The sequence below is a fragment of the Pelomonas sp. BJYL3 genome (assembly GCF_027257975.1).
In the GTDB taxonomy this organism is placed as follows: domain Bacteria; phylum Pseudomonadota; class Gammaproteobacteria; order Burkholderiales; family Burkholderiaceae_C; genus Roseateles_B; species Roseateles_B flavus.
The window spans coordinates 617,106-728,823 of sequence record NZ_JANZKX010000003.1 but is presented as its reverse complement, the minus strand read 5'-3'; the positions used below and the strand labels follow the sequence as shown (position 1 = coordinate 728,823).

104 protein-coding genes, 2 tRNA genes and 1 riboswitch (2 of these 107 only partly in view) are annotated in these 111,718 nt (G+C 67.6%); of the genes, 66 read left to right on the top strand and 40 right to left on the bottom strand.

Going from position 1 to position 111,718, the window contains the following annotated elements; genetic code table 11:
* The 11 genes from infA to O9Y01_RS12915 form a co-directional block, all read left to right on the top strand.
* Positions 1-31, top strand: the 3' end of a protein-coding gene (gene infA, locus O9Y01_RS12965; RefSeq protein ID WP_009855680.1) for a translation initiation factor IF-1. The gene continues 188 nt to the left of window position 1, outside the view; the window shows 31 of its 219 coding nt (coding positions 189-219); the start codon falls outside the window, past its left edge; it ends in the stop codon at positions 29-31.
* 58 nt (positions 32-89) lie between these two features.
* Positions 90-203, top strand: coding sequence for a 50S ribosomal protein L36 (rpmJ, locus tag O9Y01_RS12960; RefSeq protein WP_035036301.1), 114 nt, complete (start codon positions 90-92; stop codon positions 201-203).
* A 34-nt stretch (positions 204-237) separates the two neighbouring features.
* A complete protein-coding gene (rpsM, locus tag O9Y01_RS12955; RefSeq protein ID WP_269631996.1) occupies positions 238-603 on the top strand; it encodes a 30S ribosomal protein S13 in 366 nt (121 codons plus the stop codon).
* A 29-nt stretch (positions 604-632) separates the two neighbouring features.
* Positions 633-1,037 (top strand): 30S ribosomal protein S11, encoded by a 405-nt coding sequence (gene rpsK / locus O9Y01_RS12950; RefSeq protein ID WP_056194196.1) that lies wholly within the window; start codon positions 633-635, stop codon positions 1,035-1,037.
* A 192-nt stretch (positions 1,038-1,229) separates the two neighbouring features.
* Positions 1,230-1,853, top strand: a complete 624-nt coding sequence (rpsD, locus tag O9Y01_RS12945) for a 30S ribosomal protein S4 (RefSeq protein WP_269631994.1) — start codon at positions 1,230-1,232, stop codon at positions 1,851-1,853.
* Positions 1,854-1,989: 136 nt separating this feature from the next.
* Complete coding sequence (locus O9Y01_RS12940; protein ID WP_183104009.1) at positions 1,990-2,979, top strand: DNA-directed RNA polymerase subunit alpha; 990 nt, start codon at positions 1,990-1,992, stop codon at positions 2,977-2,979.
* Between the two features lie 202 nt (positions 2,980-3,181).
* On the top strand, positions 3,182-3,574 hold the full coding sequence (rplQ, locus tag O9Y01_RS12935) for a 50S ribosomal protein L17 (protein ID WP_269631993.1): 393 nt from the start codon (positions 3,182-3,184) through the stop codon (positions 3,572-3,574).
* Between the two features lie 232 nt (positions 3,575-3,806).
* The gene (dsbD, locus tag O9Y01_RS12930; protein WP_269631991.1) at positions 3,807-5,735 is read left to right on the top strand and encodes a protein-disulfide reductase DsbD; all 1,929 of its coding nucleotides are present in this window, start codon (positions 3,807-3,809) and stop codon (positions 5,733-5,735) included.
* A gap of 38 nt (positions 5,736-5,773) precedes the next feature.
* A tRNA-Met gene (locus O9Y01_RS12925) sits at positions 5,774-5,850 on the top strand.
* Positions 5,851-6,022: 172 nt separating this feature from the next.
* Positions 6,023-6,099: transfer RNA gene (locus O9Y01_RS12920), tRNA-Met, on the top strand.
* A gap of 167 nt (positions 6,100-6,266) precedes the next feature.
* Positions 6,267-7,064, top strand: a complete 798-nt coding sequence (locus O9Y01_RS12915; RefSeq protein ID WP_269631990.1) for a ProQ/FinO family protein — start codon at positions 6,267-6,269, stop codon at positions 7,062-7,064.
* Positions 7,065-7,343: 279 nt separating this feature from the next.
* Here O9Y01_RS12915 and O9Y01_RS12910 read toward each other — a convergent pair whose 3' ends face one another.
* Positions 7,344-7,571, bottom strand: a complete 228-nt coding sequence (locus O9Y01_RS12910; RefSeq protein ID WP_269631989.1) for a hypothetical protein — start codon at positions 7,569-7,571, stop codon at positions 7,344-7,346.
* A gap of 283 nt (positions 7,572-7,854) precedes the next feature.
* Here O9Y01_RS12910 and O9Y01_RS12905 point away from each other — a divergent pair, with 283 nt between their 5' ends.
* The gene (locus tag O9Y01_RS12905) at positions 7,855-8,217 is read left to right on the top strand and encodes an ArsR/SmtB family transcription factor (RefSeq protein WP_269631988.1); all 363 of its coding nucleotides are present in this window, start codon (positions 7,855-7,857) and stop codon (positions 8,215-8,217) included.
* Positions 8,218-8,295: 78 nt separating this feature from the next.
* On the top strand, positions 8,296-8,859 hold the full coding sequence (locus O9Y01_RS12900; protein WP_269631987.1) for a thymidine kinase: 564 nt from the start codon (positions 8,296-8,298) through the stop codon (positions 8,857-8,859).
* 101 nt (positions 8,860-8,960) lie between these two features.
* On the opposite strand, the gene O9Y01_RS12895 is transcribed toward O9Y01_RS12900, so the two are convergent.
* The gene (locus O9Y01_RS12895) at positions 8,961-9,200 is read right to left on the bottom strand and encodes a hypothetical protein (protein WP_269631986.1); all 240 of its coding nucleotides are present in this window, start codon (positions 9,198-9,200) and stop codon (positions 8,961-8,963) included.
* Positions 9,201-9,448: 248 nt separating this feature from the next.
* The gene (locus O9Y01_RS12890) at positions 9,449-10,207 is read right to left on the bottom strand and encodes an enoyl-CoA hydratase/isomerase family protein (RefSeq protein WP_269631985.1); all 759 of its coding nucleotides are present in this window, start codon (positions 10,205-10,207) and stop codon (positions 9,449-9,451) included.
* Between the two features lie 277 nt (positions 10,208-10,484).
* On the opposite strand from O9Y01_RS12890, the gene O9Y01_RS12885 reads away from it, so the two are divergent.
* The 4 genes from O9Y01_RS12885 to O9Y01_RS12870 all read left to right on the top strand — a co-directional run bounded on the left by O9Y01_RS12885 (position 10,485) and on the right by O9Y01_RS12870 (position 14,769).
* On the top strand, positions 10,485-11,519 hold the full coding sequence (locus O9Y01_RS12885; RefSeq protein ID WP_269631984.1) for a branched-chain amino acid ABC transporter permease: 1,035 nt from the start codon (positions 10,485-10,487) through the stop codon (positions 11,517-11,519).
* Between the two features lie 13 nt (positions 11,520-11,532).
* The gene (locus tag O9Y01_RS12880) at positions 11,533-13,311 is read left to right on the top strand and encodes a branched-chain amino acid ABC transporter ATP-binding protein/permease (protein WP_269631983.1); all 1,779 of its coding nucleotides are present in this window, start codon (positions 11,533-11,535) and stop codon (positions 13,309-13,311) included.
* A gap of 20 nt (positions 13,312-13,331) precedes the next feature.
* Positions 13,332-14,063, top strand: a complete 732-nt coding sequence (locus O9Y01_RS12875; protein WP_269631982.1) for an ABC transporter ATP-binding protein — start codon at positions 13,332-13,334, stop codon at positions 14,061-14,063.
* Positions 14,064-14,220: 157 nt separating this feature from the next.
* Positions 14,221-14,769, top strand: a complete 549-nt coding sequence (locus O9Y01_RS12870; RefSeq protein WP_269631981.1) for a hypothetical protein — start codon at positions 14,221-14,223, stop codon at positions 14,767-14,769.
* A 9-nt stretch (positions 14,770-14,778) separates the two neighbouring features.
* Here O9Y01_RS12870 and O9Y01_RS12865 read toward each other — a convergent pair whose 3' ends face one another.
* The 6 genes from O9Y01_RS12865 to O9Y01_RS12840 all read right to left on the bottom strand — a co-directional run bounded on the left by O9Y01_RS12865 (position 14,779) and on the right by O9Y01_RS12840 (position 20,083).
* A complete protein-coding gene (locus O9Y01_RS12865; RefSeq protein WP_269631980.1) occupies positions 14,779-16,053 on the bottom strand; it encodes an NAD(P)/FAD-dependent oxidoreductase in 1,275 nt (424 codons plus the stop codon).
* Entirely contained in the window at positions 16,050-16,295 is a 246-nt protein-coding gene (locus O9Y01_RS12860) for a (2Fe-2S)-binding protein (RefSeq protein WP_269631979.1), read from the bottom strand. Before O9Y01_RS12860 ends, O9Y01_RS12865 begins: the two co-directional genes overlap by 4 nt.
* Positions 16,292-17,422 carry an NAD(P)/FAD-dependent oxidoreductase gene (locus tag O9Y01_RS12855; RefSeq protein ID WP_269631978.1) on the bottom strand — a complete coding sequence of 377 codons (1,131 nt, stop codon included), beginning with the start codon at positions 17,420-17,422 and terminating at the stop codon, positions 16,292-16,294. The genes O9Y01_RS12860 and O9Y01_RS12855 overlap by 4 nt, the downstream gene beginning before the upstream one ends.
* A gap of 10 nt (positions 17,423-17,432) precedes the next feature.
* Positions 17,433-18,389, bottom strand: a complete 957-nt coding sequence (locus O9Y01_RS12850) for a proline racemase family protein (RefSeq protein WP_269631977.1) — start codon at positions 18,387-18,389, stop codon at positions 17,433-17,435.
* Between the two features lie 16 nt (positions 18,390-18,405).
* Positions 18,406-19,092 carry a GntR family transcriptional regulator gene (locus tag O9Y01_RS12845; RefSeq protein WP_269631976.1) on the bottom strand — a complete coding sequence of 229 codons (687 nt, stop codon included), beginning with the start codon at positions 19,090-19,092 and terminating at the stop codon, positions 18,406-18,408.
* Positions 19,093-19,162: 70 nt separating this feature from the next.
* A complete protein-coding gene (locus O9Y01_RS12840; protein ID WP_269631975.1) occupies positions 19,163-20,083 on the bottom strand; it encodes a dihydrodipicolinate synthase family protein in 921 nt (306 codons plus the stop codon).
* A 234-nt stretch (positions 20,084-20,317) separates the two neighbouring features.
* Between O9Y01_RS12840 and yajC the strand changes: the two genes are divergently transcribed.
* From yajC to O9Y01_RS12820, 4 genes are all read left to right on the top strand, one after another.
* Positions 20,318-20,644 (top strand): preprotein translocase subunit YajC, encoded by a 327-nt coding sequence (gene yajC, locus O9Y01_RS12835; protein ID WP_269631974.1) that lies wholly within the window; start codon positions 20,318-20,320, stop codon positions 20,642-20,644.
* 128 nt (positions 20,645-20,772) lie between these two features.
* Positions 20,773-22,677 (top strand): protein translocase subunit SecD, encoded by a 1,905-nt coding sequence (gene secD / locus O9Y01_RS12830; RefSeq protein ID WP_269631973.1) that lies wholly within the window; start codon positions 20,773-20,775, stop codon positions 22,675-22,677.
* A gap of 20 nt (positions 22,678-22,697) precedes the next feature.
* A complete protein-coding gene (gene secF / locus O9Y01_RS12825) occupies positions 22,698-23,735 on the top strand; it encodes a protein translocase subunit SecF (RefSeq protein WP_269631972.1) in 1,038 nt (345 codons plus the stop codon).
* Between the two features lie 36 nt (positions 23,736-23,771).
* Positions 23,772-26,219, top strand: a complete 2,448-nt coding sequence (locus tag O9Y01_RS12820; RefSeq protein ID WP_269631971.1) for a DUF1631 family protein — start codon at positions 23,772-23,774, stop codon at positions 26,217-26,219.
* An 83-nt stretch (positions 26,220-26,302) separates the two neighbouring features.
* On the opposite strand, the gene O9Y01_RS12815 is transcribed toward O9Y01_RS12820, so the two are convergent.
* The 3 genes from O9Y01_RS12815 to O9Y01_RS12805 all read right to left on the bottom strand — a co-directional run bounded on the left by O9Y01_RS12815 (position 26,303) and on the right by O9Y01_RS12805 (position 29,187).
* Positions 26,303-26,755 carry a DUF494 domain-containing protein gene (locus O9Y01_RS12815; protein WP_183104031.1) on the bottom strand — a complete coding sequence of 151 codons (453 nt, stop codon included), beginning with the start codon at positions 26,753-26,755 and terminating at the stop codon, positions 26,303-26,305.
* Positions 26,756-26,850: 95 nt separating this feature from the next.
* Positions 26,851-27,981 (bottom strand): DNA-processing protein DprA, encoded by a 1,131-nt coding sequence (gene dprA / locus O9Y01_RS12810; protein ID WP_269631970.1) that lies wholly within the window; start codon positions 27,979-27,981, stop codon positions 26,851-26,853.
* Positions 27,982-28,020: 39 nt separating this feature from the next.
* Entirely contained in the window at positions 28,021-29,187 is a 1,167-nt protein-coding gene (locus tag O9Y01_RS12805) for a LysM peptidoglycan-binding domain-containing protein (protein WP_269631969.1), read from the bottom strand.
* A gap of 290 nt (positions 29,188-29,477) precedes the next feature.
* Between O9Y01_RS12805 and def the strand changes: the two genes are divergently transcribed.
* From def to O9Y01_RS12745, 12 genes are all read left to right on the top strand, one after another.
* A complete protein-coding gene (gene def, locus O9Y01_RS12800; protein ID WP_269631968.1) occupies positions 29,478-29,993 on the top strand; it encodes a peptide deformylase in 516 nt (171 codons plus the stop codon).
* A 5-nt stretch (positions 29,994-29,998) separates the two neighbouring features.
* On the top strand, positions 29,999-30,967 hold the full coding sequence (gene fmt / locus O9Y01_RS12795) for a methionyl-tRNA formyltransferase (protein ID WP_269632137.1): 969 nt from the start codon (positions 29,999-30,001) through the stop codon (positions 30,965-30,967).
* 56 nt (positions 30,968-31,023) lie between these two features.
* Entirely contained in the window at positions 31,024-31,872 is an 849-nt protein-coding gene (gene htpX, locus O9Y01_RS12790; RefSeq protein ID WP_269631967.1) for a zinc metalloprotease HtpX, read from the top strand.
* A gap of 35 nt (positions 31,873-31,907) precedes the next feature.
* Complete coding sequence (locus O9Y01_RS12785) at positions 31,908-32,348, top strand: hypothetical protein (RefSeq protein WP_269631966.1); 441 nt, start codon at positions 31,908-31,910, stop codon at positions 32,346-32,348.
* A gap of 179 nt (positions 32,349-32,527) precedes the next feature.
* Complete coding sequence (locus tag O9Y01_RS12780) at positions 32,528-33,298, top strand: head GIN domain-containing protein (protein WP_269631965.1); 771 nt, start codon at positions 32,528-32,530, stop codon at positions 33,296-33,298.
* Positions 33,299-33,528: 230 nt separating this feature from the next.
* Positions 33,529-35,370, top strand: coding sequence for a polysaccharide biosynthesis protein (locus tag O9Y01_RS12775; RefSeq protein WP_269631964.1), 1,842 nt, complete (start codon positions 33,529-33,531; stop codon positions 35,368-35,370).
* Between the two features lie 84 nt (positions 35,371-35,454).
* Positions 35,455-36,192 (top strand): AzlC family ABC transporter permease, encoded by a 738-nt coding sequence (locus O9Y01_RS12770; protein WP_269631963.1) that lies wholly within the window; start codon positions 35,455-35,457, stop codon positions 36,190-36,192.
* A gap of 8 nt (positions 36,193-36,200) precedes the next feature.
* Positions 36,201-36,533 (top strand): AzlD domain-containing protein, encoded by a 333-nt coding sequence (locus O9Y01_RS12765; protein ID WP_269631962.1) that lies wholly within the window; start codon positions 36,201-36,203, stop codon positions 36,531-36,533.
* 118 nt (positions 36,534-36,651) lie between these two features.
* The gene (locus O9Y01_RS12760) at positions 36,652-37,845 is read left to right on the top strand and encodes a phosphoglycerate kinase (protein ID WP_269631961.1); all 1,194 of its coding nucleotides are present in this window, start codon (positions 36,652-36,654) and stop codon (positions 37,843-37,845) included.
* 318 nt (positions 37,846-38,163) lie between these two features.
* Positions 38,164-40,491 (top strand): NADP-dependent malic enzyme, encoded by a 2,328-nt coding sequence (locus tag O9Y01_RS12755; RefSeq protein WP_269631960.1) that lies wholly within the window; start codon positions 38,164-38,166, stop codon positions 40,489-40,491.
* A gap of 399 nt (positions 40,492-40,890) precedes the next feature.
* On the top strand, positions 40,891-42,321 hold the full coding sequence (pyk, locus tag O9Y01_RS12750) for a pyruvate kinase (protein ID WP_442952758.1): 1,431 nt from the start codon (positions 40,891-40,893) through the stop codon (positions 42,319-42,321).
* A gap of 99 nt (positions 42,322-42,420) precedes the next feature.
* Complete coding sequence (locus O9Y01_RS12745; protein ID WP_269631959.1) at positions 42,421-43,185, top strand: substrate-binding periplasmic protein; 765 nt, start codon at positions 42,421-42,423, stop codon at positions 43,183-43,185.
* Positions 43,186-43,195: 10 nt separating this feature from the next.
* On the opposite strand, the gene O9Y01_RS12740 is transcribed toward O9Y01_RS12745, so the two are convergent.
* A complete protein-coding gene (locus O9Y01_RS12740) occupies positions 43,196-44,215 on the bottom strand; it encodes an STAS-like domain-containing protein (RefSeq protein WP_269631958.1) in 1,020 nt (339 codons plus the stop codon).
* A 356-nt stretch (positions 44,216-44,571) separates the two neighbouring features.
* On the opposite strand from O9Y01_RS12740, the gene fba reads away from it, so the two are divergent.
* From fba to O9Y01_RS12725, 3 genes are all read left to right on the top strand, one after another.
* On the top strand, positions 44,572-45,636 hold the full coding sequence (gene fba / locus O9Y01_RS12735) for a class II fructose-bisphosphate aldolase (RefSeq protein WP_269631957.1): 1,065 nt from the start codon (positions 44,572-44,574) through the stop codon (positions 45,634-45,636).
* Positions 45,637-45,746: 110 nt separating this feature from the next.
* On the top strand, positions 45,747-46,643 hold the full coding sequence (locus O9Y01_RS12730) for a phosphoribosylaminoimidazolesuccinocarboxamide synthase (protein ID WP_269631956.1): 897 nt from the start codon (positions 45,747-45,749) through the stop codon (positions 46,641-46,643).
* A 123-nt stretch (positions 46,644-46,766) separates the two neighbouring features.
* Positions 46,767-47,879: a hypothetical protein gene (locus O9Y01_RS12725; protein ID WP_269631955.1), complete on the top strand. Its 1,113-nt coding sequence runs from the start codon at positions 46,767-46,769 to the stop codon at positions 47,877-47,879.
* Between the two features lie 56 nt (positions 47,880-47,935).
* Here O9Y01_RS12725 and O9Y01_RS12720 read toward each other — a convergent pair whose 3' ends face one another.
* The 3 genes from O9Y01_RS12720 to O9Y01_RS12710 all read right to left on the bottom strand — a co-directional run bounded on the left by O9Y01_RS12720 (position 47,936) and on the right by O9Y01_RS12710 (position 51,848).
* A complete protein-coding gene (locus tag O9Y01_RS12720; RefSeq protein ID WP_269631954.1) occupies positions 47,936-48,619 on the bottom strand; it encodes a glutathione S-transferase family protein in 684 nt (227 codons plus the stop codon).
* Between the two features lie 144 nt (positions 48,620-48,763).
* The gene (locus O9Y01_RS12715) at positions 48,764-49,717 is read right to left on the bottom strand and encodes a complex I NDUFA9 subunit family protein (protein ID WP_269631953.1); all 954 of its coding nucleotides are present in this window, start codon (positions 49,715-49,717) and stop codon (positions 48,764-48,766) included.
* Positions 49,718-49,769: 52 nt separating this feature from the next.
* Entirely contained in the window at positions 49,770-51,848 is a 2,079-nt protein-coding gene (locus O9Y01_RS12710; RefSeq protein WP_269631952.1) for a lytic transglycosylase domain-containing protein, read from the bottom strand.
* Between the two features lie 24 nt (positions 51,849-51,872).
* Here O9Y01_RS12710 and O9Y01_RS12705 point away from each other — a divergent pair, with 24 nt between their 5' ends.
* Complete coding sequence (locus O9Y01_RS12705; RefSeq protein WP_269631951.1) at positions 51,873-52,439, top strand: 5-formyltetrahydrofolate cyclo-ligase; 567 nt, start codon at positions 51,873-51,875, stop codon at positions 52,437-52,439.
* A 3-nt stretch (positions 52,440-52,442) separates the two neighbouring features.
* Here the strand turns inward: O9Y01_RS12705 and O9Y01_RS12700 are convergent, their stop codons facing one another.
* Positions 52,443-53,435: a LysR substrate-binding domain-containing protein gene (locus O9Y01_RS12700; RefSeq protein WP_269631950.1), complete on the bottom strand. Its 993-nt coding sequence runs from the start codon at positions 53,433-53,435 to the stop codon at positions 52,443-52,445.
* A gap of 132 nt (positions 53,436-53,567) precedes the next feature.
* On the opposite strand from O9Y01_RS12700, the gene O9Y01_RS12695 reads away from it, so the two are divergent.
* Together O9Y01_RS12695 and O9Y01_RS12690 are read left to right on the top strand one after the other, a co-directional pair.
* Positions 53,568-53,927 (top strand): DUF2917 domain-containing protein, encoded by a 360-nt coding sequence (locus tag O9Y01_RS12695; protein ID WP_269631949.1) that lies wholly within the window; start codon positions 53,568-53,570, stop codon positions 53,925-53,927.
* Between the two features lie 2 nt (positions 53,928-53,929).
* Positions 53,930-54,397: a cupin domain-containing protein gene (locus O9Y01_RS12690; protein WP_269631948.1), complete on the top strand. Its 468-nt coding sequence runs from the start codon at positions 53,930-53,932 to the stop codon at positions 54,395-54,397.
* A gap of 22 nt (positions 54,398-54,419) precedes the next feature.
* Here O9Y01_RS12690 and O9Y01_RS12685 read toward each other — a convergent pair whose 3' ends face one another.
* Positions 54,420-54,797 carry a TfoX/Sxy family protein gene (locus tag O9Y01_RS12685; RefSeq protein ID WP_269631947.1) on the bottom strand — a complete coding sequence of 126 codons (378 nt, stop codon included), beginning with the start codon at positions 54,795-54,797 and terminating at the stop codon, positions 54,420-54,422.
* 79 nt (positions 54,798-54,876) lie between these two features.
* Between O9Y01_RS12685 and O9Y01_RS12680 the strand changes: the two genes are divergently transcribed.
* Together O9Y01_RS12680 and pepQ are read left to right on the top strand one after the other, a co-directional pair.
* A complete protein-coding gene (locus O9Y01_RS12680; RefSeq protein WP_269631946.1) occupies positions 54,877-55,479 on the top strand; it encodes a 5-formyltetrahydrofolate cyclo-ligase in 603 nt (200 codons plus the stop codon).
* Between the two features lie 107 nt (positions 55,480-55,586).
* Positions 55,587-56,936, top strand: a complete 1,350-nt coding sequence (pepQ, locus tag O9Y01_RS12675; protein ID WP_269631945.1) for a Xaa-Pro dipeptidase — start codon at positions 55,587-55,589, stop codon at positions 56,934-56,936.
* Between the two features lie 9 nt (positions 56,937-56,945).
* Here the strand turns inward: pepQ and O9Y01_RS12670 are convergent, their stop codons facing one another.
* The 7 genes from O9Y01_RS12670 to O9Y01_RS12640 all read right to left on the bottom strand — a co-directional run bounded on the left by O9Y01_RS12670 (position 56,946) and on the right by O9Y01_RS12640 (position 64,638).
* Complete coding sequence (locus O9Y01_RS12670; protein WP_269631944.1) at positions 56,946-57,989, bottom strand: FemAB family XrtA/PEP-CTERM system-associated protein; 1,044 nt, start codon at positions 57,987-57,989, stop codon at positions 56,946-56,948.
* A gap of 175 nt (positions 57,990-58,164) precedes the next feature.
* On the bottom strand, positions 58,165-58,776 hold the full coding sequence (locus O9Y01_RS12665; protein ID WP_269631943.1) for an OmpW/AlkL family protein: 612 nt from the start codon (positions 58,774-58,776) through the stop codon (positions 58,165-58,167).
* A gap of 148 nt (positions 58,777-58,924) precedes the next feature.
* Entirely contained in the window at positions 58,925-59,782 is an 858-nt protein-coding gene (gene metF / locus O9Y01_RS12660) for a methylenetetrahydrofolate reductase [NAD(P)H] (protein WP_269631942.1), read from the bottom strand.
* Entirely contained in the window at positions 59,779-60,540 is a 762-nt protein-coding gene (locus O9Y01_RS12655) for a TlyA family RNA methyltransferase (RefSeq protein ID WP_269631941.1), read from the bottom strand. The genes metF and O9Y01_RS12655 overlap by 4 nt, the downstream gene beginning before the upstream one ends.
* Before the next feature lie 202 nt (positions 60,541-60,742).
* Positions 60,743-62,164 carry an adenosylhomocysteinase gene (ahcY, locus tag O9Y01_RS12650; protein ID WP_269631940.1) on the bottom strand — a complete coding sequence of 474 codons (1,422 nt, stop codon included), beginning with the start codon at positions 62,162-62,164 and terminating at the stop codon, positions 60,743-60,745.
* Positions 62,165-62,247: 83 nt separating this feature from the next.
* Positions 62,248-62,364: riboswitch (S-adenosyl-L-homocysteine riboswitch) on the bottom strand.
* Positions 62,365-62,427: 63 nt separating this feature from the next.
* Entirely contained in the window at positions 62,428-63,546 is a 1,119-nt protein-coding gene (locus tag O9Y01_RS12645) for a DNA glycosylase AlkZ-like family protein (protein ID WP_269631939.1), read from the bottom strand.
* Positions 63,547-63,627: 81 nt separating this feature from the next.
* A complete protein-coding gene (locus O9Y01_RS12640; RefSeq protein WP_269631938.1) occupies positions 63,628-64,638 on the bottom strand; it encodes a GGDEF domain-containing response regulator in 1,011 nt (336 codons plus the stop codon).
* A 298-nt stretch (positions 64,639-64,936) separates the two neighbouring features.
* On the opposite strand from O9Y01_RS12640, the gene O9Y01_RS12635 reads away from it, so the two are divergent.
* The gene (locus tag O9Y01_RS12635) at positions 64,937-65,902 is read left to right on the top strand and encodes a chemotaxis protein CheX (protein ID WP_269631937.1); all 966 of its coding nucleotides are present in this window, start codon (positions 64,937-64,939) and stop codon (positions 65,900-65,902) included.
* Positions 65,903-65,954: 52 nt separating this feature from the next.
* Complete coding sequence (locus O9Y01_RS12630) at positions 65,955-66,326, top strand: response regulator (protein WP_183104062.1); 372 nt, start codon at positions 65,955-65,957, stop codon at positions 66,324-66,326.
* Positions 66,327-66,389: 63 nt separating this feature from the next.
* Here O9Y01_RS12630 and metK read toward each other — a convergent pair whose 3' ends face one another.
* Entirely contained in the window at positions 66,390-67,571 is a 1,182-nt protein-coding gene (gene metK, locus O9Y01_RS12625; protein ID WP_269631936.1) for a methionine adenosyltransferase, read from the bottom strand.
* Between the two features lie 179 nt (positions 67,572-67,750).
* On the opposite strand from metK, the gene O9Y01_RS12620 reads away from it, so the two are divergent.
* The 8 genes from O9Y01_RS12620 (at position 67,751) to O9Y01_RS12585 (ending at position 76,084) form a co-directional block, all read left to right on the top strand.
* On the top strand, positions 67,751-68,599 hold the full coding sequence (locus O9Y01_RS12620; RefSeq protein WP_269631935.1) for a lysophospholipid acyltransferase family protein: 849 nt from the start codon (positions 67,751-67,753) through the stop codon (positions 68,597-68,599).
* Positions 68,596-69,471 (top strand): lysophospholipid acyltransferase family protein, encoded by an 876-nt coding sequence (locus O9Y01_RS12615; protein ID WP_269631934.1) that lies wholly within the window; start codon positions 68,596-68,598, stop codon positions 69,469-69,471. Before O9Y01_RS12620 ends, O9Y01_RS12615 begins: the two co-directional genes overlap by 4 nt.
* A gap of 18 nt (positions 69,472-69,489) precedes the next feature.
* Positions 69,490-70,356 (top strand): diaminopimelate epimerase, encoded by an 867-nt coding sequence (gene dapF, locus O9Y01_RS12610; protein ID WP_269631933.1) that lies wholly within the window; start codon positions 69,490-69,492, stop codon positions 70,354-70,356.
* Positions 70,353-71,057 (top strand): DUF484 family protein, encoded by a 705-nt coding sequence (locus O9Y01_RS12605; protein ID WP_269631932.1) that lies wholly within the window; start codon positions 70,353-70,355, stop codon positions 71,055-71,057. Before dapF ends, O9Y01_RS12605 begins: the two co-directional genes overlap by 4 nt.
* Positions 71,038-71,997 (top strand): tyrosine recombinase XerC, encoded by a 960-nt coding sequence (locus O9Y01_RS12600; RefSeq protein ID WP_269631931.1) that lies wholly within the window; start codon positions 71,038-71,040, stop codon positions 71,995-71,997. The genes O9Y01_RS12605 and O9Y01_RS12600 overlap by 20 nt, the downstream gene beginning before the upstream one ends.
* Positions 71,998-72,206: 209 nt before the next feature.
* The gene (locus O9Y01_RS12595; RefSeq protein WP_269631930.1) at positions 72,207-73,622 is read left to right on the top strand and encodes a hypothetical protein; all 1,416 of its coding nucleotides are present in this window, start codon (positions 72,207-72,209) and stop codon (positions 73,620-73,622) included.
* Between the two features lie 32 nt (positions 73,623-73,654).
* Positions 73,655-74,836 carry a class I SAM-dependent rRNA methyltransferase gene (locus O9Y01_RS12590; RefSeq protein ID WP_269631929.1) on the top strand — a complete coding sequence of 394 codons (1,182 nt, stop codon included), beginning with the start codon at positions 73,655-73,657 and terminating at the stop codon, positions 74,834-74,836.
* A 156-nt stretch (positions 74,837-74,992) separates the two neighbouring features.
* Positions 74,993-76,084, top strand: coding sequence for a trypsin-like serine protease (locus tag O9Y01_RS12585; RefSeq protein ID WP_269631928.1), 1,092 nt, complete (start codon positions 74,993-74,995; stop codon positions 76,082-76,084).
* 89 nt (positions 76,085-76,173) lie between these two features.
* Here the strand turns inward: O9Y01_RS12585 and O9Y01_RS12580 are convergent, their stop codons facing one another.
* Positions 76,174-76,641 carry an Lrp/AsnC family transcriptional regulator gene (locus tag O9Y01_RS12580; RefSeq protein ID WP_269632135.1) on the bottom strand — a complete coding sequence of 156 codons (468 nt, stop codon included), beginning with the start codon at positions 76,639-76,641 and terminating at the stop codon, positions 76,174-76,176.
* Positions 76,642-76,805: 164 nt separating this feature from the next.
* On the opposite strand from O9Y01_RS12580, the gene glmS reads away from it, so the two are divergent.
* Complete coding sequence (gene glmS / locus O9Y01_RS12575) at positions 76,806-78,677, top strand: glutamine--fructose-6-phosphate transaminase (isomerizing) (protein ID WP_269631927.1); 1,872 nt, start codon at positions 76,806-76,808, stop codon at positions 78,675-78,677.
* A 561-nt stretch (positions 78,678-79,238) separates the two neighbouring features.
* Here glmS and O9Y01_RS12570 read toward each other — a convergent pair.
* From O9Y01_RS12570 to O9Y01_RS12550, 5 genes are all read right to left on the bottom strand, one after another.
* Positions 79,239-79,820 carry a plasmid pRiA4b ORF-3 family protein gene (locus tag O9Y01_RS12570; protein ID WP_269631926.1) on the bottom strand — a complete coding sequence of 194 codons (582 nt, stop codon included), beginning with the start codon at positions 79,818-79,820 and terminating at the stop codon, positions 79,239-79,241.
* Positions 79,821-80,009: 189 nt separating this feature from the next.
* The gene (locus O9Y01_RS12565; protein WP_269631925.1) at positions 80,010-80,681 is read right to left on the bottom strand and encodes a glutathione S-transferase family protein; all 672 of its coding nucleotides are present in this window, start codon (positions 80,679-80,681) and stop codon (positions 80,010-80,012) included.
* A gap of 104 nt (positions 80,682-80,785) precedes the next feature.
* Complete coding sequence (locus tag O9Y01_RS12560) at positions 80,786-81,130, bottom strand: hypothetical protein (RefSeq protein WP_269631924.1); 345 nt, start codon at positions 81,128-81,130, stop codon at positions 80,786-80,788.
* A 23-nt stretch (positions 81,131-81,153) separates the two neighbouring features.
* Positions 81,154-82,617, bottom strand: a complete 1,464-nt coding sequence (locus O9Y01_RS12555) for a flavin monoamine oxidase family protein (protein ID WP_269631923.1) — start codon at positions 82,615-82,617, stop codon at positions 81,154-81,156.
* Positions 82,618-82,763: 146 nt separating this feature from the next.
* Positions 82,764-84,218 (bottom strand): flavin monoamine oxidase family protein, encoded by a 1,455-nt coding sequence (locus O9Y01_RS12550; RefSeq protein WP_269631922.1) that lies wholly within the window; start codon positions 84,216-84,218, stop codon positions 82,764-82,766.
* A 217-nt stretch (positions 84,219-84,435) separates the two neighbouring features.
* On the opposite strand from O9Y01_RS12550, the gene O9Y01_RS12545 reads away from it, so the two are divergent.
* The 8 genes from O9Y01_RS12545 to O9Y01_RS12510 all read left to right on the top strand — a co-directional run bounded on the left by O9Y01_RS12545 (position 84,436) and on the right by O9Y01_RS12510 (position 93,701).
* A complete protein-coding gene (locus O9Y01_RS12545; protein ID WP_269631921.1) occupies positions 84,436-85,149 on the top strand; it encodes a response regulator in 714 nt (237 codons plus the stop codon).
* Positions 85,146-86,234: an ATP-binding protein gene (locus O9Y01_RS12540; protein WP_269631920.1), complete on the top strand. Its 1,089-nt coding sequence runs from the start codon at positions 85,146-85,148 to the stop codon at positions 86,232-86,234. The genes O9Y01_RS12545 and O9Y01_RS12540 overlap by 4 nt, the downstream gene beginning before the upstream one ends.
* Before the next feature lie 499 nt (positions 86,235-86,733).
* Complete coding sequence (locus O9Y01_RS12535; protein ID WP_269631919.1) at positions 86,734-87,849, top strand: polyamine ABC transporter substrate-binding protein; 1,116 nt, start codon at positions 86,734-86,736, stop codon at positions 87,847-87,849.
* 12 nt (positions 87,850-87,861) lie between these two features.
* Entirely contained in the window at positions 87,862-88,953 is a 1,092-nt protein-coding gene (locus O9Y01_RS12530; protein WP_269631918.1) for an ABC transporter ATP-binding protein, read from the top strand.
* 2 nt (positions 88,954-88,955) lie between these two features.
* Positions 88,956-89,870 carry an ABC transporter permease gene (locus O9Y01_RS12525; RefSeq protein ID WP_269631917.1) on the top strand — a complete coding sequence of 305 codons (915 nt, stop codon included), beginning with the start codon at positions 88,956-88,958 and terminating at the stop codon, positions 89,868-89,870.
* Entirely contained in the window at positions 89,867-90,703 is an 837-nt protein-coding gene (locus tag O9Y01_RS12520) for an ABC transporter permease (protein ID WP_269631916.1), read from the top strand. The genes O9Y01_RS12525 and O9Y01_RS12520 overlap by 4 nt, the downstream gene beginning before the upstream one ends.
* Positions 90,704-90,771: 68 nt before the next feature.
* Positions 90,772-92,127: a DUF3138 family protein gene (locus O9Y01_RS12515; protein WP_269631915.1), complete on the top strand. Its 1,356-nt coding sequence runs from the start codon at positions 90,772-90,774 to the stop codon at positions 92,125-92,127.
* Positions 92,128-92,210: 83 nt separating this feature from the next.
* The gene (locus tag O9Y01_RS12510; protein WP_269631914.1) at positions 92,211-93,701 is read left to right on the top strand and encodes an aldehyde dehydrogenase; all 1,491 of its coding nucleotides are present in this window, start codon (positions 92,211-92,213) and stop codon (positions 93,699-93,701) included.
* 139 nt (positions 93,702-93,840) lie between these two features.
* On the opposite strand, the gene O9Y01_RS12505 is transcribed toward O9Y01_RS12510, so the two are convergent.
* The 6 genes from O9Y01_RS12505 to O9Y01_RS12480 form a co-directional block, all read right to left on the bottom strand.
* Positions 93,841-95,163 carry an NAD(P)/FAD-dependent oxidoreductase gene (locus O9Y01_RS12505; RefSeq protein WP_269631913.1) on the bottom strand — a complete coding sequence of 441 codons (1,323 nt, stop codon included), beginning with the start codon at positions 95,161-95,163 and terminating at the stop codon, positions 93,841-93,843.
* Positions 95,164-95,195: 32 nt separating this feature from the next.
* Positions 95,196-96,560, bottom strand: coding sequence for a glutamine synthetase family protein (locus tag O9Y01_RS12500; protein ID WP_269631912.1), 1,365 nt, complete (start codon positions 96,558-96,560; stop codon positions 95,196-95,198).
* A gap of 386 nt (positions 96,561-96,946) precedes the next feature.
* On the bottom strand, positions 96,947-98,428 hold the full coding sequence (locus O9Y01_RS12495) for an aldehyde dehydrogenase family protein (RefSeq protein ID WP_269631911.1): 1,482 nt from the start codon (positions 98,426-98,428) through the stop codon (positions 96,947-96,949).
* Positions 98,429-98,440: 12 nt separating this feature from the next.
* Positions 98,441-98,794: a cupin domain-containing protein gene (locus tag O9Y01_RS12490; RefSeq protein ID WP_269631910.1), complete on the bottom strand. Its 354-nt coding sequence runs from the start codon at positions 98,792-98,794 to the stop codon at positions 98,441-98,443.
* Between the two features lie 43 nt (positions 98,795-98,837).
* On the bottom strand, positions 98,838-100,238 hold the full coding sequence (locus O9Y01_RS12485) for an NAD(P)/FAD-dependent oxidoreductase (protein WP_269631909.1): 1,401 nt from the start codon (positions 100,236-100,238) through the stop codon (positions 98,838-98,840).
* 403 nt (positions 100,239-100,641) lie between these two features.
* A complete protein-coding gene (locus O9Y01_RS12480) occupies positions 100,642-101,568 on the bottom strand; it encodes a LysR family transcriptional regulator (RefSeq protein ID WP_269631907.1) in 927 nt (308 codons plus the stop codon).
* Positions 101,569-101,680: 112 nt separating this feature from the next.
* Between O9Y01_RS12480 and O9Y01_RS12475 the strand changes: the two genes are divergently transcribed.
* From O9Y01_RS12475 to O9Y01_RS12455, 5 genes are all read left to right on the top strand, one after another.
* Complete coding sequence (locus O9Y01_RS12475) at positions 101,681-103,030, top strand: aspartate aminotransferase family protein (protein ID WP_269631906.1); 1,350 nt, start codon at positions 101,681-101,683, stop codon at positions 103,028-103,030.
* Positions 103,031-103,050: 20 nt separating this feature from the next.
* Positions 103,051-104,556: a CoA-acylating methylmalonate-semialdehyde dehydrogenase gene (locus tag O9Y01_RS12470; protein WP_269631905.1), complete on the top strand. Its 1,506-nt coding sequence runs from the start codon at positions 103,051-103,053 to the stop codon at positions 104,554-104,556.
* Positions 104,557-104,571: 15 nt separating this feature from the next.
* Entirely contained in the window at positions 104,572-105,873 is a 1,302-nt protein-coding gene (locus O9Y01_RS12465; protein WP_269631904.1) for a D-amino acid dehydrogenase, read from the top strand.
* The gene (gene alr, locus O9Y01_RS12460; RefSeq protein WP_269631903.1) at positions 105,870-106,937 is read left to right on the top strand and encodes an alanine racemase; all 1,068 of its coding nucleotides are present in this window, start codon (positions 105,870-105,872) and stop codon (positions 106,935-106,937) included. Before O9Y01_RS12465 ends, alr begins: the two co-directional genes overlap by 4 nt.
* Before the next feature lie 427 nt (positions 106,938-107,364).
* On the top strand, positions 107,365-108,750 hold the full coding sequence (locus O9Y01_RS12455; protein ID WP_269631902.1) for a flavin monoamine oxidase family protein: 1,386 nt from the start codon (positions 107,365-107,367) through the stop codon (positions 108,748-108,750).
* A gap of 56 nt (positions 108,751-108,806) precedes the next feature.
* Here the strand turns inward: O9Y01_RS12455 and O9Y01_RS12450 are convergent, their stop codons facing one another.
* A complete protein-coding gene (locus O9Y01_RS12450) occupies positions 108,807-109,520 on the bottom strand; it encodes a helix-turn-helix transcriptional regulator (protein WP_269631901.1) in 714 nt (237 codons plus the stop codon).
* Between the two features lie 659 nt (positions 109,521-110,179).
* Here O9Y01_RS12450 and O9Y01_RS12445 point away from each other — a divergent pair.
* The gene (locus tag O9Y01_RS12445) at positions 110,180-111,637 is read left to right on the top strand and encodes a flavin monoamine oxidase family protein (RefSeq protein WP_269631900.1); all 1,458 of its coding nucleotides are present in this window, start codon (positions 110,180-110,182) and stop codon (positions 111,635-111,637) included.
* A 21-nt stretch (positions 111,638-111,658) separates the two neighbouring features.
* On the opposite strand, the gene O9Y01_RS12440 is transcribed toward O9Y01_RS12445, so the two are convergent.
* Positions 111,659-111,718, bottom strand: partial view of a DUF3422 family protein gene (locus O9Y01_RS12440; RefSeq protein WP_269631899.1) — the 3' end only. It continues 1,278 nt past the right edge of the window; the window shows 60 of its 1,338 coding nt (coding positions 1,279-1,338); the start codon falls outside the window, past its right edge; it ends in the stop codon at positions 111,659-111,661.

Genomic DNA, 111,718 nt, shown 5'->3' with positions numbered 1-111,718 from the left:
TCGTGCTCGCATCGTGTTCCGGGCGAAGTGAGCGAATTTGTCCCCCGGACGCGCTGTTTGAGCGAATAGATTAGGTCAAGGAGCAGACCATGAAAGTTTCGGCATCCGTCAAGAAGATGTGCCGCAATTGCAAGATCATCCGTCGCAAGGGCGTGGTGCGTGTGATCTGTACCGATCCGCGCCACAAGCAGCGCCAAGGCTGATTGCTGCACGACACGAGCGAATTAGAGGACGCAAATGGCACGTATTGCTGGTATCAACATTCCGCCGCAAAAGCACACGGAGATCGGTCTGACCTCGATCTACGGCATTGGCCGTACGACCGCGCAGAAGATCTGCAACGCTTGCGGTATCCCGTTCGACAAGAAGGTCAAGGACCTCAATGACTCCGATCTGGAAAAGATCCGTGAGGAAGTGGGCAAGCTGACCATCGAAGGCGACCTGCGCCGTGAGATGTCGATCAACATCAAGCGTCTGATGGACCTGGGTTGCTACCGTGGTTTCCGTCACCGCCGTGGTCTGCCGATGCGCGGCCAGCGTACGCGCACCAATGCCCGCACCCGCAAGGGTCCGCGCAAGGCTGCGCCGACCGGCAAGAAGTGATCCAGCGGCAACCCTGAAGAGAGCTCACCATGGCAAAAGCACCTAACAACTCGGCTGCCCAGCGCGTTCGCAAGAAGGTTCGGAAGAACGTGGCTGACGGCATCGCCCACGTCCACGCTTCTTTCAACAACACCATCATCACCATCACCGACCGTCAAGGCGGCGCCCTGTCCTGGGCTTCGTCGGGTGGTCAGGGCTTCAAGGGCTCGCGCAAGTCGACCCCCTTCGCAGCCCAGGTGGCGGCTGAAGTGGCCGGCCGCGCTGCTCAAGAGCAGGGCATCAAGAACCTGGACGTGAAGATCAAGGGCCCCGGCCCGGGTCGCGAGTCCTCCGTTCGTGCACTGGCAGCGCTGGGCATCCGCATCAATTCGATCTCGGATGTGACGCCTGTCCCGCACAATGGTTGCCGTCCGCAAAAGCGTCGTCGCATCTAAGACGGTTTTGCTGCGATAATCGCGGACTGTTTCCCCGCGCCGGCGGGCACGAAAGTGCCGCGCCGGCTGTTTTGCTGAGTGCAACTCCGGTTGTTGCTCATGAAGCCCACCGTTCGAGCCTATAAAAACACGGGCCGGACTCGCGCAGGGCCCTAGGAAGGGCTTGCGTCAGATTGAACAAGGACACGCAAAGTGGCACGTTATCTCGGCCCCAAGGCCAAACTTTCCCGCCGTGAAGGTACCGACCTGTTCCTGAAGAGCGCCCGCCGCGCCATCAGCGACAAGGCCAAGTTTGACACCAAGCCCGGTCAGCATGGCCGTACCTCGGGTCAGCGTACCTCCGACTTCGGCCTGCAACTGCGTGAAAAGCAGAAGGTCAAGCGCATGTATGGCGTGCTGGAGCGCCAGTTCCGCCGCTACTTCGCTGAAGCCGAGCGCCGCAAGGGTTCGACCGGCGTGAACCTGCTGACGCTGCTGGAATCGCGTCTGGACAACGTCGTGTACCGCATGGGCTTCGGCTCGACCCGCGCTGAAGCACGTCAGCTGGTCTCGCACAAGGGCATCACCGTCAACGGAGAAGTGGTGAACATCGCTTCCTACCTGGTCAAGGCCGGTGATGTCGTGGCCGTGCGTGAAAAGGCCAAGAAGCAGCTGCGCATCCAGGACAGCCTGAAGCTGGCCGAGTCCATCGGCATGCCGGCTTGGGTGCAGGTCGATGCCTCCAAGATGGAAGGCGTCTTCAAGAAGACCCCGGATCGCGATGAATTCGGCGCTGAGATCAACGAATCGCTGATCGTTGAGTTGTACTCGCGTTAATTCTTTCGTGCCTGCCGAGCGGCCCTTCCTGGGCCTGCTCGGCTTTTCCTCGTCCGGGTTCCGTGTTCTCGCGGGATCCGGTTGGTCCCTCAGCCTTATCGGTGTAACGAACCGAGGGTATTGAAAGAAAGACCTCATGCAAACCAATCTGCTCAAACCCAAATCCATCAATGTGGAGCCCCTGGGCGGTCATCGCGCCAAGGTCACCCTGGAGCCGTTCGAACGCGGCTATGGCCACACCCTGGGCAACGCCCTGCGCCGTGTGCTGCTGTCCTCGATGGTGGGTTATGCGCCGACGGAAGTGACGATCGCTGGGGTGCTGCACGAGTACTCGGCCATCGACGGCGTGCAGGAAGACGTGGTTCACATCATGCTGAACCTCAAGGGTGTGGTGTTCCGCCTGCACAACCGTGAGGAAGTGACCCTGGTGCTGCGCAAGGAGGGCGAAGGCCCCGTGACTGCTGCAGACATCCAGACTCCGCACGACGTCGAGATCATCAATCCCGAGCACGTCATCGCCCATCTGTCGCAAGGCGGCAAGCTGGACATGCAGATCAAGGTCGAAAAGGGCCGCGGCTACGTGCCGGGCACCATGCGCCGCTATGGCGACGAGCCGACCAAGTCGATCGGCCGCATCGTCCTGGATGCGTCTTTCTCGCCGGTCAAGCGCGTCAGCTATGCCGTTGAGAATGCTCGCGTGGAGCAGCGTACCGATCTGGACAAGCTGGTGATGGAGATCGAAACCAACGGCGCCATCTCGCCCGAGGAAGCGATCCGCGCTTCGGCCAAGATCCTGGTCGAGCAGCTGGCGGTCTTCGCCCAGCTGCAAGGCACCGACCTGGTCGATGCCTTCGACCAGCCGGCCCAGCGTTCCAGCACCTTCGACCCGATCCTGCTGCGTCCCGTGGACGAGCTGGAGCTGACGGTGCGCTCGGCCAACTGCCTGAAGGCCGAGAACATCTATTACATCGGCGACCTGATCCAACGCACCGAGACCGAGCTGCTCAAGACCCCGAACCTGGGTCGCAAGTCGCTCAACGAGATCAAGGAAGTGCTGGCTTCGCGCGGCCTGACCCTGGGCGCCCGCCTGGAAAACTGGCCGCCGCAAGGTCTGGACAAGCGCTGATCAGGTTCTCCCCCTACGCGCTGATGCGCGCCCCCTTCAGGGGGCAAGCTTCCAGGGCCGGCGAAGCCGGACCCTGAAGCTTCGCGGGGGGCAGGGCATTGAAATGTTTTTTGAAAGGGGTGGGGTGTTGACAAACCCCGCCCGGTGCCCCGGCAGTACCTGATACGGCTGCTGGTATTACATAGTAGGAAAGGAAAGCACCATGCGTCATCGTAACGGCCTCCGCAAGCTGAACCGCACCAGCGAGCACCGCAAGGCAATGCTGCGCAATATGGCAGTCTCGCTGCTGCAGCACGAAGCCATCAAGACCACCGTCCCCAAGGCCAAGGAACTGCGCCGCGTCGTCGAGCCGCTGATCACCCTGGCCAAGGAGCCCACGCTGGCCAATCGCCGCCTGGCTTTCGATCGTCTGCGTGACCGCGACATCGTCAGCAAGCTGTTCAACGAGCTGGGCCCCCGTTTCGCTGCTCGTCCGGGCGGCTACACCCGCATTCTGAAGATGGGCTTCCGCGTGGGCGACAACGCCCCGATGGCCTATGTCGAGCTGGTGGATCGCGCCGAAGAGGCTGCCGAGGCTACTGCCCAGGCTGAATAAGCCCTGGCTGCAGCAGCTTCTGCTGCTTGCATTCAAGAAGGCCGGCTCATGCCGGCCTTTTTTCATTCTGGACACGCTGGCACCGCGGGCGCAGGGCGGCCCTGCGATTCCGTGGCCTATCGCATCCCTGCTGGCGGTGTGCTGGCACTGCCGCTAAGCTGCGCGCTTCCCAATCGGCGCCGTGACCCCTGCCAGGGAAAGGGGGGGGGCTTCGGCGCAGCGAGACATCACCATGAACATGATCAAGCAGGCGGTCGCGCGAGGGCTCAGGCCTTGGCTCGCATCGCTTTTCCTGATGCTGGGCCTGCTGGGCGCCACGCAAGCGCGGGCCGACGACTTCCTGGAGCCCGAGCAGGCCTTCAAGTTGGCGGCGCGCGTGCTGGAGGACAAGAGCGTCGAGCTGCGCGTGAGCATTGCGCCCGGCTACTACATGTACCGCGAGCAGTTCCAGTTTGTCGCTGACGGAGTGCAGCTGCAGGCCCGGGTGCCCGATGGCAAGAAGAAGTTCGACGAGACCTTCCAGAAGGAAGTGGAGGTCTATCGCGAAGGCCTGAGCGTCAGGCTCGACGTGGCTCAGGCGCCGGCCAGTTTCGAACTCAAGGTCACGGGCCAGGGCTGCGCCGACAAGGGGCTGTGCTATCCGCCGATGACGCGCCCTGTCCAGATCCAGCTCAAGGGCTTTGGCGGCGCAGGACAGGTGACGCTGCTACCGCCTGGCGAGGGGCTGGGCAGCTTCGGCGACGGCGACGCCATCGCCGCGTCGACTCCAGTGAGCAAGTCCTCCGTCCTCCTGGCGGACGGTCAGCCGGCTGCCGCTTCTGGCGACGCCGCCGCGACCAAGGCATCCGGTGGGGGCTTGGAGGCGGCCCTGCAGTCCGGGCGCTTCTGGCTGGTGGTGGGGCTGTTCTTCATTGGCGGGGTGGGCCTCTCGCTGACGCCCTGCGTCCTGCCCATGGTGCCCATCCTGGCCTCCATCATCGTCGGGGGCGGGCAGCAGGTCTCGCGTGGCCGTGGCTTTGCCTTGGCACTGGCCTATTCACAAGGCATGGCACTGGTCTATACGTCCCTGGGCATCGCGGCCGGCCTGGCGGGGGAGGGGCTGGCGGCCTACTTCCAGTCGCCCTGGGTGCTGGGTTCCTTTGGTCTCGCGCTGTGCCTCTTTGCCCTGTCGATGTTCGGTGCCTATGAGCTGCAGCTGCCCAGCCGCTTTGCCAACCGGCTGAATGACGCCTCGCAGCGCCTGCAGGGCGGGCGCCTCTTCGGCGTGTTCATGATGGGCGCGCTGTCGGCCCTGCTGGTGAGCCCCTGCGTGACTGGCGTGCTGGCCAGTGCCCTGCTGTATCTCAGCAAGACGCACGATGTCGTGCTGGGGGGCTCTGCGCTCTATGCCATGGCCAATGGCATGAGCGTGCCGCTGCTTCTGCTGGGGCTCTCCGCGGGCTCTCTGCTGCCCCGCGCCGGCGCGTGGATGGACGGCGTGAAGCACTTCTTCGGCATGCTGCTGCTGGGGGTGGCCTTGTGGACGGTCCAGCCCTTGCTGCCGGATGCTGCAACGCAGCTGGTGATGGGTGCCCTGGCAGTCGCTACGGCCCTGGCGCTGGGACTCTTCAAGAGCTGGCATCCGCATGCAGGCCCGCGCGCTTGGCTGGGCAAGACCGCGGCCCTGGCGGCGCTGGTCTTCGGGCTCCTGCAATGGGTGGGAGCTGCGGCCGGGGGCACGGATCCGCTGAAGCCCTTGCGCGGGGTGTTCGTTGCGGCGGGGGCGCAGGCCCCTGGCGCAGCAGGTCCTATGGCCGCGGGCCAGTCGCTGGTGTTCCAGAAGATCCACAGCGTGGCTGAACTCGACGCCGCGCTGAAAAGTGCCGGCCGGCCCGTCATGCTCGACTTCTACGCCGATTGGTGCAAGTCATGCAAGGAGATGGACCGATTCACCTTCAGTGACGCTCAGGTCCAGCAAAGGCTGGGCAAGGCGCTGCTGCTCAAGGCGGATGTCACAGCCAACAACGCCGATGACCGCGAGCTCCTCAAGCGTTTCAAGCTCTTCGGCCCGCCGGGCACCATCTTCTTTGACGCACACGGGCAGGAGTTGCTGGACAAGCGGGTGATCGGCTTCCAGGATGCCGCCACCTTCCTCGGCTCGCTGGAGGCCGCAGGCATTTGATCAGCATGCCAAAAACGTGCTACACTCTTAGCTTCAGTCGCGGGGTGGAGCAGTCTGGTAGCTCGTTGGGCTCATAACCCAAAGGTCGTAGGTTCAAATCCTGCCCCCGCAACCAGTTTTCGAAAGCACATGAGCTTCATCATGTGCGTTCAAGCCAGCCGCCAAAAACCAGGGCCATTCATCGGTCCGGTGCCAGGCGGCTTGTTTTTCCCCGGATCCAGCCGGGGCGATGTCTGCCGGTGCAGGGCCTTCGGTCCAGGCGCAGCAGGGGTCGGCGACAGATCAGTCGCGGGGTGGAGCAGTCTGGTAGCTCGTTGGGCTCATAACCCAAAGGTCGTAGGTTCAAATCCTGCCCCCGCAACCAAGTATGGAAATGAAGGCCTGTGAGTCCGGTGCTCATGGGCCTTTTTCTTTTGTCGAGGCCCGCCTCGAGGCTTTCGAGGGAGCTTTGTACCCTCTGTCATCAAGTGCCATGCGGCATTGGGGCCGAGACTTGGCACAATCCGCCTTTTGCACCTTTGAATCGAACCCATGTCTGAACCGACCTCTCAGCCGGGGGCTGAACAACAAGCCCTGCAGGCGGCCTGCGCCGAGCAGCTCAAGGCGCTGTTCCCCGCCCTGTTTACCGGCGCACCGAAGCCGGTGAAGCTGCGCATCCAGGCCGACATCCAGGAGCGAGCCCCGGGTCAGTTCAGCAAGCAGCAGCTCTCTGCCTTTCTGCGCCGTCATACCGGCAGCACGGCCTATCTCAACGCCGTCATCAAGTCTACGCACCGCTTTGACCTGGATGGCAAGGAGGCGGGCGAGATCACGGCCGAGCACAAGCAGGTCGCGCGTGACGAATTGAGTCGTCGCCGTGCCAAGCATCAGGAACGGCAGGTGCAGGAGGAAGCCGCTCAGCGCCAGCGATTCGAGCTGCTGCGTGCCTTCGAGACCACGACGTTGACCCGTGCCAATTTCTGTGCGTTGAAGGGTCTCGCGGAAGACCAGCTGGACGGCTTGCTGGCCCAGGCGCGTGAAGAGGCTAAGGCCTGGGCCGCTCGGCCCCGGCCCGCGGACGGCGGGCGAGGTGGTGCGCCAGGCGAGCGCCGGGGTGGTCCGGGCGCCGATCGCCGTGGGCCTCGCCAGGGGCGACCGGACGATCGCCGGTCGGGTCGTGGAGCCTCCGGCAAGGGCGGCGGCCAAGGTCGTCCGCAAGGCGGCCGCCCGGCGCCTGCACGTCCGGAATCGGCCCGCGCCCAGCCCGCGGAGGCCCCGCGTGAAGCGGCCGCTCCGGTGGATGCCGCTGCGCAGGCTCCTGCTACCGACGTGGGGCAAGGCGAGGCCTGACTGCGCCACATGGACGGTGCCCGCCAGTGGGGGCCGCTGCGCCCTCATGCCCTGATGGCATCAAAGCCATCCAACGCGAAAGAGGGTGGGGCTGGGCGCCCGGTGATGCGGGCAAGCGGCAAGGTGCGCGTGTTGCGCGTCTAAAGCGCAGCTGCTGCCATGCCGCATTTCAGTCTGCTTGGCTGTGAGGTAAGGGTTGGCTAAATGGCCAAGCCCTGCCACGGCAAGCAGATGCCGGGCGGGTCGGCCTGGCGATACGGGGGCGGTGTCAGGACGCTTTCAAAGCGAGGATTTGACGCCAGTCTTGGTGTCCGCGGCGCAGCCCAGCTTGCAGACCACCTCATTGCGGCCCAGGATGCGCTTGGATTGCAGGGCGCTCGGCGGCCGGTGCTTGCCGCACTTGAAGCAGGACCGGGTGTGACCGCTGCCGAGGAAGGGCGAGCCGCCCAGCTTGGACTCGTAGCGCAGGCCGTCTTCGCTGACCGCCGTGTATGTATCTTTGCTCATTCTTGTCCTTGTCCTGGCCCACCTCTTGCCATACTCAGCGAGGGTGAAGGGCGAACCGAGAATGTCGAAATCCCTCAACACCCATTTAGGCACAGGCCGGGCGCTGCCGCTACCTCGCAAACCCACGCTCTTGTCACAAAGCGCATCGTTGATCGACGGAGCGCCCCCGTGAACACGGGGCGGCCATGCCGGGCCGGGTTTCCAATGGGGCGTAACTCCCGTCGGCCGCCAGCTTTTGATGCATCATGGAGGGACCTGATCTCCCCGCCCTCCCATCTTTTCCATGCAAGACCTGCCGCCAGAAGCGCTCCAGCAGATTGCCGCCTATTTCCAGGTGCTCGCCGAGCCTACGCGGCTCAAGCTGCTCAACGCCCTGCGAGAGGGGGAGCGCAATGTCGGGGAGCTGGCTGCCCTGTGTGTCTCGACACCGGCGAACGTCTCCCGCCACCTGTCGCAGCTGGCCAAACAAGGGCTGGTGGAGCGCGAGGGGCGGGGCAACAGCGTCTACTACCGCATGGCCGATGAATCGGTCTATGCCCTGTGCGATCTGGTCTGCGGCAATATCGCGCGGCGTTTCGAGCGGGAGGTCCAGTCCAGGGAGCTGTTCCGCGCCACGGGCGTGACGGAGCGCGCCAAGACCGACTGAGCAGGCGGCGCCGCTTGCAGCCTGGCGGGCCTGCTGGCTTGGCGCACAATGCCGGCTTTGCCCGCGCCGGACCTCGCCATGGCCAAACTGTTTTTCCGCTACGCCGCGATGAATGCCGGCAAATCGACTGCTTTGCTGCAGGTGGCCCACAACTACGAGGAGCGCGGGCATCGGGTGCGCATCTTCACGGCGCAGCTGGACGATCGCTACGGGCGCGGCTATGTGACCTCACGGCTGGGGCCGCAGCGAGCTGCGGAAGTCTTCACCCCAGACACCGATTTCATGGCGCTGATGGCGGCGGACCCCGGCATTGCGTGCATTCTGGTCGATGAGGCCCAGTTCCTCAGCAAGGCCCAGGTCCACGCTCTGCACGAGATCGCGCATCTGCACAATATGCCGGCCATCTGTTATGGCCTGCGCACCGATTTCCGGGGTGAGCTTTTCCCGGGCTCTGCCTGCCTGCTGGCGCTGGCCGACGAGATGGACGAGATGAAGACCATCTGCGACTGCGGCCGCAAGGCGACCATGAACATGCGCGTTGACGAAAGCAACCGCAAGGTCACGGAAGGGGCGCAGGTGGAGATTGGCGGGAATGCCCGCTACCGGGCCGTGTGCGGGCGCTGCTTCCGCCAGGCCGGTTGAGTCTGCGCGGCCTCGAGACACACTGTGCATGAAAAACGGCCTGGGCGGAGGCTCAGGCCGTTGGGCTTGCCATGCGGGGAGCCCGGACGGGCTCCACCGGCTCAGCTCTTGCTGCCCAGCTGCTCTTCCAGCTCCTTGCAGGAGGGCGCGCAGACCGGCTGAGACTTGCCCAGCAGCTTCTTCGACTTCAGCATGGCCCGTGGGCGATGCTTGCCGCAGAGAAAGCACGACATGGTGGCCGCGCCGAAGGAAGAGGTGGCCGCAAAAGGCGAGCCGGGAGCTTTTGATCGGTAGCGCAGACCATCGGCGTCGATGGTCGTCTTGGTACTGTCCTTGGCCACGCTGGTCCTGACTGGTAAGTGAACGACGGGGATCCGGCCCTCTGGCTTCCTCTGCCCGAGAAACCGGCCTTTCTACACCCCGTATTTTCCATCATCAGGCGCCGTTCGGCACGACCCATGGGCGAGAATTTCGCCGCCGTCCCTCGGTCATGGGGCCGAATCCGGTGGCCTGCCCGCGCCTTCCAGCAGACGCCCCTGGGGTCCTGTCGAGTTCCGGAGGCGTCCGCCTTTGGCTTCGGTGGGCGGGCTCAGCGGCCCTGGAAGCGCGGCGGCCGGCGCTCCTGCCAGGCACGGACGCCTTCGACCAAGTCTTGCGACGCCGCCGCACGGGCGATGTCGTCCGCCAGCTGAACGCTGTCCAGCTCGTGCCGCGCCAGGGCATTGAGATGCCGCTTCATGCCGCACAGCGCCAGGGGCGCCAGTTCGCACAGGGACTGCGCGAGTTCCAGGGCCTGGGCTTGCAGCTGCGCCTCGTCGTCATACAGGCGATCGAGAAAGCCGCAGTCAAGCATGGCCTGGGCATCCAGCGTTTCACAGGCGAGCAGGACGCGCTTGGCCATGCCCAGGCCCAGACGGTTGACGTAGCGAGCCATGCCTCCGCGGTAGAAATGCAGGCCCAGCCGTGCAGCAGGGACGAACATCTCGCAAGCGCGCGTCCCCAGCCGAAAGTCGCAGGCCAGCGCCAGGTCGGTGGCTCCGCCATAGACGCCCCCCTGGATGGCGGCAATGGTGATGGGGCGGGCGTTCTCCCAGGCATCGGTCAGCCGCTCGAAGAGCGCACCCGCGTCCACGCCGGGGACCGCGCCGATGTTGAAACCGCTGCAGAAATGCCTGCCTTCCCCTTCCAGCAGCAGCACACGCACGTCAGCCAGTGCATTCACCGTGTCCAGCTGCTGCTCCAGTGTCTGCAGATCCTCGATTTCCAGGCGGTTGGCCACTCGCGGGCGGCGCAGGGTGATGCGGGCGAGGTGCTGGTCGATCTGCAGACGAGGGGCGTGGGAAGGCATGGTTGGGGCGCGGTGAACGAGGCTCCGCCAGTGTAGGCGGCGGTTCCGGGGCGATATTCCCTGAGTGCCCCACTGGGATATTGGGCGTCTGGCACGCCGAGTGGGCCCGCAGGAATGTCTGTGCGGCGTCAATGTCGGCGCTAAGTGCGGTGAATCCGGTGCGGGAATTCATCTACCGACCGGTCGGACTATTTCTTGAGCCTTGTCAATGCGCGTTGCCACGAAGCGCCGTGTCAGGCGCATTGTTTAGAGTGGGCCGCAACAAGAGGCGGTGTCCATGGATTTCACGATTGCAGGCATTCTCGCGCTGGACGGGCTCACCAACGGCGCCATCTACGCGCTGCTGGCCCTGGCCACAGTGCTGGTCTTTGCGGTGACACGGGTGATCTTCATCCCGCAAGGTGAATTCGTGGCCTTTGGCGCCCTGACCCTGGCTGCCTTGCAGCAGGGCCAGACGCCGGCGACGGCGCACTTCCTGCTGGTGATGACCGCCCTGGTGGCCCTGCTGGATGGCTGGGCGGCCTGGCGCGGCGGGCAAGGGAGGCGTGGTTTGCTGAGAGTTCTGGTGCAGGCACTGCCCGGCCTGCTGATCGGCTTGCTGGCCTTGTGGGCGGCACCGCGCCAGTGGCCCCTGCCGGTACAGGCCGCCTTGAGCCTGGCCATCGTGACGCCCATGGGGGCCCAGATCTACCGCCTGGCCTACCAGTCGCTGGCTGATGCCTCGGTGCTGGTCTTGCTGATCGTGTCCGTGGGCGTGCATTTCGCGTTGACCGGCCTGGGCCTCGTGTTCTTCGGCGCGGAGGGCTCCCGCAATCCGGCGTTCTGGGACGCCAACTTCTCGGCCGGTGCGCTGAGCCTCTCTGGCCAGACCGTGATCATCATGGCGGCGGCGCTGGCCCTGATCAGCGCCCTGTGGCTGTTCTTCGAGCACAGCCTGCGCGGCAAGGCCTTGCGCGCCACGGCGGTGAACCGCCTGGGGGCGCGCTTGATGGGCATCTCCAGCACGGCGGCGGGCCAGCAGGCCTTCACGCTGGCGGCCTTCATCGGCGCGCTGTCGGGGCTGCTGATCAGCCCCACGACCACCATCTTCTATGACAGCGGCTTCCTCATCGGCCTCAAGGGCTTCGTGGCCGCCGTGTTCGCCGGGCTGGCGAGCTATCCGGGCGCGGCGCTGGGCGCCGTGCTGGTGGGCCTGCTCGAGTCCTTCAGCTCCTTCTGGGCCAGCGCCTACAAGGAAGTCATCGTCTTCACCTTCATCCTGCCTGTGCTGCTGTGGCGCTCCCTGCGCGACCCGCATGGGGAAGAGCACTGAGCAGGGGGCCGTCATGTCGCAAAGCAAAGTACTTCCCGCCCTCGCCTTGCTGCTGTTCTTTCTGCTGCCAGCTCTGCCGGTGCCGGAGTTCTGGATCACGCAGCTCAACTACATCGGCATGTTTGCGCTCGTCGCGCTGGGCCTGGTGCTGCTGACAGGGGTCGGCGGGCTGACGTCATTCGGCCAGGCGGCTTTCGTGGGCCTGGGGGCCTACACCACGGCCCTGCTGTCCACGCGTTATGGGTTGTCGCCGTGGCTGGGCCTCTTTGCGGGACTGGCCATCACGGCGGCGGTTGCCCTGCTGCTGGGGCTGTTGACGCTGCGCATGTCCGGGCACTACCTGCCGCTGGCCACCATCGCCTGGGCACTGAGTCTCAACTACCTGATCGCCAATACCGAGTTCCTGGGCAAGTATGACGGCCTGCTGGGGCTGCCCGCGCTGGAGCTGGGCGCCGTCTCCCTGGCCAGCGGACGGGCCATGTATGTGCTGATCTGGCTGTGCGCGCTGCTGGCGGCGCTGGGGGTCAGGCACCTGCTGGATTCGCGCCCCGGCCGTGCCATCCGCGCCCTCAATGGCGCCACCACCATGGCCGAGGCCATGGGCGTCTCGACCTTCCGCTACAAGCTCAGCGTCTTCGTGCTGGCGGCCCTGCTGGCCTCGCTGTCGGGCTGGTTGTTCGCTCATTTCCAGCGCACGGTGAACCCCAGCCCCTTCGCGCTGAAGATGGGCATCGAGTACCTCTTCATGGCGGTGGTCGGCGGCATTGCTACGGTACCGGGTGCCTTCGTGGGCGCCGGCGTGGTCAAGCTGCTGGAGGACCAGCTGAAGGAGTTGCTGCCGCGCCTGCTGGGCAGCAACGGCAACTTCGAGATCATCGTGCTGGGCGTGATCCTGGTGCTGATGCTGAAGTACGCCCCCAAGGGGCTGTGGCCCTTCGTGCAGGCGGCCTGGCAACGACGCCATCCCGCGCGAGCCCGGCTCAGGAACTGGGACGGCGCCGCGGCGCTGCCGGCGCGTGACAAGCCCCGGCGCGGCGAGCTGTTGCTGGACGTGGACCGGATCCGCAAGCAGTTCGGCGGACTGGTGGCGGTCAATGACGTCAGCTTCCAGATCCGCGCGGGCGAGATCATCGGCCTGATCGGCCCCAATGGCGCGGGCAAGTCCACCACCTTCAATCTGATCAGCGGCGTGCTGTCGGCCACGAGCGGGCGGGTGCAATTCCGCGGGCAGTCCGTGGCGGGCCTTGGCTCGCGCCAGATCGCCGAGCGGGGCATGTCCCGCACCTTCCAGCACGTGAAGATGATCGCGGACATGACGGTGCTGGAGAACGTCGCCCTGGGCGGCTACCTGCGCAGCCGGGCGGGCCTGGTGCGCAGCATGCTGAGGTTCAACGCGGCCGAGGAGCGCCAGCTCTTCGCGGAGGCCGAGGCTCAGCTGCGCCGCATCGGGATGGCGGAGCAGATGCATGAGCTCGCGGGCAACCTGGCACTGGGGCCTCAACGCCTGATGGAGATCGCCCGCGCGCTGTGCAGCGATCCCTCGCTGCTGCTGCTGGACGAGCCCGCTGCCGGCCTGCGTCACAAGGAGAAGCAGGCCCTGGCCGCCGTGCTGCGCCAGTTGCAGGATGAGGGCCTGAGCATCCTGCTGGTGGAGCACGACATGGAATTCGTGATGGGCCTGACCGACCGCCTGGTGGTGATGGAGTTCGGCACCAAGCTGATCGAGGGCACGCCGCAGGAAGTCCAGGACAGCCCCATCGTGCGTGCCGCCTACCTGGGCACCGAGCACTGACCCCGCGCAGGAGAGAAACCATGACGCAATTGCTGCAAGTGCGCGGACTGCATGCCGGCTACGGCCGCGCCGAGGTCCTCAGCGGCCTGGACCTCGACCTGGCCCAGGGCCAGGTGGTCACGGTGATCGGCCCCAATGGCGCGGGCAAGAGCACCACGCTCAACGCGCTGATGGGCGTGCTGCCTTCACGCGGCCAGGTGGTCTTCGACGGCGAGGGCCTGGCGGCCAGCGGCCTGGAGGACCGCGTGATGAGGGGGCTGGCCCTGGTCCCCGAGAAGCGCGAGCTCTTCACCACCATGAGCGTGCAGGACAACCTCGTGCTGGGCGGCTTCCGCCCCATGCGCCTGGGGCAGCGCGACTGGCGCGAGGAGCTGGAGCGGGTCTACCAGATCTTCCCTCGGCTCAAGGAGCGGCGCGAGCAGCTGGCCGGCACGCTCTCGGGCGGCGAGCGCCAGATGCTGGCCGTGGGGCGCGCGCTCATGTCCCGCCCCAAGCTGCTGATGCTGGACGAGCCCAGCCTGGGCCTGGCACCGCTGATCGTGAAGGAGATCTTCCGCATCGTGGCCCAGCTGCGCGACGCGGGCGTGAGCATCCTGCTGATCGAGCAGAACGCCCGTGCTGCGCTGGAAGTGGCGGACTATGGCTACGTGCTGGAGACCGGCGAGATCGCCCTGCAGGGCCCGGCGGCCGAGCTGGCCCGGGACGCCCGCGTGATCGAAACGTATCTGGGCGCGGCGAGGAAGCCCGCCTGATCCGGCGCAGGCCCGCCTCAGGCCGCGCTCCGCCTTTCATCTGCACCTCGTTCCGCTGGGGACCGCGCTCATGCAGCCTGTCGCCAGCCCCTGGCGGGCGCGTGCGGCGGCTGGCTATCCTGGACGCAAGTTTCAACATCTGTCCAGGAGATGCCCCATGAAAAAGCGCTTCTCGCCCGCCCTCGCCGCCGCGCTGCTGCTGTCGGCCCCGCTGCTGATGGCGGCGCCAGCCGCGTTGGCGCAGACGGACAAGGCCTCCCGCACGGCCAGCTCCAACGGCTTCAGCGCCGGCATCGAGTTCAAGCAGCAGGCCACGCCGGCCGATGTGGGCCTGCCGGCCTATCCCGGCGCCCAGCCGCAGTACGACAAGAAGGACGATCTCGCCTCCCTGACCATGGGCCTGTGGGGCGGCACCTTCGGCTTCAAGCTGGTGGTGACCAAGTTCTCCAGCGAGGACAGCCTCGAGACCGTCAGCCGCTTCTACAAGGACGCGCTGGCCAAGTACGGCCCGGTGCTGGACTGCAGCCAGAACACGGGCGGCGGCAAGAAGGACGACAAGGTCCTGGGCTGCGATGATGACAAGCCCGAAAAGGGCGGCCTGCTCTTCAAGGCCGGCAAGCCCGAGGCCTACCGTATCGTCTCCCTGCAGCAGCGGGGCAAGCTGGTGCATTTCCAGCTGGTGCGCATCGAGGCGCCCAAGCGCTGACCGGGCGGGTCAGCGCTCGTCCAGCAAGCTTGCGATCGGCAGCGGCTGCAGCGGGAAGCGCACGCCGCGCTGGGGGTGTGCCTCGGGCCAGCCCAGCAGCTGCTGGCTGATCGGCCCGCAGATCCGGCCCTGGCAGGCGCCCATGCCGCAGCGGGTCTGCAGCTTGGCCTCGCGCCAGCCGGGATGAGGCTGGAGCTCGCGCAAGCGCACGCCCTCGCAGCGGCACACGCGCACCTCGGGCGTGCAGCGGGCCCACTGAGCCGGCGTCGGGCCGAAGTGGCGGGCCAGTCGCTGCGAGAAGGCCAGGGCCCCGGCATGTGCGCGAGTCAGGGCGCCCGGGATGTCCTTGCCGAGCATGGACAGCGCCGCCAGCTGGCCTTCAATCCAGGCCTTGCCCATGCCCCCGATGCCCGTGCACTCACCCGCGGCGTAGACGCCCGGCCGGCTGCTGAGCAGCCCGTCGTCGACCACGATGCGGCCGTCAGGGCCGGTGTCGCAGCCCAGCATGGCTGCCAGCTCGCTGTTGGGGAGGAGCCCGAAGCCCAGGCCCAGGGCCTCGCAAGGCTCGTCCCATTCGCGCAGGCCGTCGCTCAGCCGCACCCCTTCGACGCGGGACTGGCCCAGCACACGCACGACCTGCACGCCGATCCGGTAGGGCACGCGACGCAGCTGCCAGCGCAGGGCCAGGGCCTGCCGCCATTGCGCCAGGTTCAGCCGACTGGCGAAGAGGGTCAGGTCTTGCAAGGCGCGCAGCTCGATGATGCCACCCAGGATGGCGCCGGCCTCCTGCAGTGTCTTGGCCGTGGCCAGCAGCAGCGGGCCGCTGCCGGCCAGCATCACGCGCTTGCCTTCGACCGGCCAGCCGCCCTTGACCAGCGCCTGCAGGCCGCCCGCTCCGGTGACGCCGGGCAGGTCCCAGCCCGGCACCGGCACATGCAGTTCGCGCGCGCCCAGTGCCAGCAGGGTCTTGTCGCCCCGCAGCTGCTTGAGGCGGCCGCCACTCATGTCCTGGGCCAGGATCCCGCCCTCCGGCGTGGTGCCGACGGCCATGTGCCCGGGCAGGAAGCGAAGGCGCGGACTTGCCAGCAGCTGCGGCAGCACGGGTGCCAGGCGCCGCGCCTGGGCGTCCTGCGCGGCTGGGCCGCCGCGCCAGATCTGGCCACCGGCCTGGGCCTGGTTGTCCAGCCACAGCACCTCGGCATCGGCCTTCAGCAAGGTCTGCACCGCAGCCAGGCCGGCCGGGCCGCTGCCGATCACGAGATGGGGCGCCTGAAGCGAGCTCATGCCTGGGTCTCCACCCGCATGCCTTCGGCGACCAGGCGCATGCAGGCCAGGCTCTCGTCCTGGCCATCGATGCGTACCCGGCAGGCCTGGCACTGGCCCATGCCGCAGAACACGTCGCGCGAGCTGCCGTAGACGGTCTGCCCGAAGAGGGTGACATCGCAGCGGCGCAGGGCCGCCGCCACGGTGATGCCGGCAGGTACCGCACGCGCGTGGCCGTTGATGTGCAGGGTGAGGGTCTTCATGCGGGAAGGGCGATGCCGAAGCGCGCCGGGTCGTAGGGACGGGCATCCAGGCCTGCGGGCTGTGCCAGGCTGAGGTCCGCCAGCAGCTCTGCGCTGGCCAGCGAGGTCGTGATGCCCAGCCCCTCGTGCCCGCAGGCCACCCAGGTGTTGCGCAGGGTGGGGTGGGCGCCGATCAGCGGCTGGCCATCTGTGCTGGCGGGGCGGATGCCGCTCCAGCAGCGCAGCAGGCTCTGCTGAGGCAGGGAAGGGAGGTAGTCTGCCGCGCAGGCCAGCATGCGACGCAGCATGGGGAGGTCGATCTCGCGCTCCTCGCGGCCGATCTGGCGCGAGGAGCCGATCAGCCACTGGCCGGCCGGGCGCGGCTGAACGTTGAAGGACACGGTGTCCTCGTCCACCAGATGGGCCTTCTTGATGTAGCCCAGCTCGACCAGCTGGTGGCGCAGGCTCTGCTCGCGGGCCTGCGTGATGGCCAGCTGGCCCTTCTTGGGCAGCAGACTGCCCGCAGGCATGAAGCGCTGGCTGGCCAGGCCGCCGCACAGCACCACCATCGCGGCGCTGAAGAGGCGGCCGTCCTGCAGGCGCACGCGGCCGGGGCGCAGGTCGCGGACCTCACCGCGGATCAGCGTGGCGCGCGATTCATCCAGCCAGCGTTGCACGACCTTGGGCGGGTAGACGCGCCCGTCGGCCGGCACGCGCAGGGCGCCGACCAGGCGGTGGTGCAGCAGCGGCTCGAGCTGGCGCAGGGCCCGAGCGTCCAGCAGTTCGGCATTCATGCCCTGGGACTGCAGCCAGCGCGCCTTGCGCTGAGCGAGTTGCCATTCCTCGTCGTCCGCGGCCAGCCACAGCGTGCCGCAGCGCTGAAACTCGGACACGTGCTCATGCTCGCCCGATTCGGCCAGCCATTGGCCCCACAGCTGCATGGAGCGGCGCGAGAGCTGGTACTCGTGGTCGTCGCCGGCGCCCTCGGCATCGACCACCAGCAGGTGGCCCATGGAGGCCGCGGTGGCGCCGCCGCCCGGGGCCGATTGCTCGACCACGGCGACGGACAGCCCCCGCCGCGCGAACTCGCGTGCACAGGCGGCGCCGACGATGCCGGCACCAATGATCAGCACATCGGCCTGCAGCATGGCGGGCGGCTCAGCGCGGGATGCCCCAGGCGAAGGGATCGCCGGGCTGGATGATCAGTTGAGCGTCCAGGTTGACATAGGCCCGCCCGGTGATGGTGGGCAGGATGTGAGCGGCCGCGCCATCGGGCGCGGGCTGGTAGCGGCCCTCGAAGACGCTGCCGATCACGCTTTCCTGGCGCCACAGGGCGCCCGGTGCGAGCTTGCCCTCGGCGGCGAGGCAGGCCAGCTTGGCACTGGTGCCGGTGCCGCAGGGGGAGCGGTCATAGGCGCTGCCGGGGCACAGCACGAAATTGCGGCCGTGGTTGGCCGGGTCGGCCGGCGGGCCGATCAGCTCGATGTGGTCGATCTCGGCGCCGTCCGCCCCCGTGATGCCCTGGGCCTGCAGGGCCAGGCGGATCTGCTCGGAGAAGGCGGTGAGCGTCTGCGCCTGTCCCGGGGTCAGGTCTTGCCCATGGTCGTCGCAGAGGAAGAACCAGTTGCCGCCCCAGGCGATGTCGCCGTGCAGGCGCCGGCCGCCGACCTGCACCGGCACCTGCCGGGCCAGGCGGTAGGCGGGCACGTTGGCGATGCTCACGGAGCCATCCTCGTGCAGGGTGGCGGTGATCTCGCCCACCGGTGTTTCGATGCGATGCGCGCCGGGCTGGATGCGCCCCATGTAGGCCAGGGTGGCGATCAGGCCGATGCTGCCGTGGCCGCACATGCCCAGGTAGCCGACGTTGTTGAAGAAGATCACGCCTGCCGTGCAGGCCGGATCGACAGGCTCGCAGAGCAGGGCGCCCACCAGGACATCCGAGCCGCGCGGCTCGTTCATCAGGGCGCGGCGCCAGGCGTCGTGCCCGGTGCGAAGACGCAGCAGACGCTCGGCCATGGAGCCGCGGCCGAGGTCCGGGCCGCCGGCGACGATGGTGCGGGTCGGCTCGCCGCCGGTGTGGGAGTCGATGATGCGGGTCGGCGTGATCGGGTTCATGAGGAAGGGAATGGGCTCAGGCGATCACCTGCTGCGCGAACTGCCGCAGGTAATCCATCAATTGGTCCGCCGCCGCCGCGGCCGCCTCGCTCTGCCCCTGGGCAATGGCCTCGGCGAGCAGCTGGTGGCAGCGCGCGCCTTCGCTCATGTCGCCCTGGTGCTGGTAGGCGGTCCAGAAGCGTCGGCACTGGATCACCATGGGGATCACGGCAGCGACGGCAGCCTGGTTGCGGCAGGCGGCGTGGTTGACATGGTCCAGGGCCTGGTCCGCCTGCAGATAGGCGCTCAGGTCCCCGGCGGCGGCGGCGGTGGTCATTTCGGCGGCGCAGCCGAGCAGGGCCTCGCGCTGGGGCGGCGTTGCGCGGCGGGCGCTGGTGCTGGCGATCAGCCGCTCCAGTGCCCGGCGCGCCTCCAGCAGGTCCAGGTGCTGGGCCAGCTGGATGTCGCTGACCAGCAGGCCGCGGCGCGGCAGCTGCACGATCAGGCCGTTGGCGACCAGGCGCATCAGGGCCTCGCGGGTGGGCGTGCGGCCCAGGCCGATGCGCTCGATCAGCTCGGCCTCGACGATGGGCGCCCCGGGCTTCAGGGCCAGCGTGGCGATGAGGTTCTCGATGGCGTCATAGGCCTGGTCGGCCACGCGGCGCTTGTCGATGGCATCGTCGCCCGCCTCGTGCGGGATGGGGGAGGACGTTGTTGCGTTCATTCCCGCATCTTCGCAGCAGATGCCCGTCTGGCTATGCCTGATTACGCGAAATGGCTACAGCCAGAGGGGCTCAGAAGAACTGGCGCAGGTCCGGACGGGTGTCCAGGCCCTTCTGGATGATGGCCTGCACGCGCTCGCGCTCGGCACCGACCAGGGGCAGGCGGGGGCGGCGCACGTGCTCATTGCCCACGCCCACCATGGCCTCGACCAGCTTGAGGTTCTGGACCAGCTTGGTCGAGACATCCAGGTGCAGCAGGGGGGTGAACCACTGGTAGAGCTTCAGGGCTTCGTCGTAGCGCTTGGCCTGCATCAGGCGGTACAGCGCCACGGTCTCGGCCGGGAAGGAGGTGCACAGGCCGGCCAGCAGGCCGTCGCAGCCCAGTGCCAGGCCTTCGAAGCTGAGGTCGTCCACGCCGATGAAGAGCTGGTAGCGGGTGCCCAGGGCATTGCGCAGGTCGGTCAGTCGGCGGATGTTGTCGGTCGATTCCTTGATGGCGACCAGCCATTCGCAGTCCCCCAGCTCGACGAAGTTGTCGGGCGTCAGATCCACGCGGTAGGCCACCGGGTTGTTGTAGACCATGGTGGGCAGCTGGGCGGCGGTGGCGATGGTGCGCACATTGGCCATGGCCTCGCGGGCGTCGGCCACGTAGATCACCGCGGGCATGAGCATCAGGCCCTGCACGCCGATCTTGTTGGCGCCGTCCACATAGCGCAGCGCCTCGCGGGTGCTGGTCTCCGAGACATTGGCCAGCACCGGCACGCGGCCGGCGGAAACCTTCACGGCGATCTCGGCCACCTGCAGCTTCTCTTCCAGCGTCAGGGTGCTGGCCTCGCCCAGGGAGCCGCCAGTCACGAGACCATCAACGCCGTTGGCGATGAGGAACTCGAAGTGGCGCTCCATGGCCTGGACGTCCAGGTTCTCGTCAGCATCGAACTTGGTCGTCACGGCGGGGAAGATGCCGCGCCATTGAGGCAGGGGGCGGGAACTCATCGAGCAATCTCCTGTTGAAATATATTTGCAGAATATTCGTTGAGAATCGCCCTGTCAACCCCAGATGGGTGGCTGAGCCGGCCAGCGTGCCCGCGCAGTCGCCTTCGCTGCCGCCGAAGCCGCGGCAGGGCGGGGCTGGCCCCAGGGCGGGCAGCGCAGGCTGCCGCATACAATCCGCGATCCGTCCATGATGGCGCAGTTGCGCCCATGGACCATTCCTAGAGGGTTCAGACCGTGTTCATTTCTACTGCTTTTGCCCAGACCGCCGCTCCGGCAGCCCAAGGCCCCGAGTCCAGCCTCATGGGCATGTTGCCCCTGGTGCTGATGTTCGTCGTGCTGTATTTCGTGATGATTCGTCCCCAGATGAAGCGTCAGAAGGAGCACAAGGCCATGATCGAGGCCCTGGCCAAGGGCGATGACGTCGTCACCAGCGGCGGCCTGCTGGGCAAGGTGGCCAAGCTGGACGAGAACTTCGTGAACCTGGAAGTCGCCAGCGGCGTCGAGATCAAGGTGCAGCGCTCGGCCGTGGTCCAGGTCCTGCCCAAGGGCTCGGTCAAGTAAGAAAGCCTGGCAGCCCTGCTGTTCAGGGGCTGCTCATCACTCATCGAGCCCGGGCCGCGCCCAGCGGTGCCGGGCCTCATTTCAGGGCAAGAGCCCAGGTCTGGTCCAGACCTCCTGAGGATGCCTCCATGAACCGTTATCCCTTGTGGAAGTACGCGCTGCTGCTCGTGGCGCTGCTGATCGGTCTGATCTACACCCTGCCCAATTTCTTCGGCGAAGCGCCGGCGGTGCAGGTCTCCAGTGGCAAGGCCACGGTCAAGCTGGATGCGGGCATGGTCGCCCGTGTCGAGGCTGCCATCCAGTCGGCCGGCGTCAAGGCAGACACGGTGGCCTTCGAGGGCAACTCCGTGCGTGCCCGCTTCAATGACACCGACACCCAGCTCAAGGCCAAGGACGCCATCAACAAGGCGATCAATGCCGATCTTGCCGATCCCTCCTACATCGTGGCGCTGAACCTGGTCTCGCGCTCGCCGGAGTGGCTCAAGAGCCTGCATGCCTTCCCCATGTACCTGGGCCTGGACCTGCGCGGCGGCGTGCACTTCCTGATGCAGGTGGACATGAAGGCGGCCATCGCCAAGAAGGTCGAGTCCCTGGTCGGTGATGCCCGCAGCATGCTGCGCGAGAAAAACCTGCGTCATGCCGGCATCAGCAAGGACGGCAATGACCTCGTCATCGCCTTCCGCGAGGCCGAGACCCGCACGGCCGCTCTGGCCCTGCTGTCCGACAAGCTGCCGGACATCCAGTGGCTGGCCCAGGGCGAAGGCAGCGAGCTGAGCCTGCGCGGCAGCTTCAAGCCGCAATCCCTGGTGGCGGTGCAGGAAGCCGCACTCAAGCAGAACATCACCACCCTGCAGAACCGGGTCAACGAGCTGGGCGTGGCCGAGCCGGTGATCCAGCAGCAGGGCCTGGACCGCGTCATCGTGCAGCTGCCTGGCGTGCAGGACACGGCCAAGGCCAAGGACATCATCGGTCGCACGGCCAATCTGGAGTTCCGTCTGGCCGACATGTCGGCCGAGGCCCAGGCAGCGCTGGCCGGCACCGGCCCCGTGCCCTTCGGCCGCGAACGCTTCGGCGTGGGCCGTGGTGCCCCGGTGATCGTGCACAAGGAGGCCATCGTCACCGGCGACATGCTGACCGACGCCCAACCCCGCCAGGACGAGAACCACCAGCCCGCCGTGTCCGTCCGGCTGGATGCCAAGGGCGGCCGCCAGATGAAGGAGATGTCGCGCGCCAACGTGGGCAACTACATGGCCGCCATCTTGTTCGAGAAGGGCAAGGGCGAGGTGCTCACCGTGGCCCGCATCAACAGCGAGCTGAGCGCCGACTTCCAGATCACCGGCATGGGCTCCACCGAGAACGCCACCGATCTGGCCCTGCTGCTGCGCGCCGGCGGCCTGGCCGCGCCGATGGAAGTCATCGAGGAACGCACCATCGGCCCGACCCTGGGTGCCGAGAACATCGCCAAGGGCATGCACAGCGTGGCCTGGGGCTTTGCCGCGGTGGCGCTGTTCATGTGCCTCTATTACATGCTCTTCGGCGTGTTCTCCACGCTGGCGCTGGGCTTCAACCTGCTGATGCTGGTGGCCGTGCTGTCCATGCTGCAGGCCACGCTGTCCCTGCCGGGCATGGCCGCCATCGCCCTTGTGCTGGGCATGGCCATCGACTCCAACGTGCTGATCAACGAGCGGGTCCGCGAGGAGCTGCGCAGCGGTGCCTCGCCGCAGGCGGCCATCTTCGCGGGCTATGAGCGGGCCTGGGCCACCATCCTGGACTCCAACGTCACCACGCTGATTGCGGGCCTGGCCCTGCTGGCCTTCGGCTCGGGCGCCGTGCGCGGCTTTGCCGTGGTGCACTGCCTGGGCATCATGACTTCCATGTTCTCCTCGGTGATGTTCTCGCGCGCCCTGGTCAACCTCTGGTATGGCCGTCAGAAGAAGCTGAAGTCCCTCTCCGTGGGCCAGGTGTGGAAGCCGGCTGCCGAACCCGGCAGCGCCTCCCCCGATGGCGTCGAATTGACCGAAGGCAAGGCCTGACCCCCTGACAGGAATCCGACATGGAACTCTTCCGAATCAAGCGGGACATCCCGTTCATGAAGCACGCGTTGGTCTTCAACGCGATCTCTTTCCTCACCTTTGCCGCGGCGGTCTTCTTCCTCTTCACGCGGAACCTGCACTACTCCATCGAGTTCACCGGCGGTACCGTCGTCGAGGTGGCCTACGCGCAGAGCGCGGACATCGAGAAGACCCGGACCACGGTCGAGCACATGGGCTTCGGTGAGGTGACGGTGCAGAAGTTCGGCACCTCGCACGACGTCATGATCAAGATGCCGCCCCACAAGGCCATCAAGCAGGACAAGGTCGTCGAGAAGGTCTTCGCCGAGCTGTGTGCCGCCGAGCAGGGGCAGGTCTCCAAGCGCCAGACGGTCTCCGACAAGGGCGAGGCCATCGAGAAGGACGTCTGCACCACCGCGGCCAATGCCGAGCCGGTCAAGCTCTCGCGCAGCGAAGTGGTGGGCCCCTCGGTGGGCGCCGAGCTGGCCGCCGATGCCGGCAAGGCCCTGGCCATGACCGTGGTCGGCATCATGATCTACCTGGCCTTCCGCTTCGAGTGGAAGTTCGCTGTGGCCGGCATCATCGCCAATCTGCACGACGTCGTGATCATCCTGGGCTTCTTCGCCTTCTTCCAGTGGGAGTTCTCGCTCTCCGTGCTGGCGGCCGTGCTGGCGGTGCTGGGCTACTCGGTGAACGAGTCGGTGGTGATCTTCGACCGGGTGCGCGAGGCCTTCCGCAAGTACCGCAAGCTGACGACGCACGAGGTGATCGACCACGCCATCACGTCCACCATGAGCCGCACCTTCATCACCCACGGCTGCACGCAGCTGATGGTGCTGTCCATGCTGCTGTTCGGTGGCCCCACCCTGAAGTACTTCGCCGTGGCGCTGACCATCGGCATCTGCTTCGGCATCTATTCCTCCGTGTTCGTGGCCGCGGCCATCGCCATGTGGCTGGGTGTGAAGCGTGAGGATCTTGTCAAGGTCGGTTCCTCTACCAAGGAAGATCCGGACGATCCGAACGCCGGAGCGGTGGTGTAGAGTCGTCCGCATGGTCGACTCCCTGTTCCCTGGCCCATGAGCGGCACTGATCCGCGCCGGCAAGCCCAGGCGGCCCAGGCACGGCGCGTCTTCAGCGAGGCCCTGGTGCGCGGCGTTGCCGCGGCCGGGGCCGCGCTCCATGAGGCGGGCGCACAGCTGCTGCTGCAACCGGCGGAACATGCGGTGAGCGTGTCCCGCCGCGACTGCGTCGGTCTCTGGCAGCGCCGCGGCGTGGTGTGGCTGAGCATGCTGCGCGACGCCGTGCGCTCGGCGTCCACCCAGGGGGTGCCAGACCATGTGACGGTCAGCGGAAGTGCCAGCCTCAGTCTGGTCGACGACGACACCATCGAACGCCAGATCACCGCCTCCCGCCTGGCCCTGGCCATGATGGACAAGGCCACCTGGGAGTTCAACGACCTGCGCACCCGCATGCTCCTGCTCGAAGGGCATGAGGATCTCGCGACGAACGATTTGCTCCGCGCACAGGCCCTGGCCCGGCTTGTCCTTGATTGTTGGTACGCCAGTGGTCTCACGCGTACGGAATGGCAGCTTTTCCTCACCCCTCTGCACGAGGAGATGTCGCATCTGCTGCTGGAGGCCTACCACGAGACCAATGACTGGCTGATGCAGCAGGGCGTCTTGCCGGAGGTCGACCTGCGGCCCTATATCCGCCGCACGGCCGGCAGCCGCAGCACGCCGACTCCCGTCGACGCCTCCCAGGATCCGGCCTTTGCCCCGACCACCCTGTACGCCCGCGGCATGGGGGCCCTGCCCGACGGGCTGCCCCCGAGTGGCGGCATGGCCGCGCTGCGCGACGCCCAGGCGCCATCGGCGGCCGCGGCCGGCGCGGGCCCTGTGAAGTCGGCGGTGCGCAGCTCGGCCGAGCAGGTGATGGCGCAGCTGCAGCGGGTGCTGAATCGCCAGGTGCCTGGCATGGCGCCACCGGGTTCGGCGCCGCAGGGGAGCACTGCCCAGGCCCAGGCTCAGCCGGTCGATCCACGCGGCGAGCGTGCCGGCCCGGTCACCCTGACCGGCCGTCTGCATGCCGCCATCAACCATGCGCAGGAAATGCTGCGCCATCGCGCGCAGCCCCAGGGGATGCCTGCCGGCGCGGGCAGCACGGGCGGTACCGCCAGCGTGTCGCCCAGCAGCGGAGCCTCGGTGCGCGAGGTGCCGCTGCCCCAGCAGCTCGAGGAGCTCAAGGCCCGCAACCTGGCCGTCAAGCAGGTGCTCAAGCAGGCCGCGGACACCCCGGCCGAGCGCGCCACCATCGAGGTCGTGGCCCTGCTGTTCCAGTCCATCCTCACCGAGGAGCGCATCCCCGCGACCGTCCGTGTGTGGTTTGCCCGGCTGCAGATGCCGGTGCTTCGCGTGGCCATCAGCGAGCCTGATTTCTTCGCGACGACCGACCACCCCGCGCGCCGCCTGATCGACCGCATGGGCGCCTGCGTGATGGGGTTCAATACCTCGGCCGGTGGCGATGTCAGCGAGGCCGTGGAGCGTGAGATCAAGCGTGTGGTGCAGGTGGTGGAGGCCTATCCCGACACCGGCCGCCGCGTCTTCCAGACGGTGCTGACCGAGTTCGAGAAGTTCCTGGCCCACTACTTCGAGCAGGAGAACAGCGCCAGCATCAAGGGCGTTTCCCTGGCTCAGCAGGTGGAGCAGCGGGAGACCCTGGCCATCCAGTACACCATCGAGCTGCGCAAGATGCTCAACCAGGTGCCCGTGCAGGACGGCGTGCGCGACTTCCTGTTCCAGACCTGGGCCGATGTGCTGGCGGTGACCGCCGTGCGGGCCGGTGCCCAGGCCGACGTGACCAAGCAGATGAAGCGCGCCGCGGCCGACCTCATCTGGTCCGCCACGGCCAAGGTGTCGCGCGAGGAGCGTGCCGAGGTCATCCGGCGACTCCCGCCACTCCTGAAGGTCCTGCGCGAGGGCATGGGCCATGCGGGCCTGTCCGCCCAGAAGCAGGACGAACAGATCCGCGCCCTGAACAACTCCCTGGCCGCGGCCTTCACCGCCAAGACCGCCACCATCCCGCCGGACAGGCTGGAAGAGCTGATGAGCCAGCTGGAGACGCTGGAAGCCATGCTGCCGGACACCGCGGGCGGGGAGCTGGACGAGACGCTGATGCGCGATCTCTCCACCCACGAGTCCGAGGACCTGGAGGTGGTGGCCGAAGGGGGCGCGCCGCCTTCGGCGGCCATGCTGGCCTGGGCGCAGGAGCTGCAGGTGGGCTCCTGGTACATGCTGGACTACCGGGGCCGCAACGAGCCCGTGCAGCTGGCCTGGCGCGGCCTGCGGCACCACCTCATCCTCTTCGTCACGTCCAAGGGGCGTGGGGTGCTGTTCCAGCAGAGCCGTCTGGCGGCCTTCCTGCAGGCGGGCCTGCTGCTGCCGGCCCAGGACGAGGCGCTCACCGTCAAGGCCACCCGCAACGCGCTGGCCAAGCTCGACGCCGATCCCGAGCGCCTGCTGAGCTGAGGGCCTCTAACGGGGCATGCGGCGGCGGTCGTGCAGCGACTTGCCCTTGCGGCGAACGGTTGGCGAGCCCGGCGCGGGCGGCCTCAGTGGATCAGGCGATCCTCGGGGGCGACGAAAAGCTCGTCCAGGATCAGGGCGTCCGGCTCTTCACCCAGGCTCCAGAACACCATCAGCACGATGATCTTGAGGTCTTCCAGGTCCAGCGGTGCGCCGGGGATGGCCATGGCTCGATCAACCACCATCTCGCGCATGGGCGGAGGCAGCACGCCGGCCGATTCCAGGAAGCTGATGAAGCCCACGGAGGCCTCACCCAGGTGCTCGAGTTCGTCCTTGGAGTAGATGCGCAGGCTCAGCGCGCCTTGCTCGCCATGGTGAGACTGCGCAGCCACCGCCAAGCCATCCAGCCAGGACAGGGCTTCCTGGATTTCGTCCGTCTCGAAGCCTACGGCAGACAGTTTGCGTGTCAGCTGGGCGTGATCCGGACAGGCATCCGGCCGCCAGTAGGTCTCATACAGATAGACGAGGACGTCAAACATGGACTGACTATACCCCAGCCGCTCGCGGCACCGATGCGCGGAAACGGCGGGGCCTGGCAGGGCTTTTACCGGGCTGCCGGGCGGGAAAGCGGGGGTCAGCCGCGCATCCGGCGTTGCAGCAGGCCGCCGGGGAGCCGGGCAACCAGGCCGTCCAGTTCCAGGTCCAAGAGCAGGGCCTGGAGCTGCTCCGTGGGCCAGCCTCCCCGGGCCTGCAGGGCATCCAGGCTGACGGGTTCCAGCGACATGGCGGCGAGCAGGCGCTGGTGCTCGCCGGCGCCGGCAAGCTCGGGCAGGGCGGCGTCCGCCGGGGTGTCGTCGCGAGGCATGCTGCTGTGCCGGGGCAGTTCCTCGATGACGTCTCCGGCCGATTCGACCAGCTTGGCGCCCTGGCGGATGAGCGCATGGCAGCCGCGGCTCAAGGGCGAGTGGATGGATCCGGGGATGGCGAACACCTCGCGTCCGGCCTCGCCGGCCAGGCGGGCCGTGATCAGCGAGCCGCTCTGCAGGGCGGCCTCGACCACCAGGCAGCCTTCCGAGAGTCCGGCAATGATGCGGTTGCGCACGGGGAAGTGCGGTGCCAGGGCGGGGGTGTCCAGGGCGTATTCGCTCATCAGGAGGCCGTGCTCCACGATGCGCATGGCCAGGCCGGTATTGCGGCGGGGATAGAGCTCGTTGAGCCCGGTCCCCAGCACCGCCAGCGTGCCGCCTGCGGCCGAGAGTGCGCCCTCATGGGCCGCCGCGTCGATGCCCAGGGCCAGGCCCGACACCACGCAGTAGCCGCTTTCGCTGAAACTGCGAGCAAAGGTGAGGGCGTGGTCCAGGCCCTGGGGCGTGGCGTTGCGGCTGCCGACGATGGCCAGCATGGGGCGGCGCAGGAGCTCGCGCTGACCCCAGAGGTACATCAGCAGCGGCGGGTCGGCGGTCTCGAGCAGGGCCTGCGGGTAGTCGGGATCGCCCAGCAGCAGCAGGCTACGGCGCCGGTCTTCCTTGAGCCATTGGCGGGTGCGCTCCAGCAGCAACTCCAGCTGCTCGGGAGGGCGACCCAGGGCCTGGGCCCCTTGCGGGCCCACCACACGGGCCCAGTCGGCCGGCGGACGCTCGAAAAGGCTCCGGGGCTCGCCGAAGGCTGTCAGCAGGCGCCGCAGGGAGGAGCGGCCCAGGCCGGGCGTCTCCACCAGGCGCAGCCAGGCCGACAGCTCACCGGGGTCGCGAAGAGGTGAAGGCATGCCGGGAGGCCTTGGGGCCTGGGGCCTGGACGCGCGGCCTCAGGGCTGGCTGAAGCGGTCGCCGGCGCTGACGGGCTGCTGCACCGAGAGGATCAGGGCATAGGACACGCGACGGAAGGTCTGGAACACCAGCAGCTTGCCGTGCTGCTCGTCCGGCAGGCGGATGGCCTCCGGGCGGCCTTGGGGCGTCGTGGTGTCGCGGACTTCCTGACCGGTCCGCCACAGGGCCAGCACATGACCCCGCTCCATGCCATCCTGCGATCCCTTGTTGATCGAGACGATCTGGTTCTTGCCCGCGTTCACGGCCTCGCCGTAGACCGCGATGACCCGGCCATCGAACGCCCGGTTCGGGGCATGCGGCACGAAGCTGCCGAAGGTGCGCGGCGGCACCGGCGCCAGGCGGTCGCCGGTGTTGACTTCCTGGCGCACCTGCTTGACCAGGAAGGTGGCCGGCACTTCCAGGGTCTTGCCCGCGGCCGGGGAGCCCGGACGCAGGAACTCGACCGTGCCGACATAGGCGGCCTCGTAGCCCAGCACTTCCTTGGTGACCGGATCGCGCAGCGGCTTGGCGCTGCGGAACACCCGGTAGTCGCCTTGTTGATTGGGCAGCGAACCGCGCACATAGGCCAGATCGCCCCGGCTCAGCAGCGCGCGGCCTTCCTGGGTGGCGGCCACGCGGGGGGCGGTCGCCAGGCTGTCGCTGTCCAGCACCACGGCTTCGTTGAGGAAGGGCTCGATCAGATTCATGGGGATGGCAGGGATGCCATCGTCGCCGAGCTGCTGCACGCGGGCGCGCGGCGTGAGCTTGACGGTGCCGTCCGGACCGGCGACCTGCTGGGCGAGCTCGAGGCGGGCCCGGCCGTCGACCTTGACCAGCACCAGGAGCTGGCCGGGGTAGATCAGGTGGGGGTTGCTGATCTGGTCCTGGTTCATGCCCCAGAGTTCAGGCCAGCGCCAGGGGCTCTTGAGGAAGAGGGTGGAGATGGCCCACAGCGTGTCACCCTTCTTGACGGTGTAGCTGTCGGGTGCATCCGGTGCCAGCTCGGACAGGGGGACGCCCGCCTGTGCCACTTTCTGTGCCGTGTCCCGCTGGGACTGGGTGACCGGGAAATCGGTGGCCAGTGCTGGCGTTGCGCCGACGAGGGCGGCCGCAGCCCAGAGGGCGGTGGCGAGAGGGGCGGGGCGCAGCATGGGCCATGAAGTCATCGGTCGTTCTCCTGCGGTGTGCCGGGCCGTCTTGCGAGGCGCCGGAGCCGCCATTTATTTGCCTGTCAGTGATGCCTGAGAGAGTGCCTGGGAAGGGCGCCGGCTCGAAGGGCGATCGACCCGGACGCTGAAGTCCTGCAGCAGATCGGCGAAAATCCCCTCAGCTTGCGATGATTCTGCCCCTAAAGAGGGTGGGTGTTGCAATGATTCCCGCCGGAGCGTCCTTGCTCTTGCAGGCACTTACAAAGCCGCGTTGTGCATTGTCCACAGCACGGCATTGGAACCCCGAGATGGCCAAACTGAATATCCTGCGTTACCCCGACCCGCGACTGCACACTGTGGCCCAGCCCGTGGCCCTTGTGGACGACCGTATCCGCCAGCTGGTGGACGACATGCTTGAAACCATGTATGCCGCCGAGGGCGTGGGCCTGGCAGCGACCCAGGTGGACGTGCACGAGCGCGTGGTGGTGATCGACACCTCGGAGGAGCGCAACGAGCCCCGCGTGCTGATCAACCCCGAGATCATCGAGACCGGTGGCGCCGTGCGCGACGGCGAGGAAGGCTGCCTCAGCGTCCCGACCATCTATGACAAGGTGGCTCGCCATGAGCGGGTGAAGGTCCGGGCCCTGGGCCGTGACGGCCAGCCCTACGAGTTCGAGGCCGAGGGCCTGCTCTCGGTGTGCGTGCAGCACGAGCTGGACCACCTGAAGGGCAAGGTCTTCGTCGAGTACCTCAGCTCGCTCAAGCGCGATCGCATCAAGACCAAGCTGGCCAAGAAGGCCCGCGAAGACCAGCAGCGCCGCTGATGGGACTGCGCGTCGCCTTCGCCGGTACGCCGGAATTCGCCGCCGTCGCGCTGCAGGCCCTGCTGCAGGCCGGCTTCGAGGTGCCCCTGGTGCTGACCCAGCCGGACCGCCCGGCCGGGCGGGGCATGAAGCTGCAGGCCTCGCCCGTCAAGCAGCTGGCCCAGCAGCACGGCCTGGCCCTGAGCCAGCCGATGAGCCTGCGCCTGGACGGCAAATACCCGGACGAGGCGGCCGCGTCGCGCGAGGCCCTGCTGGCCGCGAAGCCCGACCTCCTGGTGGTCGCGGCCTACGGCCTGATCCTGCCCCAGTGGGTGCTGGACCTGCCGCGCCTGGGCTGCCTCAACATCCACGCCTCGCTGCTGCCCCGCTGGCGTGGCGCAGCGCCGATCCACCGAGCCATTGAAGCCGGTGACGCCGAGACGGGCATCACCATCATGCAGATGGATGCCGGCCTGGATACCGGCGACATGCTCCTGATCGAGCGCCTGCCCATTGCGGCCGACGACACCACCGCCACCCTGCATGACAAGCTGGCTGTGCTGGGCGGGCGGCTGATCGTCGAGGCGCTGGAGCTGGCGGCCTGCGGCGGATTCCATCCCGAGCGACAGCCGGAGGCGGGCGTCTGCTATGCCCACAAGATCGACAAGGCCGAGAGCGAGATCGACTGGACCCTGCCGGCCGCCGCCATCGAGCGGCGCCTGCGGGCCTTCGACCCCTTCCCCGGCGGGCTCAGCCAGCTGGAGGGCGAGCCGCTCAAGATCTGGAAGTCGCGCCTGGCCGAAGGGCGGGGCCAGCCCGGCGAGGTGCTGGCTGCCGATGCGGCCGGTCTGCTCGTGGCCTGTGGCGAAGGCGCGCTGCGCCTGACGGAGCTGCAGCGTGCCGGGGGCAAGCGCCTGCCGGCGGCGGCCTTTCTGCAGTCTCGGCCTGTGGGCGTCGGCACGGTCTTGAAACCCGCGGTGGGCAGCCCCAACTGAGCAGTAGCGGCCCCGCGTGGCGGCGGCCTGTGTGTGCCTTGTCCAAGGAGTAAGCGATGTTCAACATGATGAAGACAGCCATCCTGATGGCCGCCATCACCGCGCTGTTCATGGCCATCGGCTCGGTGCTGGGCGGGCGCCAGGGCATGATGGTGGCCCTGCTGATCGCGCTGGGCATGAACTTCTTCAGCTACTGGTTCTCGGACAAGATGGTCCTGCGCATGTACAACGCGCAGGAGGTCGATGAGAGCAGCGCGCCGCAGTTCTACCGCATGGTGCGCGAACTGGCCCAGCGGGCCGGACTGCCCATGCCGCGCGTCTACCTGATCGAGGAAGACGCCCCCAATGCCTTCGCCACGGGCCGCAACCCCGAGCATGCGGCCGTGGCCGCGACCACGGGCATCCTGCGCGTGCTTTCGGAGCGCGAGCTGCGCGGCGTGATGGCCCACGAGCTGGCCCATGTGCAGCACCGGGACATCCTCATCTCCACCATCAGCGCCACCATGGCCGGTGCCATCGGCATGCTGGGCAACTTCGCCATGCTGTTCGGCGGGCGTGACAGCGAGGGTCGCCAGACCAATCCGCTGGTCGGCCTCATCGTGATGATCCTGGCTCCCATCGCGGCCAGTCTGATCCAGATGGCCATCAGCCGCGCCCGCGAGTTCGAGGCCGATCGTGGCGGTGCCGAAATCTCCGGCGATCCCGCAGCCCTGGCTTCGGCGCTGGACAAGATCCACCGTTACGCCCAGGGCATGCCGCTGGAGGCCGCCGAGCGCCACCCCGAGACGGCGCAGATGATGATCATGAACCCGCTCTCCGGCAGCGGCATCAAGAGCCTGTTCTCCACCCATCCGCCCACCGAGGAGCGCATTGCGCGCCTGATGGAGCTGGCGCGCCAGCGCTGACTCAAGACTGCCGCCGACCGGCCGATATGCCTGGCATGACGCGCATTTCTTCCCCCCTGAGGTGGCGCCTGGCCGTCGGCCTGCTGCTGCTGCCGCTGGCCGGCTGCGAGTGGCTGGGCATCGACGATCCGGTCAAGCTGGCCGCTGCCAAGGAGGCCGAGGGCAAGGCCGTGGGCAGCGCCTGCCGCCACGCGCAGCGTGCCATCGAGGACTGCTACACGCTCAATCCCAAGGCCCAGAAGGCCGCCGTCTTCGCGGGCTGGAAGGAGATGGACGAGTACATGCGGGAGAACAAGCTGGAAGGCATCGCCCCCGTGGTGCCCCGGCCCGGCACGGCCAAGCCCGCTGACGAGGAGGCCGCCGCTGAGGCCAAGCCGGCGGACAAGGGTGGCGAGAAGCCAGCCGACAAGCCCTCCGACAAGGCCGGAAAGACCGACAAGCCCGCCGACAAGGCTGGCGCCAAGGCCTCCCACTGAGGCGCCGCCCAGCCGGCGGCCTGGCGGGCCGGCCCGCACCGCATCCGGCCCGTGCCATGGCGCCCGCCTGCTTGCATCTGGTGCCGCAGTTCCTGCAGTTCGTCATCGCCTGCTCGCCAGGCTGCAGCGGGATTTGCATCATGCGTCCATCGTCAACGCATGAGACAAGGATTCCCGCCATGAACAGCAACAAGCGCCGCTTCCTCGCCGCCTCCCTGCTCGGAGCCGCCGCCCTGCTCGGCACGGGCGCTGCCCAGGCCTGGTCCTGGAAGTGGGGCCACGGCGAGCGTGTCACCGGCGAGGGTGAGGTGACCAGCGAGCGCCGCGATGTCAGCGGCTACGAGGCCGTCGCCCTGGAGAGCGATTTCAAGGTGCTGATCCGTCAGGGCAGCAGTCACAAGCTGGAACTGCGTGCCGAGCGCAACCTGCTGCCCTACATCGAGACCCGCGTGGTCGAGAGCGGCAAGGGCCGCACCCTGGAGGTCCAGACCAAGCGCGGCTACTACCTCAGCAGCAAGCAGACGCCGGTCATCGAGATCGAGATGCCCACGCTGCGCGGGGTGTCCATTGCCGGCTCGGGCAACATCAAGGTGGACGCGATGAACACGCAGGAGCTCAAGGCCAGCATCAGCGGCTCGGGCGAGATCACGCTGAACGGCGTGAAGAGCGAGCGCATGGCCATGAGCATCTCGGGCAGCGGCGACATCATCGCCAGCGGCAGCGCGAACACGCTCAGCGTGTCAGTGGCGGGCACCGGCGACATCAAGGCGCGCGAGCTGCAAGCCGAGGAGGCCAAGGTCAGCATCGCCGGCAGCGGCGACGTGATGCTGGCGGCCAGCAAGCAGCTCAAGGTCTCGATTGCAGGCTCGGGCGACGTGGCCTATGTGGGCAATCCGGAGCTGAGCCTCTCCACTGCCGGCAGCGGCAAGGTGCGCAAGCTCAACAACTGAGCCAGCCCCGCCTCCTTCCCATCGAGCAAAGGGCCGGCCCCCAGGGGGCGCCGGCCCTTTCAGCTGCTGGCGCCCCTCGAGGGCGTGGCGTGCCCGGCGCTCCTTAGAATCACGCCCAGTCCCGGGGCCTGATGCCAGGCCCCGGCAGCAACAGTCACACGGGGAACGGCTTGGGCCAGGTCAGCCAGGGGAAGGCAGCAGGGAGTGAGGCACGGGGCCTGGGGCGGCTGGTGGGCCTGCCGCAGTGGGCCAAGACCGCGCTGCTGGTGGCGGGCGATGCGCTCTTCCTGCCGCTGTGCATGTTCACCTCGGTGGTGCTGCGCCTGGGCACCCTGGACGAGGCCTTGCAGACCGCCCTGCCGGCGCAGATCCTCTTCGCCTGGCTTGCGATCCCGGTGCTGGCCGCGGCGGGGCTGTACCGCTCCGTCGTGCGCTATCTGGACCTTCGCGTGATCGCCCGCTGCAGCGCGGCCCTGGCGGTGGAGGTCCTGCTCGTGTACAGCCTGGCCCAGCTGGCCGATCTGCGCATGCTGCCGCGCTCGTCCATGCTGATCTTCTGGTTCATCACCTTCGCCTATGTGCTGATCTCGCGCTTCATGGCGCGGGCGCTCCTGTGGGGCGCCCTGCAGCGCCATGGTCGCCCCCTGGTGCGCACGCTCATCTACGGCGCGGGCGCCGCCGGCGCCCAGCTCGCGCAGAGCATGCAGTTCAGCCCCGAGTACCGCGCCGTCGGCTTTGTCGACGATGACGCTGCACTGCACGGCAAGAAAGTGGCGGGCCTGGACGTGCTGCCCGCCGCGCGCCTGAAGAGCGTGGCCGACAAGCTGGCCGTCGACCTCATCGTGGTGGCCGTTCCTTCCGCGACCCCTGCGGTGCGCCGGCGCATCATCGAGCTCTCCGAAGGGACGGGGCGGCCGGTCAAGACCCTGCCGGGGCTGGTCGACCTGGTGCAGGGCGATGTGCGCGTGTCCGACATCCGCGAGGTCGCGCTGCCGGACCTGCTGGGCCGCGAGGCCGTGCCGCCCGATGCCAGCCTCTTCAGCCGCAACATCCGCGGCAAGGCCGTGCTGGTGACGGGGGCCGGTGGCTCCATCGGCAGCGAGCTGTGTCGCCAGATCATGAGCCAGCGCCCCGCCGTGCTGGTGCTGCTGGACCACTCCGAGTTCGCGCTCTACAGCATCGAGCAGGAGCTGCGCCCGCAGGCGCAAGACCTGACCCTTGAGGCCGTGCTCGGCAGCGTGCTGGACGAGGACCTGCTGCTGCAGCTGATGCGCCGGCACCGGGTCGACACCGTCTACCACGCCGCCGCCTACAAGCACGTGCCTCTGGTGGAAGCCAATGTGCTGCGCGGCATCAGCAACAACGTCTTCGGTTCGCAGGCCGTGGCGCGCTGCGCGGCCCAGGCCGGCGTGGCCACCTGCGTGCTGGTGTCCACCGACAAGGCCGTGCGCCCCACCAACATCATGGGCAGCACCAAGCGGGCGGCGGAGCTGATCTTCCAGGCTGCCGCCCTGGAGACCTCCCATCGCACCACCTTCGCGATGGTGCGCTTCGGCAACGTGCTGGGCTCCTCCGGTTCCGTGGTGCCGCTGTTCAAGCGCCAGATCCTGGATGGCGGACCGATCACCATCACCCATCCGGACATCATCCGCTACTTCATGCTGATCCCGGAGGCGGCCCAGCTGGTGATCCAGGCCGGCGCCATGGCCAAGGGCGGCGAGGTCTTCGTGCTCGACATGGGCGAGCCCGTGCGCATCGTGGACCTGGCGCGCACGCTGATCCGGCTGTCCGGCCTGACCGAGCGCACCGAGCGTCAGCCGGACGGCGACATCGCCATCGAGTTCGTCGGCCTGCGCCCGGGCGAGAAGCTCTACGAGGAGCTGCTGATCGGCGACGGCGTCACCCCCAGCGCCCATCCGCGCATCCTGTGTGCCCATGAGCGCCTGCTTGAGCCCGCCGTGCTGGAAGCGCTGCTGGCCCAGCTGCGTGAGGCCTGCCGGGCCGGCGACCCCGAGGCCGCCATTGCCCGGCTGCGCCTGCTGGTGCCGGAATACCAGCCCGCCGCCCAGTAGCCTTCTGCTGCAGAGAAGGGCGCTCTGCGGGCTTGCGATGCCCCAGCGCCAGCGCCGTGAAAGCCGGCTGGCGACAATGCGCACATGAGTAGTACCTTGTCGGCGTTGCGGCGCCATCCTGAATTCGGCCAGGGCGCCCGCGACATGCTGGGCATCACCCTGGGCATCTCGGCCTGGGGCCTGGTCACCGGCGTGGCCATGATCAAGAGCGGCCTGTCGCTGCCGCTGGCCCTGATGATGAGCCTCACGGTCTTCGCCGGCAGCTCGCAGCTGGCCGCGCTGCCCCTGCTGGCCGCGGGGGCGCCGCTGTGGGTGCTGTGGGCTACGGCCTTCTGCGTGAACCTGCGCTTCGTGATCTTCAGCGCGCAGTGGCGCTTCTACCTGGGTCACCTGCCGCTGCGCTGGCGGCTGTTCACCGGCTATTTCGCGGCCGACCTGAACTACGTGGCCTTCATGCGCCGCTACCCCGATCCCAAGCCGGCCGACGAGCCCGCCCTGGCCTATTTCTGGGGCGGCGTGGCGCTGAACTGGTGCGCGTGGCAGGTTCCGTCCATCGCCGGCATCCTGCTGGCCGACCGTGTGCCCACCGAATGGGGCCTGGGCTTTGCCGGCGTGCTGGCGCTGCTGGGCCTGACCTATTCGCTGCTGTCGGACCGCAAGAGCTGGATCTCCGCTGCCATGGCCGGCTGCGCGGCGGTGGCCAGCTATGCGCTGCCGCTGAAGCTCAACATCGTGGTGGCCATCGCGGCGGCGGTGGCCATGGGCCTGCTGCTGGACCACTGGATGCCCGACACCAAGAAGCCCGAGGAGGCCGTCAAGTGAGCAGTCCGATGAGTGACTGGATGACCGCCCTGGCCATCCTCGGCCTGGCGCTGATCACCGTGCTGACCCGCAGCTTCTTCATGATCTCCAAGCGCGAGGTGCCCATGCCCGACTGGGCCAAGCAGGGCCTGCGCTATGCACCGCTGGCCGCCCTGGCCGCCGTGGTGCTGCCGCAGATCGTGATGACGCAGGACGGCCAGCTCCTGCACACCTGGCAGGACGCGCGCCTCTACGCGGCGGCCGTGGGCACGGCCTATTTCTTCTGGAAGCGCGGCATCCTGGGCACGATTCTCAGTGGCACGGCGGTGATGCTGGCCCTGCGCATCGGCCTGGGCTGGTAAGCGCCTTGTCCTCGGGTACGTGGACGTTACGGCCAGGCGGCATCGGAGCGGCTTGGTAAGCTAGAGGGCTTGCGCTGCCGCGGCAGCCCCCGAATTCCACACAAACTCCGAGAGACTCATGAACGTCCTGCGTTTTTCCGACCTCGTGGCCGCCGGCAAGGTCGCTGGCCAGCGTGTCTTCATCCGTGCCGACCTGAACGTCCCCCAGGACGATGCCGGCAACATCACGGAAGACACCCGCATCCGCGCCTCCATTCCTGCCATCGAGATGGCCCTGAAGGCGGGCGCCGCCGTGATGGTCACCTCCCATCTGGGCCGTCCCACCGAGGGCGACTTCAAGGCCGAGGACTCCCTGGCTCCCATCGCCAAGCGCATGGGCGAGCTGATGGGCCGTGACGTGCCCCTCGTGGCCAACTGGGTGGACGGCGTGAGCGTCGCCCCCGGCCAGCTGGTGCTGCTGGAGAACTGCCGCGTCAACAAGGGCGAGAAGAAGAACAACGAAGAGCTGGCGAAGAAGATGGCCGCCCTGTGCGACATCTACGTCAACGACGCCTTCGGCACCGCTCACCGCGCCGAGGGCACGACCTACGGCATCGCGCAGTTCGCCAAGATTGCCTGCGCCGGCCCGCTGCTGGCCGCCGAGATCGACGCCATCACCAAGGCGCTGGCTGCGCCGAAGCGCCCGCTGGTGGCCATCGTGGCCGGCTCCAAGGTCTCGACCAAGCTGACCATCCTGCAGTCGCTGTCGAAGAACGTCGACGGCCTGGTGGTGGGTGGCGGCATCGCCAACACCTTCATGCTGGCCGCCGGCCTGAAGATCGGCAAGTCGCTGGCCGAGCCCGATCTGGTGGGTGAAGCCACCGCCGTCATCGAGTCCATGAAGGCCCGCGGCGCGGCCGTGCCCATCCCCGTGGACGTGGTGACGGCCAAGACCTTCGCCGCGGACGCCCCGGCCACCGTCAAGGCCGCCACCGACGTGGCCGACGACGACCTGATCCTCGACATCGGCCCCAAGACCGCCGCCCTGCTGGCCGAGCAGCTCAAGGCCGCCGGCACCATCGTGTGGAACGGCCCGGTGGGCGTGTTCGAGTTCGATGCCTTCGCCCATGGCACCGAGACCATCGCTCGCGCCATCGCCGACAGCAGCGCCTTCAGCATCGCTGGCGGTGGCGACACCCTGGCCGCGATCGCCAAGTACGGCATCGAGAAGGACGTGGGCTACATCTCCACCGGCGGCGGCGCCTTCCTGGAAGTGCTGGAGGGCAAGACGCTGCCGGCCTTCGAGATCCTGGCCAAGCGCGCCCAGGGCTGATCGCCCTTTCCGCTCCCTGCAAAGCCCGGCTCGCCCGGGCTTTTTCCTTGGCTCTTTGCGCTCTAAGTAGTGATCGCCAGGGGCTCGTGCCATGCCACCAGCCCTGCATCGAGAACCAACGCGCAAAGTGCCTTTTCTTTGCCCAGGCCGCTACTTGGCGGAAGGTTGCTTGCCTTGTCGCGAAGGCCGCCAGGCCGGTGTTTGCGATTTGTGCATGAGGGGCAAAGGACTCGGCATCAGCGGGGCATGAAACCGTCATGTACCCGGGAGTAAGCTGGCCGGCCCTGCAGTCCATACAGCAACAAGAGGAGACCCCGGATGGCTGAGAAAGAGCCCTTGTCGCCCGCCGAGCGCGCCCTGCGCGACGCCGCGCTGGAATACCACCGCGCACCGACCCGCGGCAAGATCGCCGTCACGCCCACCAAGGCCCTGTCCAACCAGCGCGACCTCTCGCTGGCCTACTCGCCCGGCGTGGCCTATGCCTGCCTGGCCATCGAGGAGGACCCCAGCCTCGCTGCGGAGTACACCTCGCGCGCCAACCTCGTCGGCGTGATCACCAATGGCACGGCCGTGCTGGGCCTGGGTGACATCGGCCCCCTGGCCGGCAAGCCGGTGATGGAGGGCAAGGGCTGCCTGTTCAAGAAGTTCGCGGGCGTCGACGTCTTCGACATCGAGCTGGCCGAGCGCGACCCCGACAAGCTGGTGGACATCATCGCCGCCATGGAGCCCACGCTGGGCGGCGTGAACCTCGAGGACATCAAGGCGCCCGAGTGCTTCTACATCGAGAAGAAGCTGTCGGAGCGCATGAACATCCCCGTCTTCCACGACGACCAGCACGGCACGGCCATCATCAGCAGCGCCGCCCTGCTCAACGGCCTGGAGCTGGTGGGCAAGGACATCGGTCAGGTGAAGCTGGCCGTCTCGGGCGCGGGCGCTGCTGCAATCGCCTGCCTGGACGTGATGGTGGGCCTGGGCGTGAGGCGCGAGAACGTCTTCGTCTGCGACTCCAAGGGCCTGATCCAGAGCGAGCGTGCCGATGCGCAGGCAGGCCGGCTCGATGAATCCAAGCAGCGCTACTGCCAGGTCACGAGCGCCCGCACGCTGGCCGACGTGGTGGCCGGCGCCGACGTGTTCCTCGGTTGCTCGGCCGCCGGCGTGCTGACGCAGGACATGGTCGTGACCATGGCCGACAAGCCCATCATCCTGGCCCTGGCCAACCCCGAGCCCGAGATCCGCCCCGAGCTGGCCAAGGCCGTGCGCCCGGACTGCATCATCGCCACGGGCCGCTCGGACTACCCGAACCAGGTCAACAACGTCCTGTGCTTCCCCTACATCTTCCGTGGCGCCCTGGACTGCGGCGCGACCAAGATCACCGAGGCCATGAAGCTGGCCTGCGTGCGCGAGATCGCGGCCCTGGCCAAGGCCGAGATGAGCGACGAGGTGGCGGCGGCCTATGCCGGCCAGGAGCTGGCCTTCGGTCCCGAATACCTCATCCCCAAGCCCTTCGACGCCCGCCTGATCCTGCGCATCGCGCCCGCCGTGGCCGAGGCCGCCGCGGCGTCGGGCGTGGCCACGCGGCCCATCGCGGACCTCGCGGCCTACCGCGAGCAGCTCTCGCGCTTCGTCTACCAGACCGGCATGTTCATGCGCCCGGTCTTCGCCGCCGCCAAGGCCGAGTACCAGGAGGGCCAGGCCCGCGTGATCTATGCCGAGGGCGAGGACGAGCGCGTGCTGCGCGCCGTGCAGGTGGCCCTCGACGAGAAGCTCACCCGCCCGACCCTGATCGGCCGCCCCGAGGTCATCCAGATGCGCCTCCAGCGCGCCGGCCTGCGCATGAAGCTGGGCGAGGACGTCCAGGTCATCGACCCCGACAACGACGCCCGCTTCCGCCACTACTGGGAGCGCTACCACCAGATCATGGGCCGCCGCGGCGTGACGCCCGAGATGGCCAAGGCCGCGGTGCGTCGCTCGGCCACCACCATCGGCGCGCTGGCCATCCAGCTGGGTGATGCCGACGCGATGATCTGCGGCATGGTGGGGCGCTTCGACTCCCATCTGGAGCATGTGTCCGACCTCATCGGGCTCAAGGCCGGCGTGCAGAACTTCGCCACGCTCAACGCGCTGATGCTGGAGCAGCACACGCTCTTCATCACCGACACCTTCGTCAACGAGGACCCGACGGCCGAGCAGCTGGCCGAGATCGCCGCCATGGCCGCCGAGGAGATGCGCCGCTTCGGCCTGCCGCCCAAGGTGGCCTTCCTCTCGCACTCGATGTTTGGCTCCAGCAAGCGCGCCTCGGCGCAGAAGATGCGCCGCGCGCGGGAGCTCTTCGTGCAGCATGCCCCTGACGTGGAATGCGACGGCGAGATGCATGGCGACGCGGCGCTCAGCGAATCGGTGCGCGCCACCTTCCTGCCGGACAGCACGCTCAAGGGCGCGGCCAATCTGCTGGTGCTGCCCAGCCTGGACTCGGCCAACATCCTCTTCAACGTGCTGAAGATCACCAGCGGGCAGGGCGTCACCGTCGGGCCCATGCTGCTCGGTGCGGCCAAGCCGGTGCACATCCTGACGCCTTCGGCGACCGTGCGACGCATCGTCAACATGACCGCTTTGGCCGTTGCCGAGGTCCGTGCCGGTAGAAACTGACCACCCCCTACCGGCTTCGCCGGCCCCCTCAAGGGGGCACGCCTGACGGCCCGGCAGAGCCGGATCCGCAGGCGTCGCTCTGAACGAAGCCCGCCGGGTTGCACCGGCGGGTTTCTTTCTTTGTGGTTGAGGCCCGATGCAGCCCGAGCCAGGATGCGGGGGGCGGGATGACGCAGGTAAAGGAGGAGGGCCGCAGGCCCGGGGGACACGGAGTCATCCCGCCCCCCGCGTCCTGGCGATGCTCGGTCGTGCACTTGCCCTTCGAGCCTTCCCCGCCCTCCGAAGCCGCTCGCAGGCGATGCCCTCACCCCGCCCCGCTTGGTAACCTCATGAAATCGACTTCCCGCTCTAAATGCGGCACATAATCGTTTCCTGTAACTTAATTTCAGCGAGCTGCCCATGACCCGCGCCACCAAGATCGTTGCCACCCTCGGTCCCGCTTCCTCCACCCCCGAGGTGCTGGAGCGCATGATCCGGGCGGGGGTGGACGTGGTGCGGCTGAACTTCTCGCATGGCAAGGCGCAGGACCACATCGACCGTGCCCGCATGGTGCGCGAGGCGGCGGCGGCGGTGGGCAAGGAGGTGGCCATCATGGCCGACCTGCAGGGCCCCAAGATCCGCGTCGGCAAGTTCGAGAACGGCAAGATCGAGCTGGTCAACGGCACCCGCTTCATCCTCGATGCCAACCGCACCGAGCTGGGCAATGAAGAGATCGTGGGCCTGGACTACAAGGAGCTGCCCCGCGACGTGAAGCCCGGCGACACCCTGCTGCTCAATGACGGCCTGCTGGTGCTCACCGTCGAGGCCGTGCGCGGCGCGCAGGTGCACACCATCGTCAAGCAGGGCGGTGAGCTGTCCAACAACAAGGGCATCAACAAGCAGGGCGGGGGCCTCACCGCGCCGGCCCTGACCGCCAAGGACATGGAGGACATCAAGACCGCCATGGCCTTCCAGTGCGAATACCTGGCCGTGAGCTTCCCCAAGAACGCGACCGACATGGAGATGGCCCGCCAGCTGGCCAACGTGGCCGGTGAACCCTGGCGCCACAAGCCCGGCATGATCGCCAAGATCGAGCGCAGCGAGGCCATTCCGCACCTCGAGGCCATCCTGAAGGCCTCCGACGGCATCATGGTGGCCCGCGGCGACCTGGCCGTGGAAGTGGGCAACGCCGCCGTGCCGGCCCTGCAGAAGCGCATGATCCGCATGGCCCGCGAGCTGGACAAGGTGGCCATCACCGCGACCCAGATGATGGAGTCCATGATCGTCAACCCGGTGCCCACCCGCGCCGAGGTCTCCGACGTCGCCAACGCCGTGCTGGACGGCACCGATGCCGTGATGCTCTCGGCAGAGACCGCCGCCGGCAGGTTCCCGGTCGAGACCATCGAGCAGATGGCCGCCATCGCGCTGGAGGCCGAGGCCGCCGAGTTCGTCACCATCGACACCGACTTCGCCAACCGCCAGTTCGGCCGCATCGACCAGTCCATCGCCATGGGCGCGCTCTTCACCGCGCACCACCTGGGCTGCAAGGCCATCCTGGCCCTGACCGAGTCCGGCTCCACTGCGCTGTGGATGAGCCGCCACCGCATCCACGTGCCCATCTTCGGCCTGACCACCACGCCGCAGTCGCAGCGCAAGATGGCGCTCTACCGCAATGTGCGCCCGCTGCTGATGCCCAAGTACGAGGACCGTGACGTGGCCCTCAAGGCCGCCGAGCAGCTGCTCGTCGAGCGCGGCGTGCTGATGCCCGGTGATACCTACGCCATCACCTGTGGCGAGCCCATGGGCTATCCCGGTGGCACCAACATGCTGAAGGTCTGCCGCGTCGAGTAAGGGCCGGACGCAGGGCAGGGCCCGATGCGGGGCCGCCCTTGGCCGCACTATGCTTGAAGGCAGCAGACCGGCATTCCGTCCGGTCGGGGCGCACCAGGCATGAATGATCTCCAGGAAGCCCGGCTTCCAGACCTGCAGCGGCGCCACCTCCTGGGCGTCCTGACGGGCCTGGGACTGGGCCTGGGTGCCTATGAGGCCATGGCCGCCGCGCCCCGCGTGCCGCTGGCTGTCGGCGAGCATGTGAACCGCGCCTTCGTGTTGCCCCTGCTGCAGCTGCTGGAGCAGGGTGCGGGCTGGACCTGGGACCTGCAGTTCGCCCCCATGGGTCGCGTGCTGGCGCTTGCGGAACGCGGTCAGAGCCTGGCCTTCGGTCTCGGGCGAACGCCTGCCCGTGAAACGGTGATGGCCTTCAGCGACCCCCTGTTCAGCTCACGCGTCTGGCCCGTCCTGCGGCGGGACCGCGGCCTGCGGCTGCGCAGCGTCGAGGACCTGCGCGGGCTGACCGTCTGCCTGGCTCGCTCCATGAGCTATGGGGCGGCCGTGGATGCGGCCAAGGGTCAGGACTTCCAGGTCGAGTACGCCGACGGCGACCCCATGACCCGGCTGCGCATGCTCGCCGCCCAGCGCTGCGACGTGGTGCTGATGAGCCATCGCAGCGCCGACCCCTGGCTGCTGGAGCGCCGGTTGCGCAGCGCGGCCGGCTATTCGGCCCTCATCGAGGTGGGCGCCGTGCCCCTGGTCACCGAGCCCGTGCACGTGGCCTGCGCCCTGGGCAGCCCGCTGCTGCGCTATCTGCCCCAGCTCAACGAGGCCCTGCGCCGACAGCACCAGGCCATCCAGGCCCTGGTCGACAGCGAACTCTGAGGCCTCGGGCTCAGGACTTCTGCGCGCTGCGCACCAGTGCCTCGATGCGCGGCGTCATGTGCGTGGGCACCAGCTCCACCTCCTGATGGGCCCGGGCGAAGACGCGGAAGAGTTCGTCCGTGAAGCCATGCCCGACGTCCTCCACGCCCTCGAAGCTCACCTCGGCGCGCTTGAACTGCGGCAGCCGGGCGGCCACGCGCCGGGCCTGAGCGCGCGAGTCCAGGGCCTGGCCCGGGCCGGCCACCAGGCGCAGGTAGATCTTGGTCTGGTCGAACTCAATGCCCGTGCCGTCGGTGCTCCAGGCCTCCAGGACCTGGTCCAGGGTGCGGGTGCTGTCCAGCGCGATGGACATGTAGATGGAGCTGCCCTGGCGCGGCAGCGGCCGGCCGGGCTGCCAGCCGGTGGACTCCCAGGCACGGCGCTGGAAGGCCGTGCCATTGGCGTGGATGTCGAAGACATCGGCCAGCTGCGAGCTGAAGAAAAGCCCGCGGCCGGTGTGCATCTGCGGCTGGCTGGTCAGGCGGCCCTTGGACAGCTCCAGCATCGCGTGCTGGGGGTCGGTGATGTCGAAGGACTCGCAGATGCGGTTGAACACGCCGCAGCCGTCGTCCGAGACCAGCAGCTGCACATGGCTGGGCGTCTGGCGCAGCGAGACCGTCACGCTGCTGCCGCCGCTGTGGTCCACCGCGTTGTTGACCAGCTCCGTGAAGCCGTGCTGCACCATGCGGGCGACATGCCTGGGCAGGGCGAAGTTGGGGGCAAAGTCGCGCTGCCAGGGCAGGTCTTCCTGAAGGCCGTGCAGGCTGTAGGTGCGCACGACCTGGCGCAGCACGCCAGGGCCGTAGACCGGCCGGCGGGTGCTGCCCTCGCGCGTGAGCCATTGCGCGTCGACCAGGCGGCGCAGGGCCGACAGCACGGCGCGGTGGCTGGCGCCGGTGCGCTCTTCCACATGCGCGGGCAGGTCCAGCGCATGCTCCCGGGCGGCAGCGGTGATCCACAGCGTCAGGTGGTCGATGGACAGACGGGTCATGAACGCTCCATGAGAGGGCTGCCAGTGTCGCCGCAAGCGCCGGCCGGGCAGCGGCGCAACAGGACGGGGAAGGCGATCCAGCCCGACGCTTGGGGTGGGCGCAACACACCAGTGGCGGACCAGTTGCGAGACTAGCCGCAGCCTCGTCCGCTCGCAAGCGACCCAACCCGGGCCAGCTGCACCCGAATCGCGGGGGCGGGTGCCCGGCTTGCCGGAGCGGACCGCCGGTTTGCAGGCCCCCGCCGCTAGAATCCCGGGCAGTTACGGCGCGGTTACGGCGCAGACTGCAGGGGCGGCCCCTGCGAGTCGCGCTCCGGCCGCGTCCTCAGGATCTTTCACTTCCTCGGAGTCTCATCATGGCCCTCGTTTCCATGCGCCAGCTGCTGGACCATGCCGCCGAGCACGGCTACGGCATCCCGGCCTTCAACGTCAACAACCTGGAGCAGGTGCAGGCCGTGATGGCCGCGGCTGACGAGGTCGGCGCCCCGGTGATCCTGCAGGCCAGCGCCGGTGCCCGCAAGTACGCCGGCGAAAGCTTCATCAAGCACCTGATCCAGGCCGCCGTCGAAGCCTACCCGCACATCCCCCTGGTGATGCACCAGGACCACGGCACCAGCCCCAAGGTCTGCGCCGGCGCCATCGACCTGGGCTTCGGCTCGGTGATGATGGACGGCTCGCTGATGGAAGACGGCAAGACGCCCTCGTCCTTCGACTACAACGTGGACGTCACCCGCAAGGTCGTCGAGATGGCCCACAAGGTCGGCGTGACCGTGGAAGGCGAGCTGGGCTGCCTGGGCAACCTGGAAACCGGTGATGCCGGTGAGGAAGACGGCATCGGCGCCGCCGGCAAGCTGGACCACAGCCAGATGCTGACCGACCCGGAAGAGGCCGCCACCTTCGTGAAGGCCACCCAGCTGGATGCCCTGGCCATCGCCATCGGCACCAGCCACGGCGCCTACAAGTTCTCGCGCAAGCCCACGGGCGACATCCTGGCCATCAGCCGCGTCAAGGAAATCCACAAGCGCATTCCCAACACCCACCTGGTGATGCATGGCTCGTCCTCGGTGCCTGCCGAGCTGCTGGCCATCATCAACCAGTACGGCGGCAAGATGAAGGAAACCTACGGCGTGCCCGTCGAGGAAATCCAGGAAGCCATCAAGCACGGCGTGCGCAAGATCAACATCGACACCGACATCCGCCTGGCCATGACCGGCGCGGTGCGCAAGTTCCTGTTCGAGAACCCGGACAAGTTCGATGCCCGCGAATGGCTCAAGCCCGCCCGCGAGGCCGCCAAGCTGGTCTGCAAGGCCCGCTATCTGGAGTTCGGCTGCGAAGGCCAGGCCGCGAAGATCAAGCCCCTGAGCCTGGTGCAGGTGGCCGAGGCCTATGCACGCGGCGAGCTCGCGCAGGTCGTGCAGTGATGCAGTGACGGCAACGGCTCCGTCAACGAGACCCGCTGGTCCAGAGGCCCGCGGGTCTTTTTTTGCCCGCGGCGCCCGTAAAATCGGCGCCTCTTCGACGGATGCCCACCATGACCGCTGCCCTGCTGAACTCCTCCCTCACCTCGCTTCCCCTCCTGGCCCGCGGCAAGGTGCGCGAGAACTACGCAGTTGGTGAGGACCGCATCCTGATGATCGCCAGCGACCGCATCTCGGCCTACGACGTCATCATGGGCGAGCCCATCCCGGGCAAGGGCGCGCTGCTCACGAAGATGGCGCTGTTCTGGTTCGACAAGCTGCAGGGTATCGTCCCCAACCACCTGACGGGCGAAGACCCGCTGTCCGTGGTGAGCGAGGCTGAGCGCGAGCAGGTGCGCGACCGCGCCATGCTGGTCAAGCGCCTGAAGCCCCTGCCCATCGAGGCCGTGGTGCGCGGTTACCTGGCCGGCAGCGGCTGGGCCGAGTACAAGGAGAGCGGCAAGGTCTGTGGTGTCGAGCTGCCGGCCGGCCTGCAGAACGCTTCCAAGCTGCCCCAGCCCATCTTCACGCCGGCCACCAAGGCCGAGATGGGCGACCACGACGAGAACATCGACTTCGAGCGCTGCGCTGCCATCATCGGTCGCGAGATGGCCGAGAAGGTGCGCGACATTGCCATCCAGCTCTACCAGCGTGCCGCCGACTACGCCCTGACCAAGGGCATCATCATCGCCGACACCAAGTTCGAGTTCGGCCTGGACGCCGACGGCACCCTGACCCTCATGGACGAGGTGCTGACCCCCGACTCCTCCCGCTACTGGCCGGCCGAGAGCTACGCCGTGGGCAGCAACCCGCCCAGCTACGACAAGCAGTTCCTGCGCGACTGGCTTGAGCAGGCCCAGGTGGATGGCAAGCCCTGGGGCAAGGTCGCCCCTGCGCCGGCGCTGCCCGCCGAGGTGATCGAGAAGACCGCCGCCAAGTACCAGGAAGCCCTGGAGCGCCTGACGCGCTGAAATTGATCCAGACCGGGCCCGCGCTGGCCCTCCGTCTGGCAAGCTGTACCCGGATCGAATCAACCGGCGGACCCTGGGGTACGCCTGGCGCCCGGATGGCGCGCCGAAGCGAGGGAGTCTTGCATGGAGATCAAGTCGCGCCTGCTCAAGCAGCTGGACAAGGACATCGCGGCGGCGAAGAGCCCGGTGCCGGCGGCCTGCCTGAAGGCACGGCGAGCCATCCTGCTGGCCCGCCACGGCGCCCTCAACGAGGCCCGCGAGCAGCTGACCGTGCTACACCAGCTGGCCTTCCAGCATCCGCATCCCGAGGTGGGCGCCTGGCTCCATCTGGCCGAGGGCCTGATGAGCTACTACACCGACTTCGGCAGCAGCGCCCAGGAGAAGATCCAGCGCGCGCTGAGCATCTCCCGCAGCATCGGGCAGACCGAGGTCGAGGCCCTGGCCCATGCCTGGCTCACGCAGCTGGCCTATGTGCGGCATGACCTGCCGGTGGTGCTCAGCCATGCGGCCGAATGCCTGCGCGTGGCCGCGCCGGAGCACCACGTGGCCCGCGGCCGGGTGCACATGGTGATGGGCGTGTGCTGGCAGTACGCCGGCCAGCTGGAGCAGGCGCTGCCCTGGTTCCAGCGCTCCCGCGCCTATGCCGCGGCCGATGGCGACGACGCCACCATCTCGGCCCTCATGTACAACATGGCCGTGATGCGCACGGCCCAGGTGCGCTGGAAGGCGCTGTCCAGCACGGCCGCCCTGGCGCCCGAGCTGCTGCTGGGCGTGGACTCCGTCAAGCACTACGACGCCGCCGTCGGCGCCGCGGTGCTGGCGGAGCTGACCCCGCTGCTGCGGGCGCAGATCCTCGCCATCCAGGGGGACTTCCCTCAGGCCAAGGCGCTCTACGAGGAGCACCTGCCCCTGGCCATCTCGCGCGGCCTGGCCCGCCTGGGCAGCAGCCTGCTGTCCGACCTCGCCTGGTGCCGCCTGAATTGCGACGAGACCGAGGCCGCCGTGCAGCAGGCCCGGGAGGCCGCGGTCGAGCTGGATCCGCTGTGCGATGTCGACGACCGCGCGGCCACCCACACCCGCCTGGCGCAGATCTTTGCCGCCGTGGGCGAGACGGCCGCGGCGGCCCATCACCAGGAGCGCGCTGCGGCCGAGTGGGCGGAATTCGCACGCCAGCAGCAGCAGTGGGGCGAGGCGCTCGCCGCCTCCGGCCTCAAGGCGGACCCGCTGCGGCGCTGAATCGCGGCGTCCGGCGCGCTCCCGCGGCCGGAGGCCTGGCGGCGCCCGGCGCGGGCTCAGGCCGGTGCCGTGCGGTAGGGCTCGTCGTCCGCGATGAAGTCGTGCTCGGCCAGGGCATCGGTGATCCATTCGCGCACGCCGGGCGCCGAGGCCAGGCGGTCGAGGTAGGCGCCGACCACGGGTGGCACCGGCAGCCCATAGCTGCGGATGCGCATGGCCACCGGAGCGTAGAAGGCGTCGGCCGCGCAGAAGGTGCCGAACAGGAAGGGGCCGCCACTTGCAGCCAGCGCGCCTTGCAGCAGCTCGCTGATGCGGGCGAGGTCCTTGCCCAGGCCGGGTTCGCTGGCCAGCAGCTCGGCGCCCTTGGCCTGCAGCGCCGCCTCGATGTTCATGGGGCACAGCGAGCGCAGCTTGCCGAAGCCCGAGTGCATCTCGGCACAGAGGCTGCGGGCGCGCGCACGCTGGCGGGCATCGGCAGGCCACACGCCCGCTTCGGGATGTCGCTCGGCCAGGTACTCCGTGATGGCCAGCGTGTCCCAGACGGCAAAGCCGTCATCCTCCACCAGCACCGGCACCTTGCCCGCCGGCGTGTGCCTGGCAAGCGCCTGGTAGAAGGGCGAACCGGCGTTGAAGTCGAAGCGCAGCTTGACCTCCTCGAAGGGAATGCCCAGGCCCTTGGCCAGGACCCAGGGCCGCATGGACCAGGACGAGTAGTTCTTGTTGCCGATCACCAGCTTCATGGGCGTTCCTCAGAGTTCAGGGGTTCATGGAATCAGGACGCTGAAGCTTAGCGGCATGACCCGCGCAGCACTGCTGAGAAATCGGCATGGGATTGATGCGCGCAGCGTATGGGCAGGGCCACCGGCTGGCGCGGGCAGGCAGGATCAGCCCCGCAAGCGCCGGCGCCAGTCGTCCAGGCGCAGTGCCCGCGGCAGGACGTCCAGCACGCCGGTCACGCTGCGCGGCCGCAGGCCCAGCTCCGCCAGCCCGGGCAGCAGGCCGCTGGCGACGTTGGGCACCCGCATCGAGGCCAGGTTGTCGCGCGACATCATCGGCTCGCCCGGCATGCATTCCATGAACAGGGCCTGCAGCCAGGCCAGCGCGTGCGGCAGGGGCACGATGGGGCGAGGGCGGCTCAGCAGCTGCCCCGCCAGCTGCACCAGCTCGCGAAGGCTCAGCACCTGCGGGCCGGCGGCCTCGAAGACCTGGCCCGCGGCCTCGGGCCTCACGATCAGCTGACCCAGGGCCGCGGCGACGTCCTCTACCCACACGGGCTGGAACTGCGCCGTCGCGCCGGCCAGGGGCAGGACCGGCAAGACCTGCTGCAGCTCGGCGAAGAGGTTCAGGAAGCGGTCCTCTGCACCGAAGATCACCGAGGGCCGCAGCAGCCGCCAGTCCAGGCCGCTGGCGCGGATCACGGCTTCACCCCGGGCCTTGGAGCGCAGGTAGCGCGAGGGCGCGTCCTCGGCCACGCCCAGGGCGCTGACATGCACCAGGCGCCGCCCGCCCGCGGCCTCGCAGGCCTGCACCAGGCGCCGGGGCCAGTGCACATGCGTGGCCTCGAAGGCGGCCTCGCTCCCCTGCAGGATGGCGATCAGGTTGACGACCACCTCCGCGCCCGCCACCAGGGCCTGCAGGGTGTCGTCGTCGAGCGGCCGAGTCTCCAGCACCGTGACCCCGGGCAGCACGCTCAAGGCCTTGGCATGCGCGCGATGGCGCGTGGGCACGGTGATGCGGGCGTATCCCGCCGCCACCAGCTGGCGGCAGAGGGCGCGGCCGACAAAGCCGCTGCCGCCGAAGATCAGCAGGCGAGTGTCCGGGTCTGGTGTGGTCTTCATGGGGGTGTCGGGGCAAGCATCGGGCGAGGATCCGGCGCGCTGCATGCGCCGGTCATGGCAGGTCCTGGTTGGCCTGAGGCGCCGTGGTCTCGCGCGGGCCGATGGTGGCGCCCAGGCGTTCCCGCAGCGAGCTGCGGGGCGAACCCATCAGGCGTGCATAGACCGTGGCATTGGCCAGCACCTTCTTCACGTAGTCGCGGGTCTCGTTGAAGGGGACGTTCTCGGTCCACAGCGAGGCGTCCAGCACCTGGCCCTCGCGCCAGCGGCGCGGGCGGTTGGGACCGGCGTTGTAGGCCGCGGCGGCCAGGGGCATGGCGCCACCGAAGTCGTCCAGCACCAGCTTCAGGTAGCCGGTACCGATGCGCAGGTTGAAGTCACGGTCCGTCAGGAATTCGGGGCGGTAGTCCACGCCCAGCTTCCGGGCCGTCCATTTGGCCGTGGCCGGCATCACCTGCATCAGGCCGCTGGCGCCCACATGCGAGCGGGCATCCTGGATGAAGCGGGATTCCTGCCGGATGAGACCGTAGACATAAGGCAGGTCCAGCCCCGCCTCGGCCGCCTTGGCGCCGAGCTCCTTGGCAAGGGGCTGGGGGAAGCGCTGGCTGAGGTCGATCTCGCTGCGGGTGCGCTCGCTGCTGTTGATGCAGCGGTCCCAGACCTCCCGATCGCAGGCCAGCTGCGCCGCGGCCAGCAGCTCGCGGTCGCTCATGCCGCGCAGGCTGAAGTTCCACTCCCTGACGCCTTCGTTGCGCAGCCCCAGGCTGATCAGCGCCAGGGCACGGTTGAGCCCGCCGTGGGCGAAGGCGACACCGCGCTCATGCGGGGTGAGCGGCGCCGGTGCCGGCGGCAGGGGCAGGGTCAGGCCCAGGTCCTCGGCGGCCAGCTGGCCGTAGAAATGCAGCGGGTTGGCGATGGCCTGCAGGGCGGCGCGCGCCTGCTGGCGCTGGGCTTCGCCCGCCGTGCCCGCCGGGGCCTGGCTCAGTTGCAGGCGGGCGCGCCAGTAGGCCCAGACGGGCTCCTTGGCCTCGAAGGCCTGCAGGGCCTCGTGGGCCGCGTTGAAGAGCGCCGGGCGGCCGCGGCCCTGGTCGGCACGCAGGGCCGCGCGGGCGATCCAGGCCCAGCTGTCCTCGCTCCAGTCGCGGGCGGGCGCGCGCCCCTGCAGCGTGAGCGCCTGCTCGGCGTAGTCGGCCGCTTCGGGCTGGAGGCGGAAGGCCGATTGCTTGGCGACCTGCGCCCAGGCCCAGGCGGCCAGCTCGGAGGGCAGGGCCTGGGCCCAGCGCTGCTGCAGGGCGTCGGCGGCCTGGGCCGGGTCACTGCCCGCCAGCTTGACCAGCCCCAGCGTGGCGAGCTCGGCCTGCGACCGGCCCAGGCCGGCGACCTTGCGTGCCATGAAGCGGGCGTTGTTCTCCAGGGCGTCCTGGATGCCCTGCTGCACGGGCTTGGGCAGCAGCTCGGTGGCCTGGCGGATCGCGCGGGGGCGGGCGTACTCGACGGACAGGCGCAGCTTGGTCCAGACATCGGCCGCGCTGAACTTGCGCGCCTCGAACAGCGTGGCGGCCAGCGCGGCGCAGCCGTCGTCGCCGTCCTTCTGGGCGAGCCAGGCGGCGCGGGCGCGCTCGTGGACATCGCGGCCCTGGCTGTGCTCGGCGAGCAGGCCGTAGCAGACCACCTCGCGGTCGTCCGCCATCTTGAAGCGGGGCAGCTCGCGCTGGAAGTTGGACCAGTCACGGCGGCGCCCCAGCTCCAGCAGCCAGTCGTTGCGCAGGCGGTCCTCCACGTAAGTGCCGGGGAAGCGGGCGTAGAAGTCCTCGAGCTCGGCCTGGCTCAGCTCGCTCAGGCGCTGGCCGTAGTCCCAGTAGGCCACCCAGGAGGCCAGGGGATGCTGGCTGGCGTAGGCCTGCTGCGCGGCGGCCTGCAGGCGTTTTTTGTCCCGCGTCTTGAGGGCCTCGCGCGCTTCGGTGATCAGGTCGGTCTGCGGCGTGTTCAGGGGCAGGGGGATGGTCTGCGTTCGGGCCTCGGCACCGGCCAGGGCCAGCAGGCCGGCCAGCGTCCAGCCGAGCAGGCGGCCCGCGCCCTTGCGTGTCCCCGATGGGCCCGGCGCTGCGCCGGGCGCTCCATATACTGCGTTCAATGCGTGTCCTTGATGGGGTGTCCCGTGACGACCAGTGCCGCGCCCGATCGGGCAAGTCTGCGTAAAGAGCTGCTGCGGCAGCGCCGCGAATTCATCGCCTCGCCGGCCTTTGCCGACGCCGAAGCACAGCTGGGCCGGAGCCTGCTGAGCCTGCTGGCGCAGCTGGAGCCGCAGTGCCTGGGGCTTTACTGGCCTCTCGAGGGCGAATTTAACGCAGCTGCGCTGCTCCAGGCGGCTGAGGGCCTTGAGGACTGCACCCTGGCCCTGCCTTTTGCGCGCAAGGCGAACCGCCAGATGGACTTTCGCCGCTGGGACGGGCAGCCGCCGGCCGTCAAGGACGAATGCGGCATCCCGAGCAGCGAAGGCGCCGTGGTCCTGCCGGATGTGCTGCTGGTGCCCTGCGTGGGCTTCAGCCCGGCGGGCTACCGCCTGGGCTATGGCGGCGGCTACTACGACCGCTGGCTGGCGGCGCATCCCGGCGTGACGACGGTCGGCCTGGCCTGGCAGCTGGGGGCGATCGAGCTGGACGTGCAGCCCCATGACCAGGCGCTGACCGTCATCCTGACCGAGTCGGCGCTGCTGGCGCCCTGAGCCTCAGTCGCCGCCCAGGCCCTCTTCGTTCTCGCCCACCGGGCCGTCGCCGATGGCCTCGCGGGTGAGTGCGGCCTGCTCCTGTACCCAGCGCGCGAACTCCAGCGCCTCGGGCCGCTGCCGGCCCTGGCGGGAGATCACCAGCCAGTAGGCGGAGGGCGCGTCGATGCGGGCCGTGGGGCCGAAGGGCTCCACCAGCTCCTTGCGCTGCAGGGACTCGCTCACCAGGGCCAGCCGCGCCAGAGCCACGGCCTGGCCTGACAGCGCCGCCTGCACCTGCTGGTAGGTGAAGTTGAGGTACATCCAGCGCCGCGGCTGCAGGTCCTTCTGACCCTGCTGGGCCAGCCAGCGCCGCCAGCTGACGTAGACGCCCGAGGGGCGCTGGTCGTCCTCCTCGGCCAGGGTGTGCAGGGCCAGGTCGCTGGCCTGGCGCAGGGGCGGCAGCTGCCCCTGCTGCGCCTGCTGCAGCAGCCAGGGGCTGACCACGGGAGTCAGGATCTCGCCGAAGAGGCGCTGGGCATCCACCGGCATCTCGCTGGTGGTGTCGTAGCGCAGGGCCAGATCCATCTCGCTGTCATCGAGCTCGATGATCTGGTCATGGGCCGAGACCCGGATGTCCATGTCCGGATGCAGGCGGTGGAAAGCCTCCAGGCGCGGCAGCAGCCACAGCGAGGCAAAGGAGGCGAAGGTGGTCACGTTGACCACCTTGCGCCCCTGGCTCTGGCGGATCTGCCGCACCGTGGTGTCCAGCCGGTCCAGGACCCCGCGGACCGTGCCCAGCAGCAGGGAGCCGTGGCTGCTCAGCTCCACATGCCGGGTGCCGCGCAGCAGGAGCTGGCAGCCGACCTCCTCCTCCAGCGAGCGGATCTGGCGGCTGATGGCTGACTGCGTCAGGTGCAGCTCTTCGGCTGCGGCGCGGAAGCTCAGGTGCCGTGCGACGGCCTCGAAGGCGCGCAGCGGGCCGATGGCAAGGGGGCGTTGGCGGCTTGGATTCATGACTGAAACGCATCAATACGGCGCAATGATCTCATTGGACGCTGATCAGTGGAGACCCTAGTATCCCTCCACGTTCCCGATTTTTACGGGCCTCCATTGAATCAAGGGCCAGCGGGAGCAGAGGGGAAAGCCATGTTCAGCCGAATCACTGCCGCAGAATCCGCATCAATCCATCGTGCCGCCGATCACGGCGCCGACTGGCGCCTGGCCCAGGGCGAGGCCCTGAAGCTGCCCATCGGCCCGGGCCCGCGCGAGCTGCAGGTGCTGGAAGGCCGGGTCTGGCTGACCCGTGACGGTCGCCTGAACCGCCCGGCCCTGGACGTCTGGCTCGAAGCCGGGGACAGCCTGACCGTGCCCTCGGGCGCCGAGCTGGTCCTGGAAGCCTGGCCGCAGGCCCGCTTCCAGCTGCTGGTGCCGCCTCTGGCCTGCCCTGACGTGCAGCGCCGCCCGGTGACGGTCAACCAGCGCAGCCACGGCCTGGTGATCGCCTGATCATGGCAGGGCCTCGCGCACTGTTGAGCCGTGCGGCCATCGAGGCCCTGCCGGTGCAGGAGAAGACGCACCTGCTGGATCCCCAGGCCGTGCGCCAGGCCCGCTTCCTGTCCGCGGCCACCGGGATGGAGCAGCTGGGCTGCCAGCTGATGAGCCTGGCGCCCGGTCGCTCCTCGGCCGAGTACCACCGCCACCTGTACGAGGAGCAGTGCTTCTATGTGCTGAGCGGCGAGGGGCGGGTGCTGATCGAGGACCAGTGGCACCCGCTGCGCACCGGGGACTTCCTGGGCTTCGCGGCCCGGGGTGAGGCGCACAGCATCCACAACAGCGGCAGCGAGCCGCTCCTGATGTTCGCCGCCCGCATCCACCTGGAGCAGGACGTCTGCGACTACCCGCACCAGGGCAAGCGCCTCTACATGAATGGCGAAGAGGAGGTGCTGGTGGCGCTGGCCGAGGTGCGGCGCGCCTAGGCACCGCGCCATCGCCTGGCGCTCAGTACTTGCGGCTGGCTGAGGAGGAGGGCTTCGGCTTGCGTGTCGCCGGCTTCTGCCGCGCGCGCAACGCCGCCTCCACCGCCAGCTGCGCCCATGGCCGCATCAGCGCTGGCGACTCCATCGCGTCCTCCGGCGGGCTGAAATAGCGCAGGCCGGCCAGCTTGCCCTCGCGCTCATACTCGAAACGCCGGCAGCCGGCGGCCTCGAAGCGGGGGAGGGTGGTGTCGTCCGCCTTCAGGAAGAGCTGGTCGAAGGCGATGATGGCGATGAAGAGGTCATCCACATAGATGCCCCAGCCACCGAACATGCGGCGGCTGCGCAGGGGCCCCAGCGGCGCCAGCAGCTCCAGGGCGTGGTCGAGCAGTTCCTTGGACATCGGCCCATGATAGGCGCAAGCGCCCCTGCAGCCACCGCCCTGACGATCAGGCTGGCAGCAAGGCCTGACCCCGGCTAGGATGCAGGCTTCCTGCCATGCAAGGGTCTTGCCTGTGGATTTGAACGACAAGGTCGCGCTGCGCCGCAAGCTCATCCAGGACCGCCTGGACCTGCCCCATCGCCTCGAACTCTCGGCCGATCTGCAGGAGGTCCTGCGCGTCTGGCTGGTGACGCGCCGCGAGATGACCATCGGTGCCTACTGGCCCATCAAGGGCGAGTTCGACCCGCTGCCGGCTCTCTACCGCTGGAGCGAGGCCCACGAGGATCGCCGCATCGGCCTGCCGGTGGTGGACAAGGAGCACGGCACCCTGCGCTTCCACGTCTGGTACCCGGGCTGCCCCATGGAGGAGGACGCCTACGGCATCCCCAAGCCCAAGGACACCGAGGTCTTCGAGCCCCAGCTGCTGGTGGTGCCCTGCGTGGGTTTCGGGCCCTGCGGCCTGCGCCTGGGCTATGGCGGCGGCTTCATGGACCGGACGCTGGCGGCGCTGAAGCCGCGCCCTGCCACGGTAGGCGTGGGCTATGCCCATGGCTTCCTGCCGCTGCTGAAGGCCGAGCCGCACGACGTGCCCCTGCAGGCCATGATCACCGAGGAAGGCGTGGTCTGGGACGAGCGCGGCTGAACCGGGCAGGCCCCCGGGCATGACCGGGGTCAAGCGGCGGCCGCCTGACCGAGAATGCGGGCTTCACCAGAACGCCACCGCGCGCCACCGCGCCCCCTCCTGTCGCCATGAGCCACGCCGCCCAAGACCCCCGCATCGCCTCGCTCTACGCCGAGCACCTCCAGACCTGCCAGGCCCGCGCCGAGCGTGCATTGAGCCTCAGCGGCCATGAGGCCCTGCTGATCGCCTCGGGCGTCGAGAAATACGCCTTCCTGGACGACCGGCCCTACCTCTTCCAGCCCAACCCGCATTTCAAGGCCTGGCTGCCGCTGGTGGCGCATCCCTACAGCTGGTTGCTGGTGCGCCCCGGCACCAAGCCGCTGCTCGTCTACTACCAGCCGGACGACTACTGGCACGTGCCCCCCGCGCCGCCCGCCGGCTACTGGGTGGACCAGGTCGAGCTGCGCGTGATCAGCGAGCCCGAGCAGGCGCTGCAGCACCTGCCCGCGGACGTGAGCCGCCTGGCCATCGTCGGCGAGGCCGACGCCGCCCTGCAGCACCTCATCCCCAACAACCCCGAGGCCCTGATCCACAGCCTGCACTGGGCCCGCGCCTGCAAGACGCCCTATGAGCTGCAATGCCTGCGCGAGGCCTCGCGCATCGGCGCTCGTGCGCATCTGGCGGCGCGTGATGCCTTCCTGGCCGGCGGCTCCGAGGCCGAGATCCACCGTGCCTACCTGATCGCGGCTGGGCACACCGACCGCGACCTGCCCTACAGCAATATCGTGGGTCTCAACGAGCACGCCGCCGTGCTGCACTACCAGTACCAGGACACGGCGCGCCCCGCGCAACACCTGACCCTGCTGGTGGATGCGGGCGCACAGGTGGCGGGCTATGCGTCTGACATCACCCGCACCTGGACCCGCGGCGATGCCGCCAGCGCCGAGTTCGACGCCCTGCTCGCCGCCATGGAATCGGCGCAGCTGGCCCTGGTCGACGAGGTCCGGCAGGGCGTGGACTACCGCGAGATCCACCTCAGCACCCACCGCCACATCGCCCGCATCCTGCGCGAGCAGCAGCTGGTGGCCATGAGCGAGGAGGCGATGCTGGCCGAGCGCGTGACCAGCACCTTCTTCCCGCATGGCATCGGCCACTTCCTGGGCCTGCAGGTGCATGACGTCGGCGGCTTCATGGCCAGCGAGGCCGGTGGCACGCGGGGCAAGCCGGACGGGCATCCCTATCTGCGCCTGACCCGCGACCTGGCCGCCGGCATGTGCGTGACCATCGAGCCGGGCCTCTACTTCATCCCCACGCTGCTGAACAAGCTGCGCGCCACCCCGGCGGCGAAGGCCGTGGACTGGGCGAAGGTGGAGCGCCTGGCGCGCTTTGGCGGCATCCGCATCGAGGACGATGTGGTGTGCCGTGCCGAAGGCGCGCCGGAGAACCTCACGCGCGACGCCTTCGCATCGCTGGCTTGAGTCGATCGATCAGGGGATGCCGCGCACGATGTGCGGCCCCAGCAGGCTGCTGAACCACACCGGCAGCTTCTGCCAGGCCCGCACCAGCAGCGCGAACTTGCCGTTGCTGGGGCGGGCGTCGCCCACCGAGCCCTTGAATGAGTGGTACTGCCAGTAGGCCGGATGGGCCGTGGCGCCCCACTGCTGCTTGAACTTGTAGGTGCCGCTGTCCACCGTGCTGCGGCCGAAGTCGAACAAGGGCTGGCCGCGCTGAATGCTGCGCTCCAGCACGCGCCAGTACATCAGCACATTGACGCTGAGGTGGTTGTACTCGCGCAGCGCGCTGGCGCTGGGGATCAGGGTGCAGCCCGGCGCATGCAGCAGGAAGCCAGCGGCCACCGCGCGGCCCTCGTGGCGCAGCACGGCGATCTCGGCCTCGGCGGGGAACTGCGCCAGCATCTGGGCGAAGAGGGCCCGGCCGTAGGGTGGCGTGCCCAGGTCGCGCATATTGCGGGCGAAGACGCGGTAGAACTCGTCCAGCAGCTCCTCGCGCCCGAAGGCCATGCTGAAGCGATCATCGGACAGCGGCTTGCGGATCTGGCTGCGCAGCTTGGACTTGATGCCCTTCTCCCACAGCAGCTCCGGCGTGGCCGGCAGGGGCAGGCGCATGTGAACCTTTTCGGTCACCAGCGCATTGAAGGCCGGGTGCTGCAGCTCGCGCTCATGGCGCAGCTCCAGGTGCTTGACATCCAGGCGGCGGGCCAGCTCGACGGCGGCCTCGACCAGCCGGGCTTCGTCCGCGGGGCTGTCAGCCAGCACGCCGCCGGTGTTGAGATAGGGCTGGCTCACCAGGTAGCGCCCGAAGATGGGGCCGCTCACCAGCTGCAGGGGCAGCACGCCGACGATGGCCTCGCCGCGCGTCAGCCACAGGAAGTGCGGCTCATGGCGCAGGGCCTGCCGCAGGACTGCCGACCACTCCTGGCGCAGATGGAAGCCGTCATAGCCGAAGCGCTGCAGGTATGCATTCCAGCCGGCGGGCGGTTGCGGGGCCTGGTGCAGGGTCGTGTCGGGCATGCGTGGGCGGTGCTGGGGGCGCGTTGAAGGGCCCCGCATCCTATGTCATCCCCTGCGGACGCTGCACCGCCCGACTCAGGGTCTGAGGTGTGCAGACGTAAAAAGGCCGCCGGGCCCGGCCGGGCGCGGCGGCTCAAAACAAAGAGGATTGCTCAGAAGAAAACGCGGGGCTCGCTCAGAAGCGGAAGCCCAGACCCACGCCCACCAGCAGCGGGTCGACCTTGAACTTGCCGACTTCGGTGCCCTTGGAGTAGACCTTGGTGCCGATCTGCACCTTCTTGATGTCCACGTTCAGGTACAGGTTCTTGCTGATCTCGTAGTCGAAGCCAACCTGGAAGGACAGGCCCACGCTGGTGTGCTTGACGCTGGGCGACAGGGCGGTATCCACGGCCGGGATGAATTCCACGTTCGAGAAGATCGTGTAGTTCAGGCCGGCGCCCACGTAAGGACGGAAGGTGTCATTGGGGGCGAAGTGGTACTGCAGGCTCAGGGTGGGCGGCAGGTGCTTCAGGGTACCGATCTCGGTGCCACCGGCCGACAGCGTGTGCTTCTGCGGATAGGTCAGGATCAGCTCAGCGGCCAGGTTGGGGCTGAAGAAGTAGCTGAAGTCGACTTCGGGGATGACCTTGCTGTTGACGCTCAGGTCCAGACCGGTCGTGTCCTTGTTGGCCGAGTCGAGGTTCACGGCACGCACGCGCATCAGCCAGGGGCTCTCGGCGGCCTGGGCGGCAAAGGCGCCAGCGGCGAGGGTGGCGGCGATCAGGGTGCGTGCAACAAGCTTGCTCATCTCAATAGCTCCTTCAAAGAATGGGAACGTTCCCGATGAAGCTATTGGAGATGTCGCGCCAGGGTTATCCCTTGATATGACGCAAATGCGGGGGCGCCTTGCCCCCGCGGTTCATGTGGACTCTAGGGCGACTTGATCCGCCGCAAGGTCATGCGCCCAGACCGAGGCGTTTGCACAACTCCAGCACCAGACCGCTCTGGTTGAGCGTATAGAAGTGGATGCCCGGGGCGCCGCCGGCGATCAGGCGTTCGCACACACGCGTGACCACGTCCAGGCCGAAGGCGCGGATGGAGGCGGTGTCGTCCATATAGCCTTCCATCTTCAGCGCGACCCAGCGCGGGATCTCAATGCCGTCACGGGCGGCGAACTGCGCGATGCGGCCGTAGTTGTGGAAGGGCATGATGCCCGGCACGATGGGCGCGGTGACGCCCAGCCGGCGGGCCTCGTCCACGAAGTGGAAGTAGGCGTCCGGGTTGAAGAAGAACTGGGTGATGGCGCCGCTTGCGCCGGCCTTCATCTTGTCAGCGAAGTGCTGGAGGTCCCGTGCGGCATAACGCTGTTGTGGGTGGTACTCCGGATAGGCGGCCACCTCGATCTGCCAGTCTGCGCCTTGCGTCTCGCGGATGAACTGCACCAGCTCGGCGGCATAGCGGAACTCGCCGGCCGTGGCCGTGCCGCTGGGCAGGTCGCCTCGCAGGGCCACGACGCGGCGGATGTTCTGCGCGCGGTAGGTGGCCAGGATCTCGGCGATGTTCTCGCGGGTCGAGCCCACGCAGGAGAGGTGTGGTGCGGCCTCATGGCCGGCCGCGGCGATCTCGCTGACGGTGGCCAGGGTCTTCTCGCGAGTGGAGCCACCGGCGCCGTAAGTCACGCTGAAGTAGTGCGGCTGGACGGCGCTCAGCTCCTGCACGACGGTACGCAGCTTCTCGGTGCCCACGGGCGTGTTGGGAGGGAAGAACTCGAAGCTGACCGGCGGCTTGGCCGGCGTGGTGTTCGTGGGGCTCATGGCGATGCCTTTCCTGTGGCTGTGGGGTGGCCGCTCGTCTTGCGGGCCCACAGAAAGAATTCCGTGTTGCCATCACCGCCGGTGATGGCGCTGCTGAAGTAGCCCTGCACCTGCCAGCCCAGGCCTTGGGCGGCGTTGCGGGCCTGCTGTTCCAGTTGCGGGTACAGCGAAGGGTCCTTGACCAGTCCGCCCCTGGAGAGGGCCTTGGGGCCCAGCTCGAACTGCGGCTTGATCAGGAGCAAGACCTGACCCTCCGCCGCGAGCCAGGGGTCCAGTTGCGCGAAGGCGCCCGTCATGGAGATGAAGCTCAGGTCTCCCACGATCAGCGGGAAGCCGCCGCTCGGCACATGGGCAGTCAGGGCCGAGCCCGCCAGCTCGCGCACATGCAGGCCCTCGAGCGCGGTGACGCGCGCATCGGTCTGCAGGGTCGCATGCAGCTGCCCATGCCCCACGTCCACACCCACGACCCGCGCGGCGCCGTGCTTGAGCAGGCAGTCGGTGAAGCCGCCGGTGCTCTGGCCCATGTCCAGCACCGTGAGGCCTTGCACGGCAATGCCGCTGGCCTGCAGCGCGCCTTCCAGCTTCAGGCCGCCGCGCGAGACGTAGCGCAGCTCCGCGTCGTCCGTCACCGCCAGCACCTCGTGCTCGCCCACGTCCTCGCCCGCCTTCCTCACCTTCGCCCCCGACGCCCGCAGCACCGCGCCCCGTTCGATCAGCCGCTGGGCGGCCGAGCGCGTAGGCGCGAGTTGCAGGGTCATGAGGCGTTGGTCGGCGCGCATCGAGGAAATGGATCTGGGGGCAATGCTTGGTCGTGCCAGAGGAACCCGGCTCGGTGTCTCGGGGCGTAGCGAGCGGCGCGCTGGCTAGGCGGACGGAGCGCAGGGACCGGAACGACCTTGTGGGTCGTGAGGATCCCGAGCACCGCCCAACGACGCCAGCGTGTCGCGCAGTAGCCCTTGCTCAATAGCGGTAGGTGTCGGGCTTGTAGGGGCCCTGCTTGGGCACACCGATGTACGCCGCCTGCTCCTCCGTCAGCTCGGTCAGCTGCGCATTCAGCGTGGTCAGCTGCAGGCGCGCGACCTTTTCGTCCAGGTGCTTGGGCAGCACATAGACCTTGCCGATGTCGTAGGCGTCGCGGTGGGCGAACAGCTCGATCTGGGCGATGGTCTGGTTGGCGAAGGACGAGCTCATCACATAGCTCGGATGACCCGTGCCGCAGCCCAGGTTCACCAGGCGGCCCTTGGCGAGCAGGATGATGCGCTTGCCGTCGGGGAAGATCACGTGATCGACCTGCGGCTTGATCTCCTCCCACTGGTACTTCTCCAGCGAGGCGACGTCGATCTCGTTGTCGAAGTGGCCGATGTTGCAGACGATGGCGTTGTTCTTCATCGCGGCCATGTGCTCGTGGCGGATGACGTTCTTGTTGCCGGTGGTGGTCACGAAGATGTCGGCCTTGTCGGCGGCGTACTCCATGGTCACGACGCGATAGCCTTCCATGGCGGCCTGCAGGGCGCAGATGGGGTCGATCTCGGTCACCCACACTTGCGCAGACAGGGCGCGCAGGGCCTGGGCCGAGCCCTTGCCCACGTCGCCGTAGCCAGCCACCACGGCGATCTTGCCGGCCACCATCACGTCGGTGGCGCGCTTGATGCCGTCCACCAGGGACTCGCGGCAGCCGTAGAGGTTGTCGAACTTGCTCTTGGTGACGGAGTCGTTGACGTTGATGGCGCGGAACAGCAGCGTGCCCTTGGCGCTCATCTCCTTCAGGCGGTGCACGCCGGTGGTGGTTTCCTCGGTCACGCCGATGATCTCGGCGCTCTTGCGGGTGTACCAGGTGGGGTCCTGGGCGACCTTGGCCTTGATGGCGGCGAAGAGGATGCGCTCTTCCTCGCTGCCCGGATTGGCCAGCACGGAGAGGTCCTTCTCGGCCTTCTGGCCCAGGTGCATCAGCAGGGTGGCATCGCCGCCGTCGTCCAGGATCATGTTGGGGCCTTCACCCGCTTCACCCTTGCCGGCGAATTCGAAGATGCGATGGGTGTAGTCCCAGTAGTCTTCCAGCGTCTCGCCCTTGTAGGCGAAGACGGGCGTGCCGCGCGCGGCCAGGGCGGCCGCGGCGTGGTCCTGCGTGGAGAAGATGTTGCAGGACGCCCAGCGCACTTCGGCGCCCAGGGCCTGCAGGGTCTCGACCAGCACGCCGGTCTGGATGGTCATGTGCAGCGAGCCGGCGATGCGTGCGCCCTTGAGGGGCTGGCTGGCGGCGTATTCCTTGCGGATGGCCATCAGCGCGGGCATCTCGTGCTCGGCGATGTTGAGTTCCTTGCGACCCCAGTCAGCGAGGGACAGGTCGGCGATCTTGTAGTTGTCGGTGGCAGCGGCGTTCATGGGCAGGCTCCTTCATGGTCTGAAGCCGCTGACGCCGGGCAGGGGAGGGGTCGAGGAAGACGCGATCACCCAGGCCAGACGGCAGCGGGTGAGCGCGGTTGCAAGAGGTCGGGTCCAGGAGGTGGATCGCTCGACCGGTTCCGAGCCTGGCCTTCAGGCGCCCGTATCAGGCAGTGAAGGTTGCAACGCTCCTCGGATCAGCGCGGATTGTAGGGGCTGCGCGCCGCACGGTGCGTGAATTTGGGCCTGAACGATGCGGCAATTCAGCCTTCGCCCGCACCGTCCTCCAGGCCCAGGAAGCGTGACAGGTGCGCCAGCGCCTGATCCAGTGCTTCTTCGAAATGCGCGCCACGCGGACGTTCGCCGACGAAGCCGGTCTCGCACTGCAGCCGGCCATCGACCACCTTGAGATTGGCCCAGCCCGGCACCGCTTCACCCCACAGGAGCGGGAGGGCGTAATGGCCCATCTTGCGCCGCGCGGCGGGCGTGTAGGCCTCGAAGCGATAGGGCCAGCCCCAGAACAGCTCGAAGCGGTGGCGGTCCCACACGACCGGGTCGAAGGGCGCCAGCAGGCGCAGCGATTCATGCGGGCGGTGCCGGCGCGAGCGCGGGTCTTCGTCGGCCGGCCAGAACCAGACCTGACCCTCGACCTCGGCATGCGGATAGCGCTGCCGGGCCTTCTTGAGCAGCAGGCGGATCTCGGGCTGCAGATGCGGGGCGCCGTAGCGCAGCAGGGTGCCCAGGTAGCCGAAGCTGCGGGCAGGCAGCGGGGCGTAGAGCTTCAGCACCATGTCCAGCAGCATCTCGGCGCGGGCCAGGCGGGCGGCCGGGCTGTCGTCCTGGGGCGGGTGCTGGACGGCCTCGTAGACGCGCGTCCCGCTGTCGCGCCGGTGCACGCGCAGCAGGCCGCGGTAATGCATGCCGTCCAGCAGATGCGTCACGCCATTGGACTGCCCGCCCCAGTAGCCGCGCACCTGGCCGTGATCGAACAGGGCCTGGACCTGGGCGGGATGCTGGGGGCCGGCCTCGGTGATATGGGCCAGCAGCTCCTGCGCGCGGGCCTGGGTCTCGCGGTCCCAGGGCTTGCGGGCGGTGCGCGGGTGCATCAGCGCCAGGTGCTCGCGCGGCAGGAAACCGTAGTTGACGAAGCAGTCCTCCTCGACGGCCAGGCGGCGGTAGCGGCTTTCGAGCTCGCCGGCGCGGTAGTCCTTGACCCGCCAGGCCAGGATCAGGTCCTGGGCCCGCGCCGGCGCGCGCATGGGGTCGGCCTGCACAAAGCCCAGGCGGCGGATGGCCTGGGGCAGGGTGGTGGGCGCGAAGAGGCTGCGCGCGATGGCATAGCGGCGGAGTTGCTCGAGGCTGGGCGGGCGGGTACGGCTCACGGTGGGCAGCGGGGGCATCGGTCAGGATGACCGGCAGCTTGCCTGGAGACTGTGATTTTGTACAGTGCCGTTTGCCCGGCTTCAGCGGCCGCCGCGCAGGGCCTGGCGCTGCTCGTCGGTGTCCATCTGCATCTCGTAGCTGAAGAAGCGGTTCCGGCCGTAGGCCTTGGCGTTGTAGAGCGCGTCGTCGGCACGCATGAGCAGACCTTCGGCGTTCGTCGTTTCGTCGGGGATGCAGGTGGTGATGCCGCCCGAGAGCGTGATGTGGCTGGCGATGGGCGAGTCCGGATGGGGCAACTGCCCCTGCGCCAGCGTGCGCAGCAGGGCGCGGGCATAGGTCATGGCGCCGGAGCGCGGCGTGTTGGGCAGCAGCAGGGCGAACTCCTCGCCGCCGTAGCGGGCCGCGCAGTCGGCAGGGCGGCGGCAGAGGTCCTTCAGCAACCGGGCCACATGGCGCAGGCACTGGTCGCCCTCCACATGGCCCAGGGCGTCGTTGTAGCGCTTGAAATGGTCGACGTCGCAGAGCATCAGCGTCAGGGGCTGGCCGCTGCGCCGAGCCGCGGCGATCTCCTGTTGCAGCCGCGCGTCCAGGCCGCGGCGGTTCATCAGCCCGGTCAGCGAATCGACCTGGCTGAGCTCATGCAGCTGCGCATTGGCCTGGCGCAGCTCCTCGGAGACCGAGACCAGGCGCTGGCGCATGTGCGAGAGCCGCTGCATCGCCCGCAGCTTGGCGTGCAGGATCATGGGCGTGACGGGCTTGACGAGGTAGTCGTCCCCGCCGGCCTCGATGCCCTTCCAGACATTGGCATCCTGGCTGTGCTGCGAGAGGAAGATGATGGGCGTCCAGCCGCCGGGTTCGGCGCTGCGCATGGCGCGGGCGGCCCAGTAGCCGTCTTTCTCGGGCATCTCCACATCCAGCAGGACCAGGTCCGGCCGGTAGCGTTCGAAGAGCTGCAGGCCCCAGTCGGCGCTGGCGGCCTCCAGGACGCGGTGGCCGGCACGGTCCAGCTCCGCGGCCAGGGCGACCCGGGTGGCATTCTGGTCGTCGACGATCAGGATGGTCAGGGGGGCGGCTTGGAAGTGCGTGCTCATGAGGCGATTGCCGGCGGAGGCAGATCGCTAGAGTAGCGCCACTACGGTCCGGCTGCCATGGGATGCCCACACGCCAGATGCAGTCGCGGCGAAGGGGGGGGCAAAGCCGTGAATCCTGCACGAGGCGGCCTCTGTTCAATCGCCGCTGCAGGCGTAGCATGGGCCGAGGTCCGTGGGGCGCCTGTCGGCGCCGCTCGAGCCCCGGGCATGCCCCTGGCTGCACCAGGCCGGCATGCCCGCCGTACAAGCCCGACCGCCCCGGCGGTCTTAGCGGACAGGGCCCGACCCTGCTGAGCCCATGACGGAAACCACGCAACTGGAAGCCAAGGTGCTGCTGCTGGAGCATGAGCCCGAGCAGTACCGGCGCCTGTCCGATTTCTGTGCCCAGGTCGGTCTGGTCGCCCTGCCGCGCTCCGCGGGCGATGCGCTGCCGACGCTGTCCCAGCACAAGGACCTGGGCGGCGTGCTGCTGGCCGAGAACCTGCCCTGCGAGGGACCCGACGGCCTGACCCTGGCGCGTGCCATCCACAAGCTGCGGCCCGAGCTGCCCATCTTCCTGCGCCGCACCAGCGAGCGCCCGCTGAGCCCGGAGGAACAGGCCACGCTGCGCCACGAATGGCGCTCCGGCGAGATGGAGCCCCTGCGCGAGGCGGTGGAACGCGCCATCTTCAGCCTGCGCTACCCGACCAGCCTGGTCAACGGCATCGTGCAGCTGACCTGCTCGGCGCTGGGCTCCATGTTTCCCAATGCGCTGGTGACGGCGGAGTCGCCGTATGTCGTGCACGACCGCATCATCCATGGCGAGGTGTCCACGCTGATCGCCATCGAGAGCACCTGGTGCCGCGGCTACATGATGCTGCAGACCGAGGAGAGCGCCCTTCGCCAGGGCCTGATCCAGGGCTTCGGCTACGAGGGCGTGGGCGGTGACCTCAACTTCCGCGAGCTCAACAACATGCTGGGCGAGACCACCAACCTGATCTGGGGCGCCTTCAAGAACCGCTACATCCCGCCCAAGGCCTTTGCCAACCAGCAGACGCAGGTGCCCATCGTGATCAACCACGAGCACAAGTACATCTCCTTCGGCTCGCAGGATCCGCAGCTGTGCATCCGCTACCAGCTCTCCGACCCCAAGCGGCCGGGCCTGCCGCCCTTGATGATCGTGCAGCGCTTCATCTTCAACCTGCATTGGTCGCCCGAAGAGTTCGCCGAGTTCGACAGCGCCCCGCCCGACGTGGCGCCCACGGGCGAGCTGGAACTCTTCTGACCGACCCTGCCGTACAACGCGACCGAACGAAGTTCCCGAGGAGACCCCCGATATGGCTCACATTCTCGTGGTGGACGATTCCAGCACCATGCGAGAGATCGTCGCCAGCTTCCTGAGCAAGAACGGCTTCGAGGTGGCGGTGGCCACCGACGGCCGCGATGGCCTGCACCAGCTGCAGAAGGACCCCGGCATCAAGCTGGTGGTCAGCGACGTCAACATGCCCAATATGGACGGCCTGACCATGGCCGAGAAGATACGCACCGAGCTGGGCAACAAGCAGGTGCGCATCGTGATGCTGACCACGGAAGACAACCAGAACATGCGCGAGCGTGGCAAGGCCATCGGCGTGACCGGCTGGATCGTCAAGCCCTTCAAGGGCGAGGCGGTGCTGGGACCGTTCAGGAAGCTGTGCGGGATGGCGTGAGATCGCCTGGTCGTGCGCATGAAAAAAGCCGCCCGAGGGCGGCTTTTGCTTGAGGGAATGCCTTTACAGGCCGGCCGCCGCACGCAGCGCAGCCGCTTTGTCCGTACGCTCCCACGTGAACTCCGGCTCTTCGCGGCCGAAGTGCCCATAGGCCGCGGTCTTGGAGTAGATCGGGCGCAGCAGGTCCAGCATCTGGATGATGCCCTTGGGGCGCAGGTCGAAGTGCTCCTGGACGAGCTTGGCGATCTGCTCGTCAGGGATGACGCCGGTGCCTTCGGTGTAGACGGTGACGTTCATCGGGCGGGCCACGCCGATGGCGTAGGCGACCTGGATCTGGCACTGGCGAGCCAGGCCGGCGGCCACGATGTTCTTGGCCACGTAACGGGCGGCATAGGCGGCCGAGCGGTCCACCTTCGTCGGGTCCTTGCCCGAGAAGGCGCCACCGCCGTGCGGGCAGGCGCCGCCGTAGGTGTCGACGATGATCTTGCGGCCGGTCAGGCCGCAGTCACCCTGCGGGCCGCCGATGACGAAGCGGCCGGTCGGGTTGACCAGGTACTTGGTCTCCTGCAGCCATTCCTTGGGCAGCACGGGCTTGATGATCTCCTCGATGACGGCCTCGTAGAACTCGGGCTTCATCTTGTCGCCCAGGCTCATCTCGGGGGCGTGCTGGGTGGAGAGCACCACGGTGTCGATGCTGTGCGGCTTGCCGTCGACATAGCGCATCGTGACCTGGCTCTTGGCGTCCGGGCGCAGGAAGGGCAGGCGGCCGTCCTTGCGCAGCTGGGCCTGGCGCTCCACGAGGCGGTGGGCGTAGTAGATGGGCGCGGGCATCAGCTCGGGCGTCTCGTCGCAGGCGTAGCCGAACATCAGGCCCTGGTCGCCGGCGCCGGTGTTCAGGTGGTCGTCGCTGGCATGGTCCACGCCCTGGGCGATGTCATTGGACTGCTTGTCGTAGGCGACCAGCACGGCGCAACCCTTGTAGTCGATGCCGTACTCGGTGTTGTCGTAGCCGATGCGCTTGATGGTGTCCCGCGCGACCTGGATGTAGTCGACATGGGCGTTGGTGGTGATCTCGCCCGCCAGCACCACGAGGCCCGTGTTGCAGAGGGTCTCAGCCGCTACGCGCGAACGGGGATCCTGGGTGAAGATGGCATCGAGGATCGCGTCGGAGATCTGGTCCGCGACCTTGTCGGGGTGGCCTTCCGAGACCGACTCCGAAGTGAAGAGAAAATCGCTGTTCGCCACGTTTTTAAACTCCAGTGTGTTAGTCCATCGGCGTTGCCGTGCTGGTGGAGTCAGGCGGCGAACGCTTTAGCGGCATTTGTGGAGCCTTTCAGCCCGGCGGCCCAGGTGATCTCTCGATCCGGACCGCATCGCCCCGCAAGTTGTCCAAGTTAACTCGGCGATCTGTTCATTATAGAAACATGCTCCTGCTGCGCTTGCTGTCTCGGTGTCCCCTGTGGTTTTTGCACGGCCTGGGCGCCTGCGTGGGCTGGCTCAGCTGGCTGCTGAGCCCGTCCTACCGCCGCCGTATCCGTGAGCACAGGGCGCTGGCGGGCCTGCGGGGCTGGCAGGGCATGGGCGCGGTGGCGGAGGCGGGGCGCATGCTCGCCGAGCTGCCGTGGCTGTGGCTGCGGCCCGCGGATCGCCCCCTGGGCACCCGCGTGCGATGGGAGGGCGATGAGCACATCCGCGCCCTGCCGCCGGGCCGAGGCCTGCTCTTCCTGACGCCGCACATGGGCTGCTTCGAGGTCACGGCCCAGGCCTATGCCGAGCAGTTCGCTGCCAGCCACGGCGCCATCACCGTGCTCTACCGCCCCGCGCGCAAGGCCTGGATGCGCGGCATCGTCGCGGCCTCGCGCCAGCGGCCGGGGCTGGAGGCGGCGCCGGCCACGCTGTCCGGCGTGCGCCAGATGCTGCGCGCCCTGCGCCAGGGGCGGACCGTGGGCCTGCTGCCTGACCAGGTGCCGCCGCTGGGGCAGGGCGTCTGGGCGCCTTTCTTCGGCAAGCCGGCCTACACCATGACCCTGGCCCAGCGTCTGGCCCTGCAGACCGGCGCCAGCGTGCTGCTGGCCTGGGGTGAGCGTCTCTCCTGGGGGCGAGGCTATGTGGTGCATGTGCGACCCGGTCCGCAAATCCCGGCCGATTCCAGTCCAGAATGCGCGGCCGAGCTCATCAACCAGTCCATGCAAGCCTTGATCCTGGAAGCGCCCGACCAATACCTCTGGGGCTACAACCGCTACAAGTCGCCCCGCGAGGGCGGGCTCGAATGAGTGCGCGCCTGCTGATCGGCCTGCTGTGGCTGCTGCATTTCCTGCCGCTGGGCCTGCTGGCCGCTCTGGGCCGCGGCCTGGGTCGGCTGCTGTGGTGGCTGGCCGGGAGCCGGCGTCGCATCGCCCTCAAGAACCTGGAGCTGTGCTTTCCCGAGCTGCCGGCGGCCGAGCGCGAGGCCCTGGCCCGCGAGCACTTCGCCATGGTGGGGCGCAGCCTGCTGGAGCGCGGCCTGCTGTGGTTTGCCTCGCCCGAGCGCCTGCAGCGGCTGATCCGCATCAAGGGCAATATCCGGCTGGCCGAGCAGACCCCCGGTGCCATGATGTGGCTGCTGCCGCATTTCGTGGGCCTGGAATGGGTGGGCCCGGCCCTGATGCTCAACCAGAAGCGGCCCGGCGTGGACGTCTACCAGCCGCAGAGCAACGCCGTGCTCGACGCCCGCATCCTGGCCGGGCGATCGCGCTTCGGGACCACGGCCTTCGTCGACCGTCATGACGGCATCCGCCCCGTGCTGCGCCTGATCAAGCAGGGCTATGCCTTCCTCAATGCGCCCGACCTGGACCATGGCGAGAAGGACTCCGCCTTCGTGCCCTTCTTCGGCGTGCCGGCCTGCACCCTGCTCGCCCCGGCCCGCATGGCGGCCAGCCAGGGCATGGTGGTGCAGCCCCTGGTGGTGACCATGCTGCCGGGCGGGCAGGGCTACGAGGTCGAAGCCTGTGAACCCATCCCGGGCTACCCGAGCGAGGACCCGCTGGCGGACGCGCACACCGTCAATGCCTGGCTGGAGGCCCGCGTGCGGCGTCATCCGGCCCAGTACTTCTGGGTCCACAAGCGCTTCAAGACGCGCCCGGCCGGCGAGCCGTCGGTGTACTGACGCCCTGATAATGGCCGCATGAAGCTGCGATTCACCAAGATGCAGGGCGCCGGCAATGACTTCGTGGTCATCGACGCCACCCGCGAACCCCTGGGCCTGAGCCCCGAGCAGATCCGCCACCTGGGCGACCGCCGCTTCGGCGTGGGCTGCGACCAGATCCTGGTGATCGAGTCCAGCAATGAGCCTGGCGTGGACTTCCGCTACCGCATCTTCAACAACACCGGCGACGAGGTCGAGCACTGCGGCAATGGCGCGCGCTGCTTCGTGCGCTATGTGTCCGAGAAGGGCCTGTCCGACAAGCGCAGCGTCAAGGTGCGCACCGTCAACCGGCTGCTCGAGCTGCACCTGCGCGACGACGGCCGGGTCAGCGTGGACATGGGGCCACCGGCCTTCGACCACCCCTCGCTGCCCTTCGACCCCGCGGGCCTTGTGGCGCGCAAGGAAGGGCAGGGCGAGCTGTGGTCCCTGCCCCTGGCCGACGGCGACGCCTGCGAGGTGGCCGTCCTGTCCATGGGCAATCCGCATGCGGTGCAGCGCGTGGCAGACGTCGACCACGCGCCCGTGTCCCAGCGCGGCCCGCAGGTCGAGGGTCACGCCGCCTTCCCGCGCCGCGTCAACGCCGGCTTCCTGCAGGTCATCGACCGCGGCCATGTGAAGTTGCGCGTCTATGAGCGCGATGCGGGCGAGACGCTGACCTGCGGCACCGGCGCCTGCGCGGCCGTGGTGGCCGGCATCCGCCTGGGCTGGCTGGACGAAGCCGTGGAAGTGCAGACGCGCGGCGGCCAGCTGCGCATCGAATGGGCCGGCCTGAGCCAGGGCCCGCAGGCCCCGGTCTGGATGACCGGCCCGGCCGAGACCGTGTTTGAAGGAGAGATCTCGCTGTGAGCACCCAAGACGACGCCCCGCAGGGCCTGACCGAGCAGGACCTCGCCCAGTACCTGCTGCGCAACCCCGGCTTCTTCCAGCGCCACGCCGAACTGCTGGCCAGCGTGCAGCTGAGCCATCCGCATGGTCAGCGGGCGGTGAGCCTGCAGGAGCGCCAGGCCGAGATGCTGCGCGAGAAGATCAAGGGACTGGAGCACAAGCTCATCGAGATGATCCGCAATGGCCAGGAGAACGTCGCCATTGCCGACCGCCTGCACGCCTGGACCCTGAGCCTGATGCTCACGGCAGACGCGGCCGCCCTGCCCGAGGTGCTGCTGCGCGAGCTGCGTCATCACTTCCTGATTCCCGCCGCGGGCCTGCGGCTGTGGGGCCTGGACGCTGCCCATGCCGCGGCCGACTACGCGCAGCCCGTCACCGAGGACCTGCGCAGCTTTGCCGCCAGCCTGGCCCAGCCCTATTGCGGCGTGAACAGCGGTTTCGAGGCCGTGCGCTGGCTGGGCGACGAGGCGGCCATCGCCTCGCTGGCCCTGATCCCTCTGCGCCGTGGCTCCGCCGCCGAACCCTTCGGCCTGCTGCTGCTGGGCTCGCCGGACCCGACGCGCTACACGGCCGAAATGGGCACCGAGTTCCTGCAGCGCATCGGCGAGCTCGCCGGTGCTGCCCTGACGCGGCTGCTGCCGGATGGACAGGCCGGCGCCTGAACCTACAGCGCCGGTGCCGCTGCCGCTGACGCAGCAGCGCTACCTGGAACACCTTCGCGTGGAGCGCCGGCTGGCGCTGCGCACGCTGGTCCTCTACGAACAGGCCCTGCGCCGCCTGTGCCAGCTGGCCGATGAAGCGGGGGTGGCGCTGGAGCGCGTCAGCGTCCAGCAGGTGCGGCGCTGGGTCGCGCGTCTGCATGGACAAGACCTGTCCCCGCGCAGCCTGGCCCTGATGATGTCGGCCTGGCGCAGCTGGTACCGCTGGATGGGCCGGCAGGGCCTGGTCGAACTCAATCCGGTGGACGGCCTGCGCGCCCCCAAGGGCAGCAAGCTGCTGCCCAAGGCCCTGGCGGTGGACGACGCAGTGCAGCTGGCGTCCTACCGCGATGAGTCCGCGGACCCGGTGCGCGAGGCCTGCGACACGGCCCTCGTGGAGCTGCTCTACAGCTGCGGGCTGCGCGTCGGCGAGCTGGTGGGCCTGGACGTGGTGCCGGGCGCGAGCGCCCGCGGCTGGCTGGACCTGGACGGCGCCGAGGCGCATGTGCTGGGCAAGGGCAGCAAGCAGCGCATCGTGCCCATCGGCAGCGCCGCGCTCGCGGCCGTGCGCGGCTGGCTGCAGTGCCGCGGGGAATGGCTGGCCGCCGGCAGCACCGAGACGGCCCTCTTCATCGGCCCGCGCGGGGGGCGCATGGGGGCCACCCAGGTGCGCCAGCGCCTGGGCCAGCGTGCCCTGGCGGCAGGGTCGCCCAGCCACGTGCACCCGCACATGCTGCGGCATTCCTTCGCCTCCCACGTCCTGCAGTCCAGCGGGGACCTGCGCGCGGTGCAGGACCTGCTGGGCCACGCCAACATCAGCACCACCCAGGTCTATACCAAGCTGGACTTCCAGCACCTGGCCAAGGTCTATGATGCCGCCCACCCGCGCGCCCGCAAGCGATGACCTGCCGTCGCCGCGGGGGCCTGATTCCGGCCTTGCCCGCAAGGCCTGTCCGACCTCCTGATCGACTGCCCATGCTTCGCCCCAGCCTGCTTTCCCGATCCCTTCTTGCCGCCGGTCTGGCCGGCGCCGCCCTTGCTGTCTCGCAGCCAGCCTGCGCAGCCGGGTCTGAAAGTGGGACCGCGCCCCGGCGTCCGGCCGAATCGCGCCCCGTGGCCTGGGAGGTCAACTGGACGCAGCTCAAGTCCGCGGACGGTGCGCCCATCGGCATGCTGGGCGCCGGCGCCCTGGTGGCAGTCAACGACGACTGGGGCCTGGGGCCGACGATCTATGGCGCGGCGCGCGGCGACTTCGGCGGGCTCTTCGTCTTCGGCATGACGGGGCAGCGTCGCTGGCGACTCGGCCCCAACACCCATCTGGCCGCCAGCTTCTTCGCCGGCGGTGGCGGCGGGCGGTCCTCGGAGAGCGTCCACTTCGGCAGCGGACTGATGATCCGGCCCGAGCTCTCGGTCCGCACGGAGTTCGGCCGCTGGTACGCAGGGGCGGGGATCTCGCACCTGCGCTTCCCCAGCGGCAATTTGAGCGGCAGCCAGGTCAGCCTGTCCTTTGGCCGCATGGGCCTGTTCGATGGCTTCGACGTGGCAGGCCATGGCGTGCAGGGCGAGATCAGCACGCGCTCCGGTCTGGGCTTCGACGAGGTGTCGCTGAGCAGTGCCGTCTACCGGCCCGCCGACTCGCAGCGGACCCGCTCCGGACGGAGCATGGGGCGGAACACGGCCGTGATCGGCGCTGATCTCCGCCAGTACTTCGCCCCAGGCGCCTGGCTGGGCCTGGAGGCCAGCGGCGCGGCCAAGGGGGGCATCGACGGCTACATGGAAGTGCTCGGCACCGCCGGGCAGGATTGGGAGATCGGGCGCAGCGGCCTGCGCGTCGGCGGGCAGCTGGCGATGGGCCTGGCGGGCGGTGGCGACGTGTCCACCGGCAGTGGCTGGATCTGGCGTGCGGGGCCCAGCATCCGCTGGCAGAGCCCCTGGGGGCCGGCTGTTCGCATGGAGCTGGGCAAGCTGTGGTCCCGCGGAACCTTCACGGCACCCTATCTGCGCGCCAGCCTGTCCTTGCCGCTGGAGCCCCTGAAACGGCGCGAGGCGCCTGAGGCCCTGCTGGGCGGCGAAGTCCATGAACAGGCCATGTATGCCACGCTGCAGCGCATCCCTCATGTCGCCTTCAAGGACGGCAGCCAGGAGGGCGTCACGCAGCAGGGGCTGCTGCTGGTCCGCAGCCTGGGCGCGCATGCCTACGGCGCGGCAGCCGCCGGCGCGGCCGTGCAGGGCAAGGCCGGCGCCTATGCCTACGGTCTCTTCGGCCTGGGCCTGCGCAGCGACCCGCTGTGGGGCAGCCGTTGGCGGGTCGGCGGCGAGATGATGCTGGGCGCCGGTGGCGGTGGTGGCGTGGGCCTGGGCGGTGGCGCGCTGCGCCAGTCCGAGGCCTGGCTCCAGTGGCAGGGGCAGGAGGACTACAAGCCTCTGCGTGTGCGCGTGGGCGTCGGCCGCTGGCAGGACCTGCGCGGGCGCGGCGCGTCCAGCTCGCAGCTGAACCTCGCGCTGGGCTACGCCTGGGGCACGCTGTAAGGGCTGCCGACTCTGGCGCGACAATACGCGCCATGAAAGTCATTCGTCTGAGAGCCGGCAAGGAGCGTTCGCTGCTGCGCCGTCATCCCTGGGTCTTCCAGGGTTCCGTGGAAAAGGGCAAGGCCGACGCCGGTGAAACCGTGCGGGTGGAGTCAGACAGCGGGCAATTCCTGTGCTGGGCATCCTTCAGCCCCAGCTCCATGATCCGGGTGCGGGCGTGGAGCTTCGACGAGTCCGAGCGCGTCGACGCCGAATTCTTCGACCGCCGCGTGCGCCGTGCCATCGCCGTGCGCGAGCGCATGCCCATCGTCTCCAATGCCCGGCGGCTGATCCATGGCGAGGCCGATGGCCTGCCGGGGCTGATCGTCGATCGCTACGACGACACGCTCGTCGCCCAGTTCCTCTCCGCTGGCACCGAGCGCTGGAAGCAGACCATCGCCGACAGCCTGGTGGCCGCCACCGGCCTGAGCCGCCTCTACGAACGCTCGGATTCCGGGGTGCGCCAGCTGGAAGGCCTGCCGCCCGTGACCGGCTGGCTGCGTGGCGACGGCCACACCGAGCTGACCATCGAGGAGCATGAGTGGAAGCTCACGCTGGACGTTCAGGAAGGCCACAAGACCGGCTACTACCTGGACCAGCGCGACAACCGCAAGAAGTTCGCCGAGACCGTGCGCCAGTACGGCCTGCAGCGCGTGCTGAACTGCTACTGCTACACCGGCGGCTTCTCGGTGGCAGCGCTGGCCGGCGGCGCGGCCGAGGTGACCAGCGTGGACTCCTCCGGCCCGGCCCTGGCCCGCGCCAATGCCCACGTGACGCTCAACGGCTTCGACCCCGCCCGCCACACGGCCCTGGATGCCGACGTCAACCAGACCCTGCGCGACTTCATCAAGCAGGGCCGGACCTTCGACGCCATCGTGCTGGACCCGCCCAAGTTCGCGCCCACCGCCGCTCATGCCGAGCGCGCCGCCCGCGCCTACAAGGACATCAACCGCCTGGCCTTCAAGCTGCTGGAGCCCGGTGGCGTGCTCTTCACCTTCTCCTGCTCCGGCGGGGTGGGGCCCGAGCTCTTCCACAAGATCGTGGCGGGGGCGGGCATGGATGCCGGGGTGGATGGCTTCATCCTGGACCGCGTGGGCGCCACGCCGGACCATCCGCAGACCATCTGCTTCCCGGAAGGGGAGTACCTGAAGGGACTGTTGCTGCTGAAGCGATGAAACAGGGCTTCTCAGGGTGTGCCCTATAGAGGGGACAAGACGCTTCGAGGTATACCTCCGACCTCGCGCCCAAAGATGGCAAATCCGTGAACTTCGTCACGGCAGTCCAAGCCATCCGGCAGTGCCCCGGGCGCGCATTTCAACGAGGGAATTTCAATGAAAGTCTTGTCTTCTCTGGCGCTGGCGCTGCTGAGCGCCGGTGCCCTGTCTTCGGCCCAGGCCAGCACCGCCATCACGAGCTTCGGCAAGGACCTGGTGCCCTTCACCGGCAACACCAGCGCGCCCGCTGACTGGCGCTTCCTGCCTGGCCAGAGCTTCAACGGCGTCGCCGGCGCCCTGGACGGCGTGGCCATGCTCAGCTTCCAGACCAAGGACGGCAACTCCTACGCCTGCTCCGGCTCCCTGCTGGCGGGTGGCCAGTACGTGCTGACCGCCGCGCACTGCGCCGACGACTTCGTCAAGATGAAGGTCGACTTCGGCTGGGCCGGCGGCGCCTCCACGGTGTCGCGCTCCGTGGCCGTCGGCAATGCCATCGTGCATTCCGGCTGGACCGGTGACCTGGACACGGGCGCCGACATCGCCCTGCTGCGCCTGGACGAGGCCGTCACCACCATCAAGGGCTACAAGCTCAGCAACACGCTGGACATCGGCAAGGACATCCTGGTGGCCGGCTACGGCACCACCCAGAAGGCGGACGTGAACTCGCCCACCAACTGGAACGACTGGATGTACGGCCACTACGCCTGGAACAAGATCGACGTCGACAGCAAGACCTTCAACAAGGCCGTCGGCGACGCCATCCCCGGCTGGTACGACCCCGACTACTACAAGTTCGGCGTGACCTATATGTCGGACTTCGACAGCGGCTCCGAAGGCAACAACACCCTGCAGATCCTGGCAGACGCCGTCGGGACCTCGCTGTGGGGCAGCGACACCGGCCACGGCAAGGATGAAGGCCTGATCGCCGGCGGCGACTCCGGTGGTGGCGACTTCGTCTGGGACGGCACCCAGTTCCTGCTGACCGGCGTGCACAGCTGGGGCTGGCAGGCCTGCCAGAGCTTCGGCCTGAGCTGCGATGCCGCCAAGAAGAACGGCTCCAGCTACGGTGACCTCTCCGGTTCCACCGCCGTCTACTCCCACCTCGCCTGGATCAATGCCCAGATGGGCGTCCCCGAGCCCGGCAGCGCCGCCCTGGCCCTGCTGGCCCTGTTCGGCCTGGGCGCCGTGCGCCGCCGCCCGCGTGCCTGAGCGCCTGCTCGCCTCGCATGGAAACGGCCCCTCGGGGCCGTTTTTCGTTGCGGGCCCGGGTGAGAGCACCGCCGCCGCGCTGCGCGGCCTCAGCCGGCCGGCAGATGCAGGCGCGGCGAGAACTTCGCCCGGTGCACGCTGAAGAAGGCCTTCACGTTGCGCACATTGCTGTCCGCGCCATAGAAGGTCTGGACCAGCTGGTGATACGCCGCCATGTCCGGCACCTGGATGACCAGCACGAAGTCCGGCCCGGGTGACACCTGGTAGCACTGCTGCACCTCTGCGCGGGCCACCGCCAGGGCCTGGAAGGCCGCGAGGGCTTCGGCCGTCTGGCGCTCCAGCGTGATCTCGACAATGGCGATGAGGCCGGCGCCCAGGAGCTCCGGGCTGAGGATGGCCACCTGCTGTTCGATCACCCCCAGCTCGCGCAGGCGCTTCACCCGGCGCAGGCAGGTGGCCGGCGACACGGCCGCCCGTCGCGCCAGGTCCAGGTTGGAGAGCGAGGCGTCGTCCTGCAGCACCCCCAGGATGCGGTGATCGGTGGCGTCGAGATGAATCAAGATTTCATTGATAGATGATTTTTGACCAATTTCATCTTATCTTTTGATGGGTGAAATTTATGGCCAAAATGGCCTGAAATTTGACTGCACATGCCGGAGGCGCCCTCCTAGGATTCGCACCCATCGCAGCCCACGGGGCTGTTCCAGAGGAGGTTTCATCCATGTGTGGCATCGTCGGCGCCGTTTCGCAGCGCAATATCGTCCCCATCCTGATCGAGGGCCTGAAGCGCCTGGAATACCGCGGCTATGACTCTTGCGGCGTGGCCGTGCACCAGGAGGGCGAGCTGCGTCGTGCCCGCAGCACCTCGCGCGTGGCCGAGCTGCACAGCCAGACTGCCGAGGACGGCATCGCCTCCGGCACCGGCATCGCCCATACCCGCTGGGCCACGCACGGCGTGCCGGCGGTGCACAACGCCCACCCGCATTTCTCGCACGGCGCCCATGCCGCACAGGGCGCGGCCGGCCGCATCGCCCTGGTCCACAACGGCATCATCGAGAACCACGATGAACTGCGCGCCGAGCTCAAGGCCCGCGGCTACACCTTCCACAGCCAGACGGACACCGAGGTCATCGCCCACCTGATCGACCATCTCTACCAGGGCGACCTGCTGGTGGCCGTGCAGCAGGCCGTGCAGCGACTCAAGGGGGCCTACGCCATCGCCGTGTTCAGCCGCGACGAGCCGCACCGCGTGGTCGGCGCCCGCGAGGGCTCGCCCCTGGTGCTGGGCGTGGGCACGGAAGCAGGGCAGGGCGAGTTCTTCCTGGCCTCCGATGCCATGGCGCTGGCCGGTGTCACCGACCAGATCGTCTACCTGGAAGAGGGGGACGTGGTGGACATGCAGCTGGGCCGCTACTGGATCACCCAGCGCCTGGCCGACAGCGAGCGCTTCGAGACCGTGCAGCGCGAAGTCCGCACCGTTCATGCGCACAGCGGCGCGGCCGAGCTGGGGCCCTATCGCCACTACATGCAGAAGGAGATCTTCGAGCAGCCCGTGGCCATCGCCAACACCCTGGACGCCGTGACGGGCATCAGCCCCGAGATCTTCGGTGACGGCGCCTACCGCGCCTTCAAGGAGATCGACTCCGTGCTGATCCTGGCCTGCGGCACCAGCTTCTATGCGGGCTCCACCGCCAAGTACTGGCTGGAGAGCATTGCCAAGATCCCGACCAGCGTGGAGATCGCCAGCGAGTACCGCTACCGCGACAGCGTGCCCAATCCGCGCACCCTGGTCGTCACCATCAGCCAGAGCGGTGAGACCGCCGATACCCTGGCCGCGCTGAAGCATGCGCGCGCGCAGGGCATGATGCACACCCTGACCGTCTGCAACGTTTCCACCAGCGCCATGGTGCGCGAGTGCGAGATGGCCTTCATCACCCGTGCCGGCGCCGAGATCGGCGTGGCTTCGACCAAGGCCTTCACCACGCAGCTGGTCGGTCTCTTCCTGCTGACCCTGGCCCTGGCCCAGACCCGCGGCCATCTGAGCGAGGCCCAGGAGGCTGAGCACCTCAAGGCCCTGCGTCACCTGCCCGTGGCCGTGCAGGCCGTGGTGGCCCTGGAGCCCCAGGTCATCGCCTGGAGCGAGGAGTTCGCCCGCAAGGAGAACGCCTTGTTCCTGGGCCGCGGCCTGCACTACCCCATCGCCCTGGAAGGCGCGCTGAAGCTCAAGGAGATCAGCTACATCCATGCGGAGGCCTATCCGGCCGGCGAGCTCAAGCACGGCCCCCTGGCCCTCGTGACGGCTGAGATGCCCGTGGTCACCGTGGCCCCCAACGATGCGCTGCTGGAGAAGCTCAAGAGCAATATGCAGGAAGTGCGCGCCCGCGGCGGTGAGCTCTTCGTCTTTGCCGACAGTGACACCCGGATCGAGAGCGAGCCGGGCCTGCACGTGATCCGCATGCCCGAGCACTACGGCGCCCTGAGCCCCATCCTGCACGTCATCCCGCTGCAGCTGCTGGCCTACCACACCGCCTGCGCGCGTGGCACGGACGTGGACAAGCCGCGCAATCTGGCGAAGAGTGTGACGGTGGAGTGAGGGGTGTTGGATTGACTCCGAGGTGACTGGAAGGAATAAAGTCAGTCGGTGTGGAATAAAGTCAGTCGGAAGTAACTGAAGAAGGGGCCGGGAGGCCCCTTCTTCTTTTCGGGTGATTCGAGTCGGTGGTGTTGGGCTGTCTGCCATGCAGCGGGGGCCTTCACAAGGCCAGCACCGACGGTGTGCTCTCGGCCATTGGCCGGCAGTTGTCCTCCAGCGATCAGAGCCGTTTGCCAGCGCGTCAGCTCGCCGGCCGACTTCCGTCAAAGTCGTCTGATCTGCATTGAAGAAATCGAGACACGCTGAGCGTTAGTCTTTCGGCGATTCGGCCTCGAGAATGGGGCGCAGGAGAAGTCGTGAGACGGAGTCGTTTTTCGGTGGAGCAGATCGTGGCGGTGCTCAAGCAAGTCGAGCTCGGCCAGTGCTGAAGGAACGATGTCCTCAGGCAGGGGATCGGTGAGTTCATAGCCATAAAGTCGCATGGCCCCTTCCTTTCGTGTTTGCTGATGATTGGTGGCAGCCTTCTAGGCGTCTGGCAAGGCGGCCTTGATGCACGCGAGGTCAGCGCAGCTTGCGGATCGCCATGTTGGCTGCGTTGATGTCGAAGCCCGCCGGGTCGAATGGGCCGCCCCACCAGGACCAGTAGTCGGCGTGCTGATCGTTCCGCGGGTCACGCATAGCCTGCAGAAAGTCCGTGTAGCCCGGTGGGCCTCCAACGTTCTCCGGTGGGCAGGCGTTCTCGCCGGCCAGGCACATTGGCCAGTCGTTGCGGCCGTCCTGGATCGGCAGCCGCTCTTCGACCGTGATGCGGTGATCCCACCCATCGCCGAAGTCGTAGCTGTACATGAACTCGGAGACCTCCTCGCCCAGTACGGCGCCGACAGTGAACTTGCGCTCGTCTCGCATGTCGCCACTGCCCGCCCATTCGTCGTCAGGGATGCCGTAGCGTTGTCGCTCGATGTGCCAGTCGTGCAGATGGCTGTTGGTCCAGCCCATGGCGGCCTGCACGATGCGGTTGAGCTTGGCAAGCTTGATGGTGTCGGGTACGAGGATGCGCCGCCAGATCAGGGGGGCAATGTGCTGCAGCTCGATGCGCAGCTGGTAGGCGATACGAGGCTGGGCGCGCTGGAACTTGGTGCTCATGCGCCCAGTGTCGCAGCACCTGCTGGCCAGTGGTGCTGCAGCAGTTCGCCAATACGGCTCGCCAGCTAGGACGGTACGTACGCAGCTCAATACAGAATGAGGTCTAGCAAGCTGCTAAGGTGCACGGCATGCACTCAGCGCGGAGCGCCAGTTTTCGACTAGCTGAATCCCGGGCGATTCAAGCAGTCTCTAATTCATCCTGAGCTCTGGCGCAGGCGTCGCCGGCACTCCCTGCAGCTCAGCAGCGGCGTTCTGTGAGGCCAAAGCTCGCTGATAGGCCTCTCGCTGCTGAAGCGAGTGCCAATAGCGCTCGACGTGGGGCGTGAAGCGCTCGCGCAGGCCCAGATGCTCGGCCAGCATCAAGGCATACCCGACTGACACATCGGCTGCAGTGAACCGGCCTCCGCACAGGAAGGGCTGATCCGCCAGGACCGGCTCCAGCGTTCGCAGTCGGGCCAGGAACCAGCGGGTGTAGTCCTGCACCACCTGCGGCTGTCGGCGCTCCTCGGGCTCGAAGCGGGTGTACCGCAGGATGAGCGTTTGGGGGAATGTGAGTGTGGCTTCGCCGAAGTGAAGGTAGTTGAGGAAGCTCGCGAAATGCGGCTCACCAGCTTCGACCTGCAGGGGCGTGGGCGCTGCCAAGGTGCAAAGGTAGTGGCAGATGGCCGCGGACTCCGTCATCCGCGCGGCCCCGTCGACCATCAGTGGGACGGTTCCAAGGGGATTGATGTCCAGATACGTCGGTGCCACGACCCGAGGAGGGAATGGCAGCATGACCAGCCGGTAGGGGAGAGACAGTTCCTCCACCATCCACAGCGGGCGGAACGACCGGGCGCTCATGCAGTGGTACAGGGTGATCATGGGGCGTCGGTTGGTATGAAGCGCGCTGTGAGCAGGAGGCCGTCTTGTCGCTCGCGAGCGCCGGCTGTTCCACGAGGTGCGGGTAGTGCCGGTGGCAACTCAGGTCAGATGAAGCCCGACATCAAGATACTCAAGAAGGCCAGCGCGACCCCGGCGCTGAAGATCAGCAGCGTCCGTTCGTAGTAGCGCTGGGTGTCGGTCGCCGGCGCAATGCGCAACATGCGGATGAGTGCGACGTACAGGCATGCCGAGCCAGCCAGGCAGCCCCAGAAGGTGAGCCGGTCATCGGCGCTGGTGAGTTTGAAGTTGCCCTCGGTCACCCAGTTGCCCAGGAAACCGATCAGGAAGCCCAGGATGATGCCAATGGCCGTGACCATGGGTTGACGGTAGTCCTTGAGGTCTACCGTTGCGGGCGCGGCGGGCTCATGATTTGAGATCGGTGCAGTCATCGTTGCTCGCTCCAGCTGCAGGTTCAGCCCAGCGGCGAAGCCATGGGGCGCCACGGTGCCGCGGCCGTGCTGCCTGTGTTCTGCCGCAGCACTTCATTGGCCGCCCTGAGGCCGGACAGGTACGCACCGTGGACCGTCTGATAGTACTGCCGCTCCGTCGCCTCTCCCGCGAAGAAGAGGCGGCCGTTGATGCTCTGGGCCAGGTCGTCCCGCTGTTGCGGCGTGGAACCGACCACGTGGCATGAGTAGGCGCCACGGGCATAGGGGTCAGCGGCCCAGCGGGTGACGAGGGCGTCCACAGGTGCGGGAATGCCTTGGCCAAACATGGTACGCAGGGCGCCCATCGCGCTTTGAACGATGGCCGTGTCGTCCCAGCTCTCGATCTTGCGTCCGAAGTCTGCTGCGTTGAAACCCATCAGCACCGGGCGGCCCGTGGGGCGGGCGAAGCTCACCCATTCCGCCCACTGGCCAGCCTTGCCCTGTCTGGGCAGCTGGTTCAGCCAGTCAAGGCGGCTGTTCCAGAACGTCTGAGGGAACAGCAGACAGCACTTGTTGAGCACACCAACGCCTAGCCCCTCGATCGCGGCACGCTTGCTGGTGGGCAGAGCCGGGGTGAAGTTGACGCGCCCCGATTTCAAAACGCCAAGCGGCAGGGTGACGACGACGTAGTGTGCGGAAAACTCACCCTGGTTGGTCTGCACGGTCACGCCGCTCGGGCCTTGGTAGGTGACTGCACTCACCTCATGTTTGAGCTTGATGTTGAGGCCGGCGGCGAGATGGGTGCTCAACAATTGGTAGCCATCGAGAAACAGGTGCTCGGGCCCCTCGAATGCCTCGCCACTGTCGAACCACTTCGCGGACAGTTGGTCCGCTGATGCGCCGTACTCGTGCTCGTAGGTGCCGTTGAGCGCGAAGTCGATCATCCGCTGCTCCAGCACCGGTCGATCCTGGTAGTCCAACTCGTCATAGACCAGCGCTTTGAGAGACTGCTCTTTTCGGCGATCCCGCTCGGCAATGGCCGTGGCGACTTGGCGTTGGATGGCTTCGAGCAGGCGGTTGTGGTGGTCGGCCAACTCGCCCCCTTCGCCGTCATAAGCCTCCGCGTTGTCGTACGTTGTCGAGGTCAGACGCGCGCCGAGCTGCTTGGCCAGCACGGCAACGGGGTTGCCCGGGCCGGCGCCGTGAATCCACGAGGCCCCTAAGTCCATGGCCGGGCCACGCCATGCCGTGCTGGTGTGCAGCCGTCCACCGATGCGGTCTCGGGCTTCCAAGACGAGCACCTCCAGGCCCGCCGTTCGAAGGCGTTGGGCCGCGGCGAGGCCCGAGATGCCGGCGCCGATCACGATCGCCTTGCGTGGCCCTTGGCTGGGCGTCATGCCGGCCTGGTCGCTCGCCCGACCGGTCAAGGCCAACGCTCGCTGAGTGCCGAGTCCCATGAAGGCTCCCAATCCCATTCCTGCTGTTTTCATGACGGTCCGACGCTTCATTGCTCAACCTTTCATTCGAATCGAGGGCCTCAAGCCCCGAGCGGGAGCGGCCCCGACCTGGACACGGGCTCGGTCAGTAGACGAATGAGCGCAGGCGCCGTCAAGGCTATGGCCAGGCCGTGTCCCGGAAATTGGGCTGGGGTGCGCTAGCGGGCGAGTACCTCTGCTGCCGCGCGTTGCCCGGACAGATAGGCTCCATGCACCGACTGGAAGTAGCGTGGATCCGTTGCCTCGCCTGCGAAGTACAAGGAGCGACCCACAGCCGCCGCGAGATCCTCGCGCATGCCGGGCGCCGAGCCGAGCTTGTTGAAGGAGTACGCGCCACGTGCGAAGGGGTCTGAGGCCCAGCGCGAGATTTGCCAGCTGACCGGATCGGGAATGCCCGCGCCGAACATCGTGCGCAGCGTGCGCATGGCACTGGCGACGATGTCCTGGTCTGACCACGCCTCCATGGCCTGCCCGACGGCGGCGGCGTTGAAACCGAGCAGGATCGGTTGGCCGGTCGGCCGTGCAAGGCTCACCCACTCGGCCCACTGGCCATTGCGCTCAGCACTCGGGATGTAGTTGAGCCAGTCCGTCTTGGTGTCCCAGAAGGCCGTGGGGAAGCGCAGGAAGCACTTGTTCAGGACGCCCATGCCCAGCTTGTCGATGGCTTGGGCTTTGCGTGCTGGCAGTGGGGGATCGAAGCTCACCTGCCCGGACTGCAGCACACCCAGCGGCAGCGTCACCACCACCGCCGCGCCGGAGAAGCTGCCCTGGCTGGTCTGGACGGTCACGCCCTGCTCGTTGTGGCGGACGCTCTGCACAACTTGTCCGAGTCGAACGTCGAGGTCCTTGGCCAGGAAGTCGATCAGCACGCGGTAGCCATCGAGAAACAAGCTCTCGACACCTTCGTAGCGGCTGTCGCTGTCAAACCAGAGAGCCGACAGCTGGCTGGCGTCACCGCTGTACTCGTGCTCATAGGTCGTGTTGATCAGGTAGTCGATGCGCTGCTGCTCCAGCGCGCTGCGCTCGTTGTAGCCGAGCCCGCGATAGACGGCGTCGCGCAAGGTGGTGTCACTCTCCGAGCGTTGGTAGTCGCTGATGGCCTTGCGAATGCTGGCGCGCAGGCTGTCGAGTTGCGCTGCACCCGCAGCGTCAAGCCGGCGACCGTCGGCCTCGAAGGCCTGGTCCCGGCCGAAGCTGGTCTGGGCCAGGCGAGCCCCGGCCCGACGTGCCAAGTCGGAGATCGGGTTGCCTGGGCCATCCCCGTGGATCCACGTGGCGCCCACATCCAGCGGGGCATCCGCCCATTGGGTGGATGTGAACAGCCGCCCGCCTAGGCGCTGCCGAGCCTCCAGGACGACCACCTCTCGACCCGCATCGCGCAGGCGGCGTGCGGCAGCAAGGCCAGCCATGCCAGCACCGATCACCAAGACCGCTTGCGCGCTCGGCGCAGGGCCCGGTGTGGGCGTCGGCGGCGGGCTCGGCGTGGGGCTGGGCGCCGGTGCCGGCGATGGAGTCGGCGACGGAGTCATGGGGGCATCCGCTCCGTCGGAGCCGCCGCCGCAGCCTGCCAAGGCCAGGGTTCCCGTCAAAGTGAAGAAGTGTCGTCGTTGCATGTCTTGCTCTGTTTGCTGGAGGGCCACCTGACTCCACGCAGGCGTGCCAGCCGGACGGTGGGCCCAGTCGTTGGCCTGTCTTGCCCGAGCCTGTCGGCTGCTTGGCGGAAGTGTCGAAGGCCGGCGTGGATGCAAGGATGAGGAACGGTGGAGGTTGTGTGGAGCGGGCCTGTTGCCCTCAGAATCGAGTGCAACAAAACACAAAAAAGGGTTCCGTATGCATGCCAAGAGTTCGGGTTCGGCGCTGGTCCTTGTCGTGGAGGACGAGTCCGAGATCGCCGACATCGTGGGCGCCTACCTTCAGCGGGAGGGGCTGCGCACGGCCTGGGCGCGCGATGGCAGGGAGGCGCTGCAGCTCCACTTGGCGCTCAATCCGGACCTGGTGCTGCTGGACGTGCAGATGCCGGTCATGGACGGGTGGGAGGTCCTCTCTGCCTTGCGGCAGCGGGGCGGGACGCCCGTCATCATGCTGACCGCTTTGGAGGGCGATGTGGACAAGATCTCCGCGCTGCGCATCGGGGCGGACGACTACATCGTCAAGCCCTTCAACCCTTCGGAGGTCGTGGCCCGCGTCCGGGCGGTGCTCCGTCGAACGCTGGTGGCGTCCGTGGACTTGTCCCCCGCCGTGCTGAAGGCTGGGCCCTTGGAGCTGGACCGTCAGAGCCACAGCGCTTGGCTGCATGTGCAGGGGGAGCGCCGCCCGCTGGTGCTCACGGTGACAGAGTTCCGGCTGCTCCAGGTGCTGGCGCAGGTGCCGACGCGTGTCTTCAGCCGTGCCGAACTCATGGATGCCTGCCTGCCCGAGGGTGACACGCAGGAGCGCACGATCGACAGCCACATGAGCAAGCTGCGCAAGAAGATCGAGCAGCTGGGGCTGGAGGGCATGCCCGCCGGCGTCCGAGGCGTTGGCTACTGTCTGGAGCGTCGATGAACCTGAGCTACGGCCTGGGGCGAAAGATCGCCAGCGCGGTGGCCAGCACGGTCCTGCTGGTCCATGCGGTGATCTTCATTCTCTGCTACGCCATCTACTACCTGGCGGGCAAGTACTGGCCCACGCTGTTCGACTGCGAATCGGACCTGCCGACCCTGCCAGACTTCCTGCTCTTCCTGGTGCTGGGGCTGGTGGCTGTGCTGGTGTCGCTCTACTTTTCCACGCGGATCGCCCGTCGCCTGGTGGAGCCGTTGAACAGCGTGGCCACCGGCATTCGCCGTGTGGCGGCAGGCGACCTTGACGCCCGGGCTCAGGCCACTGAGGCGCCGCTGGGCGAGGCGTCTGCGCTGGTTCAGGACTTCAACCAGATGGCAGAAAAGCTGCAGCGCGCTGTGAATGAACGAGCTCAGTGGAATGCGGCCATCGCCCACGAGCTTCGCACGCCGGTGACCATCCTGCGCGGGCGCCTGTTGGGCTTTGCCGATGGCGTCTTTCCTCCGACGGAAGAGGCGCTGCGCAAGCTGTTGACGCAGGTCGACGGGCTGTCCCGCCTGATCGAGGACTTGCGCCTGCTGAGTCTGTTTGAGTCCCATCAGCTGCGACTGGACCTTCGCAGTGTCAACCTCGAGCAAGAGATCCGGACGGTGGGCGATATCTACGAGCCCATGCTGCAAAAGGCAGGGCTGCGTCTGCGAATCCTGGTGGAGGCGATGCCAGTGCGCTGCGACCCGCTGCGCATCCGCCAGGCGCTGGTGGCCTTGCTGGACAACGCTCTGAAGTACGCCACGGCCGGTGAGCTCTGGGTTTGCTTCGCCCGCGAGGGGGAAGACAACGTCCTGCGAGTGAACGACGCTGGCCCCGGCCTGCCCGACGCCGCCATGCAGCAGGTCTTCCAGGCGTTTTGGCAGGCCGACAGTGTCAGCGCCAAGATCGCTGGCGGCAACGGGCTCGGACTGTCTGTCGTGAAGGCCATCGCGATGGCCCACGGCGGCGACGCCCGCTGCACGGCGAACGAAGCCGGTGGAACGAGCTTCTCGATCCGCTGGCCGATTGCATCTCCAGACGCGGCCCGCTCGACCGACTGACGCCCAGGGCGCCGCAAGCGCGCCTACCCGCCACTCACCCTCTCCATCCCTGCGCCGCAGCGCACCAGGCGAGGCGTTCGCACAACTGCACCGCGGTACACACGCCCACACCGGCGGAGCGCAGGCCTGGGGTCTTGTTGCCGGGCGCGCTTGCCGCGTGCGACCACCCCATGCCCCTGTCGCTTGTGCCGTCCGTGTGCACCTGCTGCATACACCTGCCGCATGCACCTGAAGCATGCATGCAAGCACCGGCTCAGCACCGCTGATGCCCACGCGCGGTGCGTGCGCCGGCAGCTTGCATCTGCCTGGCAACGGGCAACGCGCTCCGTTGGATCGACGCGGTGACGTCTGTCCTCCCGCGGGCTGACATACAAGGCAGACGCCCCCCCGTAACGTTGGCGCCGCTGTCCCCTCGAACGCCGGAGCCAGGCAGCAGCAAGGGCCGATCACTTCTCTCAATCCTGCCCTCCCCAACGCTCGACATTACGGAGATCCCCTGATGAAACTCTCGCCAGCCCGCTGTGCCCTGACGCTTCTTGGCGCTCTGCTCTTCGCCGCCGGAGGCGCTGCACACGCGGAAGAAGAAAAGGTCCTGAACGTCTACAACTGGTCGGACTACATCTCCGAGGAGACCATCCAGAAGTTCGAGAAGGAGACGGGCATCAAGGTCCGCTACGACGTCTTCGACAACAACGAGATCCTGCATGCCAAGCTCGTGGCTGGCCGGACGGGCTATGACGTGGTGGTACCCGGATCGAACTGGGCCGGCCTGCAGATCCTTGGCGGGCTGCTGCAGGAACTGGACAAGTCGAAGATCCCGAACCTCAAGAACATCGACCCGAGCATCAATGAGCGGCTCTCCAAGGTGGATCCTGGCAACAAGTTCCTGGTCACCTGGTTGTGGGGCTACACGACGGTCGGCATCAACGTCGACAAGGTGAAGGCTGCGCTGGGAGGACCGCTCCCTGAGAACGTGTGGGATCTCGTCATGAAGCCGGAGTACATCAGCAAGCTGAAGTCCTGCGGCGTGTCCTTCCTCGACTCCGCCGACGAGGTGGTCGTCGTGGCGCTGCAGTACCTGGGCCGGGACGGCGCGAACAAGACGCCGGCTGACTACGCGGCGGCGACTGCCCTGCTGAAGTCGATCCGTCCCTACGTGACGCTGTTCAGCTCCTCGGGCTACATCAACGACCTGGCGAGCGGCTCCTTGTGCGTGTCGGTCGGCTGGTCCGGCGACATCAACATCGCGCGGCAGCGTGCGATCGACGGCAAGACGGGCCAGAAGATCGAGGCGCTGATCCCCAAGACCGGCGGGCCTCTGTGGTTCGACACCATGGCGATTCCCGCGGATGCGCCGCATCCCGAGAATGCGCTCAAGTGGATCAACTTCATCCTTCGTCCTGAGATCAGCGCGTCGCTGACGAACAAGGTCTTCTACGCCAATCCCACCACCGCGGTATCCAAGAAGTTCGTCGTTCCTGACGTGGCGAACAACCCGACCGTGTTCTTGTCGGAAGAGAACCTGGCCCGGATGAAGAGCACCGCCGGCACCTTGAGCAACGAGAACCGGCGACAGCAGAACCGCGTCTATTCGGTGTTCAAGACCGGTCTGTGAGGAGCCGGGGTCATGGCGCATGAGAACGCGGGCTTCCTTCGCATCAAGGACGTCACGAAGAAGTTCGGCCCGTACACGGCCGTGGACAACGTTTCGCTGGACATCGCGAAGGGCGAGATCTTCGCCCTGCTGGGCTCTTCGGGATGCGGCAAGACGACGCTGCTGCGCATGCTGGCCGGCTTCGAGACGCTCAGCGCCGGCAGCATCACGCTCAACGGCGTGGAACTGAGTGGCATGCCGCCCTACCAGCGGCCGCTGAACATGATGTTCCAGTCGTACGCTTTGTTTCCCCACCTGACCGTGTGGGACAACATTGCCTTCGGGCTGCGACGCGATGGCTTGCCACGGGACCAGGTCGCCGAGCGAGTGGATGCCATGCTGCGTCTGGTCCAGCTGGGAAAGTTCGCAAAGCGCAAGCCGCACCAGCTCTCCGGCGGCCAGCAGCAGCGGGTGGCCTTGGCACGCAGCCTGGCCAAGCAGCCGCAGTTGCTGCTGCTCGACGAGCCGCTCGGGGCGCTCGACAAGAAGCTGCGCGAGCAGACACAGATCGAGCTGGCCAACATCATCCGGCAGGTCGGCGTCACCTGCGTCATGGTCACGCATGATCAGGAGGAAGCCATGACGCTGGCGTCGCGCATCGCGGTGATGAGCGAGGGGCGCCTGCTGCAAGTCGGTGCACCGGAGGAAATCTACGAGACCCCCTCCAGCCGCTTCGTGGCGGACTTCATCGGCAATGTGAACCTCATGCAGGGCACGGTGGCTGTTGACGAGGCGGATCACGTGATCATCGACTGCGCGGACTGCCGCCACTATGTCGGGCACGGCATCACGGGCACGCAGGGCATGGCCGTCTGGGTGGCGGTGCGTCCCGAGAAGATCCAGCTCTCGGCTCAGGCCCCGGTGGATGACTTCAACTATGCCTATGGCCGCGTGGAGTCGATGTCCTACTTTGGCAGCGTCACCCTCTACCGCATCAAGCTCGGCAGTGGCCAAGTGATCGCCGTCAGTCAGGCCAATCACGAACGCTATGCCGAGCAGTTCAGCCAGGGTGACGCCGTCTGGGCGAACTGGTCGACGACGACCCAGGTTGTGCTGACCCAATGACCATGAAACGCTTTCTTCCGCGCGGCCGCACGGCCGTGATTGGCATCCCCTATGCCTGGTTGCTGGTCTTCTTCTTCGCCCCGTTCCTGATCGTCCTGAAGTACTCGTTCTCCGAGATGGGCCTCGTGACCGTCCATGACATCGTCACGGTGTCCGACGGCGCCATCCGGCTGGTGGCGAAGTATGCCAACTACGCCTTCATCGCCACGGATGGCTGGTACTTCATGGCCTATGTCTCGAGCCTGAAGTACGCCGCGATCACGACGGTGTGCTGCCTCCTGATCGGCTATCCCTTCTCCTACTTCATGGCGCGCTCGCGGCCGACGCTGCAGCCCGCGCTGCTGATGATGGTGATGCTGCCGTTCTGGACCTCGTTCCTCTTGCGCGTGTACGCCTGGAAGGGGCTGCTTGATGAGCGCGGCTGGCTGGCCAGCGTGCTCACCTCGCTCCATGTCGACACGCTGCTGCTGGCGCTGGGGCTGATCAGTGCGCCGGGGGTCTATCTGCACACGCCGTTCTCGCTGGTGGTGGGCATGACTTACACCTACCTGCCCTTCATGATCCTGCCGCTCTACTCGAACCTGGCGAAGTTGGACTTGCGATTGCTCGAGGCGGCTGCCGACCTCGGGGCCACGCCGTGGCTGACGTTCTGGAAGGTGACCGTGCCGCTATCACGTGCCGGCATCGTCGCGGGCTCGATGCTCGTGTTCATCCCGAGCATCGGCGAGTACGTCATCCCCGAGCTGCTGGGCGGACCGCAGACGCTGATGATCGCCCGGGTGATCTGGGATGAGTTCTTCACCAACAACGACTGGCCCATGGCCTCGTCCGTGGCCGTGGTGCTGGTACTGCTCATCGTCGTGCCCCTGGCGGTCTTCAACAAGTACCAGATGCAGGCGCAGGAGCTGAAGTCATGATCCGGGCATTTCAAGGTCGTCGCGCAACGGCGGCATTGGGCAAGAGCTGGCTGGCCGGGGGGCTGCTGTTCCTGTACCTCCCCATGTTCACGCTGATCGTGTACTCCTTCAACAAGTCGCCGATGCCCGACGTATGGGGCGGCTTCACGCTGGAGTTCTACGGCAAGCTGGCCCGGGACAAGGAGCTTCTGGGCGCGCTGTGGCTGTCCCTCAAGATCGCGTTCTGGTCCGCCACACTGTCGGTGATGCTGGGCACGATGGCCGCGTTCACCCTGGTCAAGTACAAGCGCTTCTCCGGCAGGACCTTCTTCACCGGCATGGTGAACGCGCCGCTCGTGATGCCCGAGGTGATTCTGGGGCTGTCCCTGCTCCTGATGCTGGTGGCGATCCAGTCCTCCTTCGGTTTCCTCGAGCGCGGCTTTCTCACCATCCTGATCGGGCACGTCGTGCTCGGGCTCGCCTATGCGGCGGTCGTGATCTCAGCCCGCTTGCAATCGTTGAATCCGCAGCTCGAGGAAGCAGCGATGGATCTCGGGGCGCGCCCCTGGAATGTGTTTCGCCTGGTCACGCTGCCCATGATCAGCCAATCACTGGGCGCGGCCTGGTTGCTCACCTTCAGCCTGTCACTGGATGACGTGGTGACCTCGGCATTCCTGTCCGGGCCGGGCGCCACGACCTTGCCACTCGTCATCTTCTCCCGCGCCCGCCTCGGCCTCAATCCCAGCGTGAATGCCGTGGCCAGCGTGACCATCGTCGTCGTGGCGATCTGCGTCACCGTGGCCAGTGTTCTGGTGGCTCGATCAAAACGTCGGCGTACCCAAGAAATTAGTTAAGCGTCCCGAGACGATTAGTCCGGGGCAATTCCTTGCACCCTAACGGAGATCCCATGAAGACAATTCGAATGACCGCGCTGTCGGTGGCCCTGCTGATGTCCTTCGAGGCAGCGTCCGCCCAGACGCCGGGTGGACAGGATCAGTCCAAGGAAATCCAGGCGCTGCGCGCCCGGGTGGAGGAGCTCGAAAAGGAGGCCCGTGCCCGCAAGGCAGCGGCAGCGGAGGCCGCACAAGGGGCGGCCGCTCAGGAGCGGGAGCTGAACCGGCAGATGGTCAAGACGGACGCACTGGAGACGGCGCAGGAGACCAACGGCTACAAGGCGCTGAAGCTGTCCGGCTACATCGAGCCGGTGTTCATCTACAACCAGCGTCAGAACCGAGCCGGCTTCCAGTTCCTCAACCAGCAGTCGGATGGCTATGCCTATGACACCTCGTTCATGGGTTCGGCCGTTCTCGATCTGCTAAAGGAGACGGACAGCGGCACGCAGTGGCGCTTGACGCTCAGCCCCAATCGTGGCGCAGGCTCGGTCATGGACGGCAAGAGCATCATTCAAGAGGCCTCGGTGTCCATCGCCTTGGACAGCCCGGCTCGACGCCTCATCGCTGGTCAGATTCCTGACTGGTCGGGCTACGAGTACCAGCAGCCCACACTGAATCCCCTGACCAGCCACAACCTGCTGTATGACTTCACCGCGCCGGTCAGCTTTGTCGGGATCGGGTTGGATGTGAAGGTCGACAAGTGGTGGATCCGCTCGGCGCTGGCCAATGCGAACACACCGATTCGCAAGGCCAACGAGCGCTCGCCGAGCTGGGCCTTCCGCATCGACTACGCCAAGGGCGAGTTCGTCGGCTTCGGCTTCGCCAGCCTGCTGGGCAAGCAGCCCAACCTGAATACGGGCAGCAACACCATGGCCTATCTGACGGAGCTTGACGGCTTCTTCACGCGTGGGGATCTCACGCTGCAGGGCCAAATCGCCATCGGCGGTCAGCGCCAGGGAGCGATCACGCCGGACGACGATGGCACCTGGCACGACTCCCGGTGGGTGGGCATCTCTGGCTTGTTTGGCTACATGCTCACGCCGCGCCTGCAAGCGCTGGTGCGTGCTGACTACATCCAGAACGACAGCCATGGCGGGGGGCTGTTCGGCACCACCGGCCTCTCGAAGGTCAATGCCGACGGCACGATCAGCTATGGCTATGACGGCCGTAACGGCATCGGCCCGGACGTTCGAGACGACGTCTCGCGCGGCGCCAATCGCTACGCCATCACCGCCGGCCTGAAGTACGCCTTCGACAAGGCCACGACGCTCAAGGTCGAGTACCGCCTGGACGGTGCGGACCGTGCCGTGTTCAACGACGCCAAGTCGGGTGACATCAAGAAGACGAACAGCTTGCTGATTGCCTCGCTGGTAGTCGCCTTCTAGCCGCTTCCTGGCGCCGGTGCCTGGCAACCTCGAGTGAATTCGGGGGCCGGGCCGGCGCTGCCACTCCTGCCTCTGGGCAACACATGATCCAAAGCAAACTGTGGGCCGCACGGGCGGCCGAACTGCGCCCGGACGGGCGCGCCTTCATCGAGGGTCGCCGTGTCGCAGCGATCGACGGCCTTACCTTTGACCGGCAATCCCCTATCGACGGTCGGCCGCTGGGGGCTGTTGCCCGCGGGCAGGCCGCGGACATCGACGCCGCCGTTCAGAGTGCACGGCGAGCCTTCGAGGGCCGGCGCTGGGCAGGCATGCCGCCAGCGTCTCGCAAGAAGGTCCTGCACCGCTTCTCTGAACTGATCCTGGCGGCGCGCGACGAGCTGGCACTGCTGGAAACGCTCGACATGGGCAAGCCGATCCAGTACGCCCTCGAGGAGGACGTGGCCGCCACCGCGAGCTGCATCGCCTGGTATGCAGAGGCACTCGACAAGGTGTACGGCGAGATCGCACCGACGGCCGATGATGCGCTGGCGCTGATCGCCCGTGAGCCGATGGGCGTGATCGGCGCCGTTGTGCCCTGGAACTACCCGATGGTCATGGCGGCCTGGAAGCTCGGTCCCGCACTGGCCGCGGGCAACAGCGTGGTGCTCAAGCCCAGTGAGAAGAGCCCGCTGACGGCCATGCGCCTGGCCGAGCTGGCCATGGAGGCCGGCTTGCCGCCGGGGGTGTTCAACGTGGTGCCTGGTTTCGGCCACGAGGCGGGCGAAGCGTTGGCCTTGCACATGGATGTCGATGCCATCGGCTTCACGGGGTCGACCCGTGTCGGACGTCTCATGCTCGCCTATGCAGGTCAAAGCAATCTCAAGCGCGTCTACAACGAGCTGGGAGGCAAGTCCGCGGTGCTGGTCTTTGATGACCACAAGGACCTCGAGCGCGCGGCGCGCACGGTGGCGGGCAGCATGTTCTACAACCAGGGGGAGAGCTGCAATGCGCCGTCCCGGGTGCTGGTGCAGGCGGACATCGCGGAGGACTTCGTCCAACTCCTGGCCGCCGAGGCACGCAGTTTCGCGCCGGGTGATCCGCTGGACCCCGAGACCGAGCTGGGCGCCCTCGTGGATGAGCAGCAGCTGCGGACCGTTCTTGGCTATCTGGCGGCTGGGCGAGAGGCCGGGGCCCGCTGTGTGACTGGCGGCGAGCAGGCACGCCAGGACAGCGGTGGCTACTACGTGCAGCCCACCATCTTCGACGGGGTGACCAATTCGATGAAGATCGCACGCGAGGAGATTTTCGGACCGGTGATGAGCGTCCTTCGATTCCAGAGCGAGGAAGAGGCGATTGCCCTGGCCAATGACACGCCCTACGGCTTGCAGGCGAGCGTCTGGAGCCACGACCTCAACCGGGCCCACCGGGTGTCCCGGGCGCTGCGTGCCGGGACGGTTCACGTGAACCAGTACGACGAGGACGACATCACGGTGCCGTTCGGCGGCTACAAGCAAAGTGGCAACGGGCGCGACAAGAGCCTGCACGCCTTCGAGAAGTACACCGAGCTGAAAACCACCTGGATCAGTCTCGATTGAAGTGCTGGCCTGCCACGCGGGAGGAGCCAATGCATCGAGGGGGCCGCTGAGGCCCCCTCGACGCTTGGTGGATTCAGCATCAGGAGGTGCCAAGCCCATCAGCCGCTATCCCTTGCCGGTCTGGTTCAGGGGCCGGGATTCACCCCCGCAGCTTCTCCCGCATCTGGTAGTACCACATGCCGACCGCCAGCAGCGGGTTACCCAGGGCGCGACCGAAGGGCACCGAGATATGTCGGCACAAGGCGAAGGTGTCGAAGCGACCGAGCGTGCCGGTGATGGCCTCGGCCATGATTTCCCCCATCACATGGCTGGTGGCGACGCCATGGCCCGAGTAGCCCTGGCAGTACCAGACGTTCTCGGAGAGCTTGCCCAGTTGCGGGATCCGATTGATGACGATGCCCATGGCGCAGGTCCATTCGAAGTCGATGCGCACGCCCTTGAGCTGGGGGAACGTCTGCTCGATGGCCGGGCGCAGCTCAGCGGCGACGTCCCGGGAGTCACGTCCCGAGTAGTTGGCGCCGCCCCCGAACAGCAGTCGCCCCTCGGGCGTGAACCGGTAGTAGTCCAGCACGAAGCGGCAGTCGTAGACGGCGAAGTTTCTCGGATTGAGCGTCTGGGCCAGGGGCCCCAGTGGCTCCGTCGTCACGATGCCGCCCATCGCTGGGAAGATCATCCCGCCGAGCTTGCGGCGCTCCAGCTGGTGGTGCACATCGCCGGCCAGTAGAACCTGGCGGGCATGAATCCGGCCATGGCGTGTGACCAACATCGGCCGTGGGCCGTGCGTGATCTCGAGGACTTCGGTGTGCTCGAAAATGCGCACGCCCAGCGAGGCGGCAGCGCGGGCCTCGCCGATGCACAGATTCAGCGGATGCAGATGCAGGTTGCGCATGTTGCGGATCGCGCCGACGTAGCGTTCGCTGGCCAGGTGCTCCCGCACGCCGGCGGCATCCAGCAAGGCCACGTCGCTACTCATGCCGCGCTGCTGCGCCTCGTCGAAGGCACGCTGCAGATCGGCCATGTGCGCGGGCGTCATCGCTGCATGCAGATGGCCGTCGCGCAGGTCGCAGGAGATGCCGTACCTCGCGACCCGGGCGCGGATGATGTCGTGGCCCCGCCAGCGCAGGTGCCAGATGAAGTCATCCACCTCGCGGCCGAGCCGGCGCTGCATCTGCCGGCGCATGGCAGCATCGCCCGAGAGGCTGCCGGTGACTTGGCCGCCATTGCGGCCGCTGGCGCCCCAGCCGATGCGGTGTGTTTCCACCAGCGCGACTGTGAGCCCGCGCTCGGCGAGTTCCACTGCGGTGGCGACACCCGTGAAGCCTCCACCGATGATGGCCACGTCGACCGTCGCGTGGCCTTCCAGTGTGGGATAGCGGGTCTCCTCCTGCAATGTAGCGGTGTAGTACGTGGGCGCCCGGTCGCGGGCGGCCCTGGCATGCAGGGGCTTGGTGATCGTGTCCATGGGCGTCCTGGGAATGGCGAGGGGCTGCGCGTTCATGCTTGGTGCATGTACCAGCGCCAGTCCTGCTCGCCGACTTCGCTCATGTACTGACGGTACTCTTCCCGCTTGATGGCCAGGTAGACGCGCATGAAGTCCTCACCAAAGCGCTCGCGGGCCCACGCAGAGTCGTCCAGCGCGTCGAGCGCGCTCAGCCAGTCGGTCGGCAACAAGCGATGAGTCTGTGCATAGCCATTGCCTTCTACGGCGGGGCCCGGGTCCATGCGCTGCAGAATGCCGTCATGGGCAGCGGCAATGATCGCCGCCGCCGCCAGATAGGGGTTGGCATCAGCGCCACAGACGCGATGCTCGACGTGACGGCTCTCCTGCGGGCCTCCGGGAACCCGCAGACTCACCGTCCGGTTGTCCACACCCCAGGAGGGCGTGAGCGGCGCATAGCTGTGGGCCTGAAAGCGGCGGAAAGAGTTGGCGTTCGGGCAGAACATCAGGAGCGAGTCGAGCAGGAAGTGCTTCATGCCGCCGACCGCCTGGCGCAGCAAGGGCGAGCCCGCCTTGTCCTCGGCTGCAAAGAGGTTGCGACCGCTGCGGTCCGCCACGCTGATGTGCATGTGCATGCCCGATCCCGCCAGGTCGGCAAAGGGCTTGGCCATGAAGCAGGCTCGCATGCCGTGGGCATGGGCGACACCCTTGACGAGGCGCTTGTACCGCACGGCCTGGTCCATCGCCTCCAGCGCCGGTCCGTGTTCGAGCGTGATCTCAACCTGCCCGGGCGCGTACTCCGAGATGGCGGTGCGAGCGGGCAGTCCCTGCGCCCGGCAAGCCCCATACAGCGACGCCAGGAAGGGCTCGATCTGCTCCAGCTCTCGCAGCCCGTAGACCTGGGTTTGGCGAGGGCGACCTCCATCTGAATCGAGGGCAGGACGAGGGCGGCCTTGGGCGTCGTCGCACGCATCGAGCAGGTAGAACTCAAGCTCGCAGGCCATCACCGGGTAGAAGCCATCCGCGTGTGCCGCCGTGACCACCCGCTTCAGCACATGCCGAGGGTCCGCCGCGACGGCGGGCAAGCCCTCGGTGGGATGCATCTGTACCTGCACGGCGCCGGTCGGCATTTGCCGCCAGGGAAGGCGCACCAGGCTGCCGGGGAGGGGGTAGGCACGGCAGTCGATATCGCCGACGTCCCACACGAGTCCGCTGCCCTCGGTGTCCTCGCCCTTGAGCGAGAGGTTCATGATGGCGCTGGGCAGCGGGCGCCCGGTGCGGTAGACGGCGAGCAGCTCGTCTCGGTGGAGCAGCTTGCCGCGCGGTACGCCGGCGGCGTCCAGGATGAAAAGTTCGAAGAGGTGGATGTCGGGATTCTGGTCCAGGAAGTCGAGCGCTTCCTGCTCGATGGCGAAGGTCATGGGGATCTCTCCAATGCGGCGGAGCGCGCACCAGCGCGCTGCACGCCCGCGGACGGGATGGCAGCCCGGGCTCGGGTACGAGACCGGGCAGAGAGCCGGCGGCTTGGGTGCCGGCCTACACGCCGAGCGCGGCATGCGGAGGGCGCGCATGCCGGCAGTGGTAGAGGGACCAGAAGTCCAGGTCGACGCCGACCCGCAGCCCCGGGCGAGCCGCCTGCCGCGTATGTGATGGCATCGACACGCGGGCTCGCACACGCTGTGGCACTGGCGGCGTCGCACGCGAGCGCAGGCCGCGGCGGTGGTCCGAGAGGGCGAGCGTCATGTCGATGGCGTCAATGGCAGCTGCGGCAGGTGCCGCTGCGGCTACAGGGGATGGGACAGGAGCTTCAGCGCGCGTACCAGCCGACGACGCCTGGGCGCAGATTGATGTTCACCTGCTTGACCTGCTGATACTCCTGAAGGCCGTAGATGCCGAGGTCACGGCCGTAGCCGCTCATCTTGTAGCCGCCCCAGGGGGCCTCGTTGAAGGTCGGGTTGTAGCAGTTGATCCAGGTGATGCCGGCCCGCAGCTCCTTCATCACGCGCAAGGCACGTGCGCCGTCCGCGGTGAACACGCCGCCGGCCAGGCCGTAAATCGTGTCGTTGGCCATGGCAATGGCCGCGGCTTCGGAGTCGAAGGTCTGCACGGTCACGACAGGGCCGAACACTTCCTCTCGGACGATGTCCATGTCGGGCCGGCACTGGTCGAAGATCGTCGGGCGCACAAAGAAGCCCTTCGCGCAGTCGCCTTCCGTGTAGCGGCTGCCCCCGCAGACCAACCGTGCCCCTTGGGCCTTGGCGGTCTCGATGTAGCCCAGCACCTTGTCAAGCTGGGCCTGAGACACGAGGGCACCCAGGTCCGGGTTCTCCAGCCCTGGCCCGATGGTCATGGCGTTGGCCCTCTCTGCCAGTCGTGCGACAAAGCGATCGGCGATGCGGCGCTCCACCAGCAGCCGTGAGCCGGCCGAGCAGACCTGCCCCTGGTTGAAGAAGACGCCGATCATGGCCCATTCGACGGCGCCTTCGAGGTCCGCGTCGGCGAAGACGATGTTGGGGGACTTGCCGCCCAGCTCCAGCCCCACCTTCTTCAGATTGCCAACCGCTGCCGTGGCGATGGTCTGGCCCGTGCGGGTGCTGCCCGTGAAGGTGATCATGTCGACATCGTGGCTTTGCGCCAGCTCCTGGCCGGCCGCCGGCCCGGTGCCCAGCACGAGATTGGCCGTGCCAGGCGGCAGGCCCACCTGCTCGAAGATCTCGAACAGAGCGATGGCGGACAGCGGTGTCAGCTCGCTGGGCTTGAAGACCACGCTGTTGCCGGCTGCCAGCGCGGGAGCGAGCTTGCCGGCCGCCATCAGCAGCGGGTAGTTCCACGGCGTGATGAGGCCGCACACGCCGATGGGCTCGTGCAACGAGTAGGCATGCATGGGGCCGAAGCCGTCCCCCACTTCGTAGATGCCGCCCTGGGGCTTGCCGATCAGGCCGGCGTAGTAGCGGAAGCAGGCGGCCGCATCGTCGACGTCCGAGCGGGCCTCTCGCAGCGGCTTGCCGTTGTCGAGGCAGTCGATCCGGGCGAGTTCGTCCGCCCTTGCCTTGATGGCGTCCGCCACGGCGAATAGCAGCTCGGCGCGCCGCGGCCCGCTCATGCGCCGCCAGGTGCCGTGGCCGTAGAAGGCTTCGCGCGCTGCGGCAATGGCCTGCTTCGTGTCCTCGACCTGGCTGTCCGCGACTCGCGCGAGGACCTGGCCGTTGGCGGGATTGATCACCTCCCGCGTGCCCCCCGCCAAGGCTGGTTGCCAGGCGCCGTTGATGTAGTTCTGGTGAGTCTGCATGAAGCGCTCCGTTCAGGCGATGTAGACCTTGCGCAGGGTCTCGGTCACGATCCAGCGCGTTGCGGTGCCGGCTTCGAGCCGGCCCAGTACACCGGGCTTGAGTTCCAGCGGCGGACGGCCGTCCGCAAACGCCACCGTGGCGCGACCGGACAGCACGATGAAGAACTCGTCCACCTCGATGTCCGTGCTGATGCTCGGTGTGAGCTCCCACACGCCGATCGTGCGGCTGCCCATTTGCCCGAGCTGGGCGGACCCCACGCGGGGTGTGCCGGCCAGCGTCTGCTCGGGCGGCAGGGTGCGGTAGCTCAGGGGCAGCTCCGCTGCTTCGATGCAACAGTTGGCCAGCAGTTCAAGTTCGCTGCGCATGCTCAGTGACTCCTGTGTTTGGGATGAGGGGGATGGGGCTGAATCAGGAATCGAAGCCGAGCCCCAAGGCGTCCAGCGTGCGCAGCAACAGGTTGCGTTTGCCGTCGCGGTGGTCCGCTCGGTTGAGAGACCAGCGAACAGCCTGAATCGTCGGGTAGGCGATGGGCTCCGGCGGGAAGGGCAGCGGGACTTCACGGACCATGCGAAGTCGGGTGCGCTCCGTGTCGCGGCCCTCCACCTTGTCCAGCAGCACATTGGCAGCGAAGCGCGTGGCGCCAACGCCCAGCCCCGTGAAGCCGGCGGCATAGGCCACCTTGCCGCCGAATGCCAGCGTGTAGAACGCGCAGAAGCGCGTCGAGGTGTCGATTGCGCCGCCCCAGCGGTGCGTGAAGCGCAGTCCCTGCAACTGGGGGAAGGTGGTGAAGAAGTGACTCGCCAGCTTCTCGAAGGAGACTGGACGGTTGTCGTACTTGGGGTCCACCGTGCCGCAGAAGTAGTAGACCGCGTCATAGCCCCCGAACAGGATCCGGTTGCTGCGGGTGATCCGGTAGTAGTGGAACTGGTTGGCCATGTCGCCGATACCCTGGCGGTTCTTCCAGCCGATCGACGCCAGCTGCGCCGGGCTCAGCGGCTCGGACATCAGCACATAGTCATACACCGGGATGGTGTGCAGCCGGTAGCGCATCAGCAGCGAGGGGAAGGCGTTGGTTGCCAGGACCACGCGTCCTGCTGTGACGCTGCCTTCGGCGGTGCTCACGCGCATGCCCTTGCCGACTTCCTGCAGGCCCTTGGCCGGCGAGTTCTCAAACAGTCGCACACCCAGCTGGCCCGCCACGCGGGCCAGCCCGACCACCAGCTTGCCGGGATGCACCATGGCGGTGGTGTTGCGGCGCCAGTGGCCGGACAGGAAAGTCGGCGAATCGACCTCTGCGCGGATGCGCTCGGCGCTTAGGTAGTCAGGGCCCCGCAGCGCCTCGTCCTGGTAGGGCTCTACGGCGACGGTCAGCACGCCCGTGCGCTCGAAGTCGCAGTCGATGCCATAGCGCTTGAGCGTCGCCTCGAACTCGTCGAGGTTCTGGTGACCCAAGGCTTCCAGCTGGTCGAACTCCTCGGGCCAGCGGGTGCGCCCGTTTTCCTCGCCGTGCGTGATGCTGTGATCGCAGAAGCCGCCGTTGCGGCCGGAGGCCGACCATCCGAAGGAATGCCCCTCGAGCAGGATCACGCTGCGCTGGGGCTCCCGCTCCTTGGCGAGGATGGCCGTCCACAGCCCGAGGAAGCCGCCGCCCACGATGACCAGATCAGCCTGCTCATCGCCTTGCAGGGTGGGGTAGCTCGGCCGCTCGCCGACGTCGTCGAGCCAGAAGGGGCGGTTGACGCTGCCCTCCAGCGAGGCCTTGATGACGGAGTCAGGCGGAGCAAGTCGTTCGAAGACGGTGGGTTTCATGAATGTGCAAAGGTTCAAAAGGGGGCGCCAGATGGCTGCGTCAGGATCGACCGAGAGACCGGTGTCAGGCCGCGAAGCCCGAGTTGAGGGCAGTCCTCAACCTTTGCCGGCCACTCAGCGCCACGGCAGGTGCCAGACGCGTGCGGCCACCTCGCGGCGGCGAGGCAGGAGAGGATGGGCGCGGGAGTCCATAGGCAGGGGGCGTCGGTGCCGGTTCACAGGCGTCGCGGGAGGTCGGCCCAGCGCAAGGGGGCGCGGGAGGCGGTGCCGATACGGTAGATGCGGGGCTTGCGCGTGTCTGTCCGCTGGCGGGATGACAGACAGGCCCGCTGTGCGGGTTGAAGTGACCGATCTGCTGCGCCGAGCGGGGCAGTCGGGGAGTCGCTGAGCGCTGGACTGGACCTTAGCGCTGGTGCGCCTCGATGAGGACGTCGCGGAAGATCTGTGCGGCCCGGGAGAGGGCGGGGGCGCGGCGATGCACACACGAGAAGCGACAGCTGTAGTTCAGCGTTCGCGGGGCCACGGCCCTCATCTGGCCTCTTTGCACGAAGGTGTCGGCATAGTGGTCCGGCAGGAAGCCGACGAAGCCTCCCGACAGCACCAGGGTGGCGACGCCCTCCTGGTCAGAGGCCGTGGCCTCGCGAGTGAGGCGGTGCTCATGCGCCAGCATCATGTTCGGCGAGTGATAGCCCAGGCCGGCCAGCGCCTGGGTGCCCAGGTCCTTCCAGCCGGGCGTTTGACGCCCCGGCGCAAACCAGGGGTGACCGGGAGCGGCGTATAGCTTCATGACCTCGTCGAAGAGCTCGTCGTAGGCCAGGCTCTCGGAGCGCCGGTGCTCGGGAATGATGCCCAGCAGGAACTGTCCCCCCATGACGCCTTGCTCGATCATCGTGATGGAGCCGACATGCAGGTGCAGCTCGACCTCCGGCGCCACGTCCCGGAAGCGTGCGATGGCCTGCGGGATGCGAGCCGCCGGATTGGTGGCCGTCTTCTCGAACAGTGCCACGTGCAGTTCGCCCCCCAATCCCCGATGAATGTCGTGCAGGCTGCTGCGGAAGGACTCGGTGGCCGACAGCAGGTGCTCCGCGGCGGCATAGACGCGCTCGCCCTCCGGGCTCAGTGCGAACCCTGCTCGGCCCCGGCGGCATAGCACGAGGCCGAGGCGTTCCTCCAGGTCCTTGATGTGCCGGCTGATGGTCGACATCGCGATGTTCAGCTCCAGCTCGGCCGCGGCCATGCCGCCGCAGTCCGCCACCGCCTTGAAGACGCGCAGCAGCCGCAGATCGATGTCGCTGACGCGCCCTAGCAGGGCTTTGGACTTAGGTTGCATAAAGCGTCAAGTGAAGTGGTGTATCGAGTCATTTTATTGAATAACAAGTTCCATGAGGATCACGCCCATCGTTGCCTGTCAACCCTTTGACCGACCCCCTGGAGATCCCGCCATGAGCACCGACGTCCTTTGGACCCCACCCCGCCCTCAGCGGGACCCCGCCCACCTCGCCACGCATTGGATGGCTTTCACCGGCAATCGCGAGTTCAAGGCGAACGCCCGACTCATCACGTCCGCGCAGGGCAACTACTACAAGTCGGATGATGGCCGGGACATCTTTGACGGCCTGTCGGGGCTGTGGTGCACGGGCCTGGGGCATGCCCGCCGGGAGATCGTCGAGGCCGTCGCTCAGCAGGTGGGCACCCTGGACTACTCGCCCGCGTTTCAGTTCGCGCATCCCCTGTCGTTTGAGCTGGCCAATCGCATCGTTGAGCGCATGCCCGCCGGGCTCAATCGCGTGTTCTTCACCGGATCGGGCTCTGAGTCAGCGGATACCTCGCTGAAGATGGCCCGCGCCTACTGGCGACTCAAGGGGCAGCCGGGCAAGACGCGGCTCATCGGGCGAAGCAAGGGCTATCACGGTGTCAACTTTGGTGGCATCTCGGTCGGGGGCATTGCCGCCAACCGCAAGCTCTACGGGCAAGGTGTCGAGGCCGACCACCTCCCCCACACCCAGCCGCCCGCAGGCAGCTTCTTCCGGGGCATGCCGACCGAAGGCGCGCATCTGGCTGACGACCTCCTGAACCTGATCCAGCTGCACGATGCCTCCAACATCGCTGCCGTCATCGTCGAACCCTTCTCTGGATCGGCCGGTGTGGTGGTGCCACCGGTGGGCTATCTGCAGCGCCTGCGGGAGCTCTGCACGGCACACAACATCCTGCTGATCTTTGACGAGGTCATCACCGGCTTCGGTCGCACCGGACATTGGACGGGGGCCGAGGCCTTCGGGGTGACGCCGGACATCATCAACGTCGCCAAGCAAGTCACCAACGGCGCGCAGCCGCTGGGCGCCGTCATCGCCCGGCAGGAGATCTACGACACCTTCATGGCTGCAGGCGGGCCGGACTACCTCCTCGAGTTCCCGCATGGCTACACCTACTCGGCGCACCCGGTGGCCTGCGCCGCAGCACTGGCGACGCTCGACCTGCTCGAGAAGGACGACGCCCTGGCCCGCGTTCGCGAACTGTCCCCCCGCCTCGAATCGGCCGTGCATGGTCTGAAGGGTGTCCGGCATGTGGCGGACGTCCGCAATTTCGGTCTGGCGGCCGGCATCACCGTCGACAGTGCGCCCGGCGAGCCAGCACGCCGGCCCTACGAGGTGGCGATGGCGATGTACGAGAAAGGCTTCTACGTGCGCTATGGCGGCGACACCCTGCAGCTTGCCCCCCCCTTCACCAGCACCCCCGAGGAAATCGACCGCCTGGTGGACGCCCTCGGCCAGACCCTGCACGAAACCCGCTGATCCCCCACGAGTCCCCCACCATGACTGAAGCACGAACTGTCCAGCACCTCATCGATGGCCGCCTGCAGGCGGGCGGCCAGCGCCACGCCGATGTATTCGATCCCTCCACGGGTCATCCTGTCGCCAGGGTGGCGCTCGCGGATGCGCCGACCGTGGAGGCCGCCATCGCCGCTGCGCAGCGGGCGCTGCCTGCCTGGAAGGCCACGCCTCCGCTCAAGCGCGCCCGTGTCATGTCCCGCCTGAAGCAGCTGCTGGAGGACAACGCCGCCCGCATTTGCGAGCTGATCACGCTGGAGCACGGCAAGGTCCTGGCCGACAGCATGGGCGAACTGCAGCGCGGTATCGAGAACGTGGAGTACGCGAGCTATGCGCCCGAGCTGCTGAAGGGTGAGCACAGCCGGCAGGTCGGCCCCGGCATCGACGCCTGGAGTGAGCATCAGGCAATTGGTGTGGCTGCTGGCATCACGCCATTCAACTTCCCTGTCATGGTGCCGCTGTGGATGTGGCCCATGGCCGTCGCCTGCGGCAACACCTTTGTGCTCAAGCCCTCCGAACGCGCGCCCTCTAGCGCCTTGCTCGTCGCTGAACTGGCCCTTGAAGCGGGCCTGCCGCCCGGCGTGCTGAATGTCGTCCAGGGCGACAAGGAAGCCGTGGATGTGCTTCTGACGGACCCCCGCGTCAAGGCGGTCAGCTTTGTGGGGTCGACGCCGGTCGCCGAAGCCATCTATGCAACCGGGACGGCCCACGGCAAGCGCGTGCAGGCGCTGGGTGGCGCGAAGAACCATGCGGTGGTGATGCCGGATGCCGATCTGCCCAACACCATCAGCGCGTTGATGGGGGCGGCGTATGGCTCTTGCGGCGAGCGCTGCATGGCCGTGCCGCTGATCGTCGCGGTCGGTCCGGTGACGGGGGATGCCATCGTCCGGGGGCTGGTCGCGGAGATTGCAAAGATGAAGGTCGGCCCCGGTCGCCACCCGGAGAACGACATGGGCCCCCTCGTGACGCAGGCCCATCTGGCCAAGGTGCGAAGCTATGTCGACCAAGGCGTGGCGGAGGGTGCCACGCTCGTTGTCGACGGCCGAGGCATCGAGGTGCCTGGCCATGCGGAGGGCTACTTCCTCGGCCCCTGCCTCTTTGACCACGTCAAGCCGGGCATGCGGATCTACCAGGAGGAGATTTTCGGGCCGGTGCTCGGCGTGGTGCGCGTGGACTCCCTGGAGCAGGCCATGGCACTGATCGATGCTCATGAGTACGGCAATGGCACCTGCATCTTCACGCGGGACGGCGAGGCCGCGCGCCACTTCACGGACCACATCGAGGTGGGCATGGTGGGTGTCAACGTGCCGCTGCCGGTGCCCGTGGCGTACCACTCCTTCGGCGGCTGGAAGCGCTCACTCTTCGGCGACCTGCATGCCTACGGTCCCGACGCCGTGCGCTTCTACACGCGGCGCAAGGCCATCACGCAGCGCTGGCCGAGCGCCGGTGTGCGCGAAGGTGCGGTCTTCAGCTTCCCGTCCAGTCGCTGAGCCGGGGTCAACGCCATGAAAGTTCTAGTGCTCGGAGGCGGCGTCGTCGGCACCACCACGGCGTACTACCTGGCACGAGGCGGGGCCGAGGTCACGCTGGTGGATCGGCAGCCGACCCCGGGAATGGAAACCAGCTTCGCCAACGCGGGGCAGGTGTCGCCGGGGTACTCCACCCCCTGGGCGGCGCCTGGCATCCCGCTGAAGGCGATGAAATGGCTGTTCTCAAGGCATGCGCCCCTGGCGATCCGCCCGGACGGCACGCTTTTCCAACTGCAGTGGATGGCCGCCATGCTGCGCAACTGCACGTCCGAGCGCTATGCCGTCAACAAGGAGCGCATGATGCGGGTGGCGGAGTACAGCCGGGACTGCCTTCGTGCCTTGCGCCAGGAGATGTACCTTGGCTACGAGCACCGCACCGGCGGGACGCTCCAGCTGTTCCGTTCGCAGGCACAACTGGACGCCGCGCAGCGCGACATCGCCGTATTGCGCGAATGCGGCGTGCCGTTCGAGCTGCTGGACCGCAGCGGCCTGTCGAGGGTCGAGCCGGCGCTGGCTCATGTCCAGAGCCCGCTTGCGGGTGGCTTGCGGCTGCCCAACGACGAGACCGGCGACTGCCATCTGTTCACACGGGCGCTGGCCCGCACATTGCCTGGCTTGGGGGTGGAGGGGCGCTTTGACAGCCGTGTCGTGGCGATCGAGGTGGAGGGCGGCCGCGTACGTGGTGTCCGCCTCGCGAGCGGCGAGCTGTTGCGCGCCGACCGGTACGTCCAGGCCTTCGGCAGCTACACGCGTGATCTGCTGCTGCCGCTGGGCTTGAATATCCCGGTCTATCCGCTCAAAGGCTATTCGCTCACGGTGCCGCTGACCGATGAACGGCGCGCGCCGGTGTCCACCGTCCTCGACGAGACCTACAAGATCGCGCTGACTCGCTTTGACCAGCGCATCCGGGTCGGCGGGATGGCGGAGATCGCCGGCTTTGACCTGCGGCTGAACCCACGCCGACGCGAGACGCTGGAGAAGGTGGTCCAAGACCTCTTCCCAGGCGGTGATGTGCCGCGTGCCACCTTCTGGACGGGACTGCGCCCGATGACCCCCGACGGCACGCCCATCGTCGGGGCGACGCGCTATCCCGAGCTGTTCCTGAATACCGGTCATGGCACCCTCGGCTGGACCATGGCCTGCGGCTCGGGTCAGCTGCTGGCTGACCAGATCAATGGCCGGCGCCCGGCGATCAGCACGGAGGGCTTGTCAATGGCCCGCTACCTCGACCAGCCGCGCGGCCGCAGCGCCGAGGTCTCCGTCGGGGCCACGTCATGACGCGGCCCAGTGCTGCGCTCATTGATCTGCGTGCCTTGCGCCATAACGCACGGGTGATGCGCTCCATGCATGGCGGAAGGCAGATCGCGGTGCTCAAGTCCAATGCCTACGGGCATGGCGCGGTGGCTTGTGCCCGGGCACTGGGCGGCACCAGCGACGGCTTCGGCGTGGCCTTTCTGGAGGAGGCGCGCCAACTGCGTGCCGCGGGCATCGAAGGCCCGCTGTTGGTGCTGGAAGGCGCTTTCGATGCGCGGGAGCTCGTGGAAGCCGTGGCCGGCGGCATTGCATTGGTGGTCCACCATGAGGACCAACTGCGCATGATCGAGCGAACGCCACTGCCTCGCGTGCCCGCCTCCTTCTGGCTGAAGATCGACAGTGGCATGCACCGCGCGGGCTTTGCGCCGGACGCCGCCGCCGCGGCGTATCGCCGATTGCAGGCAACAGGGCAGGCGCATTCGATCACCTTGATGACTCACTTTGCTCGTGCGGACGAGCCCGACTGCCCCGCCACACGCGAGCAGCTGGCAGTATTCGAGGCGGCCACACAAGGCCTGGCGGGGCCCCGCAGCCTGTGCAACTCCGCTGGCATCCTCGCCTGGCCAGCGGCCCGGCGGGACTGGGGTCGGCCCGGTATTGCCTTGTATGGTGCCGATCCGCTCGGCAGCAGTGCCTCGCCGCTGGCGCCGGTCATGACGCTTCGCAGCCACGTGTTTTCTCAGCGCTTGCTGCAGCCCGGGGAGACGCTCGGCTACGGCGGTGCCTTCCGCGCGACAGAGCCCACGCGCGTGGGCCTGGTGGCGCTGGGCTACGCGGACGGCTACCCCCGCGCGGCGGCCACGGGCACGCCGGTGGCGGTCGACGGGCAACGGACGCGGCTGATCGGACGCGTGTCCATGGACATGTTGACCGTCGACCTCACGCCCCTGCCGCACGCGGGCATCGGCAGCCCCGTGGAGCTGTGGGGGCCCACGATTCCCGTGAACGAGGTGGCCTCCCGTGCGGGCACGATTGCGTACGAGTTGCTGTGCAACGTCAAGCGTGTGCCCTTGCAGTACCTGGACTGACAGGCGGCGCTGCACGCGCGGCGCCGGCCTCGCATCCATCGCCGACGCGGGAGCGTCGGTGCCATCCCCAAGCTGATCGGCGCCGGCCTAGCAGCGTTTGAAGAATCGCCTGTCCTCCAATCGGCCGGCATACAGCGCCGGTCTCCCTTCGCTACCGTGTGCCTGTCGTTCTCCTGTCGTATCGCGGGAGAGCGCCCGGGGTTCCGGTCCGCCGGGTGACGCTACTCGTCACGCCGCCACCTGGCCATCGCAGGGGCTCGGGCGCACAGATCCAAGACAAGAAGAAGCAAGGCTGGCCTGGCGCTCTGACGCCTGGTTCGCGGTGATTGCGACAGGTGTTGAGGGAATCCGCAGTTTCGGTTGATGAGCTTGTCCCCGTTCGGGCGCCTCCACGGAGGGCCCTCCACTCTTCCAGGAGATTGTCGAGATGAAGCGTCGTGAACTCTTGCAGATGGCCGGCACAGGTGCCTTGGCCGCTGCCTCCGCCACCGTCCCTCAGGTCGCCCACGCGATCGGCCGGCAAAACGTGTTGATCATCGGGGCCGGGCTCGCCGGGCTTCGTGCGGGACAGATCCTCAAGGCGAAAGGCCATCTGGTGACGATCCTGGAGGGCCGTAACCGCTTCGGCGGGCGCTGCTACACCAGCCACAAGTGGGCTGATCTGCCGATGGATCTGGGGGCGACCTGGATCCATGAGTCCGGCAAGGGCAACCCCATTACACCGATCGCCAAGGCGCTGGGCCTGCGCCTCGCGGCCGACTCCTATGACAAGACCACCGCGTACGAGGCGGGTGACGGGCCGCTGACCGGCGCGGACCTGACCTACTTCAACACGATGGGCGACAAGGTCCGAAAGGCCATGGAAAGCAGTGGCGACTCCAATTCGGAGATGTCACTGATGCAGTACACCAAGAACAAGATCGGCTATGCGTCGATGGACGCCTATGACAAGCGCCTGACGGACTATTGGATGCGGGAGATCGGTGGCTACGAGTATGCGGGCGACACCGCAGAACTGTCCGCCTGGTACTGGGATAACGCCAAGGAATTCCCCGGCCCCGAGGTCTATCTGCCCGACACCGGCTACGAGCCCATCGTGAATGCGCTCGCCCAGGGGCAGGACATCCGCCTGAACCAGATCGTGAGCAAGATCGCCTACACCGGCACGGGCGTGACCGTCACCACCAACGTGGGCACCTACACGGCCGACCGGGTCATCGTCACGGTGCCGCTGGGCGTATTGAAGAAGAACAAGATCAGCTTCAGCCCGGCGCTGCCCAGCGCCTACTCAACGGCCATCTCGAAGCTGGGCATGGGCACCGGGGTGCTGAACAAGGTGGTGCTGCGCTTCCCGTCAGTGTTCTGGCCGGCGAAGGACTGGCTCGCCTATGTGCCGACGTCTGCCGAGCTGGGCAAGTTCCACGATTGGTTCAATCCCTCTCCGGCGCTCAACGGCAAGGCCGTGCTCATTGGTTTCACAGCCGGCTTCTACGGTCAGCAGCAAGAAGCGCTGGCCGACTGGCAGATCGTCGACAAGGCCATGGATGTGCTGCGTGACATGTTCGGTGATGGCATTCCCAACCCGACCGACTACCAGGTCACCCGCTGGGACCAGGACCCCTTCAGCTATGGGTCCTACTCCTTCTTTGCCACGGGTTCCACGCCGGCCATGGTCAAGACGCTCACCACCGCGGTATCGAACCGCGTGTTCTTCGCCGGTGAGCACACGCACCCGGACTATCCGCAAACCACGCACGGCGCCTACCTGAGCGGCGAGCGGGCTGCAAACCAGATCCTGGCACTGAAGGCCTGATCGAGAGAGCGGGCCCTCCGGGCCTGCTCTCGACCCGCAAGTGGTTCTCGAAGAACTCAGGGCGTGGGTGACGAGAAGCACCAACTGAACAGATCGCTCTTGCTGCGAACGCCCAGCTTGTCGAGTGCCCGCGTGGTGTAGGTCTTGACTGACGACGGTTGCAGGCCCATGTCATCGGCCATCTGCGCCAGCGGCTTGCCAGACAGCACCGCCAGGCAGACCTCGAACTCACGGTGCGACAGCTCGAGTCCTTGCAGTTCGAGCTGCCGGGCGAGGTGCTTTCGCAGGGTCGGGTTGTGATCGAGGATGCTCAGCTTGGCAGGGAGGATCTCCGCGTGGTTGCGCAGCAGCGGCAGCGCCAAGCCGGCCATGCGATGCAGCTCGGCCCGTTCGCCGTCGCTGAAGGGGGCCTGCTCCGAAGTCCGCATGCAGTACAGCACGTAGATGAAGTCACCGAAGGCCTCACAGATGGCGTAGTGCTCCGGCACCAACCCGCCATCAAACCACTCCTCGCGGGCATCGGCGGTGCTGATCTGGTCTGGCGTGATCTGGAAGCCGCCCGATCCTTCGAGCTGAAGGATGCGTGGCATCAGCGGGTCGAGGTGCCAATGGCGCTTGAGGTAGGTCTTGGCTTCCTGTTCGAGGTCGTTGTCGGGATAGCCCGCTCCCGAGGCGGCACCCAGCCATTCGATGTTCACCATGCGTGAACGGGCGGGGTCACGCGTGTGGCAGCACAGCTCCAGGCAGGCGATGGGCACGCGCGCGTTCACGAAGGCCCACAGCATCCGAGGAAAGGAAGGGTGCCCCAGGGATCGGGCCAGAGAGCCGATCTCTTCGAACGCGGGGCCCAGGCTTCTGGCGGCATGCGGCGGTGATCCGTCCCAGTCAAGGTGATGGACCACTGAGCCAGGAAGTACGGCAGCCGGCGACGCGGCCTGGCCCATCAGTTGAAACGGTGGCATGCGAAGGACTCTACGTGTGATTGGACAGATCGATGTCAGGCATCCCGTGCGCGCAGGCGATGGCCTGTGAACGGCGCCCGCCCGTTGCCGGGGTGGTGGCACGACCGGTAGGGTCGCCGCGGTGGCGAAGGCGCGATGCGGATCGATCGCTGCGGGCGCCTAGGCCACCGTCCAGAGTTCGGTGGGGTGCTGAAAAATGTACTGGAGCTGGTCGCCGCAAGGGCTCCATGATTCCCCGTACTCGGACAGCAAACCACACTTTATGGGCGACTTTCGAATGCGGCAGGACGGCCGGAAGAGCCGATGGATTCTGGGTATATCGTTGATCAGGGTCAATCGATTCGAAAGCGGACGGGATCTCCACGCAACATCCATCCAGGCTCCATGCAATCTCCATCTGGCGACGCAACACTGACCTGCGAAGGGCACGTGTGCAGGCCCTCTTCCCGCAGTCAGGAGCGTCAGAGATGAACAGAAGAGAACTACTCGCGGTGGCCGCCAAGGCGCTGGCAGTGGCCAGCTGCGGCGCGGCTGGCCGGGCCATGGCGGCAGTGGGCGAGCAGCCGAAGTCTGTCGTGGTGATTGGTGCGGGCATCGCCGGACTGACCTGCGCCTACGCTTTGCGAGATCAGGACCTGCTCGTCCTGGAGCCTGGCGGCTCAGCCGGTGGCCGCACGCTGTCCGGTCATCACGCCGGCTATACCTATGCCAAGGGCACCGAGTACCTGGGCAAGCTGGACGGAGCGCTGGAGACCCTGGCTGATGATCTCGGGCTGGAGCCCTGTGAAATTCCATCACCGATGGATGCGCAGTTCGATGGCCAGCGTTTTCACTACGGCCAGAGCGGGCTGCGACGCTACCTGGTCCAGAACAGCGACGCCGCGACGTACCGGCGATTCAAGCAGCTCGTGCTGCAGGCCTTCCAGCATTACGACGAAATTCCTTCGCTCGAGTACAACGCCATGAACCGCCGGCTGGACGGCATCACCGCCCTGCAGTGGTTGCGGGAGAACGGCATGCCCGAGGTGTTCCTTCGCAAGTACAACGTGAGCGCCAAGGGCCTGTTCGGTGCAACGCTGAACGAGATCTCGGCCCTGAGCTTTCTGCCGGAGGCCGCCTTCGACTACGGCGACGCCGAAGGAGATGCCGATGACGCCGAGGATGCGGATGAGCCGGAACGCTCGGGTGCCTATTCCTTCAAGACGGGCATCACCGAGCTCACGGGCGCGCTCGCGCGCGTCCTGGGCGAGCGGCTGCGTCGTGGGTGCACCGTCACCCGCGTCCGACCAGTCGGCGAGTTGTTCGAGGTGACGTACCAGGATGCACGAGCGGGTGAGGTCACGGTGATGACGCGCAAGGTCGTGCTGGCGACGCCCGCGCCCGTCACGCTGGCGATTGCCGAGCAGGCGCTGACTGAGGAGCGACGACGGCTGCTTCAGTCAGTGCGCTATGCCGCCTACGCTACGGTAGCGCTCTTCACGGACGAACCGATCTTTGACAGAGCCTTCGACCTGGCGGTGCCGGACGGCTACGTCTTCACCGATGTCTACGATGCCACCTGGGTCGAGCGGCTTCACGATCGCGCTCGTCGTTTGCCGCGCACGGGCATTGCCTCGGTGTACATGGCGCCGGCCAGTGGGCAGGATCGCTCGGTGCTCGAATGGAGCGACGAGGTGCTGCTCCGCAAGCTCTATGTCGATCTGGAGAAAGTCTTTCCGGGCGCCACTCAGCGGGTGGTCGGCCACGACATCCAGCGCTTCTCCCACGCCTACCCGATCATGTCGCTCGGCGCTTACGGCCGGCTTCTCCAGCTGGATCGTTTGAACGAAGGGCCGCTCGTCCTGGCGGGGGACTACACGATCTACCCGACCTTCGAGGCGGCTGCGCAGAGCGGGTTCATCGCGGCCGAGCGCATCCGCGCCTAGTTTGAAATGACGGGCAAAGGCTTACAAGCCCTGTTCGCGATGCAGGCGGTCGTGCACGCGGCGTGTCGCCCGCCACACGCC

Excerpts from the sequence above, each read along its gene's own strand:
- O9Y01_RS12590 (WP_269631929.1), top strand. The coding sequence starts at position 73,655 with ATGAAAGTCATTCGTCTGAGAGCCGGCAAGGAGCGTTCGCTGCTGCGC.
- rplQ (WP_269631993.1), top strand. The coding sequence starts at position 3,182 with ATGCGTCATCGTAACGGCCTCCGCAAGCTGAACCGCACCAGCGAGCAC.
- O9Y01_RS12600 (WP_269631931.1), top strand. The coding sequence starts at position 71,038 with ATGGACAGGCCGGCGCCTGAACCTACAGCGCCGGTGCCGCTGCCGCTG.
- O9Y01_RS12520 (WP_269631916.1), top strand. The coding sequence starts at position 89,867 with ATGATCCGGGCATTTCAAGGTCGTCGCGCAACGGCGGCATTGGGCAAG.
- O9Y01_RS12740 (WP_269631958.1), bottom strand. The coding sequence starts at position 44,215 with ATGACCCGTCTGTCCATCGACCACCTGACGCTGTGGATCACCGCTGCC.
- O9Y01_RS12485 (WP_269631909.1), bottom strand. The coding sequence starts at position 100,238 with ATGAAACCCACCGTCTTCGAACGACTTGCTCCGCCTGACTCCGTCATC.
- O9Y01_RS12850 (WP_269631977.1), bottom strand. The coding sequence starts at position 18,389 with ATGAACCCGATCACGCCGACCCGCATCATCGACTCCCACACCGGCGGC.
- O9Y01_RS12805 (WP_269631969.1), bottom strand. The coding sequence starts at position 29,187 with ATGACTTCATGGCCCATGCTGCGCCCCGCCCCTCTCGCCACCGCCCTC.
- O9Y01_RS12765 (WP_269631962.1), top strand. The coding sequence starts at position 36,201 with ATGAGTGACTGGATGACCGCCCTGGCCATCCTCGGCCTGGCGCTGATC.
- O9Y01_RS12455 (WP_269631902.1), top strand. The coding sequence starts at position 107,365 with ATGAAGCGTCGTGAACTCTTGCAGATGGCCGGCACAGGTGCCTTGGCC.
- O9Y01_RS12905 (WP_269631988.1), top strand. The coding sequence starts at position 7,855 with ATGCAAGACCTGCCGCCAGAAGCGCTCCAGCAGATTGCCGCCTATTTC.
- O9Y01_RS12910 (WP_269631989.1), bottom strand. The coding sequence starts at position 7,571 with ATGAGCAAAGATACATACACGGCGGTCAGCGAAGACGGCCTGCGCTAC.
- secD (WP_269631973.1), top strand. The coding sequence starts at position 20,773 with ATGAACCGTTATCCCTTGTGGAAGTACGCGCTGCTGCTCGTGGCGCTG.
- O9Y01_RS12490 (WP_269631910.1), bottom strand. The coding sequence starts at position 98,794 with ATGCGCAGCGAACTTGAACTGCTGGCCAACTGTTGCATCGAAGCAGCG.
- O9Y01_RS12875 (WP_269631982.1), top strand. The coding sequence starts at position 13,332 with ATGACGCAATTGCTGCAAGTGCGCGGACTGCATGCCGGCTACGGCCGC.
- O9Y01_RS12755 (WP_269631960.1), top strand. The coding sequence starts at position 38,164 with ATGGCTGAGAAAGAGCCCTTGTCGCCCGCCGAGCGCGCCCTGCGCGAC.
- O9Y01_RS12685 (WP_269631947.1), bottom strand. The coding sequence starts at position 54,797 with ATGTCCAAGGAACTGCTCGACCACGCCCTGGAGCTGCTGGCGCCGCTG.
- O9Y01_RS12630 (WP_183104062.1), top strand. The coding sequence starts at position 65,955 with ATGGCTCACATTCTCGTGGTGGACGATTCCAGCACCATGCGAGAGATC.
- rpmJ (WP_035036301.1), top strand. The coding sequence starts at position 90 with ATGAAAGTTTCGGCATCCGTCAAGAAGATGTGCCGCAATTGCAAGATC.
- O9Y01_RS12760 (WP_269631961.1), top strand. The coding sequence starts at position 36,652 with ATGAACGTCCTGCGTTTTTCCGACCTCGTGGCCGCCGGCAAGGTCGCT.
- O9Y01_RS12500 (WP_269631912.1), bottom strand. The coding sequence starts at position 96,560 with ATGACCTTCGCCATCGAGCAGGAAGCGCTCGACTTCCTGGACCAGAAT.
- O9Y01_RS12535 (WP_269631919.1), top strand. The coding sequence starts at position 86,734 with ATGAAACTCTCGCCAGCCCGCTGTGCCCTGACGCTTCTTGGCGCTCTG.
- fba (WP_269631957.1), top strand. The coding sequence starts at position 44,572 with ATGGCCCTCGTTTCCATGCGCCAGCTGCTGGACCATGCCGCCGAGCAC.
- rpsK (WP_056194196.1), top strand. The coding sequence starts at position 633 with ATGGCAAAAGCACCTAACAACTCGGCTGCCCAGCGCGTTCGCAAGAAG.
- O9Y01_RS12870 (WP_269631981.1), top strand. The coding sequence starts at position 14,221 with ATGAAAAAGCGCTTCTCGCCCGCCCTCGCCGCCGCGCTGCTGCTGTCG.
- O9Y01_RS12745 (WP_269631959.1), top strand. The coding sequence starts at position 42,421 with ATGAATGATCTCCAGGAAGCCCGGCTTCCAGACCTGCAGCGGCGCCAC.
- O9Y01_RS12680 (WP_269631946.1), top strand. The coding sequence starts at position 54,877 with ATGCAGGCTTCCTGCCATGCAAGGGTCTTGCCTGTGGATTTGAACGAC.
- O9Y01_RS12865 (WP_269631980.1), bottom strand. The coding sequence starts at position 16,053 with ATGAGCTCGCTTCAGGCGCCCCATCTCGTGATCGGCAGCGGCCCGGCC.
- def (WP_269631968.1), top strand. The coding sequence starts at position 29,478 with ATGGCCAAACTGAATATCCTGCGTTACCCCGACCCGCGACTGCACACT.
- O9Y01_RS12880 (WP_269631983.1), top strand. The coding sequence starts at position 11,533 with ATGTCGCAAAGCAAAGTACTTCCCGCCCTCGCCTTGCTGCTGTTCTTT.
- O9Y01_RS12515 (WP_269631915.1), top strand. The coding sequence starts at position 90,772 with ATGACCGCGCTGTCGGTGGCCCTGCTGATGTCCTTCGAGGCAGCGTCC.
- O9Y01_RS12695 (WP_269631949.1), top strand. The coding sequence starts at position 53,568 with ATGTTCAGCCGAATCACTGCCGCAGAATCCGCATCAATCCATCGTGCC.
- O9Y01_RS12890 (WP_269631985.1), bottom strand. The coding sequence starts at position 10,207 with ATGCCTTCCCACGCCCCTCGTCTGCAGATCGACCAGCACCTCGCCCGC.
- O9Y01_RS12720 (WP_269631954.1), bottom strand. The coding sequence starts at position 48,619 with ATGAAGCTGGTGATCGGCAACAAGAACTACTCGTCCTGGTCCATGCGG.
- O9Y01_RS12565 (WP_269631925.1), bottom strand. The coding sequence starts at position 80,681 with ATGATCACCCTGTACCACTGCATGAGCGCCCGGTCGTTCCGCCCGCTG.
- O9Y01_RS12900 (WP_269631987.1), top strand. The coding sequence starts at position 8,296 with ATGGCCAAACTGTTTTTCCGCTACGCCGCGATGAATGCCGGCAAATCG.
- rpsM (WP_269631996.1), top strand. The coding sequence starts at position 238 with ATGGCACGTATTGCTGGTATCAACATTCCGCCGCAAAAGCACACGGAG.
- O9Y01_RS12550 (WP_269631922.1), bottom strand. The coding sequence starts at position 84,218 with ATGCAACGACGACACTTCTTCACTTTGACGGGAACCCTGGCCTTGGCA.
- O9Y01_RS12855 (WP_269631978.1), bottom strand. The coding sequence starts at position 17,422 with ATGCTGCAGGCCGATGTGCTGATCATTGGTGCCGGCATCGTCGGCGCC.
- O9Y01_RS12525 (WP_269631917.1), top strand. The coding sequence starts at position 88,956 with ATGAAACGCTTTCTTCCGCGCGGCCGCACGGCCGTGATTGGCATCCCC.
- O9Y01_RS12620 (WP_269631935.1), top strand. The coding sequence starts at position 67,751 with ATGCTCCTGCTGCGCTTGCTGTCTCGGTGTCCCCTGTGGTTTTTGCAC.
- O9Y01_RS12845 (WP_269631976.1), bottom strand. The coding sequence starts at position 19,092 with ATGAACGCAACAACGTCCTCCCCCATCCCGCACGAGGCGGGCGACGAT.
- O9Y01_RS12860 (WP_269631979.1), bottom strand. The coding sequence starts at position 16,295 with ATGAAGACCCTCACCCTGCACATCAACGGCCACGCGCGTGCGGTACCT.
- O9Y01_RS12570 (WP_269631926.1), bottom strand. The coding sequence starts at position 79,820 with ATGAGCACCAAGTTCCAGCGCGCCCAGCCTCGTATCGCCTACCAGCTG.
- O9Y01_RS12715 (WP_269631953.1), bottom strand. The coding sequence starts at position 49,717 with ATGAAGACCACACCAGACCCGGACACTCGCCTGCTGATCTTCGGCGGC.
- O9Y01_RS12640 (WP_269631938.1), bottom strand. The coding sequence starts at position 64,638 with ATGAGCACGCACTTCCAAGCCGCCCCCCTGACCATCCTGATCGTCGAC.
- O9Y01_RS12545 (WP_269631921.1), top strand. The coding sequence starts at position 84,436 with ATGCATGCCAAGAGTTCGGGTTCGGCGCTGGTCCTTGTCGTGGAGGAC.
- O9Y01_RS12665 (WP_269631943.1), bottom strand. The coding sequence starts at position 58,776 with ATGAGCAAGCTTGTTGCACGCACCCTGATCGCCGCCACCCTCGCCGCT.
- O9Y01_RS12840 (WP_269631975.1), bottom strand. The coding sequence starts at position 20,083 with ATGAGTTCCCGCCCCCTGCCTCAATGGCGCGGCATCTTCCCCGCCGTG.
- O9Y01_RS12690 (WP_269631948.1), top strand. The coding sequence starts at position 53,930 with ATGGCAGGGCCTCGCGCACTGTTGAGCCGTGCGGCCATCGAGGCCCTG.
- O9Y01_RS12655 (WP_269631941.1), bottom strand. The coding sequence starts at position 60,540 with ATGACCCTGCAACTCGCGCCTACGCGCTCGGCCGCCCAGCGGCTGATC.
- metF (WP_269631942.1), bottom strand. The coding sequence starts at position 59,782 with ATGAGCCCCACGAACACCACGCCGGCCAAGCCGCCGGTCAGCTTCGAG.
- O9Y01_RS12540 (WP_269631920.1), top strand. The coding sequence starts at position 85,146 with ATGAACCTGAGCTACGGCCTGGGGCGAAAGATCGCCAGCGCGGTGGCC.
- O9Y01_RS12615 (WP_269631934.1), top strand. The coding sequence starts at position 68,596 with ATGAGTGCGCGCCTGCTGATCGGCCTGCTGTGGCTGCTGCATTTCCTG.
- htpX (WP_269631967.1), top strand. The coding sequence starts at position 31,024 with ATGTTCAACATGATGAAGACAGCCATCCTGATGGCCGCCATCACCGCG.
- O9Y01_RS12770 (WP_269631963.1), top strand. The coding sequence starts at position 35,455 with ATGAGTAGTACCTTGTCGGCGTTGCGGCGCCATCCTGAATTCGGCCAG.
- O9Y01_RS12560 (WP_269631924.1), bottom strand. The coding sequence starts at position 81,130 with ATGACTGCACCGATCTCAAATCATGAGCCCGCCGCGCCCGCAACGGTA.
- O9Y01_RS12635 (WP_269631937.1), top strand. The coding sequence starts at position 64,937 with ATGACGGAAACCACGCAACTGGAAGCCAAGGTGCTGCTGCTGGAGCAT.
- O9Y01_RS12555 (WP_269631923.1), bottom strand. The coding sequence starts at position 82,617 with ATGAAGCGTCGGACCGTCATGAAAACAGCAGGAATGGGATTGGGAGCC.
- O9Y01_RS12885 (WP_269631984.1), top strand. The coding sequence starts at position 10,485 with ATGGATTTCACGATTGCAGGCATTCTCGCGCTGGACGGGCTCACCAAC.
- O9Y01_RS12530 (WP_269631918.1), top strand. The coding sequence starts at position 87,862 with ATGGCGCATGAGAACGCGGGCTTCCTTCGCATCAAGGACGTCACGAAG.
- glmS (WP_269631927.1), top strand. The coding sequence starts at position 76,806 with ATGTGTGGCATCGTCGGCGCCGTTTCGCAGCGCAATATCGTCCCCATC.
- O9Y01_RS12670 (WP_269631944.1), bottom strand. The coding sequence starts at position 57,989 with ATGCCCGACACGACCCTGCACCAGGCCCCGCAACCGCCCGCCGGCTGG.
- O9Y01_RS12445 (WP_269631900.1), top strand. The coding sequence starts at position 110,180 with ATGAACAGAAGAGAACTACTCGCGGTGGCCGCCAAGGCGCTGGCAGTG.
- O9Y01_RS12585 (WP_269631928.1), top strand. The coding sequence starts at position 74,993 with ATGAAAGTCTTGTCTTCTCTGGCGCTGGCGCTGCTGAGCGCCGGTGCC.
- O9Y01_RS12495 (WP_269631911.1), bottom strand. The coding sequence starts at position 98,428 with ATGCAGACTCACCAGAACTACATCAACGGCGCCTGGCAACCAGCCTTG.
- O9Y01_RS12510 (WP_269631914.1), top strand. The coding sequence starts at position 92,211 with ATGATCCAAAGCAAACTGTGGGCCGCACGGGCGGCCGAACTGCGCCCG.
- O9Y01_RS12730 (WP_269631956.1), top strand. The coding sequence starts at position 45,747 with ATGACCGCTGCCCTGCTGAACTCCTCCCTCACCTCGCTTCCCCTCCTG.
- O9Y01_RS12465 (WP_269631904.1), top strand. The coding sequence starts at position 104,572 with ATGAAAGTTCTAGTGCTCGGAGGCGGCGTCGTCGGCACCACCACGGCG.
- ahcY (WP_269631940.1), bottom strand. The coding sequence starts at position 62,164 with ATGAACGCCGCTGCCACCGACAACTACAAGATCGCCGACCTGTCCCTC.
- dsbD (WP_269631991.1), top strand. The coding sequence starts at position 3,807 with ATGAACATGATCAAGCAGGCGGTCGCGCGAGGGCTCAGGCCTTGGCTC.
- alr (WP_269631903.1), top strand. The coding sequence starts at position 105,870 with ATGACGCGGCCCAGTGCTGCGCTCATTGATCTGCGTGCCTTGCGCCAT.
- O9Y01_RS12505 (WP_269631913.1), bottom strand. The coding sequence starts at position 95,163 with ATGGACACGATCACCAAGCCCCTGCATGCCAGGGCCGCCCGCGACCGG.
- O9Y01_RS12785 (WP_269631966.1), top strand. The coding sequence starts at position 31,908 with ATGACGCGCATTTCTTCCCCCCTGAGGTGGCGCCTGGCCGTCGGCCTG.
- dapF (WP_269631933.1), top strand. The coding sequence starts at position 69,490 with ATGAAGCTGCGATTCACCAAGATGCAGGGCGCCGGCAATGACTTCGTG.
- pepQ (WP_269631945.1), top strand. The coding sequence starts at position 55,587 with ATGAGCCACGCCGCCCAAGACCCCCGCATCGCCTCGCTCTACGCCGAG.
- O9Y01_RS12815 (WP_183104031.1), bottom strand. The coding sequence starts at position 26,755 with ATGTTTGACGTCCTCGTCTATCTGTATGAGACCTACTGGCGGCCGGAT.
- secF (WP_269631972.1), top strand. The coding sequence starts at position 22,698 with ATGGAACTCTTCCGAATCAAGCGGGACATCCCGTTCATGAAGCACGCG.
- dprA (WP_269631970.1), bottom strand. The coding sequence starts at position 27,981 with ATGCCTTCACCTCTTCGCGACCCCGGTGAGCTGTCGGCCTGGCTGCGC.
- O9Y01_RS12915 (WP_269631990.1), top strand. The coding sequence starts at position 6,267 with ATGTCTGAACCGACCTCTCAGCCGGGGGCTGAACAACAAGCCCTGCAG.
- O9Y01_RS12780 (WP_269631965.1), top strand. The coding sequence starts at position 32,528 with ATGAACAGCAACAAGCGCCGCTTCCTCGCCGCCTCCCTGCTCGGAGCC.
- pyk (WP_442952758.1), top strand. The coding sequence starts at position 40,891 with ATGACCCGCGCCACCAAGATCGTTGCCACCCTCGGTCCCGCTTCCTCC.
- O9Y01_RS12480 (WP_269631907.1), bottom strand. The coding sequence starts at position 101,568 with ATGCAACCTAAGTCCAAAGCCCTGCTAGGGCGCGTCAGCGACATCGAT.
- O9Y01_RS12700 (WP_269631950.1), bottom strand. The coding sequence starts at position 53,435 with ATGAATCCAAGCCGCCAACGCCCCCTTGCCATCGGCCCGCTGCGCGCC.
- O9Y01_RS12475 (WP_269631906.1), top strand. The coding sequence starts at position 101,681 with ATGAGCACCGACGTCCTTTGGACCCCACCCCGCCCTCAGCGGGACCCC.
- O9Y01_RS12940 (WP_183104009.1), top strand. The coding sequence starts at position 1,990 with ATGCAAACCAATCTGCTCAAACCCAAATCCATCAATGTGGAGCCCCTG.
- O9Y01_RS12820 (WP_269631971.1), top strand. The coding sequence starts at position 23,772 with ATGAGCGGCACTGATCCGCGCCGGCAAGCCCAGGCGGCCCAGGCACGG.
- O9Y01_RS12725 (WP_269631955.1), top strand. The coding sequence starts at position 46,767 with ATGGAGATCAAGTCGCGCCTGCTCAAGCAGCTGGACAAGGACATCGCG.
- O9Y01_RS12470 (WP_269631905.1), top strand. The coding sequence starts at position 103,051 with ATGACTGAAGCACGAACTGTCCAGCACCTCATCGATGGCCGCCTGCAG.